This is a genomic window from Xanthobacteraceae bacterium (assembly GCA_019454205.1).
Taxonomy (GTDB): Bacteria; Pseudomonadota; Alphaproteobacteria; order Rhizobiales; family Xanthobacteraceae.
In genome coordinates this window covers 569,555-684,897 of record CP075369.1, presented here as the reverse complement: position 1 = coordinate 684,897, position 115,343 = coordinate 569,555, and the positions used below count along the sequence as shown (strand labels likewise).

General features: G+C 57.1%; 110 protein-coding genes (2 of these 110 running past the window's edge). 21 read left to right on the top strand and 89 right to left on the bottom strand.

Annotated features, from left to right (window positions below):
- The 4 genes from KF794_03315 to KF794_03300 all read left to right on the top strand — a co-directional run.
- A protein-coding gene (locus KF794_03315) for an MASE1 domain-containing protein (GenBank protein QYK45739.1) crosses the window boundary here: on the top strand, positions 1–604 show its 3' end. The gene continues 1,040 nt to the left of window position 1, outside the view; only the last 604 of its 1,644 coding nucleotides appear in the window; its start codon lies off the left edge, out of view; it ends in the stop codon at positions 602–604.
- A gap of 13 nt (positions 605–617) precedes the next feature.
- Positions 618–1,229 (top strand): response regulator transcription factor, encoded by a 612-nt coding sequence (locus KF794_03310; protein QYK45738.1) that lies wholly within the window; start codon positions 618–620, stop codon positions 1,227–1,229.
- Between the two features lie 104 nt (positions 1,230–1,333).
- Positions 1,334–1,681 (top strand): hypothetical protein, encoded by a 348-nt coding sequence (locus KF794_03305; protein ID QYK45737.1) that lies wholly within the window; start codon positions 1,334–1,336, stop codon positions 1,679–1,681.
- A gap of 80 nt (positions 1,682–1,761) precedes the next feature.
- Entirely contained in the window at positions 1,762–2,433 is a 672-nt protein-coding gene (locus tag KF794_03300; GenBank protein ID QYK45736.1) for a TerC family protein, read from the top strand.
- Between the two features lie 72 nt (positions 2,434–2,505).
- On the opposite strand, the gene KF794_03295 is transcribed toward KF794_03300, so the two are convergent.
- The 8 genes from KF794_03295 to KF794_03260 all read right to left on the bottom strand — a co-directional run bounded on the left by KF794_03295 (position 2,506) and on the right by KF794_03260 (position 9,769).
- Positions 2,506–3,210 (bottom strand): SDR family oxidoreductase, encoded by a 705-nt coding sequence (locus tag KF794_03295; protein ID QYK45735.1) that lies wholly within the window; start codon positions 3,208–3,210, stop codon positions 2,506–2,508.
- Positions 3,211–3,259: 49 nt separating this feature from the next.
- Positions 3,260–4,480 (bottom strand): cytochrome P450, encoded by a 1,221-nt coding sequence (locus KF794_03290; GenBank protein QYK45734.1) that lies wholly within the window; start codon positions 4,478–4,480, stop codon positions 3,260–3,262.
- Positions 4,481–4,500: 20 nt separating this feature from the next.
- Positions 4,501–5,256 carry an alpha/beta hydrolase gene (locus KF794_03285; GenBank protein QYK45733.1) on the bottom strand — a complete coding sequence of 252 codons (756 nt, stop codon included), beginning with the start codon at positions 5,254–5,256 and terminating at the stop codon, positions 4,501–4,503.
- 2 nt (positions 5,257–5,258) lie between these two features.
- The gene (locus KF794_03280; GenBank protein ID QYK45732.1) at positions 5,259–5,960 is read right to left on the bottom strand and encodes an ABC transporter ATP-binding protein; all 702 of its coding nucleotides are present in this window, start codon (positions 5,958–5,960) and stop codon (positions 5,259–5,261) included.
- Positions 5,953–6,735 carry an ABC transporter ATP-binding protein gene (locus KF794_03275; protein ID QYK45731.1) on the bottom strand — a complete coding sequence of 261 codons (783 nt, stop codon included), beginning with the start codon at positions 6,733–6,735 and terminating at the stop codon, positions 5,953–5,955. The genes KF794_03280 and KF794_03275 overlap by 8 nt, the downstream gene beginning before the upstream one ends.
- Complete coding sequence (locus KF794_03270) at positions 6,732–7,673, bottom strand: branched-chain amino acid ABC transporter permease (protein ID QYK45730.1); 942 nt, start codon at positions 7,671–7,673, stop codon at positions 6,732–6,734. The genes KF794_03275 and KF794_03270 overlap by 4 nt, the downstream gene beginning before the upstream one ends.
- 2 nt (positions 7,674–7,675) lie before the next feature.
- On the bottom strand, positions 7,676–8,548 hold the full coding sequence (locus KF794_03265) for a branched-chain amino acid ABC transporter permease (protein QYK45729.1): 873 nt from the start codon (positions 8,546–8,548) through the stop codon (positions 7,676–7,678).
- 78 nt (positions 8,549–8,626) lie between these two features.
- On the bottom strand, positions 8,627–9,769 hold the full coding sequence (locus KF794_03260) for an ABC transporter substrate-binding protein (protein ID QYK45728.1): 1,143 nt from the start codon (positions 9,767–9,769) through the stop codon (positions 8,627–8,629).
- A 268-nt stretch (positions 9,770–10,037) separates the two neighbouring features.
- On the opposite strand from KF794_03260, the gene paaG reads away from it, so the two are divergent.
- The 4 genes from paaG to KF794_03240 are packed head-to-tail and all read left to right on the top strand — an operon-like array spanning position 10,038 to position 13,220.
- A complete protein-coding gene (paaG, locus tag KF794_03255) occupies positions 10,038–10,835 on the top strand; it encodes a 2-(1,2-epoxy-1,2-dihydrophenyl)acetyl-CoA isomerase PaaG (protein ID QYK45727.1) in 798 nt (265 codons plus the stop codon).
- Positions 10,836–10,873: 38 nt separating this feature from the next.
- Positions 10,874–11,293 carry a hydroxyphenylacetyl-CoA thioesterase PaaI gene (gene paaI, locus KF794_03250; GenBank protein ID QYK46577.1) on the top strand — a complete coding sequence of 140 codons (420 nt, stop codon included), beginning with the start codon at positions 10,874–10,876 and terminating at the stop codon, positions 11,291–11,293.
- Positions 11,283–12,593, top strand: a complete 1,311-nt coding sequence (gene paaF, locus KF794_03245; GenBank protein QYK45726.1) for a phenylacetate--CoA ligase — start codon at positions 11,283–11,285, stop codon at positions 12,591–12,593. The genes paaI and paaF overlap by 11 nt, the downstream gene beginning before the upstream one ends.
- Positions 12,594–12,596: 3 nt before the next feature.
- On the top strand, positions 12,597–13,220 hold the full coding sequence (locus tag KF794_03240) for a TetR family transcriptional regulator (protein ID QYK45725.1): 624 nt from the start codon (positions 12,597–12,599) through the stop codon (positions 13,218–13,220).
- Positions 13,221–13,226: 6 nt separating this feature from the next.
- On the opposite strand, the gene paaK is transcribed toward KF794_03240, so the two are convergent.
- The 6 genes from paaK to KF794_03210 all read right to left on the bottom strand — a co-directional run bounded on the left by paaK (position 13,227) and on the right by KF794_03210 (position 17,975).
- Positions 13,227–14,300 (bottom strand): phenylacetate-CoA oxygenase/reductase subunit PaaK, encoded by a 1,074-nt coding sequence (gene paaK, locus KF794_03235; GenBank protein ID QYK45724.1) that lies wholly within the window; start codon positions 14,298–14,300, stop codon positions 13,227–13,229.
- Positions 14,301–14,307: 7 nt separating this feature from the next.
- Entirely contained in the window at positions 14,308–14,820 is a 513-nt protein-coding gene (paaJ, locus tag KF794_03230; protein QYK45723.1) for a phenylacetate-CoA oxygenase subunit PaaJ, read from the bottom strand.
- Entirely contained in the window at positions 14,817–15,572 is a 756-nt protein-coding gene (paaC, locus tag KF794_03225) for a phenylacetate-CoA oxygenase subunit PaaC (protein ID QYK45722.1), read from the bottom strand. Before paaC ends, paaJ begins: the two co-directional genes overlap by 4 nt.
- A 125-nt stretch (positions 15,573–15,697) precedes the next feature.
- Positions 15,698–15,997 (bottom strand): 1,2-phenylacetyl-CoA epoxidase subunit B, encoded by a 300-nt coding sequence (gene paaB / locus KF794_03220; protein ID QYK45721.1) that lies wholly within the window; start codon positions 15,995–15,997, stop codon positions 15,698–15,700.
- Between the two features lie 8 nt (positions 15,998–16,005).
- Entirely contained in the window at positions 16,006–17,004 is a 999-nt protein-coding gene (gene paaA, locus KF794_03215; protein ID QYK45720.1) for a 1,2-phenylacetyl-CoA epoxidase subunit A, read from the bottom strand.
- 95 nt (positions 17,005–17,099) lie between these two features.
- Positions 17,100–17,975: a phenylacetic acid degradation operon negative regulatory protein PaaX gene (locus tag KF794_03210; GenBank protein QYK45719.1), complete on the bottom strand. Its 876-nt coding sequence runs from the start codon at positions 17,973–17,975 to the stop codon at positions 17,100–17,102.
- Positions 17,976–18,134: 159 nt separating this feature from the next.
- Here KF794_03210 and paaZ point away from each other — a divergent pair, with 159 nt between their 5' ends.
- A complete protein-coding gene (paaZ, locus tag KF794_03205) occupies positions 18,135–20,186 on the top strand; it encodes a phenylacetic acid degradation bifunctional protein PaaZ (GenBank protein QYK45718.1) in 2,052 nt (683 codons plus the stop codon).
- Positions 20,187–20,196: 10 nt separating this feature from the next.
- Here paaZ and KF794_03200 read toward each other — a convergent pair whose 3' ends face one another.
- From KF794_03200 to KF794_03160, 9 genes are all read right to left on the bottom strand, one after another.
- Complete coding sequence (locus KF794_03200) at positions 20,197–20,991, bottom strand: energy transducer TonB (GenBank protein ID QYK45717.1); 795 nt, start codon at positions 20,989–20,991, stop codon at positions 20,197–20,199.
- Positions 20,988–21,413: a TonB system transport protein ExbD gene (gene exbD, locus KF794_03195; GenBank protein ID QYK45716.1), complete on the bottom strand. Its 426-nt coding sequence runs from the start codon at positions 21,411–21,413 to the stop codon at positions 20,988–20,990. Before exbD ends, KF794_03200 begins: the two co-directional genes overlap by 4 nt.
- A 2-nt stretch (positions 21,414–21,415) precedes the next feature.
- A complete protein-coding gene (exbB, locus tag KF794_03190; protein ID QYK46576.1) occupies positions 21,416–22,174 on the bottom strand; it encodes a tonB-system energizer ExbB in 759 nt (252 codons plus the stop codon).
- 66 nt (positions 22,175–22,240) lie between these two features.
- A complete protein-coding gene (locus KF794_03185; protein ID QYK45715.1) occupies positions 22,241–23,089 on the bottom strand; it encodes a siderophore-interacting protein in 849 nt (282 codons plus the stop codon).
- Entirely contained in the window at positions 23,086–23,895 is an 810-nt protein-coding gene (locus tag KF794_03180; GenBank protein QYK45714.1) for an ABC transporter ATP-binding protein, read from the bottom strand. Before KF794_03180 ends, KF794_03185 begins: the two co-directional genes overlap by 4 nt.
- The gene (locus KF794_03175; protein QYK46575.1) at positions 23,892–24,881 is read right to left on the bottom strand and encodes an iron ABC transporter permease; all 990 of its coding nucleotides are present in this window, start codon (positions 24,879–24,881) and stop codon (positions 23,892–23,894) included. The genes KF794_03180 and KF794_03175 overlap by 4 nt, the downstream gene beginning before the upstream one ends.
- A gap of 92 nt (positions 24,882–24,973) precedes the next feature.
- The gene (locus KF794_03170; protein ID QYK45713.1) at positions 24,974–26,104 is read right to left on the bottom strand and encodes an ABC transporter substrate-binding protein; all 1,131 of its coding nucleotides are present in this window, start codon (positions 26,102–26,104) and stop codon (positions 24,974–24,976) included.
- Positions 26,104–27,111, bottom strand: a complete 1,008-nt coding sequence (locus KF794_03165; protein QYK45712.1) for an alpha/beta hydrolase — start codon at positions 27,109–27,111, stop codon at positions 26,104–26,106. The genes KF794_03170 and KF794_03165 overlap by 1 nt, the downstream gene beginning before the upstream one ends.
- Complete coding sequence (locus KF794_03160; protein ID QYK45711.1) at positions 27,081–29,246, bottom strand: TonB-dependent siderophore receptor; 2,166 nt, start codon at positions 29,244–29,246, stop codon at positions 27,081–27,083. The genes KF794_03165 and KF794_03160 overlap by 31 nt, the downstream gene beginning before the upstream one ends.
- Positions 29,247–29,518: 272 nt before the next feature.
- On the opposite strand from KF794_03160, the gene KF794_03155 reads away from it, so the two are divergent.
- On the top strand, positions 29,519–30,532 hold the full coding sequence (locus KF794_03155; GenBank protein ID QYK45710.1) for a helix-turn-helix transcriptional regulator: 1,014 nt from the start codon (positions 29,519–29,521) through the stop codon (positions 30,530–30,532).
- A gap of 187 nt (positions 30,533–30,719) precedes the next feature.
- Positions 30,720–31,769: a hypothetical protein gene (locus KF794_03150; protein QYK45709.1), complete on the top strand. Its 1,050-nt coding sequence runs from the start codon at positions 30,720–30,722 to the stop codon at positions 31,767–31,769.
- Positions 31,770–31,853: 84 nt separating this feature from the next.
- On the opposite strand, the gene KF794_03145 is transcribed toward KF794_03150, so the two are convergent.
- The 12 genes from KF794_03145 to KF794_03090 form a co-directional block, all read right to left on the bottom strand.
- Complete coding sequence (locus tag KF794_03145; GenBank protein ID QYK45708.1) at positions 31,854–32,087, bottom strand: hypothetical protein; 234 nt, start codon at positions 32,085–32,087, stop codon at positions 31,854–31,856.
- 63 nt (positions 32,088–32,150) lie between these two features.
- Entirely contained in the window at positions 32,151–32,666 is a 516-nt protein-coding gene (locus KF794_03140; GenBank protein ID QYK45707.1) for a carbon monoxide dehydrogenase subunit G, read from the bottom strand.
- A 4-nt stretch (positions 32,667–32,670) separates the two neighbouring features.
- A complete protein-coding gene (locus KF794_03135) occupies positions 32,671–33,516 on the bottom strand; it encodes an XdhC family protein (GenBank protein QYK45706.1) in 846 nt (281 codons plus the stop codon).
- A gap of 2 nt (positions 33,517–33,518) precedes the next feature.
- A complete protein-coding gene (locus KF794_03130; protein ID QYK45705.1) occupies positions 33,519–34,709 on the bottom strand; it encodes a VWA domain-containing protein in 1,191 nt (396 codons plus the stop codon).
- 1 nt (position 34,710) lies between these two features.
- On the bottom strand, positions 34,711–35,595 hold the full coding sequence (locus KF794_03125; GenBank protein QYK45704.1) for a MoxR family ATPase: 885 nt from the start codon (positions 35,593–35,595) through the stop codon (positions 34,711–34,713).
- On the bottom strand, positions 35,588–38,008 hold the full coding sequence (locus KF794_03120; GenBank protein ID QYK45703.1) for a carbon-monoxide dehydrogenase large subunit: 2,421 nt from the start codon (positions 38,006–38,008) through the stop codon (positions 35,588–35,590). Before KF794_03120 ends, KF794_03125 begins: the two co-directional genes overlap by 8 nt.
- The gene (locus tag KF794_03115; protein QYK45702.1) at positions 38,005–38,508 is read right to left on the bottom strand and encodes a (2Fe-2S)-binding protein; all 504 of its coding nucleotides are present in this window, start codon (positions 38,506–38,508) and stop codon (positions 38,005–38,007) included. The genes KF794_03120 and KF794_03115 overlap by 4 nt, the downstream gene beginning before the upstream one ends.
- 12 nt (positions 38,509–38,520) lie before the next feature.
- The gene (locus tag KF794_03110) at positions 38,521–39,387 is read right to left on the bottom strand and encodes a xanthine dehydrogenase family protein subunit M (GenBank protein QYK45701.1); all 867 of its coding nucleotides are present in this window, start codon (positions 39,385–39,387) and stop codon (positions 38,521–38,523) included.
- Positions 39,388–39,607: 220 nt separating this feature from the next.
- Positions 39,608–40,780 (bottom strand): LytTR family transcriptional regulator DNA-binding domain-containing protein, encoded by a 1,173-nt coding sequence (locus tag KF794_03105; protein QYK45700.1) that lies wholly within the window; start codon positions 40,778–40,780, stop codon positions 39,608–39,610.
- 407 nt (positions 40,781–41,187) lie between these two features.
- A complete protein-coding gene (locus KF794_03100) occupies positions 41,188–42,822 on the bottom strand; it encodes an acyl-CoA synthetase (protein ID QYK45699.1) in 1,635 nt (544 codons plus the stop codon).
- A gap of 79 nt (positions 42,823–42,901) precedes the next feature.
- On the bottom strand, positions 42,902–43,945 hold the full coding sequence (gene dctP / locus KF794_03095; GenBank protein ID QYK46574.1) for a TRAP transporter substrate-binding protein DctP: 1,044 nt from the start codon (positions 43,943–43,945) through the stop codon (positions 42,902–42,904).
- 168 nt (positions 43,946–44,113) lie between these two features.
- On the bottom strand, positions 44,114–45,010 hold the full coding sequence (locus KF794_03090) for an enoyl-CoA hydratase/isomerase family protein (protein ID QYK45698.1): 897 nt from the start codon (positions 45,008–45,010) through the stop codon (positions 44,114–44,116).
- Between the two features lie 230 nt (positions 45,011–45,240).
- On the opposite strand from KF794_03090, the gene KF794_03085 reads away from it, so the two are divergent.
- Positions 45,241–46,149 carry a helix-turn-helix transcriptional regulator gene (locus tag KF794_03085; protein QYK45697.1) on the top strand — a complete coding sequence of 303 codons (909 nt, stop codon included), beginning with the start codon at positions 45,241–45,243 and terminating at the stop codon, positions 46,147–46,149.
- Positions 46,150–46,407: 258 nt separating this feature from the next.
- On the opposite strand, the gene KF794_03080 is transcribed toward KF794_03085, so the two are convergent.
- The 24 genes from KF794_03080 to KF794_02965 all read right to left on the bottom strand — a co-directional run bounded on the left by KF794_03080 (position 46,408) and on the right by KF794_02965 (position 73,094).
- On the bottom strand, positions 46,408–46,524 hold the full coding sequence (locus KF794_03080; GenBank protein ID QYK46573.1) for a hypothetical protein: 117 nt from the start codon (positions 46,522–46,524) through the stop codon (positions 46,408–46,410).
- Between the two features lie 506 nt (positions 46,525–47,030).
- A complete protein-coding gene (locus tag KF794_03075) occupies positions 47,031–47,540 on the bottom strand; it encodes an Lrp/AsnC family transcriptional regulator (GenBank protein ID QYK45696.1) in 510 nt (169 codons plus the stop codon).
- Positions 47,537–50,308: a molybdopterin-dependent oxidoreductase gene (locus KF794_03070; GenBank protein QYK45695.1), complete on the bottom strand. Its 2,772-nt coding sequence runs from the start codon at positions 50,306–50,308 to the stop codon at positions 47,537–47,539. The genes KF794_03075 and KF794_03070 overlap by 4 nt, the downstream gene beginning before the upstream one ends.
- Positions 50,292–51,149, bottom strand: a complete 858-nt coding sequence (locus KF794_03065) for an FAD binding domain-containing protein (protein ID QYK45694.1) — start codon at positions 51,147–51,149, stop codon at positions 50,292–50,294. Before KF794_03065 ends, KF794_03070 begins: the two co-directional genes overlap by 17 nt.
- A 3-nt stretch (positions 51,150–51,152) precedes the next feature.
- On the bottom strand, positions 51,153–52,139 hold the full coding sequence (locus KF794_03060; protein ID QYK45693.1) for an LLM class flavin-dependent oxidoreductase: 987 nt from the start codon (positions 52,137–52,139) through the stop codon (positions 51,153–51,155).
- A complete protein-coding gene (locus KF794_03055) occupies positions 52,136–53,248 on the bottom strand; it encodes an NAD/NADP octopine/nopaline dehydrogenase family protein (protein ID QYK45692.1) in 1,113 nt (370 codons plus the stop codon). Before KF794_03055 ends, KF794_03060 begins: the two co-directional genes overlap by 4 nt.
- Complete coding sequence (locus KF794_03050; protein QYK45691.1) at positions 53,248–54,414, bottom strand: mandelate racemase; 1,167 nt, start codon at positions 54,412–54,414, stop codon at positions 53,248–53,250. Before KF794_03050 ends, KF794_03055 begins: the two co-directional genes overlap by 1 nt.
- Before the next feature lie 2 nt (positions 54,415–54,416).
- Positions 54,417–55,568 carry an aminopeptidase P family protein gene (locus KF794_03045; protein QYK45690.1) on the bottom strand — a complete coding sequence of 384 codons (1,152 nt, stop codon included), beginning with the start codon at positions 55,566–55,568 and terminating at the stop codon, positions 54,417–54,419.
- 213 nt (positions 55,569–55,781) lie between these two features.
- Positions 55,782–56,438 carry a flavin reductase family protein gene (locus KF794_03040; protein ID QYK45689.1) on the bottom strand — a complete coding sequence of 219 codons (657 nt, stop codon included), beginning with the start codon at positions 56,436–56,438 and terminating at the stop codon, positions 55,782–55,784.
- Positions 56,416–57,195 (bottom strand): ABC transporter permease, encoded by a 780-nt coding sequence (locus tag KF794_03035; GenBank protein QYK45688.1) that lies wholly within the window; start codon positions 57,193–57,195, stop codon positions 56,416–56,418. Before KF794_03035 ends, KF794_03040 begins: the two co-directional genes overlap by 23 nt.
- A gap of 10 nt (positions 57,196–57,205) precedes the next feature.
- Positions 57,206–58,075, bottom strand: coding sequence for an ABC transporter ATP-binding protein (locus KF794_03030; GenBank protein ID QYK45687.1), 870 nt, complete (start codon positions 58,073–58,075; stop codon positions 57,206–57,208).
- Positions 58,076–58,078: 3 nt separating this feature from the next.
- A complete protein-coding gene (locus tag KF794_03025) occupies positions 58,079–59,170 on the bottom strand; it encodes an ABC transporter substrate-binding protein (GenBank protein ID QYK45686.1) in 1,092 nt (363 codons plus the stop codon).
- 1,027 nt (positions 59,171–60,197) lie between these two features.
- Positions 60,198–60,866, bottom strand: coding sequence for an NADPH-dependent F420 reductase (npdG, locus tag KF794_03020; protein QYK45685.1), 669 nt, complete (start codon positions 60,864–60,866; stop codon positions 60,198–60,200).
- The gene (gene cofH / locus KF794_03015) at positions 60,863–63,286 is read right to left on the bottom strand and encodes a 5-amino-6-(D-ribitylamino)uracil--L-tyrosine 4-hydroxyphenyl transferase CofH (protein QYK45684.1); all 2,424 of its coding nucleotides are present in this window, start codon (positions 63,284–63,286) and stop codon (positions 60,863–60,865) included. Before cofH ends, npdG begins: the two co-directional genes overlap by 4 nt.
- A gap of 12 nt (positions 63,287–63,298) precedes the next feature.
- On the bottom strand, positions 63,299–64,747 hold the full coding sequence (locus KF794_03010) for an aspartate ammonia-lyase (protein QYK46572.1): 1,449 nt from the start codon (positions 64,745–64,747) through the stop codon (positions 63,299–63,301).
- A 24-nt stretch (positions 64,748–64,771) separates the two neighbouring features.
- Entirely contained in the window at positions 64,772–65,008 is a 237-nt protein-coding gene (locus KF794_03005) for a MoaD/ThiS family protein (GenBank protein QYK45683.1), read from the bottom strand.
- The gene (locus KF794_03000) at positions 65,005–67,287 is read right to left on the bottom strand and encodes a xanthine dehydrogenase family protein molybdopterin-binding subunit (protein QYK45682.1); all 2,283 of its coding nucleotides are present in this window, start codon (positions 67,285–67,287) and stop codon (positions 65,005–65,007) included. The genes KF794_03005 and KF794_03000 overlap by 4 nt, the downstream gene beginning before the upstream one ends.
- Positions 67,284–67,772 carry a (2Fe-2S)-binding protein gene (locus KF794_02995; protein ID QYK45681.1) on the bottom strand — a complete coding sequence of 163 codons (489 nt, stop codon included), beginning with the start codon at positions 67,770–67,772 and terminating at the stop codon, positions 67,284–67,286. The genes KF794_03000 and KF794_02995 overlap by 4 nt, the downstream gene beginning before the upstream one ends.
- Positions 67,753–68,640, bottom strand: coding sequence for a xanthine dehydrogenase family protein subunit M (locus KF794_02990; protein QYK45680.1), 888 nt, complete (start codon positions 68,638–68,640; stop codon positions 67,753–67,755). The genes KF794_02995 and KF794_02990 overlap by 20 nt, the downstream gene beginning before the upstream one ends.
- 21 nt (positions 68,641–68,661) lie before the next feature.
- On the bottom strand, positions 68,662–69,351 hold the full coding sequence (pepE, locus tag KF794_02985) for a dipeptidase PepE (protein ID QYK45679.1): 690 nt from the start codon (positions 69,349–69,351) through the stop codon (positions 68,662–68,664).
- Positions 69,348–70,430 (bottom strand): ABC transporter ATP-binding protein, encoded by a 1,083-nt coding sequence (locus KF794_02980; GenBank protein ID QYK45678.1) that lies wholly within the window; start codon positions 70,428–70,430, stop codon positions 69,348–69,350. The genes pepE and KF794_02980 overlap by 4 nt, the downstream gene beginning before the upstream one ends.
- Positions 70,431–70,437: 7 nt before the next feature.
- A complete protein-coding gene (locus KF794_02975) occupies positions 70,438–71,235 on the bottom strand; it encodes an ABC transporter permease (GenBank protein ID QYK45677.1) in 798 nt (265 codons plus the stop codon).
- The gene (locus KF794_02970) at positions 71,232–72,062 is read right to left on the bottom strand and encodes an ABC transporter permease (GenBank protein QYK45676.1); all 831 of its coding nucleotides are present in this window, start codon (positions 72,060–72,062) and stop codon (positions 71,232–71,234) included. Before KF794_02970 ends, KF794_02975 begins: the two co-directional genes overlap by 4 nt.
- An 18-nt stretch (positions 72,063–72,080) precedes the next feature.
- Positions 72,081–73,094, bottom strand: a complete 1,014-nt coding sequence (locus KF794_02965) for an extracellular solute-binding protein (protein QYK45675.1) — start codon at positions 73,092–73,094, stop codon at positions 72,081–72,083.
- Between the two features lie 217 nt (positions 73,095–73,311).
- Between KF794_02965 and KF794_02960 the strand changes: the two genes are divergently transcribed.
- From KF794_02960 to KF794_02935, 6 genes are read left to right on the top strand one after another with little or no spacing between them, the layout of a single operon-like run.
- Complete coding sequence (locus KF794_02960) at positions 73,312–73,992, top strand: GntR family transcriptional regulator (protein ID QYK45674.1); 681 nt, start codon at positions 73,312–73,314, stop codon at positions 73,990–73,992.
- Between the two features lies 1 nt (position 73,993).
- Positions 73,994–74,998 carry an LLM class flavin-dependent oxidoreductase gene (locus tag KF794_02955; protein ID QYK45673.1) on the top strand — a complete coding sequence of 335 codons (1,005 nt, stop codon included), beginning with the start codon at positions 73,994–73,996 and terminating at the stop codon, positions 74,996–74,998.
- Between the two features lie 9 nt (positions 74,999–75,007).
- The gene (locus tag KF794_02950; protein ID QYK45672.1) at positions 75,008–75,919 is read left to right on the top strand and encodes a DUF1177 domain-containing protein; all 912 of its coding nucleotides are present in this window, start codon (positions 75,008–75,010) and stop codon (positions 75,917–75,919) included.
- Between the two features lie 8 nt (positions 75,920–75,927).
- On the top strand, positions 75,928–76,407 hold the full coding sequence (locus KF794_02945; protein ID QYK45671.1) for a (2Fe-2S)-binding protein: 480 nt from the start codon (positions 75,928–75,930) through the stop codon (positions 76,405–76,407).
- Positions 76,404–79,802, top strand: a complete 3,399-nt coding sequence (locus KF794_02940; GenBank protein ID QYK45670.1) for a molybdopterin-dependent oxidoreductase — start codon at positions 76,404–76,406, stop codon at positions 79,800–79,802. Before KF794_02945 ends, KF794_02940 begins: the two co-directional genes overlap by 4 nt.
- Before the next feature lie 11 nt (positions 79,803–79,813).
- Positions 79,814–80,524, top strand: coding sequence for a carboxymuconolactone decarboxylase family protein (locus KF794_02935; GenBank protein ID QYK45669.1), 711 nt, complete (start codon positions 79,814–79,816; stop codon positions 80,522–80,524).
- A 68-nt stretch (positions 80,525–80,592) separates the two neighbouring features.
- On the opposite strand, the gene KF794_02930 is transcribed toward KF794_02935, so the two are convergent.
- The 28 genes from KF794_02930 to KF794_02795 all read right to left on the bottom strand — a co-directional run bounded on the left by KF794_02930 (position 80,593) and on the right by KF794_02795 (position 109,968).
- A complete protein-coding gene (locus KF794_02930) occupies positions 80,593–82,110 on the bottom strand; it encodes a tripartite tricarboxylate transporter permease (GenBank protein ID QYK45668.1) in 1,518 nt (505 codons plus the stop codon).
- A complete protein-coding gene (locus KF794_02925; protein ID QYK45667.1) occupies positions 82,110–82,544 on the bottom strand; it encodes a tripartite tricarboxylate transporter TctB family protein in 435 nt (144 codons plus the stop codon). The genes KF794_02930 and KF794_02925 overlap by 1 nt, the downstream gene beginning before the upstream one ends.
- 1 nt (position 82,545) lies before the next feature.
- Positions 82,546–83,493, bottom strand: a complete 948-nt coding sequence (locus tag KF794_02920; GenBank protein QYK45666.1) for a tripartite tricarboxylate transporter substrate binding protein — start codon at positions 83,491–83,493, stop codon at positions 82,546–82,548.
- A 57-nt stretch (positions 83,494–83,550) separates the two neighbouring features.
- On the bottom strand, positions 83,551–84,012 hold the full coding sequence (locus KF794_02915) for a RidA family protein (GenBank protein ID QYK45665.1): 462 nt from the start codon (positions 84,010–84,012) through the stop codon (positions 83,551–83,553).
- A gap of 131 nt (positions 84,013–84,143) precedes the next feature.
- A complete protein-coding gene (locus tag KF794_02910) occupies positions 84,144–84,923 on the bottom strand; it encodes an IclR family transcriptional regulator (protein ID QYK45664.1) in 780 nt (259 codons plus the stop codon).
- 15 nt (positions 84,924–84,938) lie between these two features.
- Positions 84,939–85,562, bottom strand: coding sequence for a 2-phospho-L-lactate guanylyltransferase (gene cofC / locus KF794_02905; GenBank protein ID QYK45663.1), 624 nt, complete (start codon positions 85,560–85,562; stop codon positions 84,939–84,941).
- Positions 85,563–85,567: 5 nt separating this feature from the next.
- A complete protein-coding gene (locus KF794_02900) occupies positions 85,568–86,524 on the bottom strand; it encodes a 2-phospho-L-lactate transferase (protein QYK45662.1) in 957 nt (318 codons plus the stop codon).
- On the bottom strand, positions 86,521–87,276 hold the full coding sequence (cofE, locus tag KF794_02895) for a coenzyme F420-0:L-glutamate ligase (protein ID QYK45661.1): 756 nt from the start codon (positions 87,274–87,276) through the stop codon (positions 86,521–86,523). The genes KF794_02900 and cofE overlap by 4 nt, the downstream gene beginning before the upstream one ends.
- Before the next feature lie 47 nt (positions 87,277–87,323).
- Positions 87,324–88,325, bottom strand: a complete 1,002-nt coding sequence (locus tag KF794_02890) for an LLM class flavin-dependent oxidoreductase (protein QYK45660.1) — start codon at positions 88,323–88,325, stop codon at positions 87,324–87,326.
- Positions 88,322–89,287, bottom strand: a complete 966-nt coding sequence (locus KF794_02885; GenBank protein ID QYK45659.1) for an LLM class flavin-dependent oxidoreductase — start codon at positions 89,285–89,287, stop codon at positions 88,322–88,324. Before KF794_02885 ends, KF794_02890 begins: the two co-directional genes overlap by 4 nt.
- Positions 89,280–89,741 carry a (2Fe-2S)-binding protein gene (locus tag KF794_02880; GenBank protein QYK45658.1) on the bottom strand — a complete coding sequence of 154 codons (462 nt, stop codon included), beginning with the start codon at positions 89,739–89,741 and terminating at the stop codon, positions 89,280–89,282. The genes KF794_02885 and KF794_02880 overlap by 8 nt, the downstream gene beginning before the upstream one ends.
- Positions 89,734–90,615, bottom strand: a complete 882-nt coding sequence (locus KF794_02875; protein ID QYK45657.1) for an FAD binding domain-containing protein — start codon at positions 90,613–90,615, stop codon at positions 89,734–89,736. The genes KF794_02880 and KF794_02875 overlap by 8 nt, the downstream gene beginning before the upstream one ends.
- Before the next feature lies 1 nt (position 90,616).
- Positions 90,617–91,069, bottom strand: coding sequence for a hypothetical protein (locus tag KF794_02870; protein QYK45656.1), 453 nt, complete (start codon positions 91,067–91,069; stop codon positions 90,617–90,619).
- Between the two features lie 4 nt (positions 91,070–91,073).
- Positions 91,074–93,341 carry a xanthine dehydrogenase family protein molybdopterin-binding subunit gene (locus tag KF794_02865; protein ID QYK46571.1) on the bottom strand — a complete coding sequence of 756 codons (2,268 nt, stop codon included), beginning with the start codon at positions 93,339–93,341 and terminating at the stop codon, positions 91,074–91,076.
- A gap of 56 nt (positions 93,342–93,397) precedes the next feature.
- Positions 93,398–94,660, bottom strand: coding sequence for a pyridoxal-phosphate dependent enzyme (locus KF794_02860; protein ID QYK45655.1), 1,263 nt, complete (start codon positions 94,658–94,660; stop codon positions 93,398–93,400).
- Positions 94,660–95,847, bottom strand: a complete 1,188-nt coding sequence (locus KF794_02855; protein ID QYK45654.1) for an aminopeptidase P family protein — start codon at positions 95,845–95,847, stop codon at positions 94,660–94,662. Before KF794_02855 ends, KF794_02860 begins: the two co-directional genes overlap by 1 nt.
- 179 nt (positions 95,848–96,026) lie before the next feature.
- Positions 96,027–96,659, bottom strand: a complete 633-nt coding sequence (locus KF794_02850; GenBank protein ID QYK45653.1) for a flavin reductase family protein — start codon at positions 96,657–96,659, stop codon at positions 96,027–96,029.
- A gap of 46 nt (positions 96,660–96,705) precedes the next feature.
- The gene (locus KF794_02845; GenBank protein ID QYK45652.1) at positions 96,706–97,506 is read right to left on the bottom strand and encodes an IclR family transcriptional regulator; all 801 of its coding nucleotides are present in this window, start codon (positions 97,504–97,506) and stop codon (positions 96,706–96,708) included.
- 9 nt (positions 97,507–97,515) lie between these two features.
- Positions 97,516–98,298 (bottom strand): ABC transporter permease, encoded by a 783-nt coding sequence (locus KF794_02840; GenBank protein QYK45651.1) that lies wholly within the window; start codon positions 98,296–98,298, stop codon positions 97,516–97,518.
- An 11-nt stretch (positions 98,299–98,309) separates the two neighbouring features.
- Positions 98,310–99,086 (bottom strand): ABC transporter ATP-binding protein, encoded by a 777-nt coding sequence (locus KF794_02835; protein ID QYK45650.1) that lies wholly within the window; start codon positions 99,084–99,086, stop codon positions 98,310–98,312.
- A 25-nt stretch (positions 99,087–99,111) separates the two neighbouring features.
- Complete coding sequence (locus KF794_02830; GenBank protein QYK45649.1) at positions 99,112–100,203, bottom strand: ABC transporter substrate-binding protein; 1,092 nt, start codon at positions 100,201–100,203, stop codon at positions 99,112–99,114.
- 154 nt (positions 100,204–100,357) lie between these two features.
- Positions 100,358–103,732 (bottom strand): molybdopterin-dependent oxidoreductase, encoded by a 3,375-nt coding sequence (locus KF794_02825; protein ID QYK45648.1) that lies wholly within the window; start codon positions 103,730–103,732, stop codon positions 100,358–100,360.
- The gene (locus KF794_02820; protein QYK46570.1) at positions 103,729–104,226 is read right to left on the bottom strand and encodes a (2Fe-2S)-binding protein; all 498 of its coding nucleotides are present in this window, start codon (positions 104,224–104,226) and stop codon (positions 103,729–103,731) included. Before KF794_02820 ends, KF794_02825 begins: the two co-directional genes overlap by 4 nt.
- 2 nt (positions 104,227–104,228) lie before the next feature.
- Positions 104,229–106,493, bottom strand: a complete 2,265-nt coding sequence (locus KF794_02815; protein QYK45647.1) for a xanthine dehydrogenase family protein molybdopterin-binding subunit — start codon at positions 106,491–106,493, stop codon at positions 104,229–104,231.
- Positions 106,490–106,972: a (2Fe-2S)-binding protein gene (locus KF794_02810; protein QYK45646.1), complete on the bottom strand. Its 483-nt coding sequence runs from the start codon at positions 106,970–106,972 to the stop codon at positions 106,490–106,492. Before KF794_02810 ends, KF794_02815 begins: the two co-directional genes overlap by 4 nt.
- Positions 106,973–106,980: 8 nt before the next feature.
- A complete protein-coding gene (locus tag KF794_02805; protein QYK45645.1) occupies positions 106,981–107,829 on the bottom strand; it encodes a xanthine dehydrogenase family protein subunit M in 849 nt (282 codons plus the stop codon).
- A 4-nt stretch (positions 107,830–107,833) separates the two neighbouring features.
- Entirely contained in the window at positions 107,834–108,868 is a 1,035-nt protein-coding gene (locus KF794_02800; GenBank protein QYK45644.1) for an LLM class flavin-dependent oxidoreductase, read from the bottom strand.
- Positions 108,865–109,968 carry a DUF917 domain-containing protein gene (locus tag KF794_02795; GenBank protein ID QYK45643.1) on the bottom strand — a complete coding sequence of 368 codons (1,104 nt, stop codon included), beginning with the start codon at positions 109,966–109,968 and terminating at the stop codon, positions 108,865–108,867. The genes KF794_02800 and KF794_02795 overlap by 4 nt, the downstream gene beginning before the upstream one ends.
- Before the next feature lie 136 nt (positions 109,969–110,104).
- Between KF794_02795 and KF794_02790 the strand changes: the two genes are divergently transcribed.
- From KF794_02790 to KF794_02780, 3 genes are read left to right on the top strand one after another with little or no spacing between them, the layout of a single operon-like run.
- Positions 110,105–111,229, top strand: a complete 1,125-nt coding sequence (locus KF794_02790) for a Re/Si-specific NAD(P)(+) transhydrogenase subunit alpha (protein ID QYK45642.1) — start codon at positions 110,105–110,107, stop codon at positions 111,227–111,229.
- Positions 111,230–111,233: 4 nt separating this feature from the next.
- Positions 111,234–111,665: an NAD(P) transhydrogenase subunit alpha gene (locus KF794_02785; protein ID QYK45641.1), complete on the top strand. Its 432-nt coding sequence runs from the start codon at positions 111,234–111,236 to the stop codon at positions 111,663–111,665.
- Positions 111,666–111,672: 7 nt separating this feature from the next.
- Complete coding sequence (locus tag KF794_02780) at positions 111,673–113,067, top strand: NAD(P)(+) transhydrogenase (Re/Si-specific) subunit beta (protein QYK45640.1); 1,395 nt, start codon at positions 111,673–111,675, stop codon at positions 113,065–113,067.
- A 14-nt stretch (positions 113,068–113,081) separates the two neighbouring features.
- On the opposite strand, the gene KF794_02775 is transcribed toward KF794_02780, so the two are convergent.
- On the bottom strand, positions 113,082–114,458 hold the full coding sequence (locus KF794_02775; GenBank protein ID QYK46569.1) for a M17 family metallopeptidase: 1,377 nt from the start codon (positions 114,456–114,458) through the stop codon (positions 113,082–113,084).
- 92 nt (positions 114,459–114,550) lie between these two features.
- Positions 114,551–115,343, bottom strand: partial view of an MFS transporter gene (locus tag KF794_02770; protein QYK45639.1) — the 3' portion only. It continues 422 nt past the right edge of the window; 793 of the gene's 1,215 nt are visible here — the last part of the coding sequence; the start codon falls outside the window, past its right edge — the gene reads right to left on this strand; its stop codon occupies positions 114,551–114,553.

The following is a 115,343-nucleotide window of genomic DNA, read 5'->3' as shown; positions in this document are numbered from 1 at the left end:
CTCGGCGCAGGAACTGCTGCGCGGGCAGAAAACCGACATCCCGCGCGCCGACGCCAATCTCGCGAACGCCATCGCGCAAGTCGATCATGCCAGCAGCATCGTGAAGCGCATGCGCGATTTCCTGCGCCGCGGTTCTCCGCGCCTAAGCACCCTGGAACCAAAGGAAATGCTGGAAGACGCCATCGCCCTCGCCCGCACCGCAGCCACGACACGCGGCGTTGGACTGCGACTCGGCGACGCGGACAATCTGCCGCTCGTGCATGGCGACCGCGTGCAGTTGCAGCAGGTTCTGCTCAATCTTGTGCAGAACGCGATCGATGCAGTCGCCGACGCAAAGCCGGAGAACGGCACAATCACCCTTTCTGCATACACATTCGACGACCCATCACGGGTGGAATTCGCAATCGCGGACAACGGCCCCGGCATCAAGACCGATATTCTCGACCGCCTGTTCGAGCCGATGGTGACTTCAAAACGCGAAGGCCTTGGACTGGGGCTGGCAATTTGCGCGTTGATCGTCGAGGCACATGGTGGAAAAATATGGGTAGCGTCGCGAGAACAGGGCGCGACCGAGTTTCGCTTTTCCCTCCCTGCTGGATCCTAAGCACTAGGTAACAATGGCCGCGACGGTTTATGTGATCGACGACCAGGAAGCGGTGCGCCATGCACTGCGCGAAATGCTCACGGTATTTGGCTTTTCCGTCGAGACATACGAGTCTGCCGATGCCTTTCTGGCCTCCCCGCCGGAGGAGCCGCAAGGCTGCATCGTGGCCGATGTACGCATGCCCGGAACCGACGGGATTGCACTGACCCGCGAGCTTCAGAAGAAAGATTCGAGCCTGCCGGTGATCCTGATTTCCGGACACGCCGATATTCCGATGGCGGTCGCCGGTATCAAGGCAGGTGCCGCCGAGTTCATCGAGAAGCCGGTGGACGACAAGCATCTGGTCGCCGCGATCAACCGTTGCATGACGCAGCTGCTGGACCAGCGAAATGCCGAGACCGCCAACGAGACGCTCAACGCGCGCTTCGCCCAACTCACGCCGCGTCAGACTGAAATTTTCGACCGTGTCGCGGTCGGCATGACCAGCGCGGAAATCGCGGCTGAACTCAAGATCAGCGCCCGCACGGTGGAGAGCTATCGCGCTGAAATCATGGACAAAATGCAGGCGGACAGCGTCGCTTCCATCGTCCGTCAGGCAATCCGTCTGGGGCGCATTACTCCGTAAAACTACCCCCCTGATCCCACGAATACATTTCTACGGCCCCGCTCTCTAGGGTTTTTCCGTCGCCTGTTCGCATCGAACGGGCAGCCATCGACAGGAAAAACGCCGTGAGCAGTTTCGGAATTCGCCCGGGTTCGCACCGCGCCAATTCCGTGCGTCCGGCCCGCTTTCCCTTAGCACCTTATGCACTGGTCGCGTTCGCCGCTGTTGCGGTGTTCGCGCTCGCGCAGATGTTGCCAAGGGAATTCGTGCTGCCGGCCGCCAGCGTCGTTCTTCTTGCCGCAGCGGGCGCAATCGCGCTCGCCGCTTCCCTGCTCCGTGTTCGCGTGATGCGCGGAGAAATCGGCCTCTGGGATACCGCCGGTGCTTACGCGCTGTTTGGTTTCGCCGCCGGGATGATGAGCGGTTCGCAAAACATCATCGGTCTATTCGGACATCTCGCAACGAACAACTAGGAACAACATAGCAGGACCGGGCCCCTCTGGCAGCGCGCACGCGCTGCGATGTCGGACTGCATAAACACAAGGCTCGGACCATGACTATGATTATGCCCGCCGATGCGTGGGTCGCGTTGTTTCAGGTCATCATGATCGACCTGGTACTCGCAGCGGACAACGCCATCGTAATCGGCCTCGCCGCTGCCGGATTGCCGGCGGAACAACGCAACAAGGTTATCTTTATCGGCATCATCGCCGCGACGGTGCTGCGCATCGCTTTTGCAGCGGCGACCACACAACTGCTCGCCATCGTCGGGCTGCTGTTCGCAGGCGGCGTACTGCTGCTCTGGGTCTGCTGGAAGATGTGGCGCGAACTGCGCGAAGGCGGCCACGAGGAGGAGCAGGAAGCGCACGAAGCGCTGACGGATGTCGACGTCAATGCCGACGGCACGATCGCGGGCAAGGCGAAGCGCAAGACCTTTGCGCAGGCGGCATGGCAGATCGTGATCGCCGACGTCTCGATGTCGCTCGACAACGTGCTCGCGGTCGCGGGTGCGGCGCGCGATCATCCGGGCGTGCTGGTATTTGGCCTTGCGCTCTCGGTTGCACTGATGGGCCTTGCCGCGACCTTCATCGCGAACCTGCTCCAGAAGCACCGCTGGATCGCCTATATCGGCCTCGCGGTCATCCTCTATGTCGCGCTGGAGATGTGCTACCGCGGCGTAATGGAACTTATTCCGGTCGCGCGAAGACTGGCGGAGATGATCTAGCAATATAAAGACAACAGAAACTCTCAGCGCCTGAACGCCGCGGTTCGTCCGCGGCGTTTTTTTTGCGCCGCCTCAGACGGAGCGCATGATCCCGCCATCGACCCGGATGTTCTGGCCGGTGATGTATCCCGCTCCCGGCGAGGCGAGGAATGCAACCGTCGCGGCGATTTCCTCGCTGGTGCCGTAGCGCTGCATCGGCACGTTCTGCCTGCGCTCGTCGGTCTGCGGCAGGCTGTCGATCCAGCCGGGCAATACGTTGTTCATGCGTACGTTATGCGGCGCATAGTCGTCGGCGAAAATCTTGGTGTAGGCGGCAAGACCGGCGCGTGCGACCGCGGAAGTGGGAAACATTGCGCTCGGCTCGAATGCCCACGCGGTCGAGATATTGATGATGGTGCCGCCCTTCTGCTTCACCATGACCGGGGTAACAAGACGCGCCGCGCGGACGACATTGAGGAAGTAGACTTCCATGCCGCGGTGCCAGTCCTCATCGGTCAGTTCGAGCAGCGGCTTGCGCGGGCCATGACCGGCGCTGTTCACCAGCGTATCGATGCGGCCCCAGCGCTTCATCGCCTCATCGACGAAACGCGCGAGATCGTCCGCCGACTGGTTCGAGCCGGTGACGCCGATGCCACCAAGTTCTTTCGCCAGCGCTTCGCCCTTGCCGGAAGAGGACAATACGGCGACCTTGAACCCGTCGGCGGCGAGTTTGCGCGCGCAGGCTGCGCCCATTCCGCTGCCGCCCGCCGTCACCAGCGCTACTTTTTCTTCTGGCATTTTCAGGCTCCCCGATTGATTACGGGCAGCGATACCCCATCCCGTGCGGTTACGCGACCCGGCACGGCACTTTCAGGAACCCGCGGAAGCGCGCGCGGCCGCCGCCGGTCGGCGCGCCGGTCAGTTCGTAGGAAGGAAAGCGTGCAAGGAATCGCGAGATCGCAACCGCGCCTTCCAGCCGCGCCAGATTCATGCCGACGCACTGGTGGATGCCGGAAGCGAAGGCGAGATGCCGGTTCGGCGCGCGGCCGATATCGAACTTGTCCGGTGCGGGAAACTCGCGCGGGTCGCGGTTCGCCGCGCCGATGCAGACCGTGATCTTTGTCCCTTCCGGCATCGCTACGCCGCCGATCTCGACCGGTTTCACCGTGATGCGGTTGCCGAGCTGGTTCGAGCTTTCAAAGCGCAACACTTCCTCGATTGCAGTCTTGATGAGGCCGGGGTCGCCGAGCAGGCGCTGCTTCTGATCGGGAAAGCGGCTCAGCGCCACCAATCCGTTGCCGATCAGGTTGGTCGTCGTCTCATGGCCGGCGTTGAGGAGAAAAATGCAATTATGCAGCAACTCCTTCGAGGTCAGCTTCTCGCCGTTGACGTCGCCCTGAATGAGTTTCGTCAGCACGTCCTTGTCGGGATTGCCGGGATTGTTGCGCCGGTCCTCGATCAGCCCTTCGAGATAGGCGATGAACTCCGTGACCGCGCGGTTGCCGCGCTCGGCGGCAGCTGGCGTCACCACCGGCTCCAACGCGCCGAGAATGGCGAGCGACCATTCCCGTAGCGGCCCGCGCTCGCCGCGCGGCACTGCGAGCAGATTACCGATGACCTCGACCGGGATCGCGCTCGCGAAATCCTCGATCAGGTCGACGTCCCGCTTCTCCGCCATGTCTGCGATCAACCGGTCGACGAGCGCGATCAGGCCCGGCTCCAGTTCTGCGATGGCGCGCGCGGTCAGCGCGCCGAAGATCAGACGCCGCACGCGCGTATGCAGCGGCGGATCGTTGAAGACAAGACTCGTGGTGTGATGTTCGTAAAGCGGAGAGTCGCCGTATTTCGGCTTGAACTCCACCTTCTTGTCGGAGCTGCAAGCATCGGTGTCTTTATAGACGCCGAGAATGTCCCGGTAGCGCGTCAGAAAATAGGAGCCGTCCGGCATCCGCTTGACGGGTTCGTGTTCCTGCAAAGCGGCGTAATAAGGATAAGGGTCGGCATAGAAATCCGCAGGCAATTTGCCGAGATCGAAATTTGCGGCAAGCGTCTCAGGAGTGACGGACAAGGTATTCTCCCGTTCCCGTGTTACCCGGCGAGTCCGCGCCTGACGAATTGCCAGACCTGCTCCGGCGCTTCGACATGCACGTTATGTCCCGCGCCTTCAAACAGGTATGCGTTCGGATCGATGGCACGCATATCGTCGAGCGTCACCATCGGATCCTTGGAACCGGCGGCGAGGCGCAATGGCGGATTTGCGCGGCGCAGCGCATCGGGCACCAATTGCTCGACTGCGAAGAATGTTCCCGGCTCCTGTGCAATCTTCCATCCACCCTCGGCCGCGACGATCCCTGCTTCGGCATCTGTCGACAAGGCATCAACCATCCCGAAAATGCCTGCCATTTTAAGGTAGCGCTCGATGGCCTCCCCGCGCGTCGCGAAGATTTTTGCCGGCCGCTTCGCGAGATCGAGCGCTTTTGCTTTCTCTTCCTCGCTCCATTTTATCTTGACTCCGAAGGCGAGCGCCGCGCGCGGCTGCACGCCGAATGTGCCGCTGCCAAGCAATGCCGCGATCACGCCGCCGAAGGAATGGCCGAGCACGATGATATTCTTTGCGCCTTCATCCTGAATCAGCGCGCCCGTATCCGCCGCGTGCTGTTCGAAAGTGAAAGGCCCCTGCTTTACCGAGCGGCCGTGACCGCGAAAATCCGGCGCAAGCCAGCGGCCGCTCCATTCGCGATCGAGAATCTTCGTGAACGGATGCCAAACGGCCGCGTTTGCACCGAGGCCGTGCAGGAGAACCAGCAAGTCCTCGCCCGCCCCGCCGCGTTCCGCGAACAGCATGTTCATAATCCGAGATAGGCTTGCGCCACGCGCCGGTCGTTCGCGAGCGCCGATGCCTCGCCGGAAAGAATGACCTTGCCGGTTTCCAGCACATAGGCGCGGTTGGAAATCGCGAGCGCGGCGGTCGCGTTCTGCTCGACCAGCAACACGGTGATCCCGCGTTTCGGCAGTCCGGCGACCGAGCTGAGAATCTGATCGACCAGCAGCGGCGCGAGACCCATCGACGGCTCGTCGAGCAGCAGCAGCTTCGGTTTCGTCATCAGCGCGCGTCCAACCGCGAGCATTTGTTGCTGGCCGCCCGAAAGCGAACCGGCCGCGATGTGGCGCTTTTCCGCGAGCACCGGAAACATCTGGTAGATGTTTTCCATGTCGCCGACGATTTCGCTATCGCCCCGCGCCCATGCGCCGAGCTTCAGGTTGTCCTCGACCGAAAGCGGCGAGAATACTTGACGGCCCTCCGGCACCTGCGCGACACCGAGCCGGGAGCGCATATGCGCGGGCACCTTCGAAATATCCTTACCTTCCCAATGAACGCTGCCGCCGGAAATCGGCTGCACGCCGGAGAGCGCGCGCAGGAACGTGGTCTTGCCCGCGCCGTTCGAACCGATCAGGGAAACGATCTCGCCCTCGCGCACCTCGACGGAAATACCGTGCAGCACTTCGATGCGGCCGTAGCGGCTTTTCAGGTCCTTGACCTCAAGCATGGCGCGCTTCCTCCGCGGCATGCTTGCCGAGGTAAGCGGCGATCACTTTCGGGTCGGTGCGCACTTCCTGCGCCGAACCTTCGACCAGCGTGCGCCCGCTCTCCAGAACATGAATCCGGTGCGAAATCTTCATCACGAGGCGCATGTCGTGCTCGACCAGTACGACCGCGATGCCCTGCGCGGCGATCTTCTGGATGATCTCGTCGATCTCGGCGGTTTCGACTGCGTTGCAACCGGCTGCCGGTTCGTCGAGCATCAGTACTTGCGGTTCGGCGGCGAGCGCGCGCGCAATTTCAAGACGCTTCAGCGCGCCATAGGGAAGATTGCCGGCTACCTGATCGGAAATGCCCTTGAGGCCGACGAAGGCAAGCAATTCTTCCGCCTTCGCGCGCGTTTGCGCATTCTGTTTTCTCACCGAAGGCAGCGAAAACAGATGCGGGAGCACGGCGCGCTTTTCGTGGAGATGGCGGCCGACCATCACATTTTCCACTGCGGTCATGCGGAAGAAGATTTGCAGGTTCTGGAACGTGCGCGAGAGGCCGAGCGCGCTCAGGCGATGCGCGGGAAAGCGCGTGACGTCCTTGCCGTGCAATTCGACGCGGCCGCTTTTCGGCACATACAAACCGGAAATGATGTTGAACAGCGTGGTCTTTCCCGCGCCGTTCGGGCCGATGATCGCGAAGATTTCAGCGGGTTTCACGTCGAGCGAAACATCCTGCAATGCAGTGACCCCGCCGAATTCGATGCCGATGTTGCGCACCGAAAGCAGGTTCATTTCTGCCTCCGGAAAATGCGGTTCGCCAGTGCAGGCACGATGCCTTCGCGCAGGAAGATCATGCAAAGAATAATGAGCAGGCCGAGCACGATGTGCTCGTAGTCGTGGAACACCGTCAGCACTTGCGGCAGGATCGTAAGGAACGCCGCGCCCGCGATGCTGCCGATCACCGAGCCGAGGCCGCCGAGCACCGCCATCGTGACGAACTCGATGGAGCGCAGAAAATCGGCCGTGCGCGGCGTGACGCCGCCGTCGTACAACGCGAGGAATGCGCCCGCGACCGAGGCATAGACCGCGGACAACACGAAAGCCGTCAGCTTGTAGCGCGCGATGTCGATGCCAAGCACGCCGGACGCCGGTTCGCTGTCGTGGATCGCGCGGAACGCGCGGCCGGTCGGGCTTTCGATCAGGTTCATCGCGAGCCAGGCGGCGAGAATCAGCGTAATGCCCGAAATCCAGTACCAAGTGATCGGCCCGCGCGCGGCCCAGCCGAAGAGCACGAGCCGCGGCACCGACATGCCGTCCGGGCCGCCGGTGTATTGCGCTTCGTTGGTGAACACCATCGCGATCAGGATGCCCATGCCGAGCGTCGCGACCGCGAGGTAATGGCCTTTCAATTTCAGGATCGGCCTGCCGATGATGAAGGCGAGCAGGCCAGCGATGGCCGCACCGAGGGGAAGCGCGGCCCATCCGGGGATGCCGAAATGAACCGGGCCGACCGCGACCGCATAGGCGCCGATGCCGAAGAAGCCGCCGTGGCCGAGGCTGACCTGCCCCGCATATCCCATGACGAGGTTCAGGCCGAGCACCGCGAGCGCGAAGATGAAAGTCAGCGTCGCGATGCGGAAATAGAAATTCGACGGCAGCACGAGCGGAAGAAGCAGCACCAGCGCCGCGACGGCAAGCACCACGCCATTCCGCCGGAGAAGCGGTGTCATGTTCATACCCGCTCGACGCCTGCTTTGCCGAACAGCCCGTTCGGCATCACGAACAGGACGAGCAGGATGACGATGAAGGCAATCGCATCCTTGTAGGCCGACGAAATGTAACCCGCGCCGAACGCTTCCAGCAGGCCGACAATCAACCCGCCCGCGATGGCGCCGAGCGGATTGCCCATGCCGCCGAGCATCGCTGCCGAGAATCCCTTCAGCGCGAGTAGCGTGCCGACATCGTAGTTCGTCAGCGTAATCGGCGCGACGAGAACGCCGCCGATTGCGCCGATTGCGGCCGATACCGCAAACGACGCGCAGATGATCCACATCGTATTGATGCCGACGAGGCGCGCCGCCATGCGGTTCGCGGCGGTCGCGATCATCGCCTTGCCCATCAGCGTGCGGGACATGAACAGCCATAGCAGCAGCACGATGATCGCGGCACCCGCGAGCACCAGCACGCTCTGCGGGAGGATGGTCGCGCCGCCAATGCGCAGCGGCTCGCCCGGCACGAAAGCCGGCAGTGCATGGAAGCGCTTGTCGAATACGACCGACGCCAGCCCGCGCAGCAGGATCGACGCACCGATGGTTATAATAATGAGCGTGACGGCGGAGGCGCCCCTGGCCGGCTCGATCGCCAGCAGATGCAGCGCCACGCCGACCAGCACCGCGATGGCGATAGCCAGCAACGCTGCAAGCGGCAGCGGCACGCCGGCGAGATGCGCGAACACGGTGACCATGCCGCCGAGCATGACGAACTCGCCCTGCGCAAAATTGATCACGCCGGAGGCGTTATAGATCAGCGTGAATCCGAGTGCGACCAGCGCGTAGACCGCGCCGACAGTCAGTCCCGAGAATGCGTACTGAAGAAACTGCGCCATCGCCCGTGGCCCCTTCCCCGGAAAATGACCGGGACGGCGATGCCGCCGTCCCGTATTCCGCGTGATGACGAAAGCGGCTTACTCGGCGAGCGCCCAGTTGCCGTCCTTGATCTCCAGCATCTTGAACGCCGTGAGATCGAGGCCGAGGTGATCGGTCGGCGACATGTTCACGACGCCGCCGGTGCCGATGAAGTTCTTGGTCTTCTCGATTTCATCGCGCACCTTGGCCTTGTCCTTCGCGCCGCCGGCACGCTTCATGGCTTCGACCATGATCATGAAGCCGTCGTAAGCGTGGCCGCCGAAGGTGGACACAGGCTGCTTGGTCTCCTGCTCGTACTTGGTCTTGTACGCGACGACGACCTTCTTTTGCGGGTCGCTGGCGGGGAGAATGTCGGCAACCAGCAATGCCGCTGCCGGCAGGCGCACGCCATTCGCGGCCGGGCCTGCAAGGTCGATGAACTGCTTCGAACCGACACCGTGGCTCTGATAGAGCGGCACGTTAATACCGAGCTGACGGTAGTTGCGGGTCACGATCGCCGGGCCTTGACCGAAGCCGGTGTTCACGACCGCCTGCACGCCCGCCTTGGCCTTGATGTTGGTAAGCTGCGGGGTCATGTCGCTGTCGCGCGGACCGTAGGTCTCTTCGTGCACAACTTCGATGCCGTATTTCTTGACCACGGTCAGGCACTGGTCACGCATGGATTTACCGAAAGCGTCGGTGCCGGAGATGATCGCGATCTTGGTGAGCTTACGCTTCTGAAGGTCCACGAAAATCTTTTCGCAGGCCATCAGGTCGGTGTGCGGTGTTTTGAAATTCCACTTGAACTTCGGATCTGCTGCAACCACCGCGCCGGCGAAATTGATCAGCGGAATCTTGGCTTCTTCCGCGAGCGGAATGATCGCCATCGTGGTCGCGGTGGTCGAACCTGCGAGCAACGCATCGACCTTGTCTTCCTCGATCAGGCGCGTCGCGAAGGTACGAGCCTGGTTCGGGTCGCCGCCATCGTCATAGATGACGAGCTGCAACTGCTGGCCGTTGATGCCGCCCTGCTTGTTGATCTCGGCGGCGTAGATTTCCAGCGTGCGCTTTTCGGGATCGCCGAGAAACGATGCCGGTCCGGTGACCGAAAGCACTGCGCCGATCTTGATCTGCGCGTCCGCGACGCTCGCGGAAGCAAACACAAAAACCGCAACCGCAAAAAGTTTACGGAGCAAGTTCATTTCATTCCTCCCATGGCTTTCGTCCGGCGATGCCGGGCGATTTTTTTGATCTTTTCGGAAGGCAAACGCGCGCGGATTTTTCCGCCCGCATCCTCCTCCCGCACATTCGCACCGTCGTTATGATTGCGGCGCGTTGACACTCGTTACGCAGAACCATATTAATTACCTGACCAACCGGTCGGTCAAGTCCGGAAACATAAAAAATCTTCGGCGGTTTACGGCGGCGACACGCAGCCGGACCGCACCGCAGAAACTGTTCGGGGACAGTATGGAAGAAACGCCAATTCTTTCCAGCGCGCGCGGCAATTTTCGCGTGATCACGCTCAACCGGCCGCAACGCCTCAACTCGTTCAACGAGGCGATGCATGCTGCACTGCAAGCGGCACTCGATGAAGCGGAACGCGACACGCAATGCAGGGCGCTGCTCGTCACCGGCGCGGGGCGCGGCTTCTGCGCGGGACAGGATTTGTCGGACCGCAATGTTTCGGGTGGCAACCGGCCCGATCTCGGCCACACCATCGGCACCTTCTACAATCCGCTGGTGAAGCGGATTAAGTCGCTGCCCTTCCCCACCGTTTGCGCCGTCAACGGCGTCGCGGCCGGCGCGGGCGCGAACATCGCGCTCGCGTTCGATATCGTGCTCGCGGCGCGCTCCGCCAATTTCATTCAGGCCTTCGCGAAGATCGCACTGGTTCCGGATTCCGGCGGAACGTGGTTCCTGCCGCAACTCGCGGGTGCGGCGCGCGCTCGCGGACTCGCGATGCTCGCAGAACCACTCTCCGCGGAGAAAGCGGAAAGCTGGGGCCTGATCTGGAAAGCGGTCGACGACGCCGCGCTGATGGAAGAAGCGGGAAGAATTTGCGAGCAACTTGCGAATGGCCCGACCACGGCGCTGGTCGAAATCCGTAATGCCCTCGCCGCCGCCGAAACCAACACGCTCGAACAGCAGCTCGAACTGGAGCGCAAGGTGCAGGCCGGTCTTGGTGCCGCCGACGATTACGCCGAGGGCGTAAAGGCTTTCATGGAAAAGCGCGGCGCTAAATTCTCCGCGCGGAAAGCAGGCTGATGGACGCGCTTGCCATTGCCAAAGCCTCCGCCGACAGAATGTGGGCGGACGACGAAGCGAGCCGTAGTCTCGGCATGGAGATCGTTTCGGTCTCTCCGGGCAAGGCCGCGATGACGATGACCGTCACCGACAAGATGGTGAACGGGCATAAGATCTGCCACGGCGGCTATATCTTCCTGCTCGCGGATTCCACCTTCGCCTTCGCCTGCAATACCTACAACCAGATCACGGTGGCGCAGCAATGCGCCGTCACTTTCATTCGCCCCGGCAAACTGGGCGACAAGTTGCGCGCGGATGCGGTCGAGATTTCAAAATCCGGCCGCTCCGGCATCTACGACATCACGGTCACGCGGCAGGACGGCACGGTGATCGCGGAATTCCGCGGACACTCACGCTCGATCGACGGCGAAATCGTACCCGGACTCACCTCATCCAACGGTAGCGGCCATGCTCGATAAGTCTTCCTATCAACCCTATGGACTGGAGCCGATCGAGCGCGCATCGCGCGACGAAATATCCGGCCTGCAAGAGAAGCGCCTGCGCTGGACGCTGGAGCACGTCTACAACAACGTGCCTGCTTACAAAAAGAAGTTCGACGCCGCGGGCGTAAGTCCCGCCGACTTCAAGCGGCTCGAAGACCTGGCTAAGTTTCCTTTCACGGTGAAAAGCGACCTTCGCGACAACTATCCCTTCGGCATGTTCGCCGTGCCGCAGGAGAAAGTCGTGCGCATCCACGCTTCCTCCGGCACCACCGGTAAGCCGACCGTGGTCGGCTACACGCAGAACGACATCGACACCTGGTCGCATGTGATGGCGCGCTCGATCCGCGCTTCCGGCGGGCGGCCCGGCATGAAGGTGCATGTTTCCTATGGCTACGGACTCTTCACCGGGGGCTTGGGTGCGCATTACGGCGCGGAGAAACTCGGCTGCACCGTGATTCCCGTCTCCGGCGGCATGACCGAGCGGCAGGTGCAGCTCATCGAGGATTTCCGCCCGGAAATCATCATGGTAACGCCGTCCTACATGCTCGCGATCCTCGACGAGTATCGCGCGAAGGGACTCGACCCGCGCAAGTCGCCGCTGCAAGTCGGCATCTTCGGCGCGGAGCCGTGGACCAATTCCATGCGCGCGGAAATCGAGGAAGCGTTCGACATGGATGCAGTCGACATCTACGGCCTTTCGGAAGTGATGGGACCGGGCGTCGCCAACGAATGCGTCGAGACCAAAGACGGCCTGCATGTCTGGGAAGACCACTTCTATCCCGAAGTGATCGACCCGGAGACCGGCAAGGTGCTGCCCGACGGCGAGAAAGGCGAACTGGTCTTCACCTCGCTCACCAAGGAAGCCTTCCCGATCATCCGCTACCGCACGCGCGACCTGACGCGGCTGCTGCCCGGCACCGCGCGTTCGATGCGGCGCATGGAGAAAGTCACCGGCCGCTCCGACGACATGATGATCATCCGCGGCGTCAATGTGTTCCCGACGCAGATCGAGGAGTTGCTGCTTCGCTGCGGCCAGCTTGCGCCGCACTACCAGATCGAACTCACGCGCGACGAACGGCTCGACGTGATGCTGCTGATGGTCGAAGCGCGCGAAGGCGCGGCCGAACACGAAAGCACGGCCGAAGGCACAAAACTTGCGGACCTGATCAAGAACAACATCGGCGTTTCCGCCAAAGTGAAAGTTTCCGCACCCGGCGGCGTGGAGCGCTCCGCAGGCAAGGCGCGCCGCATCATCGACAAGCGGCCGAAGGCATAAAAAATGGCACGTCCCCGCGCCGCCGATTACGACGGCAAACGCAAGGCGATCCTCGATCGCTCGGCAAAGCTGTTCGCGAAAAACGGCTACGACCGCACCTCCATGGCGGAGGTGGCCGCCGGCTGCCGCGTGTCGAAGGCGCTGCTCTACCACTACTACACCAGCAAGGACGAATTGCTGTTCGACATCCTTCGCGCGCATCTCGACGACCTGATCGCGGCCGTGCGTGCGGTGGATGAGAAGCTGCCGCCGCGCGAGCGGCTGCGTGCGCTGGTCGGTGCCCTACTCGGCGCCTACAAGGATGCCGACCACCAGCACAAGATCCAGATCAACGAATTGTCTAAGCTGGCGGCGGCGAAGCGTACACAACTGATCGCGCTGGAGCGCGAACTGGTATTGATCTTCTCGTCCGCGATCGGCGCAGTGAACAGGAATATCGGCGCTACGCCGCGGTTGCTGAAGCCGGTGACGATGTCGCTGTTCGGCATGCTGAACTGGCATTACATGTGGTTCCGCGAAGGCGGCGCCATGAGCCGCGAAGAATACGCGGACCTCGCCACGCAGCTTCTGATCGAAGGCGCAGCGTCGCTTGAACAAGCAAAGCCCGCCACGCGCCGCGCGAGCTAGTTTTCGCTAGACCTGGTCGAAATCCACGGCGACCTTCTTCGTGGTTGGCCGCGCCTGACAGGTGAGCACAAAGCCCGCCTTCATTTCCCAGTCTTCCAGCGAATAGTTGTGCTCCATCTGCACGTCGCCATCTGTCAGCTTGGCGCGGCAGGTGCAGCACATGCCGCCCTTGCAGGAGAACGGCAGGTCGAGACCGGCGCGCAATCCGGCATCGACGATGGTGTCGCCTGCCTTCATGGGCACGTCGTACTGGATGCCGTTCAGCGTAATGGATGCGTTGACGTCCACGTCGTCCGCAATCGCTCCCGCCGGCTTCTTCACCGCTACCGGCAGTCCGTCGGTGGAGAAATACTCGACATGGATACGCTTCGGATCGAGACCGTAGTCGCGCAGCGCTTCCTCGCCTTCCTTGATCAGCCCGCCGGGGCCGCAAAGGAATGCATGGGCGATCCTGCTTGCCGGCATCGAAGCCTTCAGCAGGTTCGTGATCTTGTCCCGGTCCAGCCGTCCGCTGAGCAGCGCGATTTCCTGCGGCTCGCGGGAAAGCACGTGGTGCACGACGAGGCGGTCGAGGAACTGGTCTTTCAGGTCTTCGAGCTGATCCTTGAACATGATGCTGCGCGCATTGCGGTTGCCGTAAACCAGCACGAAACGGCTTTTCGGCTCGCGCGTCAGCATGGTGCGGATCATGGAATTGATCGGCGTGATGCCGGAGCCGGCGGCGACCGCGAGATAAACCCGCTCCTCGTCCGGCGCAGGCGCGACGCCAAAGCGGCCCTGCGGGGTCATCACTTCTATCTCGTCGCCCGCACGCAGCTTTTCGTTGACCCATGAAGATACGTTGCCGCCATCCACCTTCTTCACGGCGATGCGCAACTCGTTGTCATCCATGCCGGCGCAGATCGAGTAAGAGCGGCGCAGTTCGTTGCCGCTCTCTTTCAGGCGTAACGTCAGATGCTGGCCCGGATGAAAGCGGTAGGCGTCGCGCAGCGCGTCGGGAATGTCGAAGGCGATCGAAACCGCATCCGGCGTTTCGCGGCGAAGATCCGAGACTTTCAGTTTATGGAATTCGATCGACATGGCGGCTTCAGATGCACTTGAAGTAATCGAACGGTTCGGCGCAGGACTTGCAACGCCATAGCGCCTTGCAGGAAGTCGATCCGAATTCGGCGATGCGTTCGGTGTCCGGCGACTTGCAGTGCGGGCACTCGACGCTTTCCTCGCCGAACAGCGCGCGGCGGCCGGCATTCGCGGCCGGCGGTGCGATTCCGAATTCGCGAAGCTTCTCCTTGCCCGCCTCCGACATCCAGTCGGTGGTCCAGGCCGGAGACATCACGGTCGTCACTTTCGGTTTCGCGAAGCCCGCGCGCTCCAGTGCAAGCTCCACTTCCAGCGTGATCATGTTCATCGCCGGGCAGCCGAGATAGGTCGGCGTAATCAACGCCTCGACCTTGCCCTCGCCGCTCACGCGCACGTCGCGCAATACGCCGAGGTCTTCTATGGTCAGCACCGGCAATTCCGGATCGACCACGGAAGCGGCAGCGGCCCACGCGCGTTCGCGGATGCGCGCCGCGTCGATGTTTTCAAGCACTGCGCTCACCAGTGTGCTCCCGGATAGGTGCGCTGGAGAAACTGCATATCGGCGAGGATGAAACCGAGATGCTCGCTGTGACGCCCGCTGCGGCCGCCGGTCTGCGCGAAGCTCCGCGGTGGCGTCTTCAGGCCCGCTTCTGAGAAGACGCGGTTAGCCGTTCGCTCCCATTCACCGCGAAGGCTTGCGGGATCGACGGCGATGCCGCGCTCGATCAGCGCGCGTTCCACTTCGTCGCTTTCGAACAGTTCGGTCGCGTAGGCATAAAGCTCGTCCAGCGCCGCCTGCGCGCGCTCATGGCTTTCTTCGGTGCCGTCGCCGAGACGGATGACCCATTCGCCGGAATGGCGGACGTGATAGGCCATTTCCTTCTCGGCCTTCGCAGCAATCGCCGCAAGCGTTTCGTCCTTCGATTTCGCGAGCGCGACATAAAGCGGGTGCGCGTAAGCCGCGAACAGAAGCTGCCGGATCATGGTCGCGGCGAAATCGCCGTTCGGCTGCTCGACCAGCAGCACGTTCCGCCAGTCCTTCGCATCGCGCAGATAGGCGAGCTTGTCCTCGTCGCGGCCCTTGCCTTCAACTTCGCCCGCATAAGTATAGAACGCTCGCGCCTGCCCGATCAGGTCGAGGCCCATGTTGCCGAGCGCGAGGTCTTCTTCCAGCGCGGGCGCATGACCGACCCACTCGGACAGACGATGGCCGAGGATCAGCGCGTTGTCCGCGAGGCGGAGCGCATAGGCAAAGAGCGGCGTCTCGGTCATTCTTTCCTCTCGCGCATCCTTCGAGACGGCCGCGTTCCGCGGTCTCCTCAGGATGAGGTTTCATTTTCATCCTCATGGTGAGGAGCGATGCGAAGCATCGCGTCTCGAACCATGAAGCTGTGAACTCACATGTGCCCGACTTCGTCGGGGATGTCGTAGAAGGTCGGGTGACGATAGATCTTCGAAGCCGTCGGCTCGAACATCACGTCCTTGTCGGCCGGATCGGACGCCGTGATTGCATTCGACGGCACCACCCAGATCGAAAGACCCTCGCCGCGGCGCGTGTAGACGTCGCGCGCGGCCTGCAACGCCATCGTCGCGTCGGTCGCATGCAGGCTGCCCACATGCCGGTGCGAAAGTCCGTTCTTCGAGCGGATGAACACTTCCCAGAGCGGCCAGTGCTGTTCGGTTTTCTGTTCGGTCATGCTGTCACCTATTCCGCGGCGACTTTCGCAGCGGCTTCGCGGTTGCGGCGTTTCTCGGCGAAAGCGAGCGCTGCCTCGCGCACCCAGCGGCCATTGTCGTGGGCCGCGCGGCGTTGCTTCATGCGCTGCTTGTTGCAGGGACCGTCGCCCGCGATCACGCGCTTGAATTCGGTCCAGTCGATCTCGCCGAATTCCCAGTGGCCGGTCTTCTCGTTGAACTTCAGGTCCTTGTCGGGGAATTCGAGACCGATGAAGTGGCCCTGCGGCACGGTCGCGTCGATGAATTTCTGGCGCAGGTCGTCGTTGGAGAAGCGCTTGATCTTCCAGCGCATGGTCTGGTCGGAATGCTGGCTGTCGCTGTCGGACGGGCCGAACATCATCACCGAAGGCCACCACCAGCGGTTCAATGCGTCCTGCGCCATCGCCTTCTGTTCCGGCGTGCCGCGCGCGAGCGCCATCATGATCTCGTAGCCCTGACGCTGGTGGAAGCTTTCTTCCTTGCAGATGCGGATCATCGCGCGCGCGTAAGGACCGTAGGAGCAACGGCACAGCGGGATCTGGTTCATGATCGCCGCGCCGTCCACCAGCCAGCCGATCGCGCCGATATCGGCCCAAGTCAGCGTCGGGTAGTTGAAGATCGACGAATACTTCGCCTTGCCGGAGAGCAACTGGTCGAAAAGCTGCTCACGCGAGGTGCCGAGCGTTTCGGCGGCCGAATAGAGATAAAGCCCGTGGCCGCCTTCGTCCTGCACCTTGGCGAGCAGCGCGGCCTTGCGGCGCAGGGTCGGCGCGCGCGTGATCCAGTTTCCTTCCGGCAACATGCCGACGATTTCGGAATGGGCATGTTGCGAAATCTGTCGCGTCAGCGTGCGGCGATAAGCTTCCGGCATCCAGTCGTTCGGCTCGATTTTGAGCTCGGCATCGACATGCTCCTGAAAGCGGGCTTCGAGCACGGGATCGCTCGCGGCGGTCGCCTCATCCTTGACGTTCAGGGCTTGGGTATACATCGGCGCCTCGCAAAGGGATGCCAGTTTATAACCGCTATAATACGTTACAGAAATTTTCAGAGTCAATAATTACTGTAACGTATTTTAGGGCCGCCCTATTGCAGCGCGGCAAAGCGTTGGCCGAGCGTGGAATTCGGCTTCGGCAGGCTGTGCGTTTCGTCGGCCTGACAGCCGTCCAGAAAACGCTCGGAGCCTTTCAGCACGCGCGAATAGACAGCCGCCGCGAGCTTGCGCGCCTCCTCGCCGGGCCAGCCGTCCGGCAATAGGCCGGGAGCGAGCGCCGGATCGCGCAGCACGATGCGGCGGAACTCCTGAACCAGCATGAGGCGCACGATCAGCGCTTCGCTATCTTCAAGCACTTCGCCCTTCGCCAGCGCATCGCGCATTTTCCGGAACAACGAGATAAAGTCCCGGTAGCGCCCGGCGATCTCGTCGAGATTGTAGGAGGCGCGGAGAATCTCGGCGGCCTCAGGGGACGCGCCTATCTCCAGCACATGAATTCCTTTTGCCCCCTTCGGCAGGGAGGCCGGGGCGGCGGAAACGTAAGTCACCGCATTGAACTGCGCGAAACCCGCCGCTTCGAGCGCCTTGCGTTGTAATGCGCGATTCGAGGGTTCTCCGTTCAGCAAAGCGAGGCGGATCGAGCGCGCCGGATCGCTCGTGCGGGCGAAGTAAATGCGCCGCGTCGCTTCCGCGAATTCACCCTCGCCGCGCTTCGACAGGCGATAAAATGTGTTGCGGCCAACCTTCCTGCGCTCCAAACATTCTTCGGTGGTAAGCCGCGAGATCGCGGTACGCACAGGACCGGCGTCGATGCGGAACAAGTGCATGATCCGCGTGATGTCGCCGAGCGAAAGGCTGCCGCCGCGCGGCACGATGGCGTCGCCATATAAGGTAACGATCAGCGAGCCGGCGCGCACCGGCTTCCGGCGGTTGAAGGCGGCGATAAGCTCGCGGACCAGCCCGTTCATTTCCATTCCCGGCCATCAGGTGCGCGCACCTTATATTGCAGCCGCACAGCGCGAAACCGGCCTGAAGGCGCAGACGCACCTTTTCGCTGACCGGCCGGTTGGTCTATAATCCTCTCAGACACAAGCCGCGAAAAGCGGCGGCCATGCGGGGTGGAAATCATGAGCGCTGTTCTTGAAAGCTATGTTTGCGGCCGCTGGATCGCGCCCGCCGCGAACTTCGTGGAAATTCCGAGCGCCATCGACGGTTCGCTGATTGCTAAGACCGGAAGCGGCGGCATCGATTTCGCGCAAGCCGTGCGTTATGCACGCGAGACCGGCGGAAAAAATCTCCGTGCGCTCAACTTCCATCAGCGCGCGGACATTCTCAAAAAACTCGCGGCGCATCTCACGGAGAAAAAAGAACCGCTCTACGCGCTCGCGGCCCATACCGGCGCGACGAAGCGCGACAACATGGTGGATATCGAGGGCGGCATCGGCACGCTGTTCGCCTATGCCTCGCGCGGACGGCGCGACCTTCCCGGCGAGAAATTCATCGTCGAGGGACCGAACGAGGCGCTCTCCAAGGGCGGCAAGTTCGCGGGCACGCATATCCTGACGCCGCGCGCGGGCATCGCGGTTCACATCAACGCCTTCAACTTTCCGGTTTGGGGTCCGCTGGAAAAATTCGCGCCCGCGTTCCTTGCCGGCATTCCCGTCATCACCAAGCCCGCGACCGCTTCGGCCTATGTCAGCGAAGCCATGATGCGGCTGATCGTGGAATCGAAGCTGCTGCCTGATGGCGCATTGCAGATGATCTGCGGCCCGACCGGCGACCTGCTCGATCACCTGAACGGACAGGACAGCCTGTGCTTCACCGGCTCGATCGAGACTTCGGACAAGCTCCGTAATCATCCGGCCGTGTCGAAAAACGCCGTGCGCTTCGTCGCCGAGCGTGACTCGTTGAACGCGGCGGTCCTCGGCACCGATGCCACGCCCGGCACGCCAGAATTCGATCTCTTTATTAAAGAGGTCGTGCGCGAAATGACGGTGAAGGCAGGACAGAAATGCACCGCCATTCGCCGGGTCTTCGTGCCGCGCGCACAGGAAACCGCCGTCATCGACGCGCTGAAAGCACAGCTTTCGGCGATCAAGGTTGGCGACCCCCGCGCGGAAGATACCCGGATGGGCGCGCTGGTGAGCCTCTCGCAGAAGCGCTCGGTACAGGAGAAGGTCCGCGAGATCGCGAGCGAGTCCGAGATCGTGTTCGGCGATCCGGCCACCTCAGGTACCGGCGACGCGGCGCTGAAAGGCGGCGCGTTTATTTCGCCGGTATTGCTACGCTGCGCAAAGCCGATGGAAGCCAAACGCGTGCACATCACAGAAGCGTTCGGTCCGGTCGCGACCGTGATGGCATACGACACGCTCGATCAGGCCATCGAGCTTGTCGCGAAAGGCGAAGGCAGCCTTGTCGCGTCCGTTTTCACCTACGACCCTGCGGTCGCGTCCGCACTCGTGTTCGGTATTGCGCCGTATCACGGCCGCCTGCTTGTCATCGACCGCGACAGCGGCAAGGAATCCACCGGACACGGCTCTCCGCTTCCGAACCTCGTGCATGGCGGACCGGGCCGCGCGGGCGGCGGCGAAGAACTCGGCGGCATGCGCAGCGTGCATCACTATCTGCAACGCACTGCGATTCAGGCCTCGCCCGATCGCATCGTCAGCCTCACGAAGGACTGGAGCAAGGGTGCCGCGACCATCGCCTCGCAACAGCATCCGTTCCGTAAGGATTTCGATACGCTCGTGATCGGCGACACGCTGGAGAGCGCCGCACGCAAGGTCACGCTGGACGACATCGAGCATTTCGCAAATTTCACCGGCGATACTTTCTACGCGCACATGGACGAAGCAGCTGCGAAAGCGAACCCGTTCTTTCCGGGCCGTGTCGCGCACGGCTATCTGATCCTGTCGTTTGCGGCGGGACTTTTCGTCGAGCCAGCGCCGGGTCCCGTGCTTGCAAATTACGGCCTCGACAATCTGCGTTTTCTGAAGCCCGTTTCGCCCGGCGACGACATTCGCGTGCGTCTCACGGTCAAGCAGAAGCAGGCCGCGCGCAAACCCGAATACGGCGAGGTGCGCTGGGACGTCGAGGTGTTCAATCAGGAAAGCGAAACCGTCGCGCGCTACGAATTGCTGACCATGAACGCTCGCGGGGCGCAAAGCGTTACGCAGTAACGCCTCGCAGTTATCGCCCGAAACGCACCGGCACCGTGAGGCTTAAGCTCCTGCCATTACTTAGCGTGGGCGGTGGCGCGGGCAGCGGACTCGCGCGGCGCACCAGCGATACCGCCTCGGCATCGAGCGCGCTATTCCGTGCGCCACGAACCAGCCGTGCCGACAATACCCTTCCCGTAGGATCAATCGTGAACGCGACGACCGCGGTGCCGGTGGTGCCGCCCGCAGGATAGCGTTTGTAGCGATTGAGCTGCGCCATCACCGCGCCGCGCCAGGTTGTGTGCGAGACGTTGCTGCGCTCGGTGTGTCGGGGAACGGGAGCTGCAACATTGTTCGCACGCTTCACTTGCGTCTTGGGAGCGGCGGTGGTTTGCGGCGCGGCCTTCTTCTGTATCTTCTGCAATTCCGGCTGCTTGTCCGGCTGGTCCTTGCGCGGTTCTTTTTCCGGTTCTTTCGGCGCGGGCGGCGGCAATTGCAGTTCCGCCTGCGGTTTCTCCGGCAGGTCGAGCTTCTCCGCAGGCGCCTCCGCTTTTGGCGGTGCGGCCTTCTGCTGTGCCTGCAGCATGTTCGGACCAGGCGCGATGTCGAGCGGTGTCGGTTCCGGCGCAACCGCGACCGGCGCAAGCTCGATCATCACTGCAGGCGGCGGGTCGCCCGCGGCATCGCGCGAGCCTGGCCAGTATAAAACCGCCGCGGCACCCGCCGTATGCAGCAGCAACACGATCGCGCCGGCGGCAAACCAGCGGACGATGCTTTCGTCCTCCGTCGCGAAAGATTCAAGCCGCATGGTGCGGGCAGAATTCATTTCACCTGCTCAAGCCCCACGAGAGCGATTTTCAGATAGCCTGCGTCGCGCAGCAAGTTCATCACATTCATGATCTCGCCGTATGGAACTGTGCGGTCGGCGCGCAGAAAAATGCGGCGTTCGCGGTCTTTTTCGCTTCTTAGATCGAGCGCGGCCTGAAGGCCGGTGCGGTCCACCGGCTCGTTATCAATGACCAGTGACAGGTCGTTCTTCACCGTCAGAAATACGAGCTTGTCCGGCTTATTCTGTTTCTGCGCGTTCGAAGCAGGAAGATCGACTGCAACATCAACCGTTGAGAGCGGCGCGGCCACCATAAAGATGATGAGCAGTACCAGCATGACATCGATAAATGGCGTGACGTTGATCTCGCTCAGTTCGTTGAGATCGTCGTTCTCGCCGTTTCCGTTGAACGCCGCGCCCATCGTCAGCCTCCCGCACGCGCGCGCTGCTTCGGCTCCGGCGTGATCGCGCGTTCGTCGAGTGCCCGCGACAGATGAATCATCGTCATCGCCGAGAGGTCGCTCAGCGCGAGGCGATAACCGCTGATGGCGCGGGTGAACACGTTATAGATAATCACTGCGGGGATCGCCGCGAACAATCCAATGGCGGTCGCGAGCAACGCTTCGGCAATACCCGGCGCCACGACCGCAAGGTTCGTGGTCTTCGACTGACTGATTCCGACGAAAGAATTCATAATGCCCCACACGGTACCGAACAGGCCGACAAAAGGCGCGGTTGCGCCGATGGTCGCCAGCAGGCCGGTGCCGCGGGTCATTTTCCGTGCCGCGCGCTGCTCGATGCGCGACAGGGCGATGCCCGCGCGCTCTTTCACGCCCTCGGCCGGAAGCCCAATGGAGTTTTCGTACTCGGCATCCGCAGCCTGCAGCAAAAGTCCGGATACGCTCCTGTTTTCCGAGAATTCGCCGGCCGCCTTGCGCAGGCTCCCGGCCGCCCGGACTTTTGCCATTGCCGCATCGATCGTGCGTCTTGCCCTGAGTAGTTCGATGCCCTTCGCTAGCCAGATCGTCCATGTGACGAGCGAAGCAAAGAACAGACCGACGATGACGGCTTTCACCACCAGATCGGCCTGCACGAACATTCCCCATGGCGAAAGATCATGAGGAATCGTGGCAATCACTTCCGTCTGCGCAAATGCATTTGACGAAACGACTGCCGCCGCCATCGGGCCGATTACCCGTGCAAAAATCTGTCGGTGTTTCACGTTACTGCCTCTCCGTTCCGCCGCCGCTCAAAAAGCGCCCTTGAAGTAGTCTTCGTCGCGATCGTTGTTGAAGGCTTTCTTGTAATCGTCTTCATTCATGCCGCGCCGCCAATACCCTATCGCAAGCAACTGGCGTGGCGTCATCCCTCGCTCATGCCGGAAATGGGCGCGAACCGTGCGTATAATTTCGGACTCGCCGCCCGCCCATACAAACGCGTTAGCGTTCGTTGGCCACCATGCGTTTAGCGCGCAATCCTGCAACGCTTCGGACCGCTCGCCGGCCGAAGCATCGCGGTACAACCAGGTGATCTCCAGGTTCAGTGGATGCGATATTATCTGCCGCTCATCCCGGTTTGGAATTTCGATAATCGCACGGCCGCGTGCCGAAGACGGCAACCCGGAAAGCATGTTTGCAATCGCGGGCAATGCGCTCTGATCGCCAACAAACAGATACCAGTCGGACTCGCGCAGCGAGCGTCCGCCCGGTCCGCCCACGCCCAGTTGGTCGCCGGGCTTTGCGCGCGATGCCCAGTTCGCGGCAGGGCCGTCACGGCCATGCAGAACGAAATCAATCGAGAGTTCGCCGCGGCGCGCATCGAACGCGCTGACGCTGTATGTACGCACTGTGGGACGCCGCGGATGGTCGGGCCAGATTGCGCCGCCATTCGGGCCTTTGAGCGGCCATTCCGGTTCTGCCGCTCCCGGCGGTGGAATCACGAGCTTGATATTCGGGCCGCGGCCGAAACCTTCGATCTCGTCCCCGCCGACGATCACGCGCTTCATGCGCGGGGTCAGCATTTCCGTTCGCAGAACCTGCAATACACGAATGTCGTTATAGCGCTTGAGGCGGCTATCGGCCGTTTCGGTAATCATCATGATGGCGATTGGGCTGTGTTGTTGATGGGCCGGTCGGCGATGATCTGGAGAAATCCCTGGCTGCAACGCTCCACGCGCGCATCGACACCATAAGTTTCGGCCAGCGTACGCGCGCTGATCGCTTCCTCAGGCGTTCCGTCTGCGATAACGCGGCCTTCGTGCAGCAACAGCACGCGGTCGGCATATCGCGCAGCCAGCGCAAGATCGTGCATGACCGCAACGACGATACGCCCCTTGCGCGCAAGGCCGCGGATGATGTTCATGACTTCGAGTTGATGACGCAAATCAAGCGCGCTGGTCGGTTCATCGAATAGCATCAACAACGGCTGGCGGACGATCGCCTGCGCGATGCCGGCAAGTTGGCGTTGACCGCCGGAGAGACGGTCGAGCGGTTGCAATGCCTGTTCCAGCAAGCCAGCCTTCGCCAGCGCAGATGCCGCGCGTTCCTCGTCGTTCTGCGTCTCGCCGCTTGCATTTGCGGATGCTGGCACCGCGCGCAACGCACTGAGTACGGTTTCGATAACAGTCAGTCCCCTGCCCGCAGGCAGGCTTTGCGGCATGAACGCGACCAGTTGCGACCGCGCGGCGGGGCTGAGCGCGAGCAGGTTTTTCTCTCCGAGCCGCACTTCGCCGCTTGCCGAAATCAGCCCGGCGATAGCGCGCAACAACGTGGATTTCCCCGCGGCGTTGGGGCCAACCAGCGCAACCATTTGTCCCGCCTGCACGGAAGGGATGGAGAGACCGCGCAGCACGATCTTTTCGCGATACCCTGCTTCTAGCGCGCGGATGTCCAATGAAACCGTCATGCGCGATACCGCCGCTGCATCACGAGCCAGAGAAAGAACGGAACCCCGATTAGTGCGGTGACGATCCCGATGGGAATGATGACTCCCGGCAGAATCGTCTTGCTCGCGATGGACGCGGCCGACATCAGAAGCGCGCCGCACAACGCGCTGCCAGGCAACAGGAGGCGATGATCTTCACCAACCAGCATCCGCGCGATATGCGGACCTACCAGTCCGATGAAGCCGATGGTGCCGACGAAAGCCACGGCAAAAGATGTCAGCACGGCAATCCTGAACAACGAAAACAGCCGCAGCCGCTCGACGCGCACACCGAAGCTGCGGGCGCGCTCGTCACCCATGCGCAGCGCCGTCATCTTCCAGCTCGCCGCCATCGAGAACGGGGCGACCAGCGCAATCGCAGCGGAAAGATAGGCGATCTTGGTCCAGTCGGCGCGCGCCAGATTGCCCATGGTCCAGAATACGAGCTGCTGTAAGGTCTGCTCGCTGGCGATGAACTGCAGAAGTTTCACGAGCGCTTCGAATGCGAAAAACATCGCGATTCCGAACAGCACGAGGGTTTGCGCGCTGGCACCGAAACGCTGCGCCATGAATTGCAACAGCACAGTCGATGCAAAGGCAAAGACGAATGCGTTCCCGGAAATCAGCCAGTTCGCGGGAATACCCGGCAGGCTGTAGCCGAGCACGATACCCATGCCCGCGCCGAACGCCGCCGCATGGGAGATGCCGAGCGTAAAGGGACTCGCCAATGGATTGTCGAGGATCGTCTGCATCTCCGCTCCCGCAAGCGAGAGCGCAACGCCGACCGCGACCGCCATACAGGCGGCAGGCAAACGCACTTCCCAGAGAATGACGTATTCCGTGCGCGACAATGTCGATGGCGCAGCCAAGCCTTTCAGCGCCTGCGAGAAGGTCAGCGCGGACGGGCCGGTCAGAAGATCGGCGCAAAATACGGCAGCGACCGCCGCCGCCAGCAGACAGAGCAGCATGATGCGCAGCCGCAGGAACCGCCGGTACGCCACGACGGTATCCGAAATGGTTTTCTCTTCCGCCAACGCAGACACGCTACCACTTCCGATCTTTAGCGCTTCTCCGGCTTCAGGCTTACGAAATAAACTCCATCGAACGGCACCGCCAGAAACCGTGCATTGATTTCGGCGAGGGTTTTGCGCGGATCTACGTCCGCGAACAATTCAGGATGAAACCACTTCGCGAACGCCTCGATGGCAATAATATTGAGTGGCGAATTATAGAAGTGGTGCCACAGACCATACACCCTGCCGTTGGCGACAGCGGAAAGCGTGTTGATGCCTTTTTCCTCGGCGATGGTTTGCAACGCCTTGCGCGCGTCGTCTTCTGTAACATAGGTGCCGATGGCAAGACCGCGGTTGATCGCGTGGGCCCCGCCGGTCGCAATATAGATGTCGGGATTGCGTTGAATTACATATTCCAGATTCACCTGCCCTGTCGCACCGGGCAGAATATCCGCCGCGATATTACTGCCGCCTGCGAAGACAATGTACTCGCCGAGATTACCCTTTCCCGGCGAAGGACAACATTCCCACAGACGCGCATGCATGTGCATGAAAACAGTGGGGCGCTTCAGCTTTGCTTCGGCGATCCGCTTCGCGATCAGGTCGAGCCTGTCCTGATAGAACTTAATGTAGGCGCTCGCCTTTTCTTCCTGACCCAGCAACTTTCCGAGGATTGCGATGCTCGCAACCGAATTCTCGAGCGGCTTGTCGTGGAAATCAATGAACACTACGGGAATCCCGGCCGCTTCGAGCTGGCGCACCGCTTCCGCCGATCTGGCGGACGGCCCATGACCGCCGCTGAAAATCGCGACATCGGGACGAATGGAAAGCGTGCGTTCCACGGAGAACGTGCTTTCGTTCGTGATGCCAATCAGGGGGATTTTGTCGATCGCGGGATTTTTGCTGCGAAATAATTCGTAGGTTTTGGAATCCAGCCGCTTCAGGTCGCCGAGCCATCCCGCGACCAGCGACACCGGGTCCGGGTGCAACAGCGCCAGCGCCGTAAGCTGCCGCCCCTCGCCGAGCACGACATGGCGCACCGGCAGTTTCACCGTGACTTTTCTCCCCGCGATGTCGGTGAGCGTTACTTCCGATTGCGACCACGCGGGCGAGCCGGCGCAAATGGCGACGCAAAGCGCGGCGGCAAAAAGCCAGCAGAAATATTTCACAGAACGCATCACTTCACAGGTTTCCTGATCTGGAAGGCAAAACGGTATGCCTTAATGGCCGACAGCAAGGTCACAGAGTTGTGGGTCTCGTTCGGTATCTCTTCGAAGCGGACCGACAGCCCGCGTTCCTTGAGGCTTGCGAGCCGTTCCGCCATTTCGCGCGCATCGCCCACCATCCGCCGCTCTTGTAAACGTATGGCGATGTCCTTTGCGTCTTTCGCGGACGCCTGATCCGGGGTCACGGTCTGCTCAAGACCGCCGACCATCAGGAAAACACTGACGCTGTTCAGCGCGGGCTTGCGCGACAGGAACTCCGCGGACGTCTTCAGGATGGCGCGGTCCGCCCACCAGATCGACGGACTCGCCGAGATGTAATTCGCGAACGTGCCCGGCCGTGTGAGTAAGGCATGCAGCACAAACAGCCCGCCGAAGGAATGGCCGTAGATGGATTGCCGCGAAGGACTCGTTTTGAACTCGGCCTGGATCGCGGGCTTCAATTCCTGCTCGATGAAATCGAGGAAGCGTTCGGCGTCGCCGGTATCTTCCGGCTTCAGATAGGTGCCGCTATTCGGCGTGGCCTTGGCCGGCGTGTAGTCGCGAGAACGGCGGCGCATGTCGAGCAGGTTGTCAGTCGGATAGCCTACGGCAACCACAAGTCCCGGCTCGAAACCGGAAAGCTCGTTGCGTCCGGAGTGACTTCTGCTGAGTGTCGAGAACAGCGCTGCAACCGAGTTTCCATCGAGGGCATACAAAACGGGGTAGCCGCTTTCCGGTGCGGGTGCTTGCGGCTTGATAATAAAGACCCGGTAGATATCACGGTTCTTCGCAGTGATGGTCCGCTGCTCTACATTTTTCAGAACGTAAGCGTCGCTGCTTTGCGCATAGGAATGTGGCGCAACAACAATGAAGAACAACGCCAGAATAAAAGCACTAAACCCTTGGGCGATGCCCAAGGGTCCAGTAGTCCGGCGTTGAAAGCGGTTTTCTACCACTTCGTACTCACCTTCAGGTTCCATGCACGCGGTTCGCCGTAGAAATTGAACAGCGCGACGCTACCGACGCGGGAATAGTAAACCTCGTCGAATAGATTGGTGATGGTGAACGTGCCCTGCACGTTCTGGCTTACTTTATAGCCAATCTGCATGTCAGCGACGATGTAACCGTCTTCCGAGACGCGCGCCGCCGGCGTCGTGCCCGTATAGAACTCACTCACATAGCGGCCGCCCAGACCGATATGGAAGTTGGTGAGAGGGCCATCGAGGAAGGTGTACTTGTTCCAGACGTTGAAGACGTGCCGTGGCTGGTAGGTGCGGAAGTCACCGGTGCCGCCGCTGAGGAATTGCGTCTTCAGATTGGTGTAGCCCGCATACACTTCCCATTCCGGCGTCAGCTTGCCGCTGATCTCGAATTCATAACCCGAGATCGCAACCTGGCCCGCGTTGACGAAGACACCCGGCATACCTGTCACCGCCAGCGCGCGGTTGTTGTCGCGGATTTCGAACAGCGCGAACGAGGTGTTGAGACGTCCGCCCATGAACGAACCCTTCAGGCCGGCTTCATACTGAACGCCCTCGCGCGGGTCGATCAGGTTGCCGCCGGCGTCGCGTTCGGTTTGCGGCGCGAAGATGCTGGTGTAGCTCGCATAGGCGGAAATGTTTTTGGTCAGATCGAGAACGATGCCACCGTATGGTGTTACCTGACCATTGATGTCGATCGTGTTGGTCACCGCATTGGTGACGAGGTTCAACGTGCGCGCCTCGTAGTAGCTGAGACGGCCACCGCCGATCAGCGTGATGCCATCGACAGGCTTCAGCCGGAGCTGGCTATAGATGCCATACTGCGACGGATTCTGATTGGTGCGGTTGTTCAGCGTGTCTGCAGGCTCCGGCACGCTATACGGATTGAAAGAGTAGATGTTGTACGGCCCGCCACCGACGGCCGTACTCGTCGGCGCATACTGGGTCAGGTCATGCGCCTTATATTCGGCACCGATGACGAAGTTATGCGTCTGGCCGAACAACTGGAACGGCGTCGAGAGGTGAAGATCCGTGGAGAGATGCTGCTCCCACCAACGTCCCGCGGTAAGGCTGAGACCACCCGTGATCACGCCGGTCGCGGGGTTGGCACCGCTCGCGGCCTGCACATACTTGTAGTCGATGAAACGGTCGGTGTAGCGCACGGCCGCTTTAATATGACCGCCGTTCTGGAGGCGGTGCGTGAGTTCGGCAAGATATTCATTGGACCAGTTGTCGAACCGGTTCCAGCTTGCGCCGACGAAAGTGGAGCGCGGCACGCCGGTATAGGTGATCGGGTTGGTCGCAAACATCGGAAGGCCGTTGAAGGGCAGAATATCCCGCTCCTGCCGCCACAGCGAGAACGAGAACGTCGTGTTCTCGGTGAAGTCGACATCAATCGTGCCGTAACCGAACCAGACCTGATTGTGATTCAGATCTACGAACGTATCCCGATCCTGGAACGCGCCGACGACACGTGCGCGCACTGTCTTCGCTTCGTTCAGCGGGCTGGTAACATCGAGTTCGATACGCTTGTTGCTCCATGAGCCGTAGCTCACGTTCGCAAGCGCTTGGAAATGATCGAGCGGCGACTTTCGGACCAGGTTGATCACGCCGCCCGGACCGGAGTTGTTGCCCGAGGTTCCACCGAAATAGAGACCTGCCGGCCCCTTCAAAACTTCGACGCGGTCGAACATAAACATGTCGATCTGCGTTCCGAGAATACTGGAGTTCGGCGCGTACAGACCGTTGACGAGAACGTCGGTTTCGTAACCGCGGATGAAAATACTGCTGCGGCCGGTATCGTTTTGCAGAATGACGCCACCAGCGGTGTTGCGCATGACGTCTTCGAGCTGGTTGAGATTCTGATCGTCCATGCGCTGGCGCGTAACCACGCTCACCGATTGCGGGATTTCGCGCACATCGAGGTTCTCTTTTCCCCCAACGGTCGTGCGCGGAGAATTGTAGGTGTCCTGACCTTCAGTCCTCAATCGATCGGGACGCTGCTGATCGACGACGACTGTATCAAGCGAGATGTTTTGACCGCTCGCGGTTCCCATCATGCAGACAGTCAACATGGTCGTCGCGGCGAGCGCAGCGGAGAAACCCGCCAGCCCACGCTTCACATCGGAATACATTGCACGCCCCCAGTTAGAACGCTTCTAAGCGCTTGTTTTTAAGTGTCTTTTTGTACAGTCATTGGGGAGCGAGGTGGCGGAGGCAACGTTTGTTTAATCACTAATTCCGTTTGTCGGAGCTTCAAGTGCGACATCGGAGACGCGCTTGCTTACAGTTCTTCTAAACTAAGCAGCTCTGCAATTTCGGATGGTTCTGAATTACACATCTCTTATTGTGCTTGCCGACTGCATCCAATATCCACGAATGCACCTTTTCGAACGGGATTGCGGCTGTGGGTTTTCCTTCAGATTTTCACAGCGAACTAAGAGAAGTCACTGTCGACGATCTCGCGTCGTCCTCGCAGCTTGCCGGAACCGGCTTCAAGGTTACCGACCCTGATCTTTCCGACAAGGATGTCGCTCTGCGCGGCGACTATCAGTTGGTCCGGCTGCGCTCAGGACTAATCCTGCACGCCACCGACACCTACGACACGCATGACCTCACAAACGAAATTCTGCAGCACGCGGGAATAACCTGCTCGATTTTCCTGCGCGGGCGCGTTGCAGTTCGAATGGGTGACCGGCAATTCGAAATGGGGCCGGGAACAAAGGCCGGGCCGCGTGATCTCGAAGGAACTGTTATTTCCCGTTCGCGCCCGGAGCGTTTTGTCCGCTGCTCGCGCCGCGGCACGCATATCCGCAAGGTCAACGTAACGGTTTCACCGGAATGGCTAGAGCGGGACGAACTCGGCCTCGGCGGCTACTCGACTGCGATTTCCCGTTTCGCAGCCGATCATCTTAATTGCGTTCGCTGGAAGCCTTCGGCGCGCCTCGTTTCCATAGCGGAGCAGATTCTGAATCCGCCGCCCTATGCCACGATATTGCGTGACCTCTATCTGGAGAGCCGTGCTATCGAAATCGTAGCAGAAGCGATGCACGCCATATCCAATCCGGACCCATTCGTTCCGAACGGTCTCTTAAAGCCCAGAGAGCACCGGCGCCTCGCCAATCTTCGCGAATATCTGGTCGAGCACATGGACGATACGCTCACATTGAATGTCATCGCGCGCGAGGCGGGGATGAGCGCGAACACGCTGCAGCGTCTTTTCCAGATGGCTTACGGCGTGACGGTTTTCGAATATGTGCGCCGGCTCAAACTGCAACGCGCACGTCAGGCTATCGAGCGCGAAGGTGTCAGTGTAACCGAGGCCGCCCATATCGCCGGCTATACCAGTGCGGCAAACTTCTCTACCGCCTTCAAACGGCTGTTCGGCGTATCGCCGAAGACCGTGCGCTCGACATTCTGACGCCGGTTCCGTTTCCGGCCGAGGCGTGTAGTGAATTACTCTATTATAAGCGTTTAGAAGCTTTTGGAGCGCTTGCGCTGCCGTGCCTATCGCCCGATAGGACTTGACAATCGTTGAGCCGCTTGACGCTTCTGTCATTAAAACGATTATACCTGTTCCGATCATTCCCTAAATTAGAAGACAAGAAATGGCGCGCAGAGTTTTGATTCTTGGCGCTTCGTATGGCTCGTTGCTGGGCACGAAGCTGCTGATGGCAGGCCACAACGTAACGCTGGTTTGCAGGCAAAAGACCGCGGATCTCATCAACCGGGAAGGCACGGAAGTCCGGCTGAAACTGCGCGAGGAGCCTTCGCATCGTTCTATCTTTTCGCGCGACCTGCCGGGCAAGCTGGACGCAGCCGCGCCGCAGAATGTCGATGTGTCGCGTTATGATCTGGTTTGCCTTGCGATGCAGGAGCCGCAATACGCAAACCATACGATCCGCGTACTGATGGTGAAGATCGCGGAAGCGCGGCTGCCTTGTCTTTCGATCATGAATATGCCGCCCCTGCCCTATCTGAAACGCATTCCGTCGCTCGCGAAAATGAACCTGGAAGAAGCCTATACCAACGCACAGGTATGGGATCGTTTCGAGCCGGGGCTGGTTTCACTGTGTTCGCCCGACCCGCAGGCATTCCGGCCGCCGGAAGAACCGGCCAATGTGTTGCACGTCGGGCTGCCCACGAACTTCAAGGCGGCGCTCTTTGCCGACGACCGCCACAACGCAATGCTTCGCGAACTCGACGCCGGCATTTCCGCTTTGACGCTGGACGGTCACGACGTCCCGGTGAAGCTGAAGGCTCACGACTCGTTGTTCGTGCCGCTAGCTAAATGGTCGATGCTGCTCACCGGGAATTATCGCTGCATCACCCTTGGTGAACCGCGCTCTATTCGCGACGCAGTGCATGAGAATCTCGCGCTCTCGAAATCCATCTACGATCACGTCGATAACATCGCACGCCGTCTCGGCGCCGATCCGGCGGATCAAGTACCGTTTGAGAAATACGCGAAAGCTGCAGAAAGCCTGCTCAAGCCGTCATCGGCGGCGCGTGCGGTCGCGGCCGGCGCGCCATTCATCGAGCGGGTCGATCTGCTGGTGAAGCTGATCTCCAAACAGCTCGACATGCCAAACGCGGAGATCGACCGCACGGTCGAGATCGTGGATCAGCGACTTAGCGAACGTATCGTACCGGGCTGAAGCGCAAACGATCTGGGAGGGAATCTTTGTGCTGGAACAGGACTGCCTTGCGCGGAAGTACGAATGTTACCGGCCAAGCGATAACTAGCGTCCTCTGCAAATTGCAAAATCTGCTGCCGGTGCATTGAAAATGTTTGCTGCATTTACGATCGAGAACAGATGCCTTGCATGATCAGAACCGAATCCGAATTCGGCATAAGCCAGCGCACCAAGCATTAGAATCTCCGCGGCAGCGATAATGGCGACCACGCCATAGGATAAGCGGAAATGAGCAAACCCAAGGCGGTTGCCCAGGAAATCCCGCACGCGCGACGACAACGTCAATCCCTGGCTTGCAATTAAAGCTGCTGCGATACAACAACCCATCGCGATCTCCCACGCCTAACCGAGCACTGATTTTAGCCAAACCTTCTTTTCGTTGCCGTCCTCCGGAGCCACTTCTGTTTCCGCAGCCGGAGCAGGCGCCACCGCTTCGCTGAAGCGCTCGAAGAATTCCGTTGCAAGTTTCTTCGCAGTCGACTCGATCAGGCGCGAACCAAGTTGCGCGAGCTTGCCGGCGATCTCGGCCTTAACTTCGTAATTCAGATTGGTGGCCCCACTATCCTCAGCGAGTGAAACCCTCGCACCGCCCTTGGCAAAACCGGCGACGCCACCCGAACCTTCGCCCGTAATCGTGTAACCGTTCGGCGGGTCGAGATCGGAAAGCGTAACCTTTCCGTTCATGGTCACCTTCACCGGCCCGACCTTGAATATGACCGTTGCCGTCATTTCGGTATCGGAAAGCTTCTCGATTTTTTCGCAGCCCGGAATCGAACGCTTCAGAATCTCGACATCGTTCAGCGCAGCCCACACTTTCTCGCGCGAAGCCTCGATTCGCTGGGTTCCGGTCATATCCATTGCATTACCCTTTCATTGCCTGCGCGGCGGCCGCGCTTCGATCGTGTTTTCGGCGGCTTACGGCGATAATTTCCGCAAGGATCGACACCGCGATTTCATCGGGCGTGATTGCGCCGAGATCAATTCCCGCGGGCGCCTTGAACTTTGCGAGTTGTTCCTCGCTCATGCCGTCTTTTGCGAACTTTTCACGCAGTGCAGTTGCTTTCCGGCTGCTACCGACGAAGGCGACATACTCGGCTTCTACCGAGAGCGCGGATTTCAGCGCGGCTTCGTCGCCTTTACCTTGCGTGGAAACGATGATGTAGCGGACCGCATCCTGTTTGACCGGCAGCACATAACTTTCAATGCGGCGGTCGGCTTCCGCAAAATCGGCTTGTTCCGGCGGCGGCGCGCAGACGGTGATCGAAAAACCGGTATGGCGCGAGAGTGACGCGATCACCACCGCAACCGGACTTGAACCGCAGATCACAAGTTCAGGACGCGGCAACACCGGCTCGACGAAAATATCCATCGTACCCTGACTCGGACACATGTTCTTTGCGAACTTTACGCCTTCGCGTTCCTCGCCCGGCTCGACGCCGTGTTCCTGCAACACGTCCGGCGGCTGCACCGAAATCAGGCGCGGCTTGCCGTCGGCGAGCGCATCGCGTGCCGCTTTCAGCACTGCCGACCGTGCGCAACCGCCGCCGATCCAGCCTTCCGAGATCGTGCCGTCCGGCTCGATGACCGCTTTCGCACCCGCTTTCGCTGCGGTGACTGAGACCGTACGTACAACCGTCGCCAGCGCGAAGGGGTGACCCTTGGCCTTCAGTCCGGAAACGAGTTCGAGAATGTCGCGCGCGTGTTCCATGCTCAGATTCTCGCGAGATACGGTTCCAGCGCGGCAAGGCTTTCGAGATTGTGCGCCGGTGCGAATAAATCGACATAAGACAGCGCCGCTTTCATGCCGCGGGCGCGCGGCTCATAGTCTTTCCAGCCGATCAGCGGGTTGAGCCACACGATGCGGCGGCAGCGGCGGCGCAGTTTCCGCATCTCTTCGGCGAGTACTTCCGGCTCTCCGGTGTCATAGCCATCCGATACGATCATGACCGCAGTGCGCGAGTTGATAACGCGACGCGCATGCCAGCGATTGAACGTGGCCAGACTTTCTCCGATTCTGGTGCCGCCGCCGATACCTTGCGCCATCAACGACAGCCTATCCACTGCGCGGCCGACATCCTGATCGCGCATCGATGCGGAAACATGCGCAAGGCGCGTATGGAATACGAAAGCCTCTGCCTCGCGGAACGCATCGACGATGCCGTGAAGGAAACGAATGAAGAAAGCAGTGTAGAGATTCATCGAGCCGGAGGCGTCGAGCAACACGACGAGCCGAAGGGGCTTGTCTTTTCGCTTCCGCCAGAAGAGATCGATAAGCGTGCCGCCATGCGAGACGTTGCGGTGGATGCTCCGGCGAATGTCGAGCCTTCGGCCGCGGTTGCGAATTTGCTGACGCCGCACGAGCCGCGCACGCATAGCCTTTGCAAGATGCTCCGCGAGCCTGTGTGCTTTCGCCATGTCGGCAGGGTCTGCGAGATGACGAATGTCGATACGGGCAATATTCTCGGCGCGAGAAGCGCCCTCGGTGGCTTCGCTACCCCCCGCTACACCACTGTCATCGCCAAGCAGGCGTTCTGTCTTGTCCGGTATTCCTTGCGGCTCTCCTTCTTTCGGGGAAACCTGCCGAAGCGAAACCGACTTGCTTTGCGACGCTGCCGCGTTGACCTGCTGAATCTGGCGCACATAACGTCCATGCCAGTAGCCGTCGAAAATCGGATCGAATCTTTCCCAATCGGAATGATTGGCACAGAACAGCGTACGAAACGCGGCTTTCAAGGTTTCGGCGCGCTCTGCCGCGCCGGAAGCAAACAATGTCAGCGCGTCGCGCGTTTCAGCATGACCGACGCGAAACCCGTTATCGCGCAATGTACGCGCAAAGCCCGCAAGACGCTCGCGCGCGGCAATGCCGATCGTTTCTGCGGAGATTTTCGCGGCTGACGCCATTTCACGCCACCTTCCCCAAAAGCCGCTCCGTAACTTCGCGCGTGACCCGCGAGCGGTCCTCATGGGTTTTCAGCAGGCACATCAGCGTTTCGTGAACGGTTTCGGGAGCCTTTTGCAGGTCCGCGACCTGAAGTCCGGCAAGCGTAGCTGCCCAGTCGAGCGTTTCGGCGACGCCGGGCACTTTCCGCAGGTCTTCCTTGCGAATCGCAGCGACCATGCGCGCGATCTGCTGCGCCAGCGCACGATCGACGTGCGGCAACCGCGCGCCGATGATTTTCGCTTCCTGCTCGACGTCCGGAAATTCGATGTAATGATAAAGGCAGCGCCGACGCAGCGCGTCAGAAAGCTCCCGCGTGCCGTTCGAGGTCAGAACGACACGCGGGACAGTCGTCGCCTTGATCGTGCCCAGCTCGGGAATGGTCACCTGAAAATCCGAGAGCAGCTCCAGCAGGAACGCCTCGAACTCTTCATCGGCACGATCCACTTCGTCGATCAACAGGACGGGAGGAGATGACCGGCGAATGGCTGCGAGCAGCGGCCGCTCCAGAAGGTAGCGCTCGGAGAAAATATGCTCCTCGATGGCGTCGGCGATTTCGCCGGCGTTCTCGCGGGTTTTGATCGCGAGCAGTTGCCGCTGATAGTTCCACTCATAGAGCGCTGCGTTAGCGTCCAGCCCTTCATAGCATTGCAGCCGGATCAGCTCAGCCTCATGCACCCAAGCGAGCGCCTTGGCGGCTTCGGTCTTGCCGACACCCGCCTCGCCTTCGAGCAGAAGCGGCCGCTTCAGGTATTCCATCAGCCAGACCGCCATCGCGAGATCGGAACCCGCTATGTAACCGGCAGCGGCCAGGCGCTCCGTTATGTGCTCGCGGGTTACTTCACGCATGTAGTCCCAGCTTGTCTGCGACCATCCACGTACGCCAGTGATCGTGCGGCATCTGGATATGGGTCGAGCCGAGGAATGCGAAGGCATCGTTGACCGCATTCGAGAAGCACGGCACTCCGCCCACGTTCGGGCTTTCGCCGACGCCCTTCGCACCGATCGGATGATGCGGTGACGGCGTGACGGTGAAGTCGGTTTCCCACTTCGGCGTTTCCACCGCGGTCGGCAGGAAGAAATCCATCAACGAAGCCGTGACCACGTTGCCCTGCTCGTCGTACTTGATCTCCTGTCCCATCGCGATGCCGAAGGCTTCGGTGAGGCCACCATGCACCTGGCCTTCGATCACCATTGGGTTGATGCGCGTTCCGCAGTCGTCGAGCGCATAGAAGCGGCGGATTTTCGTAACGCCGGTATCGGCATCAATGTCGGCGACACAGATATATGCACCGAAGGGATAGGTCATGTTCGGAGGGTCGTAATAGCTCACCGCTTCGAGACCCGGCTCCATGCCCGGCGGCGGAGAGTTATAGGCCGCCCACGCGAGTTCGGTCATGGTCTTAAAGCGCTCCGGATTGCCCTTCACGCGGAAGCGGTCGATGTCCCATTCGAGATCGTCGTCGTGGACTTCAAGCAAGTGCGCGGCAATCATTTGCGCTTTCGCTTTGATCTTGCGCGCGGCCACGGCAGTCGCGGCACCCGATACAGGCGTCGAACGCGAACCGTAGGTACCGAGGCCATAAGGCGCGGTATCCGTGTTGCCCTCCTCGACCGAAATCAGATCGGCGTTGAGGCCCAGTTCGGTGGCGATGATCTGCGCGTAAGTCGTCTCATGCCCCTGTCCCTGCGACTTGGTGCCGAGGCGTGCGATCACGCTGCCGGTCGGATGGATGCGAATTTCTGCGGAGTCGAACATAGCGACGCCGAGAATGTCGCAGTTGCGCGAAGGCCCGGCGCCCACGATCTCCGTGAAGAAAATAACGCCGATGCCCATGAGTTCACGCGTCTCTCCGCGCTTGAAGGCCTCCTGCTTTTTCTTCTGCTCCGCCCGCAGTTCCTTGTAGCCGACGGCGTCAAGCGCCTTCTGCATCGCCGTATGATAGTCGCCGGAGTCGTACTCCCAGCCGAGCGACGACTTGTAGGGAAACTGTTCCTTGCGGACGAAATTCTTCATCCGGAATTCCGCAGGATCCATGCCAAGTTTCTGCGCCATGATGTCCATGGCACGCTCGATGCAATAAGCCGCTTCGGTGACGCGGAACGAACAGCGATAAGCGACGCCACCCGGCGCCTTGTTGGTGTAGACGCCGTCGACTTCGACATGCGCAACCGGAAAATCATAGGAACCGCAGACAATGTTGAAGAACCCGGCCGGCCATTTCGACGGATCGGCACAGGCATCGAACGCACCGTGATCGGCGAGTACATGCACGCGCAGGCCGGTCACCTTGCCGTCTCGCGTCGCAGCGATCTCGGTTGTCATGTGATAGTCGCGCGCGAACGAGGTCGTCGAAAGATTCTCGATACGGTCCTCGACCCATTTCACCGGCAAGCCGGTCACGATCGAGGCGACAATCGAACAAATATAGCCTGCATAGGCGCCGACCTTGTTGCCGAAGCCGCCGCCGATGTCCGGTGCGATGACATGAATCTTATGCTCCGGAATCTTCGAGAGCAGCGAGGCTACTGTGCGGATCACATGCGGCGCCTGGAAAGTACCCCAGAGCGTCAGCTCGCCCTTGATCTTATCGAAGGACGCAACGCACTGGCAGGTCTCCAGCGGGCACGGGTGTACGCGCTGATAGGTGATCATATCCTTGGTGGTCACCTCGGCTTTTGCAAAAGCCGCGTCGGCACCCAGCTTATCGCCGATCTGCCAGTTGAAGATGTGGTTGTAGTGTTTGCGCTTGCCGTGCGCGCCATCCATCTTGTCCTTGATGTCTTCGCGAAGCAGCGGCGCGTCCTTGTCCATCGACTTGAACGGATCGACCAACGGGGGCAGCGGCTCGTATTCGACTTCGACCAGCTCGGCGCCATCGGCGGCGGCATAGCGGTCGTTCGCGACCACGAAGGCGACTTCCTGATTCTGGAACAGCACCTTTTCTTCCGCGAGCACGGCCTGCACGTCGCCGGCGAGCGTCGGCATGTAGTGGAGGCTTAGCGGCTTCAGGTCGGCGGCGGTGAGCACCGCGAGCACGCCGGGAACGGCCTTCGCCTTGGTGGCGTCAATCTTCTTGATGCGTGCATGCGCGTGCGGCGAGCGGACGAAATCGCCGTACAACATGCCGGGCAGCTTGATGTCGTCGACATAATTGCCCTTGCCTTGCGTGAAGCGGACATCTTCGACGCGCTTGCGCTTGCATCCCATGCCTTGCAGTGCGGCGACGCGTTGTTCGCGGGTGGGAGTCTGGTCGTTCATTCCGCGGCCTCCTGATAGGTGACGCCGTTGAGCTTCGCAGCGGCGTATTGAATGGCCTTCACGATGTTCTGGTAGCCCGTGCAGCGGCAGAGATTGCCCGCGATGCCGAAGCGAATTTCTTCCTCGGTAGGTGACGGATTTTCCTGCAGCAGCCGGTAAGCGCGCGTGATCATGCCCGGTGTGCAGAAACCGCACTGAAGCCCGTGCATTTCTCGGAAGCCTTCCTGTAGCGCGTGGAGTGTGCCGTCCGCGTTCGCCATGCCTTCGATGGTGCGGATTTCCGCGCCGTCCGCCTGCACCGCGAACATGGTGCACGACTTCACGGACTTGCCGTTGATGTCGAGCGTACAGGCTCCGCAATGCGTGGTGTCGCAGCCGATATGCGGCCCCGTGAGGTTGAGTTGCTCGCGAACGAAGTGAATGAGCAATGTGCGCGGTTCGACCAGTCCTTCGACGTCCTGACCGTTCACCTTCAGCGCGATATGAGATTTCTTCGCCATGCGCGTTTCCCCTTATTTTCCGCTTGCGCGCTCTTTCGCGCGCGCAATCGCGCGCGAGAGCATGACGCCCGCCATTTTTTTGCGGTACTCTGCCGGGCCGCGATTGTCGGACGCGGGAGAAGTAATCGCTTCGGCGGCAGCCGCCGCTTTCTTCACCGTCGCAGCATCGAGCGTAGAGCCGGTGAGTATTTTCGACGCTTCCTCAGCCCAGAGCGGGGTTTCGGAAACATTGGTAAGGCCGATAGAACAATTCGCGACCTTGCCGCCTTTCATTTCCAGAATGACCGCGGCCGCTGCCGTGGCGTAGTCGCCGATCTTGCGCTTGAGCTTTTCGTAGGCGTAACCGTGGCCTGCCGCAGGAACCGGGATGCGAATCGCAGTCAGAATTTCGGCCGCTTCGAGGGCGGTGAAATAGGCCCCCTGATAAAATTCGCGCGCAGGAACGATACGATCTTTCTTGGCTGTCAGGACATAGTTTGCGCCGAGACACATCATCAGCGCGGGCATGTCGTTGCCGGGATCTCCGTTCGCGACATTGCCGCCAAGCGTACCGACGTAGCGCACCTGCGGGTCGGCGATCAGCAGCGAAGTTTCGCGGATGATCGGCAGTTTCTTCGCAAGCTCATCGGAATGAATCAGCTCGTGCTGGGTCGTCATCGCACCGATGACGATTTCCTTGCCTTCGCTACGAATGCCGCGAAGGGTTTCGATGCCGCCGAGGTCGATCAGGTGCTGCGGTGCCGCCAGCCGCAGCTTCATCATCGGGATCAGGCTATGCCCTCCCGCGAGCGGTCTGGCATCCTCGCCGAGATCGGCAAGCAACTTCACGGCGTCCGAAACATTGTTCGGGCGATGATACTGGAATGAACCAGGGATCATTGGGCGAATTCCTCCGGCTTGAAATCATTTGTTTTTCTTTTTTGTAATTCTCGATTTCGAAGGCACGGCGCGACAATTGCTTTTGCACCAGAGGTCCGGCGCTCGCACGAAATGCGGATTTTTTGCACGAAATGCAGCAGGCTTGCTGACGCAACAGAGCGCCAGACATGAAAAAACCGCCCGGAAAGGCGGCGCAACAGACCGGAAATAGCGCGAATATCTAAGCGACCTGGCCGACTCGCGTCTTCATTCTCGATTTGAGCGGGCCGATCCGGTTCCGGCTGATCGGAACCGAATAGTTTTCCGGCGCATTGAGTTCGACGATACCGCTATCGCCGGAGCGTTTCACCGCGGTAACCCGGTCGATATTCACAATATGGCTGCGGTGTACACGGAAGAACCGCTCTGGATCGAGTCTGGATTCGGCGTCTCCGATGGCGAGCGGCGAGAACAGCTTTGCCGCGCCGTCATAGACGTAGGTGTAATGCGCGTTGGCATGCACCGCGATCACATCTTCGACCCGGATATATTGCGTGACGCCCTCGCGTTCGACCGGCAAGTGTTGCGCAGGCCTTGATGGCGGCCCGCCGACGCCACGAAGAGGGCTGAAGGTGCCTTTTCCAATATCCGGTTCCGCGGGAAGTTCGGCAACCGTGCGCGCCGTCACACTCCTGGAGGCCGCCCCAGCCGAGCGGTCAGGTACCAGGATCAGCAGAAATATTCCGGAAACGAGAAAGGCGACGATTGCGACCACAATCGCCAGCAGATCGCTCGAAATCGCAGGCGACGTAATCGGCGCCGTGGTGTGGGGGAAGAAAAGTGTAAGACCCGCCATCGCCGTGTAATGCATACCGGCGATGGCGATGCCCAACACGGCGGCCGAAACGATCAACGGCGGATGCATCCCCCTGCCCGCGGCAAGCCACAGTGCAAATCCCGATGCAACAATGGCGAAAGCAGCACTCATCGCCACGAACGGGATCGAGTGCTCCATATGCGCGCTCGAATGAAGCGCGGTCATGCCGATGTAATGCATCGAGACAATGCCGCCGCCCATGAAGATCGCGGAAGCGGCAAGCCGCAGGGGCGTCAGTGGACCGGCACCGGCCGCAAAAACCGCCGTTCCAACCACGAGCACACAGACAAGAAACGAAAGCAGCGTGGGAAATACGAGATAATCGACCGGTAACGGCATACGCGCCGCAAGCATTCCGACGAAATGCATCGACCAGATCGCGACAGCCAGTGAGATGGCGGAACCTGCCAGCAGGAACTTACGCCGCAATGCGAAAGCGTCGCGCACCTGCACCGCAAGGCTCAAACCGACATAAGAGCCTTGCACGGCTACAAAAAGCGAAAGCACAACGAGCCAGGACTCGTGCGTTACCGGCATTAACGCTTCCTCCCTCCCCATCGGCAGGGTTGCTCTTGTCGCGATTCGGCACCACCTGCCGCGCGGTGGAGTAATTCTAAGTTAGATTTTGCGACACTGCCAAGCGTGCCGTCTTGCGGGCAGTAAAAGTCTGTCCAGTAACATTCAGCGAATAAAGCGAATGGATGTCGTCAGTTAAATGTCTTTTCACCTGCAATAATTGCAGAAAAAAACTAATAAGCCGGGGATGTCTGACTGCGCAGATTTTCTCACCATGCTGCCAAGGCCAATAGGTACAAAGCGGCTTACCGATATCCGCTCTGCAAAGCAGGAATAAGTGTCAGAGGCACACGGCTCAAAGAGCAGAATTGTTTTGTATCGCCTCGATAAAGAAGCAATGAGCCAATACGGATTGGCTCATTGCAGGCTTAAAGCTGCGCTGCTTGCTGCCGCAGCAGAAACTTCTGGACTTTTCCAGTAGCAGTTTTCGGCAGTGGCCCGAACACGATCTTGGCCGGGACTTTGTATCTGGCAAGCTCCGCCCTGCAGTGCGCAATGATGGCATCTGCATCGTTCTTTTCGCCGGGCTTGAGCAGCACAAAGGCACAAGGCGTCTCGCCCCATTTCTCATCGGGCCGCGCGACGACCGCCACCTCGAGGACGCCAGGGTAACGGTAAAGCGCCGCTTCGACCTCAATCGTCGAGATATTCTCGCCGCCAGAAATGATGATGTCCTTGGAACGGTCTTTCAGCTCGATATAGCCATCGGGATGTTGCACGGCGAGATCGCCGGTGTGGAAGTATCCGCCGGCGAAAGCCGCCTCGGTCGATTTCGGATTTTTCAGGTAACCAGCCATGATCGTATTGCTGCGCTTCATGACCTCGCCCATCGTGTGACCGTCTTTCGGAACGTCGCGCATGGTATCCGGATTCATCACACGCAGATCGTCGACGAGCGGATACGCCACTCCTTGACGCGCCTTGCGTTCCGCACGTTGCGCGTTTGGCAGATTGTCCCATTCGGGCCGCCATTCGCAGAACACCGCCGCGCCGTAGACCTCCGTGAGACCGTAAGCATGCATGATATCGAAACCGCGCTGTTCGGCTTTCTCAAGCACGGTTGCAGGCGGCGGTGACCCGCCGAGCATCATCTTCACGGTCCAATCGAAGCGCGTAACCTCTTCATCGGGAGCATTGATCAACGTGCTCAACACGATCGGGGCGCCGCACATGTGGCTGACGCGCTCGGAAACGATGGTCGAGTAGATTGCGCGCGCCTCCACCTTTCGCAGGCATACGTGCGTTCCACCCATTAGAGTTACGCTCCAGGGGAAGCACCAACCAAGCGAATGAAATACCGGGAGCGTCCAGAGCAGTACTGGCCGCTTGGGCAATTCCCACGCGGCAATATTGGCGAGCGCGTTCAGATAAGCCCCGCGGTGATGATAGACGACACCTTTCGGGTCGCCGGTGGTCCCCGAAGTATAAGACAATGCCAACGGGTGCCACTCTTCGCTCGGACCTTCGAGCGCAAAAGCGGGATCGCCGCTCTCAAGCAGTTCTTCATATTCAATTTCACCGATACGCCGCCCCGGACCTGCGCCGTCGTCGATGTCTACAATCAAGGGCTTCGTATCGAGCATCGCCAGTGCTTCGCTGGCGAGTTGCGCGAAGTCCGCATCGACAATCAACACCTTGGCTTCGCTATGCCTCAGGATGAAGGCGACCGTGCGCGCGTCAAGGCGGATGTTCAGCGGATTGACGACCGCGCCTATACCAGGCACGCCGTAATGCGACTCAATCGCGGCCGGAATATTCGGCGCGAGCACCGAAACCGTATCGCCCGGCTTGATACCGCGTTGCTTCAACGCACTTCCAAGCCTACGGCATCGCTCCTCGAATTCACGATAAGAGAAGCGGCGTGCGCCATGCACCATCGCGATTGCATCCGGCGATATTGTAGCCGCGCGGCGCAACCAGACGATCGGCGACAGCGGCACGTAGTTCGCCGTATTCCGATCAAGTCCGGTACGATAAATGCTGTCTTCCGGAAGCGAAAACATGATTCTGAACCTCGATCCAATTCTGCAAAAGATGATGCCTCCAGCGAATTTCTTCGCTGGAGGCGCGGATCCTGGCGGCTCAGCTCCGGTTAAGCTGGCGCACCATCATCGTATCGAACGGCAGCTCGGAGACGCGCCACCAGACATACTCATCCTGCATGAATGAGGTGTAATTCCCGTAGATTTTAGCAAACTCCGGGTTCTCTTTCGAGACTTTGCCATAAACGCGTTTCGCCGCATCGCCGAGCGCATCGATGACGTCGTTCGGGAGGAAACGGATTTGCGCTCCCTGCGCCACGACGCGCTTAACGGCCAGGCGGTTGCCGGCGTCATAGGTCGTCTGCATCTGCTCGCCGGCATAGGCCGCCGCCGCCTGCAAGATCGCCTGATAGGACTTCGGCAGTTCGTTCCACTTGGCGAGGTTGATGAACTTGTGCACGGCGACGCCGCCGTCGTTCCAGCCGGGCCAGTAGTAGAACGGAGCCACTTTATGGAATCCGAGCCGTTCGTCGTCGATTGGAGAGGTGAACTTGGTGCCGTCGATCGAGCCGCGTTCGAGCGAAGCGTAGACATCACCGATCGCGATCTGCTGCGGTACGCCACCCGCTTCGAGGAATACTTGCCCGGCCAGACCCGCGATACGCATGCGCAGGCCGCGGAAATCAGCAATCGATTTGATTTCCTTCCGGAACCAGCCAGCGGATTGCGCTCCGGTATTTCCTGCGAACAGGGCATGAATGTTATTGGACTTGTAGAACTCGTTCATCATCTCGTTGCCGCCGCCCTTGACGAGCCAGGCAGCATGACCGCGAACGTTCATGCCGAAGACGATGCCGGACGCCATCGCGTAAATCGGGTTCTTGCCGGCATAATAGAATGACGCGGTATGACCCATTTCGACGGTACCGTTAGAGACCGCGTCAGCGACCTGCAGTGCAGGAACGATTTCACCGGGTGCGTAATAGCTGATCTCGAAATTTTTATCGGTCATTTCGCTGACGAGTTTGCAGAACATTTCGGCGCCCACATAAGGCGTGATGTTCTTTCCGAAGCTCGACGGCATACGCCAGCGGATTTTCGGCTGACTCTGCGCGATGGCGGGCGCAGCAACTGCAACCGACATTGCGCCTGCCGCCGTTCCCGTAAGCAGTTTACGCCGGCCAATGACCGGATTTCCGACTTGGTTCTTTGACACGTCTCCCTCCCGTGGGCCGTTCTGTTTTGGTTTGGCGTTTTTTTGTTATCTTTATGCAGGAACGGCGCCCGCAATCTGCGGGCGCCGCCGTTTTGTTCAGTCGTTCCAGAAGTCTATCGCCTTCTTGCGGCGATTATCCTTGAGGTGCGTCTTCTCGCGGAAGGCCTCGAGACCTTTGCCGCCATCCGCGTCGGGCACTGCTGCCCAACCGTTTACGCTCGCGGTCCAGGCACCGGAGAGCGCCTCGAAAGCCTGCGCAGTGTAAAGATCCGTCTCGACGTTCTTGTTGATGATGAACTTGAGCTGACGGAGCGTCTGCTGGCTCTTTACGCGAATTACTTCGATGAGCTTTTGCACTTCGGCGTCGAGGCCGTCGTTCGGGACCATGCGATTCCAAAGTCCCCATTCGACTGCCTTGCTGGCCGGCTGCAGCGCGGCGAGCAGATTGATCTCCTTGGTGCGGCGGCGATTGATGAAGCGCGACATGCGCGTGGTGCCGCCCCAGCCCGGCGTGATGCCCCAGTCGACTTCCGGCATGCCCCACTTCGCGCGCTCGGTAGCGATCACGAAGTCACAGCACATCGTCAGTTCGAGACCGCCGCCGACCGCATAACCATCGACAGCCGCGATGGTCATCTTGTCGAGTTCTTCGAGCTGATAGGCCATCCACTGATAGTAGCGAATCTGGTGGAAGTACTGGTTCGAGTCGCCCCATGCGCCCAGCGACATTTCCTTGAGATCGTCGCCGGAACAGAAATTGCCACCAGCGCCCTTCAGCACAACGATCTTGATCGTGTTGGAACGGCGGATGTACTCGAAAATCGTGACGAGTTCGTCCGACATCTCCATCGAGAGACAGTTCACGATGTGCGGGCGATTCAGCGTGATCGTGGCGAGATCGCCCTTTTCTTCGAAAATCACGTTTTTCAGCGCGCTCAGATCGGCGCGCTGCTGGCGGTTCGGATTTGCTTGCGTGTTCGGCTTGGTCAGCATTGTTCGGTCACTCCACCTCTGATGTTGAACCCCTGCACTCCGCACTGAAGAGGTGGCGGATCATTGGGTCAGTTTTTTAACGAAACTATATAAGCATACTGAATAGCATAACGCAACTCACTCACCGGTTGCGGAAATCCGAAATTGCGTTATCTAAAATGCGATAGTTCACAGGGCCTTATTGCGCTGCAATGCCAATGCGATCCAGTAACAGACCGGTATCTTCCGTATTGCGCGCGCTTGATGTGCTCGCCGATCCCTGGTCGTACTTAATTCTGCGCGAGGCGTTCTTCGGCATGCGGCGTTTCGAGCAGTTTCTGAAGACGCTCGGAATTGCCCGCAACATTCTGTCCGAGCGGCTGGACCGGCTGGTCCGCGATAAAGTGCTCGAAAAACACGCGTATCAGGAAAGACCGCAACGCTTTGAATACCGGCTCTCAGAGTCGGGGCGCGATTTCTATCCCGCGATCGTGGCCTTGATGACCTGGGGCGATAAGTGGCGCCCGCGGAATCAGGGCGCGCCGCTGGTGCTGACCGATATGCATTGCGGCAAGCGTTTACGGCCGGTCGTGATTTGCACCAATACCGGCAGGAAACTGTCCCCCTTCGAGATCGAAGTTCGTGACGGTCCCGGTGCCGCAACAGAGCGCCGCGTCGGTCCTCCGCTTACGCGCATTCGCTCCCGCGAAAAGCAAGCCTACATGGTCGGCCGCCCTTGCTCGGTGGCAAGCGCATTGCAAGTGATGGGACACCGCTGGAGCTTTCGAATTCTCCGCGAGAGTTTCTATGGGGTGAAGCGTTTCGAAGATTTCCAGAATAATCTCGATATAGCCCGCAACATTCTGACCGAACGCCTGAATGCGCTGGTCGAGAACGGTCTGCTCGAGCGCCGGCGTTATCAGCAACATCCTGACCGTTATGAGTATGTGCTCGCCCCCGCAGGGGTCGATCTCTATCCTTCGCTGCTTCTCCTCATGAACTGGGGCGACAAGTGGCGGCGGCCCAAAAAGGGCGTGCCCACTATCCTGATACACAAGTCCGATGGCAAAGCTGCCCGCCCGCGCCTCGTTTGCGAACACTGCGGCAAGGAAGTGACTATCGGTCAGGTAAAGTACAAAATGAACTACGAGTTCGCGTAGCGCGTTGCTGCTCGTGCGCGACTGATGAAGTGGCTGGCCTGCTCTTGTTCCGCGTCCGACTTCAATAATCTCTACGCTTACTATTGTTCGCGCTGTCGGCGACCACATTGCTCGTCAAATCATCTTCCCGGATAGAAACTTTCTCCGCCTCACGCGCACAATCTGTGCTTCTAGCTTTTCATTCACTTCTGACGATCCAGGGAATCCGATCCAATTTTCTACCTCGCTGTCGGGAAGAACCCGCAGGCTTCGCGCAATTCAGCGAATAAAACGAACAGGCGCGGTTAGCTGAATGTTTTTTCCATCCGCTACGTGCGACGGAGGAGGAGGAAAAGGATTTGCTCGCCAGACAATTGCAATAGCTTCGTTGTCGATGCTCTGGTTTCCCGAGCTGTCATGGACTCACCTTGAGCGGCAACGCGGCGGTTTCGGTGCCGAAAAAACCGGGAGTTTAGCTGACGCTGTGGCTCGAAAATCACCTTTGGGTCTGCCCTGCTCGCGCCTGCCGGCTCCCGGAAACGATGTGGGAAGCTAAAAACCGCTATCCGCTAAGCCCGCATCCTGATTGCAGGAATTGGTTGAGGACGCAGTCTATTCGAACTTAGTCTCAGCTCGAAATTTCGTGAAAACAGGGAAATTTACAGGGAACTTCAGAAAGCTCGGCTGTTGCTACAGTTCCAAAGCTTTTTCCAAAGCAAAAAGGGCCTTTTAGCTTAATCAAGGGATACAAAACAGGGATTTTCTAGGCAGCTAACAGGGAATAACTGCGGCTAAAAGCGATTGTAACTGCTTAAGAGTATACTGATCTTCTTATTGGGGACCTGATATTGGCTTATACGAAAGCGCCAGTTGGACTTCGAGAGAACAACAGCATCAACAGGTTACCGTTTTTTATTAATTAACGCGCGAAGCGGCATCTCGAATGCATTTTTCACTTTCTTCACTTCGACGTTGAATGAAATGTTCTTGATGCCGATGTCCATTTCCATCATCAGTGTCGTGAGTTCGGTGAAGTGCTCCATATCGCGTACGACGAACTTCAAAATGTAGTCGTACTCGCCGCCCGTCATTCCGCATTCGACCGCTTCCGGGATTCTCGCGATAGCGGACTCGAACACCGAAAATTGACGCACTGTCTGTTCGGAAAGACGAATGTGACAATAGACCGTGACGAAATTCGCGATCTTCCTGAGATTCAGTATCGCGGTTACGTCCGAGATGTAGCCGGACTGCCTCAGTTTTCGGACGCGCTGAAGACACGGGCTCGGCGACAAGCCCACGAGTTCGGCGAGACGCACGTTCGTAATATCGCCCTCACGTTGCAGTACTTCGAGGATCTTGAGATCGATATTCGTCAGCTTTTCCACGTTCAATCCGAGATTGCGCGTCAATCCTTACGACTATCACGAAGGAGCTGCCACATTCTGCTGGGCGTGACCGGAACCTGCGTAGGACGACAACCTGTCGCATCCGCAATCGCATTAAGAATGGCGGGCGCTGTCGGCACAAGCGCCGGCTCGCCAATACCCTTTGCCCCGAACGGTCCAAGCGGATCCAGCGTCTCGATGAGGTGGATCTCGATCTCGGGCATGTCGCCAAACGTAGGGATCAGATAATTGTGCAGATTGTCGGTCGCTAGCGGAATATATTCTTCCATCAAGGCGAGGCCAAGTCCTTGTGCGATACCTCCCTGGATCTGGCCCTCGACCTGCGTCGGGTTGACCGCGCGGCCGACATCGTGCGCCGCCCAGATTTTCAGAACCTTGGTTGTACCAAGAAGAACATCCACCTCGACCAGCGCCGACTGCGCAGCGAAGGCATAGCTCGCATAAGGGCTACCTTGCTGGTTCTCGTCGAGATCGGTGGTGGGTGGATTGTAGTGGCCGACTTCCGAAAGCACATTGCCGTCGCTATCCGGGGATAGCGTGCCGAGGTCGAGCGTGACTTCCTGCGCGCCCGAGACGGCTACCTTGCCGTTGCCGAATTTTACCGTGGCATCGGCTCCGGCGTTGGTCAGACGCCTGACCGACTCTTTCAGTTTCTCGGCTGCAAGCACCACTGCATTGCCTGAGATGAATGTCTGCCGAGACGCGGAGCTTTTTCCGGCGTCCAGCGTTCGGTCGGTATCGCCGAGCACGAGATTGATCCGGTCTGCGCTCACGCCGAGCGCATCGGCGCACATTTGCACCATGATCGTATTGACGCCCTGCCCGATATCAACCGCGCCGCTGAAAAGCGTGATCTTGCCGTCGGCACCGATTGCGATGCGCATTGAAGAAGGATTGGGTTGCGAAGTGTTTCCGATGCCGTACCACATGCAGCCGATGCCCATGCCGCGGCGGAAGCGCTCGTTGCTCCCGTTAAACTCGGAAACGGCTTTGCGTTGCTCGGCCCAGGACGGCTTCAGCGCTTCGAGGCATTCCTTCATGCCAACACTGCTGGAGAGCTTTTGTCCGGTTGCCGTGGAGTCTCCCGGCAGCAGCGCGTTTCGAATCCGGAATTCGAGCCGGTCGATACTCAATTTGTCCGCGAGCCGGTCCATCAACGCTTCGTGCGCGATCGCCGCTTGCGGCACGCCAAACCCGCGAAACGCACCGGCAATCGCGTCCGTCGTCAGCACCGCTCGTGTCGTGCAATGCACCGTCGGCACATTGTATGGACCCATCGCATGAAGCGGGACGCGGTTCGCGACAATCGGACCGGCCGACGCGTAAGGCCCGGTATTGAAGTCGGCATGGAAGGAAAACGTTTTCAGCTTTCCATCGTCGCCGCAGGTCAGCGTCGCTTCGATGCGTGATGGGTGACGCTTCGGCGTGACTCGCATGCTTTCGAGACGCGAGTAAATATAGGCAACCGGGCGACCCGTAAGCCAAGCTGCGGCCGACATCAGCGGTTGCACCGACATATCGATCTTGCCGCCGAAGCCACCACCGACCGCCGAAGGAAGAATGCGCACTTCCGTTTTTGGAATTCCGAGAACGTGGGCCACACCGTCGCGGTCCATATACGGCGTTTGCGTCGTGACGAATACTTCCATGCGGTCGCCGACACGGCGCGCGAAGCCTGCCTCCGGCTCGATGTAGGCGTGCTCGACATAGCCGGTGCTGAATTTTCCCGTTACCGAATGTTGCCCGCGATCGGTTTCAATATCGCCGCGGATCATCTTTCCGCGTGTGAGCACGTTGCCTGGACGGCTCGCATGCAGCATGGCCGCTTTCGGATCGAGACCGCCATCGATACCGGTAACGGGCGCTAGCGGCTTCCAAGCGACGGGGAAAGAATCGAAGTCGATGGTGTCGATGGCATCGCGCTCATAGACGATGCCGGCAACCGTTTCGCCACAGAACCGGACAAGATTTTCAGCCAGCACGGGCTGGTCGCGATAGTGATCGAAAATTCCGTACTCGTTTTTTCCGGGAATATCTTTTGCCGTAATGACGCACACGACGCCCGGGTTCTCCTTCACGAATGCCACGGTATCGCCGATTGTAAACTTCGCGTGGGCATGGGGCGAACGCACCGCCATCAGGAACACTGCATCTTTCGGTGTAGCATCGGCGCCGTATTTTGCGATCCCTTCCGCACGAGAAAGGCCGTCGACTTTTCTAACGCGGCTGCCGACTGCACTCGCCTCCGCATTCATTGAGGCAAGTTCTTTTCCGGACAGATAGTGCTCGATCGCATCGACGATCTTCGTATAGCCCGTGCAACGGCAAAGTACGCCGCCCATGCGATCCAGAATTTCGGTGCGCGACCAGGTTTTGCTCTCTCGCGCGAGTTCGGCCGCCGCCATCAACATGCCGGGCGTGCAGATGCCGCATTGCGCGGCGCCCATATCGACGAACGCTGCCTGCAAGCGGCGCAGTTTGCTGTCCGCCTGCAACCCTTCGACGGTTTCGATGGTTGTCCCTTCCGCCTGATCCAGCGAGACGAGACAGCTACACACTTGCTTGCCGGAGATGAGTACGGTGCACGCGCCGCAATCACCGGCATTGCAACCTACTTTCGTCCCGATGAGGCCGAGATCGTTGCGCAGAACATCGGCAAGACGCGAACCGGCCTGCGAACTTACCTTATACTCGCGGCCGTTCACGTTCAGGCGCACGGGCTTCTGCTCGAAGGAGCCTTTGGCTTCACCGCTTTTAAGCGACTTGTTCATCCAACCTCACAGCGGCCTTCATCAAGGCTTCACGGACGAGTACGCCCGCAGCATGCTTGCGATATTCTCCGGCCCCTCGAATGTCATCCATCGGTGCAAGCGGCGCGATAAAGGCCGGATCGATTGCGAGGGACGCTATTTCACCTATCTTGCGTCCGCGCAATGCAGCTTCCCATGCGGAAAGCCGTAACGCGCGCGCGGCGCAAGCGCCGACCGAAATTCCCGCGTTCACAATTTTACCCGTTTTTTCGCATTCCAGCGTCGCCGCAGCCATAACGATCGAAATTACGAGATACCGCCGCGCACCGAGCTTTCTGAATGCCGACGCAGTACGTGTTGTGCGCGCCGGCACTTTCACTGCACGGAGCAGCTCGCCTTCGTTGAGGTCGATTTTACGATTGCCGAGCACGAACTTTTCAAGGGAGACTTCGCGCTCTCCTGCCGGCCCGGCGATCACAACCTTTGCGTCCATCGCCATTAATGCCGGGATTCCGTCGGCTGCGGGCGACGCGTTGCAGATATTTCCGGCGACCGTGCCCGCGTTCTGAATCTGCCTGCCGCCGACTTCAGCTGCCGCCTGCTTCAACGAATCGAACAGGGGCGGAAGATCGGTATCGACGATGTCGGTCCAACTCGCCAGCGCGGGGATAACCCATGCGTCGCCTTCTTGCCGGACTTTTCCGCGAAGGGCTTCTACCCTGGAGACGTCGATCAAGCCGGAGAAGCGCGCACCGTTTTCAATGGCCGGATAAATGTCAGTTCCGCCGGCGACGAAGGGATAACCCATCTGCTGGCGGAGACTGATCGCATCCTTGATATCGACTGCGCGGCGATAATCCATGACCTAGATCTCACCGAGAATGGCGAGGCTTCTCGCCTTGTCTTCGGGCGTGCCGACAAGCGAAAGGATGATTTCGTCGAGACCTGCATCGAGATAGCGCCGCACCTGCTTCCTGCAATCCGCTGCAGAACCGACGATTGCGAAAGCCTCGGCGGCTTCGTCTGGCACGAGCTTCAGCGCACCGTCCATGTCGCGTTTTGCGACAGCCGCGATGATTGCATCATGATCGATCGGCAATCCGCTCGCCTTGATGTTCTCGCGCAGGTTTTCGTTCCTGAAGAGGAAGGCGAGTTTCTGTCTGATCTTCGTGCGCTGATCCACGCCCTCGCCGCCGACGATGAAATAGACATAGGCCGTCTTTTTGATCGCTACCGGATTTTTGCAGTTAGAGGTTGCGCCTTCGGCAGCGATACCGATCGAGTGACGGATAAAGTCGAGGCTGAGACCCGCGGAAAGAACGAGGCCGTCAGCAACGGCACCCGACAGCTTCAGCATCTGCGGCCCCATCGGCGCGAGATACACAGGTGGCAGCCTTTCGGGGATGAAGGAAATGCGTGCGCCCTTTAGATTAAAGGTCAAACCTTCTTGCTGTGTCGCCTCGCCGCTCATAAGGCTCCGTAACGCCGCAACATAATCGCGGATCGCCTTCACCGGTTTCTCGACCTCTAGACCCGACTCGCGCAGGAACATCGGATTGCCGACGCCAACGGCGACACCGCAGCGTCCCGGCACCAGTTCAGCGAGAGAAGACAGCGCCATAGCAGTCGGCATCGGATGGCGGAGATAAGGGCTGAGCGCCGTCGGAAATACAGTGCCCTGCTTCGTGCCGAGCGCGATCGCGGTCGATGTTACGATCGACTCGCGAAAACCCAGATGCTCTGCAACCCAAAATGAACAGGCGCCGAGCGCTTCCGCCTGTTGCGCAAGCCTAACCGCATCCCTTACCGGAATAAACCCGTCGAAGCTGATGCCGAACGGAAAACCGGTCATTGATAACCCCGCTCCAGCAAGAGTTTCACATCAGCGACGCTAAGGCCCGTTAGACCCATCTTTTTGAGGGTCAGTGCATTATCCCAATACGCCTTACCCGTCGCGATTTCGGCGAGCATAATCGTGCTGTTGCAAACCGGGGTCGGCACGCCGGCGAGACGCCCGAGTTCGGAAAACGGGATCAAGCCGAACGGAATGTCCTCGTTGAAGAAACGATGGTCCACGGTCTTCGGCGCGCGAATCCAGCGGTTGGGTTCGCTGTTGTGAAAGACGTCGTAGGCGGTGCCGCCGTTTCGTCCTTCCTCGCTCGTGTAGTTCATCTGAAAGAAATGCTCGGATAGCTTCGGCACCGTAATGCCGAGCGCAGCGGCAACCGATACGCGCTCGCGATCAAGCGCATCAATGATTTTTCCGACCGAAGGCGTAATGCCGTCGTAGTAGTGACAATAGTCGCCGTCGGTCGATTCCACGCGGCCGATGTTGCAAAGAAGCGCCGGCGGATGATGAACCGCATTGGTGTAATAGAAAACCGTATCGAGCACGCTCGGAACCGCGGAAAGCGACGGAAACAGCGGCTGCATGCGCTGCAAGAGTTCGTCGGTCCGAGCCGATGGAAACGCGGCGAAGCGCAACTTCGCGGATTTGCGAGAAACGCGAACTTTGTCCGGTTCGGTCTTGCGGCAGATATAGGGAAGCGTCGAAGACTCGCAGGTAACGGGCGCCTTATGACCGAGACGGCGTAGCGTATGCGCAAGCAGAGTGAGCGTATGACCCGGTGCCGCAAAGAAGATTTGATTGTCCTTCAAATGCGGTGCGACCGTCGCAGCCATGTTCTCGTGTGCTTGCGTCGGACCCATCACGAGCACCGCCTCGGCACCGTCCATCGCCTCGCCGGCGCTGGTCGTAATCAGCGGAATTCTCGCAAATCCGTCACCGAGCACGCCTTCGTAATGCACGCCGCCGATTGCTTGCAGCGGCGCCACGGTCTCCGGGCTGCGGCCGTACAGGCGTACGTCAAACCCTTGCAAAGTAAGGTCGGCCGCGGCCGCACAGCCGCCATTGCCCGCTCCAATGATCGCAACCGTCTTAATGGGACGCGCTTCTTGCATTATTGAACCTGATATTTCGCAAGCTTCTTTTCGTCGACTTCGATGCCAAGCCCCGGGCCATCCGGAACATGGAGAAAGCCGTCCGCATAACGCGGCGGTTTTACGACGATGTCGTCGAGATAACGGCGGCCAGCGACTGTCGTCTGCTCGAATTCGCTGGTTGATGTGACGGGTATCGTGCCCGGTAGCACGACTTCCGGAGCAGCCGCGGCCAGATGCAGATTGGCAGCATTGCCGATGCCCATTTCGCCCGAGCCGTTGATATCGGAGATCATCCGGTGTGCGCCAGCAACGGCAAGGAGCTTGCGCGCTTTCCAGAGTCCGCCCGGCTTCGTGTAATAGACCGAGAGATACTGCGCAGCATGCATATCCGCGATTTTCACAACATCGCGGTCAGTCCATGCGCTCTCGTCCGCCATGAGCGGCACGTCACAACGCGCCGATACCTCGGCCATTTGATCGAGACCGTCGACCGGTTGCTCCGCATAGACGATGTCGAATTCGGACATGCGATTGATCGCCGTAACCGCTTCGCGCCAGCTGCGATAACCCTGGTTGCCATCGACCCTGATCTTAATGCCTGCGCCGACGGCGTTACGAATTTCGCTAACCGTTTTCACATCGCGCTCGACATCGATACCGATTTTGACCTTCAAGGTCTTGATCCCGCCTTCGACCGTCGCCGCAGCTTCAGTCGCCGCATCTTTGATGTCCATCAGGCCGATGCTGTGCGCCAGTTCGACACGCTCGCGATAAAGCCCGCCTAGCAAGCGATACACCGGCACGTTCAATCCGCGCGCGAGCGCATCCAGGATCGCGACTTCGACCGCAGCCTTCGCATAAGGATGGCCGCGCAACGCACGATCCATCGCCGCGTGAACCAGTTCGACGCGGCTTACATCGACGTCATTCAAGGCCGGAACCAGCAGTTCCTTGATCAGACCGATCGCGCCACGCGGCGTCTCGCCATACCGGCTAGCGTCATCGCCACCCCAGGTCGGGATTGTCTGTGCCTCGCCCCAGCCGGTCGTTCCGTCGCTCAAACGCATGCGCAGAACGACGTACTCGCGGTTGCCTGCAGCCGTCAGCCCCGCCCAGCTATGTGGCCGGCGCAAAGGCAGACTGACAATATAAGTGTCGACGCTTGCGACAGTCAGCTTGCTCACAATCAGCCTACTTCGATCAGCTCATCGTTCTTCGAGAGGTTGCCCGTGATTGCGTCGAACCCGTCGCGCGTCACGATGTACATGTCCTCGACATGGAAACCCATCTCGCCCGGAATCATGTAGAGCGGCTCCATCGTAAAGGTGATGTTCGGCGCAAGCACGATATTGCGCGTATCGGTGATGTACGGCTCCTCGTGTATGGTCTGGCCGATGCCGTGGCCAAGGAACTTGATTGTGGGCTCGATACCGCTCTCGCGGCATGCCGAGACGTAGGTCTGGTAAAGCTGCGCTACCGGCGTGCCCGGCTTCAGGAGCGTCTTGCAGATCTCCCGTGCACGGATGAGCTTGGACCAGATCGTCTTCTGGCGCTCGGTCGGCTTGCCTGCGACTGCTGTGCGGGTCACGTTCGAGCGGTAGTTGTTCAGCTCGCCCAGCACTTCGATGCGGATGATATCTCCCGCCTCGATCTTCTTGTGTGTCGTGCCGCAATTCGTGATCGAACCATTCACGCCGGAGCCGACACGATACTTGAAGTTTGTCGATCCGCCCGCGATCATCTGATCGACGAGAAGACGCGACACATCCACTTCCGTCATGCCGACCCGGATTTCCCGCATCGTATCGTGCATGACTTTTTCCGTGAGCACGCCGATTTCGCGCAGCGTCCGTACTTCTTCGTCCGTCTTGATCATACGGGCGAGAAAATAGATGTCTTTGCATTCCTCGAACTTCGCCTTCGGCAGCCGGTTCGAAAGCATGATGAAGTCCCGCGCTGGCATAAAATCGAGTTCGATCGCAATCTTGCCCGAAGCGACACCCGCTTCGATCAGCGCATCGGCGAGTACGTCGGACGGTTCGTCACGGAACTGGTCATAGGCCCGTACATCGTGGAAGCGGGAACGCGCGATTGCTTGCTTTTCTTCCACGTTGACGACGATCTGCGTCGCAAAATCGTCCTTAGCGATGATCGTAATCGTGCGCCGGAAGCGGTTCGTAAGGTGACTCGGCACCATGAAGCCGGCCGCATAGGTTACGTTGTCTTGCGAGAAGGCAACGAGCGCATCGTAGCCCGCCTCTTTCATGCGCGAGCGAAGGAGACGAATGACCTCATGCTCCGCGAGGGGCGCCGGCGCATCTTTTTTCACAGCGGCCAATACCGATTCTTCCAATCCAGCCGTTCTTGGCATTCGCGCCATTCCTTCCTTGTGCAGCACGGGGGACGCTCTCGCCCTCGTTGTTCAGTTCGAATTCGTTACGTAGCGCATCATCTATTTATGGCGACGCTCGAGAAAATTTGGTCGCTAATTCATTCGCAAGACAATTCGGTCTTGCCGTATTGAAGGCTGTCCGCAGCAGAAAATGCTTATTCATTTTGCCGAAACCCGTACTGGCCGTTGCTTTACAATCTCACCGAGCTTTGCGTAAACCGGGCCGCCAAGCCGTGCGATCGGGCGCAGCGCCACGGAATCTATCTTTCCGTCGCTCAGGAATTCCTCCGACACGCGGAACAAGTCGACGCGCCCGACATACAGGCAGGTGTCATATTCTCCGAAGTGATGCTGCTCGACGAGCTTGCATTCGAGGCTCACGGGAGCGCAGGCAATCCGCGGCGGCTTCACGAAACAGCTCGGCCGCAGTTCGATGCCGAGGAGCTGCGGCTCACTTTCATGCACTTCGTACTCGTCGGCGCTGAAGTGCAAAGGCTCGAGCGCCTGCTCGGTGCCGATGTTCACCACGAATTCCTTCGTGTCGATGATATTCCGCGCCGTATCCTTTAACCGCCCAAGCTTGCGCCCTATGCTGACGCCGATAAGCGGCGGCTTGTTCGCAAGAAACGTGAATGCGCTGAACGGTGCGGCATTCACGATTCCTTCTGCGGATACGGTCGTGACCCACGCTATTGGCCGCGGCACGATGCAACCCGTTAACAGCTTATAGGCTGCGTCAGCTGACAACCTGCCGCTATCGATTTCAGCCAAATTGTCAAAGTTACGCATGCTTTTACGCTGCTGCAGTATTTGCAATACCGCGGTCCCAAAACACGAGGCGGTGATGCAGAAACTGTACGATGCGCGTTCCCACCACACCGATAAAAATCAGGCTGATAAGGCCCGCGAACATCTGCGCGGTATTGAAATTCGCAAGCGAAGCCTGAATTAGCCAACCAATGCCCTCGGACGAAGCAACAAACTCGCCGACAACAGCGCCGATTAGGCTAAGCACTATGGAAATTTGGAGACCTGCGAAGATATGTCCGGCAGCAGCAAATAGCTTCACTCGGAAGAACGTATACAAAGTGGGCGCCGAGAACGCGCGCATCATGTTGAGTAGCGCCGGGTTCGTCTGCCGGATTCCCACAACGGTATTCACGAAAAGTGGAAAGAAGCAGATCAAAGCCACCATCACGACCTTTGACCCGAAACCATAACCAAACCAGACCGTTATCAACGGTGCCAATGCGACTTTCGGCATCGACTGCAATCCGATGATGTAGGGATATACAAACTTCTCGAAGGTACGAGACTCCGCGAGAATCGCACCGACAATAACAGCCGCGCCGCAACCAATCACGTAACCTGTTACTGTAGAGCGCAACGTGAAAAAAAAGTGCGGCCAGAACTGGCCGTCGATATACCCGACCTTTAGCGCATGTAGCACTGCGAGCGGACGCGGCAGGATATAATCGGGCACCTTCAACAGATCGATCGAAAGCTGCCAAACTAGCAAAAGTAATGCGAGTGTGAGCAGCGGATAGAGAATTGATGTGACCCGATCGGACATTCCCTTCCTCTCAATGATCAAACATTTTTCGGATTTCGCCACAGAGTGCCGCGTACTGACCGGACGCCATCGTCTGCGCAGTGCGTGGCCGGGGTAGATCGATCGTAATTTCCTTCACGAAGCGACCTGGCGACGCCGACATGATAAGAATACGGCTCGACAAGAATACAGCTTCAGGAATGCTATGGGTAATAAAGAGAACACTCTTACCGCTAGCGCGCCAGATATCTTGAAGCTCCAACGACATACGCTCGCGCGTCATTGCGTCGAGCGCAGCAAATGGCTCATCCATCAAGAGCAAATTCGGATCGTGAATCAAAGCACGTGCGATGCCGACCCGCTGCTGCATGCCGCCCGATAGTTCGTTTGGATAGTACTTTTCGAACTTCGTCAGGCCAACTAGCTCTAGCAAGTCTTTCGCTCGCTTCGCATAATCTCGGTCGTTTCGCCGCAAGGCCTTTATCGGAATCAAAATGTTGTCGATAACATTTAGCCAAGGCAACAAAGTAGCCTGTTGGAAAACTACTCCGATATCTTTGCGCGGACCGATAACTTCCTCTCCGAAAATCGAAATCCTACCGCTGGAAGCGGACAACAGTCCCGCGACAACGCCGAGAAGCGTGGACTTACCGCAGCCCGATGGACCAAGGATCGAGACAAATTCGCCCGGATGCATTTTCATGCTGACATCGTCGACAGCAGTATGCTTGCCGCGCGATGACTTATAAGTCACCGAGACGTTTTCAACGGATAGCGCGGGCTTGCCAAATTCACTCACAGCTGGACCGGATTGAAACGATACAGGAGACGCAGGAAGGGGGCGGGCGTCATTCGAAACCGTCAACCTCACCTTTCGAGCCGTGGCGCCTAGGCTTCTCATAAATTACTTTAAAGATTCCGCTTGTTTGCGCAGCTTGGCCTCGTCAAAGCGGATATATTCGGGAGCGAATTTGTTGGTGTAGAGCGTTGAAACGTCAATGTTGTCCGTCGAAAGCTCGCCGCCCGTATGAAGAGCCTTTACGAACTCCTTCCAGGACTTCTCGCTGTAGACGCCAAACGTACGCTTCTCCCCTTTGGGAAATGCGAGATAGCTAGACATTCGCGACGCGAGGACGTGTCTCCCAAGCTTTAATGCGTCTTCGTCAGAGACGCCTTGTGGGCGAAGCGTCGGGTTGTACTTGTAAAAGTTCTTGACGCAGAAGTCGGGGTTCACTTCGCAAACTATAATGCCCTTGGTGAAGGCGCGGCCGAAACCAATCACGATCTGAGGTTTGTCTTTAATCGTGTCGATATGAGCGGCAAAACCATTTGAGAAAAGATCGAGATACTTCTGGTCCTGCGGGATACGCCGGAGCTTAGTGCCGGTGTTCTCAAACGCCGCGATGTTGGTATCAAAGGTATTGTAAACGTCTACATCTTTGTTTTGGGTTGCCCGGAATGCAGGAGCACCAACACCGACCGCGAGAAAGGAGTAGTCCTTGGTCATGGTCATGCCGAGTTCGGCCAGCATTGCACGTGTAATCGGAACATTCGCGTTGGCGAGCGCCCCTACGCCAATTTTCTTACCCCGCATATCGCTGAGCGTCTTAATCGGACTGTCCTCTAGCACGAGGAATTGCCAGATCGATTGGCGCGCGGCGTTGTAGAAAAACTGAACTGGGAGCGGATCGCGGCCCGGTTGACGGGAAAGGATCAGAGGATCTGGTCCTGGAAAGCCAATAGTCACGCTTTTGTTCGCGATCTGTGGGATGAGGACCGATGCCCCGGAGAAATTCTTGAAATCGAGTTCCAGGCCCTCTTCCTTAAAGAAGCCTAGCTCGATCGCCGCGAACACCGGGCCGAACGTGAGACTCGTTGCAGTCGCCTGCCCGACCACGATCTTCTCTTGCGCGTTTGCAGCCAGACTGCTCGCCGACACGGAAAGAAGGGCCGCGAAACCGATGCGCACCGCGCGCTGAAGAAGGGTCGTTGGCATAGCTTAGTTCGCTCCATTGCGTTCGCTCGTCGCAAAAAAGCTAACATGCAGTCCGAAATTAGAATTCCGAATGCTAAGAGGCCCGAGAAACTTTATGCTGCTTGCCGCTACTCGCTCAGAATCTTCTGCAGCTAATTTTCGGATGCGTTTGGCACAATATCTGCGCAACAGACCTTAGATCTTGCTTTTTTAGAGTGCACCGCAGCAATGCAGCCCTAGTAAGGTTAAACAAATTGCGTTTAGGGCTTCCCGCTCCCTGTCCGAAATGCACAAAAGTTCATCTGTCCGCACGGAGAAAATTCTAAAATCACATCGTGCTGACCAGCAAGTAAGGATTTAGAACCGCTTACGACAAGTTTGCACATACGGTTTCGTTTACGTTGTAGTCACACCCGATGATCGCGAAAGTTCGAAGTCCGTGAGCTGCCTGAATATTGCCTTTAAACATTCAAGAACCGGAGCCTGACCTATGAACTATTGCTGTCCAAAATGCGGTGAACGACCCGCTACAGAATTTGAGCGGATTGGTGAAAAGGCCAATTCCTTGAGTGATCAATGGGACAGATGGCTCGTTACAGTAGAACCGTTCACGCAAAGCGCAGTTCAAAACTTGAACATTGCAAGCCAGCAGACGCTAGTTAGACATATTGCGGATGAATGCCAGACGATCTTTGCGATCTAAGCGTTTGTTGTGGACTTCAGGAACGGTCTCGCCACGAGCACGGGAACGTTATCGGCAAACGAGCGATGCATTACTTGGCAAGAAATGAATACTAGCAGGCCTAGGTAAAAAAAAGAAAGGCGTTCTGCCTTCCTAAGTTGGGAGAAATTCTAAAGCGTACACCTACCAGTTCCAACGATTCATATTCGGCGTCGAACTTGTATCAGCGCGCGACTCTACTTCTGCCGCTTTGCGAAAGCTCGATGACACCAATTTCTTGCACGCTACCCAAATTTGGATAGCTTTGACTTTTAGCGTATTCATCATTTGATCTCCCTTGCGCCCAAGTCTAAAGCCGCTTATTTATCAGTCGCTTAGGCCGGTAATTTTTATTCCTGCATCCGGTATCTTATATTTGCGGTTGATCCAGATTAGCACCGAAGTAAGGCTTTCGGCGACTACAGAGTTAGCGAGCGAGCCAACGTCTATTCCTCTCAATCCTGCATCGCGTGCGAGTGCGAGCCCGATCTGCCGCGCCTCGACGTCATCGCACGCAACAAGCACGTCACAGTCAATATTATACTTCAGGTCTTTTAGCTTATGTGCCGACACGTTCTGAAATGCAGAGACTACCTTCGTTTGCTCACCAAGAAGCTTCTGAATTGCAACAACGCATGAGTCTGATTCAGGTAGTTGCACCATAGATACTTTTGGCGGGACGAGCGGCACGGTGACGTCAATTAATATCTTTCCTTTGAGAGCATCCTTCAGCCCTTCTACGGTTGATTTCTGAGCGGCAAATGGAACTGTTAATACTGTGACATCTGCCGTTTGCGCTCCGGCACGGCTATCCATCGCCTCGGCATTCGTTTTCCCTGTAAGTGCGTTGAGAGCTTCCGCAGCACTCTTCGCTTTGCCGAGGTCGCGCGAACCAATGATCACACGATGACCATGTGCGGCCCAGCGCGCGGCTAGACCGCTACCTTCAGCCCCGGTGCCACCCACAATGCAGATTGTCATCGTTTGAGAACTCATATCTTTCCTCCAACTTCCAAATTGACGTTGCCATTAGCGCCCTTTCGCTTGCCCACGAATGGATCGAGAACGAGATCGCTAAGCGGTGCGGCGTTGTAGCTTTTTGCCTGCTGAGCAGCGGACGCCTTTGCGTACAGTGTCGTGCGCTGCTGTGGTGCTCGGCCGGCAGCGCGAATAAGACACTCCATACTTTGTGGGTCTAGTTCTTGGCCGTGTTGCGTGCCGGCTGCCCGAGAAATGCTCTCGTTCATGAGCGTTCCACCTAAATCGTTCGCGCCGCCACGAAGTAATACCTCTGCACCAACAGTTCCAACCTTCACCCATGATGCCTGAATATTTGGGATGAGCGGATGCAAAGCTAGGCGAGATATTGCGTGCATCAACCGGACTTCACGCCAAGTTGGACCTTTTCTCGCCTGACCGCGCAGAGACATGGGGGCCTCCATATGCACGAAAGGTAGCGGCACGAATTCGGTAATGCCGCCCGTTTCCCTCTGCAAATCCCGTAGTGCCAGAAGATGCTTGGCCCAACTAATTGGCGTTTCGACGTGTCCGAACATTATAGTTGATGTCGTCGGCAAACCGCACTCATGCGCTGTCTTGATGACCGAGAGCCACTGCTGTGTGTTCAGCTTATCTGCGCAAATAACCTGACGAATATCGTCGTCAAGGATCTCCGCGGCAGTGCCAGGCAGCGAGCCCAAACCTTCGTCGCGAAGCATCCGCAGAAAACGATCGACCGAAATACCGAGTGTGACCGCCCCTTGCGAGACCTCCAACGGCGAGAACGCATGAACGTGCATATCTGGCACTTCATCCTTCACCGCTTTTACAAGGTCCAGATAAGTTTGCCCGGTGTAGTGCGGATTGATACCACCCTGCATACAAACTTCTGTGGCGCCCCTATTCCAGGCCTCACGCACTCGCCGCGCAACTTCTCCTAAAGATATGTCGTACGGCTTGCCGCGCAAATGCTCGTGGCTCTTGCCCTTGGAAAAAGCGCAAAAGCTGCAACGATAGATGCATACGTTGGTGTAATTGATATTGCGGTTGACAACATAACGAACGGTATCGCCGCTCACACGCTGGCGCAGTTCATTGGCCGCAGTAGTAATTTCTTCGACGCCAGCGCCTTTGGCGGAAAAAAGTCCTGTCAAATTGTGCTCGTCGAGGCGCTCACCCGCCATAGCGCGATTGATGAGGTTGTCGAATTGATACGATTGATGCGAGGAGATGAACGGCGCCGGAATTTCTGCAAGCACTCCCGGAGCCCAATCCTCTTCACGTACGAAGCCGTTGCTATCGATCAATTGAAGCGAACGGCGATGAATTTCAGGCTCCAGCCACTTGGCCCCAATATACTCGGGATAGGCCGCGAGACGCGGAGTCAGCGAAAATCCAGCTTTCTCGGTTTCGTTGCGAAGCTTTGCAATCGCCGGCCATGCAGCTTCAGGATTCACATGGTCGACAGTAACCGGCGACACCCCGCCCCAGTCGTTGATGCCAGCCTGAAGGAGTTTCGGGTAGTCCGAATAGCTAAGGTTTGGTGGCACCTGAATATTCATCGCACCGCCAAGAACGATGCGCGCAACTGCCGCTGTCCAGAGCAAGTCGTTGAGGTCCGGCTCACTGTTTGCCGCAAACCGCGTATCAGCTTTGGCGCGAAAGTTCTGAACAATAACCTCTTGAATGTGACCGTATTGCCGGTGCAGATCGCGTAATGCCAGCAACGATTGAATTCGTTCAAGACGGTTCTCACCAATACCGATCAAGATGCCGCTAGTGAATGGCACTTTCTGCCTTCCGGCGGCCGCAATCATCTCGATCCGAACTGTAGGATCCTTGTCCGGCGAGCCGAAATGAGCGCCTCCTCTTTCGCAGAGGCGGCGTGAAATCGACTCCAGCATAATACCCTGAGAAACGCTTACACGGCGAAACCGCGAGATCTCCTCCTCGCTCATTACACCGGCATTGACATGCGGAAGCAGGCTAGTTTCTTTCAGTACCAAGTCGCACATTGCTTCGAGATAAGTGTGCGTCGATGGATAGCCCAATGCTTCGAGTTCTTCGCGTGCGGCGGCGTAACGCAATTCCGGCTTGTCGCCGAGCGTGAACAGCGCCTCCGTACAGCCTGCGCGTTCGCCGGCCTTGGCAATCTGCAATACTTCCTCGGACGAAAGATACGCCGCCTTAAAATGTCGCGGCGTCTTCGCAAAAGTGCAGTAAGCGCATGTATCCCGGCACAGCTGCGTCAGGGGAATGAATACTTTTCGCGAGAAGGAGATGTTGTGGCCGTGCCAATCGCGCGCCTGACGCGATGCTTCCTCAAGCAATACTTCAAGCGGTGTCGTCTCAAAGCGCGCAAGCAACGACCGCGCTTCTTCAAGCGCATAGTCCTGAATATCGATTGCATTTGTCATAACCGCACCTTGTTATTCCGAGCGAACCGGCTTTGTCATAGCCTCAGCAGAAAGGAACTTCCTAACGGCTTCTTCGCTCAGAATGCCCTCTTCGAGCACTAGCTCCGCCACGCGCCTATTCTCCGCTAATGCGCGTTTCGCGATCCTCGCCGAATTTTCGTACCCAATGAAAGGCGCTAGTGCTGTTGCGAGTCCAACGCTGGTTTCGGCTACTTCCCTGCACCGCGTCTCATTGGCCTCTATGCCTACAATACAGCGCGCTGACAGCGTATTTATGCTCGAGGTCAGGTAGCGGATCGACGACAGAACGCAATAGCCGATCGTCGGCTCGAAGGCATTCAGCTGTAATTGCCCGGCCTCAGCGCACATTGTCACAGTCAAGTCGTGACCTATGACAAGATACGCAACCTGATTTACGACTTCCGGAATTACCGGGTTCACTTTGCCTGGCATGATTGACGAGCCTGCCTGCACGGCTGGCAATTTTATCTCCGCGAAGCCCGCACCCGGCCCGCTCGCAAGCAAACGAAGATCATTGCAAATTTTGGATAGCTTGACGGCAACTCGCTTGAGGACGCCGGAAAACAAAACAAAGGCGCCCATATCTGAAGTCGCTTCCACAAGATCTGGCGCCTGTTTGATCGGGTAGCCAGTGAGTGCTGCAAGCTCCGTGATTGCTTTTTCTGCATACCTAGCCCGTGCGTTGAGGCCAGTGCCAATTGCGGTGCCACCAAGGTTTACTTCGCAGAAGTGTCGGAGTGACTCCTGAATTCGTTCAACGTCCTCCCGAATTGTAACCGCAAAAGCACTAAACTCTTGACCCAGCGTCATCGGAACTGCTTCCTGCAGTTGCGTGCGGCCGATCTTCAAAATGTGGGCGAATTCGGCACCCTTGCGGGCCATTTCTTCGGCAAGTTGCTCCATTGCTTTCAGCAACGGCTCAGCGGCCATTAGCACTGCGAGTCGAAGCGCGGTTGGATAGGCGTCGTTCGTGGATTGCGACATATTCACGTCGTCATGCGGGGAAACGAGTTTATAGTCGCCCCTAATTCCTCCGAGGATTTCAATCGCGAGATTCGCGATTACCTCGTTCGCATTCATATTTGTCGACGTACCCGCCCCACCCTGAATAATGTCGACAGGAAACTGTCTTGAAAAAGCTGGCTCGCTCATAAGCCTGTCACAAGCCATCTCGATGGCCTCGGCGTTCGCCGATGACAGCGCTCCAACCATACGATTGCCGCGGGCCGCAGCGATCTTCACCAGCATTAGCGCCCTGATAAGCTCAGGAAATTTCCCGATAGAAATCCCGGTAATCGGGAAATTGCGAACCGCGCGTTCGGTGTGAATCCCCCAATAGCGGTTTTCTTCAATATCCATTTCGCCGAGAGAATCACGCTCACGACGCACTACCACGAGGTCATAATCGCTATTCGCCGTTATGATCCCAATGTTCACCATGTCGATCAAAAATGCCTTCTGATTCTATCCGCCATTCAATTGCGGATAGCAGTCGATTTCGTCGCCATTACGAAGTTTATAGTCGCCGCGTCGGAGCGTGCCGTTCACAGAAACGATCCAAGCCTTGTTTCGCGCGTCAATCCGATCAAGAAAATCGTTTACGCTTGCTTCCGGTTCGAGTTGTACTTCGCACCTGCCTTCCGGATCTTCGATGATCAAACGGAGAAGCCCGTGCAACCGTGCATGAACCAAAATGCTCATTTGGGTAATTCAGAAACCTCCGCGAGTGTTTGCACGATTTTCTCGGCCGTGATCGGCAAAGTCTGCACACGCGCCGAAACGGCTGAAGCGATCGCATTTGCGATCGCCGCCGGCGGATGGATCACGGGCGGCTCGCCCACGCCCTTCGCACCGTAAGGACCGACCTTGCTCGGAGATTCGACGATGATGGATCGGATATTGGGTGCGTCCATCGCTGTTGGCATCTTGTAGTCGGTCAGACCGGGATTGCGGACGACGCCGTTCTCGTAAACGATCTCTTCGCTCAGCGCCTGTCCAATACCCTGCACGACGCCGCCTTCGATCTGGCCTTCGATGTATTTCGGATTGATCGCACGACCGACGTCCTGCACCACGACATAGTCGTGGATCTTGACCTCGCCGGTTTCGGCATCGACCGACAAATCGACCGCGTGTGCGTGGAAGCTGGGCGAGTTAATGGCGGTGATCACCATGTTTTCCGTCCGCTCCTTATCGTGAAGCGTCGGCGGCGCGATGAAAGTGCCGTGCGCAATCAACCCGCCCTGGCTTGTTTGCGCGTTCGCCGCAATTTCCTTCAGCGAAAGCGATTTCTCGCCGAACTTAGCGGCGCCGTTATCGATCGCGACTTCTTCAGGCTTCACCGCAAATTGCTTCGCGGCGATTTCCTTCATTCGTTGTTGAAGTTTGCCGACCGCGTCCAGGCAGGCGTTACCGACCGCAAAAGCGGTTCTGCTGCCCTGCGCGCCGAAGTCGAACGGCGTCGAAGCGGTATCCCCGCTAACGATCTGGATGCTGCTCAGTTCGACGCCGAGCGCTTCGGCGAGCACCTGCGCAGCGCCGGTGAGCGCAGCCGTACCGATTTCGGCGCAACCCGTATTGAGAAACACCTGACCGTCCGGACCAACCTTCACATAAACGCCTGACGAACCCGACGTCGTCGTCCACCACGCGCAGGCAATGCCCTTGCCGCGGCCGGGCTCCGGTCTGCGATCTTTCCAGCCGATGGCATCCGCTGCTTTCAGTAGACACTCTTCAAGACTGACGCTTTCGAGTTTCTGTCCGTTCGGCGCGAGGTCGCCCTCACGCACGATATTGCGGAGGCGAAACTCAAGCGGATCGATGCCGAGCGCATCCGCGATAATGTCCATCTGCGACTCGACCGCGAAGTTTCCTTGAGGTCCGGCGGGCGCACGGAACGAGCCCGTCGGCGTCTTGTTCGTGTAAACTGAACGGCTTTCCAGACGTAGGTTCGGAATCTTGTAGGGACCCGCGAGCATCAGCATCACACTCGAGGCGACGCCGACGCCCGAGCCTGAGGTCGCACCCGTATCGACGAGGATGCTGGCCGCTTTTGCGAGAATCTTGCCGTCTTGGGTGACGCCGGTGGTCAGCTCAATGATCAGCGGTTGGCGCGGCAGCGCTGAGGTCATTTCTTCTTCGCAGGTCGACACGAATTTGACGGGACGTCCTGCCTTGAGGGCGGCGGCCGCTGCGTAATGCTCAACGCCAAGCCGCAACTTGCCGCCGAAGCCACCCCCGATGACGGTTACGTTCACGCGCACTTGCGAAGGCGTAAGCTTGAAGATTTCGGCGAGCGTCGCCTGCGCCTCGAAGGGCAACTGTGTGTTCGACCACACGATCAGCTGGTTCGCGTCGTCCCAATGCGCGACCGCAGCGCGCGGCTCGGTGTAGCCGGGATGAACGACATTGGTGACGAAACGGTGCGTGAAAACGCGATACGACTCTTTTAACGCCTTATCGACATCGCCGAGCACGAGACGTGCGTCATTTGTCACGTTGCCCTTCCGTCTCACTGTCGGCACGGCTTTATATTGCTCCCAATCGGGATGAACGAGCGGCGCATCTGGGAGTGCTGCATCCTCAGTTGTGAACACCCCTGGCGTCTCTTTGTATTCGATGCGTACGGACTTTGCGGCGGCCTCCGCCTCCTCCGCCGTGCGGGCAACGACTGCCGCAACGGGCTGACCCACGAAATTCACATGGCTTGAGGCGAACACCTCCATGTCCTTGACGAACGAGCCATAGCGTTGCGCGGGAATGTCCGCCGCCGTCACGACCGTATAGACGCCGGGCATCGCCATCGCGTCTGCGGTATCTATGGAAAGGATTTCCCCGCTGGCGATCGGACTGTGCACCAACTTTCCATGCAGCATTCCCTGCATTACAAAGTCGGTGCCATAGATCGCCTTGCCGCTCACCTTACCGCGCGCATCGAGCCGCGGAAAAGATTTGCCAATGATACGGAAGGGAGAGTTCATGGCCGCGCTCCCTGCTGCGACAGGCGCTCGGAAGCGGCCATGATCGCATCGACGATTTTCTGGTAGCCGGTGCAACGGCACAGCGTTCCCGCGATCGCTTCGCGGACCGCTTCGCGCGTCGGCTTTGGATTTTCGTCGAGAAACGCTTTCGCCGTCATGATCATGCCGGGAATGCAATAGCCGCACTGTACGGCGCCGAATTCGACAAAGGCTTCCTGCAACGGATGAAGGTTCGCGCCCTCGGCGAGGCCTTCGACCGTGGCCACTTGTTTGCCCTGACATTGCGCGGCCAGCACGGTGCAGGATGCGATCGACTTGCCGTCGAGCGTAACAGTGCAAACGCCGCATTCGGCTTCGAGGCAATTGGTTTTAGTGCCGGTCAGTTCGAGCTCGTCGCGCAGGACGTCGAGCAGCGAATAATGAGCGGGAACGGAAAGCCGGTGCCGGCGACCGTTCACGGTGAGATCAAGCTGCACTTCTGTCATTGCGTACTTCCGAGATTCTATTCCAACTGATTTCAACCACGCGGCGCGCATAGACGGCCGCGAGATGACGGCGGAAACTCGCCGAAGCGCGCACGTCATCGATCGGCGTGGCCGCCGCCGCTGCAAGTCTGCCCACCTCTTCGAGCACGGCTTTGGAAGGTGTCTTGCCTTCGAGAAACTTCTCGGCGTCGGCGAGCCGGATCGCTTTCGGTCCCGCCGCGCCCATCGCCAGCCGCACATCGGTTAACTTGCCGTCTGCCGAGGCGGAAACGACGCCCGCCATCGCAACGATGGAAATTTCCATTGCGCGACGACGGCCGCCTTTCAAAAAGGCTGAAGCGAATTTCCTCGCGGGAGCCGAGAAGATGATTTCCGTCATGACCTCGTCGCTCGCGCGTTGCGTCTTCCGCGGGCCTTGGGTGAATTCCGCAAGCGGAATAACTCGGCTACCGTTGGGGCCGGCGAGCGAAACCTCCGCATTCAGGCACAACAAAATCGGTACCATGTCGGCCGCGGGCGATGCGTTGCAAATGTTCCCACCTACCGTTGCGACGTTGCGCACCTGATGACCGCCGATCACACAAGCGCTCTCTTGCAGCGCCTGTAGGCCGCCCGCGAAGCGGGCGTCGCTCTCGATCTGCCGGTGCGTAACGAGCGAGCCGAAGGAATAGTTGCGATCCGAAACCTTTATCTCACCGAGCGTAGTAAGCCGCTGGAGATTGATGACCGTCGCCGGCCAGGTTCCGGACTTGCGCGCCTGAATAATTAGATCGGTACCTCCTGCAATAAATCGTGCAGCCGACCCCCTGGCTTTCGCCATAGCGATCGCATCCTGCAACGATTGCGGCTCCAAGAATTCCACGTCCATACCGCCTGCTCCTCGCCGCTTTCAATGCAGCGAAAATTCTGTCCCTACAGGGAGCCATTTCGGCCTGTTGCCGCGCTCAAACAAACGCGCGCGGCCCTGCCCGACTACTGTTGCTTTATCGTTTTCGACCTGAATTGCGGTCTCCTCCTCGATCCCGAGCACCGGGATGAAGTTGCAATTGAGATACTCCGCAATCCGCTGGTCCCGCGTCTCGCTTCCCGGCGCCATCGCGGCGTCCACTTCCTGATAGTGCGGATTGATCGCCCACGGCACGAGCGCCATGCCGGTAAACTCGGTAGCGCCGACGATATTCCAGTCATTCGTCGCGAGAATATTTGGCGCTGCGATGTTCGTACCCGCACTCGTTCCGACATAGGGCATGCCGTTGCGCACACGCTCAGCAAGCCGCTGCAACAGGCCGTGCTGGCGAAGGCGATTGACCAGCGCGTAAGTATTTCCGCCGCCCACGAAGATCGCCTGCGCTTCGTCGAGCTTACGCACGGCCTCAATGTCGAGCTTTAAATGATCCGTCTCGAGACCTTCGCCGGCCAACGCCTTGGCCGCACGGCTATAGCGCTCGTCTTCGTCGCCGAGACGTGCCGCGGTGACATACGTCACGCGCGTGCGTCCGGACAGAAACGTGCGGATCATTCCCTTGCAATGTTCGAGAAACGGCGTTCCCGAATTACTGATGAGCAGCATGCGGCTCATTGCACGAGCTTTCCGCCTCGATAGATTCGCATGTCGCCGAGTCGCCAGGAGATTGTGGCGTTCTCGCCGGCCGCGGGACGAATGGACTGCACACCGGAAACGTCGATACGAAGCACCTGCCCTGACGGCACGGTCACCTGATAGCGCGTCGCGGCGCCCACGAAGACGGCGCTCTGCACGCGGACCGGGATCGCTATGGCGCCTACCCCTGCATCCTTGCCAAAACTAATTTGCTCGGGCCGCAGCATGACCTCTGCCTCGCCCTGCGGCAGCTCGCGGTCGAGCTGCATCGTGGCATCCAGTCCATCGAGCGAAATCCGGCTCTTGCCGCCGGCATTGGTGACACTCGCCTTGAATAAATTCGCCGTACCCACGAACTCCGCGACGAAGCGCGTCGCCGGAAAGTGATAAAGCGTGTCGGGTTTGTCGATCTGCAAAATCTTCCCGTCGTGCATGACCGCAATCCGGTCCGAAAGCGAAAGCGCCTCCTCCTGATCGTGCGTCACGAAGACCGTGGTAATGCCGACCGACTTCTGAAGGTCCTTCAGTTCGAATTGCATGTCCGAGCGCAGTTGCTTGTCTAGCGCAGCCATCGGCTCGTCGAGCAGCAGAACGTCCGGGCGCACGACTAGCGCGCGGGCAAGCGCAACTCGTTGCTGCTGTCCGCCGGAGAGCTGCTGCGGATAGCGCTCGAGAAAATTCGAAAGCCGGAGCTGATCCGCCGCGGCGCGCGACCGTTGCTTGATTTCTTCGGCCGCAACGCTGCGCATCCGCAAGCCGAAGCCGATATTCTTTTCGACGTTCATGTGCGGGAAAAGTGCGTAGTCCTGATAAACCATGCCGATGTTGCGCTTGTTCGCCGGAACGTTTCGAACGGATACGCCACCGATGCGGATGTCGCCTTCCGCGATGTCGCTGAAGCCGGCGACGGAACGAAGGGTCGTCGTCTTGCCGCAACCGCTCGGCCCGAGCAGCGAGACGAATTCGCCCGGCTTCACATCCAGCGATAGCGCGGCCACCGGAACGGAGTTTCCGTAGCGGACAGTAATGTTTTCGATTTCGATGCCGGCCTGCTTCATTTCGTTCTCATACGATCTTCTCGACGCCTACGATCCGGTCGGCAACAATCACGAAGATTGCCGAACTGACGATTAGCAAAGCGCTGATCGCGGAAATTGTGGGGTCGAGACTGGATTCGATATTGAAGTAAATCTGTACCGGCAGGGTCGCGCCCGAGACGGTCAGAAACGCCGATGCCGTGAAGTTGTCGAACGACACAACAAAACAAAAGAAGATCGCGACGAAGAGACTCGGCCGCATCTGCGGGAATGTTACTAGGAAGAAACTCTTTATGTTGGACGCACCGAGACCGATCGCCGCCTCTTCCAGCTTTGGGTTCATTCGTATCAGGCTCGAGCGAATGACGCGCAGCGCATAGGGAAAGGTCAATACGACGTGAAGAAACAGGAGATTCAGAAATGGCTGCTTCGCACCGATACGAACGAAGAAGACGAGGAACGAAAGACCCATAATGACTTGCGGTACCAACAGCGGGGACATCAGGACCGCATCGATCAGATTTCTTCCCGGAAAATTCTTGCGCGTCAGCGCGATCGCACTCACGACGCCAAGCGAAATCGAAATCGCGGAACTGATGACCGCCAATACCAGGCTGAAGCCCGCCGCCTCAACCAATTCCGGTTGCTTCGCGATGTTCCAGAACCAGCGCATTGACCAGCCGTTCGGCGGAAACACAGTTTCGGTGGTCGCATTGAACGCGGTAATCGTGGTCACGAACAACGGAAACGTCGCAGCGAAGAGCGTGACGAAGGCGATCGCAGTCGCCGCCATCGTAAGCGGGTCCCGTACGGTGCCGGTTCTCATTGGCGCCCTCCAGCGAAAGCCTGGCTTGCCTTGTTCAAGCCGACGATCGCGAAAAGGCTGATAACGAGCGTGATGACCGCCGCTGCGGCAGCAAACGAATAGTTGAAGCGCGTGACCGCCTGTTCGTAGATGACGTTGCCAATCATCTTGAAGAAGCCGCCGCCGAGCAGACCCGGTGTAAGATAAGCCGCGAAGCAAAATACGAAGGTTAGAATAACGCCGCTCAGGATGCCGGGGACGCTCAATGGAAGCGTGATCGTCAGCAGCGCGCGCAGACGCCCAGCCCCTAAGCTCAGCGCCGCTTCTTCGTAACGAAGGCTGATGGTTTGCAGGACGGCGTTGATCGGGAAAACCATAAGCGGCAAGGCAGCCGCCAAAAGCCCGATTGCGACACCGAGCTCGTTATACATAAACTTCACTGGCGAACTGACGATGCCGCTACCGAGCAGCATCCGGTTTATGACGCCGTTATTTCCGAGAATGAGCATCCAGCCGTACATCTTCACGACGTAGATCGAGAAGAACTGGATCGCGAGCGCGAGTGTAATCAGCGATGCGACAGTGCGCGACGAGCGGCTCATCGCGATTGCGATCGGATAGCCCAGAACCAAGCAGATTACGGTTACGTAGAAGGCGATCCATACCGACTGCAACAGGATAGTCATGTAGCGTTCGTCGCCGAGGAATGATCGGTAGGATTCCAGCGACAGCGCGCCGCTGGAATCCACCACGCTCATTACGAGTACCGATGTCAGTGCGGTTAGGAATCCTGCGATCAGCCCCAGCGCAGGCAGAAGTAGCAGCAGGAAACCAAGTTTTGCTTTCATCGGCGCTTGCTCTGGCCCTCACCGGGCCATGACCTCGCGGTCGTAGCGGTCGATAATTTTGCTGAGATCGTCTCCGAGAGCGCGATAGTCGACAACGTAGTTGTTGGATACGTCGATCAGGATCGGCTTGATTGAATCCGGAGGCTGCGCCTTCGAGTTTGCCGGCGCGGAGCCGAGCGCCCTGGAGAGAAGCTCCTGCGACTCGACCGAAAGGACGAAGTTGATGAACTCAAGCGCTTCTTTCTTCTTCTTCGTACCGGCAACGATTGTAATCGGCGTTTCTGCAACAAGTGCGGGCTTCGGGATTACGAATCCGTACTTGCTGCCCGGCCCGAGATGCGGAACGACGTTGGGCATAATGCCCCAGGCAACCAGCGCAACCTCGCCAGACTCAATCAAGCGGATCGATTGCACATTGTTCGTATAGAAGGATGCAATCGAACCTTTAAGCTTCGCAAGATTGGCAAAACCTGGATCGAGATTCTTTTCGTTACCGCCGTTAATGACAGCTGCCATCAGAGGGAAGTAACCAGGATCAAAAGTCGCGGCGGGAGCCGCTATCTTGCCCTTCAGACGCGGATCCCAAAGGTCCTTCCATTCCTTCGGCTCGAAGGGAACGAGGTCCTTACGATAGAAAATGCCACGCTGTGAGACCCATGCCGTAATGGCGTGTGAGAAGATAAGATTCTTGTTCACATCCGCCGCGTTAGGAATCTGCGCGGTATCGAGCGGCTCGAGCACTTTCGCATCGAGCGCACGGATGTAATTGATCATGTTTGTAGTCCAGAGATCGACGTCGGGATTAGCCTTCTGCGCAATAAGTCGCGCGATGCCCGCGTCACCCCCGCCCTGAGTGATGACCGTCACTTCCTTGCCGGTCTTCTCTTTGTATTTCGCCGCCAGTTCCTGAAACGTTTTCTGCCAGACCCCGCCCCAGGTCATCAGAACGAGCGGCTCGGCACGTGCTGAGCCATTTGCCAGTGCCGCAATGCCTAGAAAACTGGCCAAAATCCAAGTCGTTATCTTCTTCATTGGATCCCTCTCCCAACGAGTAAACGCAGCTTATGTATTAAATACTGCATACATATTTTGATAGAGTCAAACGAGATTCATAGTTTTGCAGTGCAGCATGAAGGCAGATAAGCGCATAAAATAACATCTTTTGCACTACGGCACGTCTGAGGGGATAGAAGCTGACCACAAAATTGTATACTGTCCTCGAAACAAGGGACTATTTTGTATGCAATCTATGATCGATGTTTTTAGCAATGGCCGACCAGAGCCGGCGTGGCGCAATGCGTATCGACAGTTGCGAATGGCAATTATCAATCGCGAGCTGACACCAAGGGTGCGGCTGATTGAGACTGATCTGGCTCAAACACTCGGCATTAGCCGAACTCCACTTCGCGAAGCGCTCGCACGTCTTGAAGTCGATGGACTCGTTACGGCTGCAAAGAGCGGTGGCTATGCGGTCTCAGATATGCGGGAGGATTTGTTCGACGCATACGATCTTCGCGCTGCGATCGAAGGATATGGAGCTAGGCTGGCCGCGGAGCGTATCAACGATGAGGAAATCAAACGATTACGCCAAAATGTGACCGTTAGCCAAGCCGTCGCCCTCTCCGATCGTCTTAAGCGCGCACAGCTCAACATCGAATTCCACGAAATTATTGTGTCGGCTACGCGCTCGCCAAAGATTATCCACGCTTTCACGAACATTCGCGATCTCATTCTAACCGACGAAGATATGACTCTGCACTCGGAGGAAGCGCATCGGCGCTTTATTCGTGAGCATGACCTGATCGCGTCGGCCATTGAAATGCGCGATAGCGAAATAGCCGATCGCTTAATGCGAAAACACCTGCTCAGCGCGCGCGAATTGTTGCTGCAGCGACCAAGCCCCAACGATACGAATTCCGGAGAATACTGAGATGAAATTCGGCATTGCGATGCCATCCCGTCTCCCCATTCAGGGGCAGATGAAATTAGCACAGACCTGCGACCAGAATGACATCTCTGTTTGGGTTCCGGACGAGCGATTTTTCCGCGATGTTTTCGTTACGATGGCTGGCATCGCAACTGCCACAACGAAAACTACAATAGGCACCGGCGTCACTGACCCACTTGTTCGTCATCCGCTTCTGACGGCAACGGCAATGGCTAGTCTGCATGAGCTCTCTGGGCAACGCGCGATTATGGGAATCGGTGCCGGCATTAGCGGCTTCGACGCTATGGGCATCCAGCGTATTAGTCCAGCAACGGCTCTGCGAGATGCTGTGAAGGTTTGCCGCCAGTTCTGGAACGACGAACCCGTAACGTATGAAGGTAAGACCTTCGTCGCGAAGAATGCACATATGCATTTCAAGTCGAAACAAGTGCCCGTCTATGTAGCAGGTCGTGGACCGCAGATTCTAGCTGCGGGCGGCGAGATGGGCGACGGAATTATTATCGGTCACTTCACGTCCAAACCCGGCATCGGCTTCTGCCAAGAGAACATTGAAAGAGGGTTGTTGAAGCGAGATTCTACTATGGCGAAGCCTGAGATAGCCCTATGGGCATATACGTCCGTCTGCAAAGACGGAACGCTCGCGCGAAATGCTGTGAAGCCGGCGATCGGTCGGACACTAAAGTCCACGCCTGAGGTCCTTGAGCTTTTTGGCGTCAAAGCACCTGGCCTGCTCGATGAAATCAATCGTTTCGGATACGCTCGCTCGCGCGAATACGACGAAGCCATGTGGGCTGCGGTCCCCGATGACCTAACACTTCATCTTTCAATTTCAGGAACTCCGAAGGAGTGCATCGAACAACTGCAGCGAATTGCTGACTGCGGAGTCACACACGTCATAGCACTGCCCTACCCGGCTGAAGGCTTAGACCCGGTAGAAATGTCAGAGCTCCTTCGTAATGAAGTTTTTCCGGCTGCTCGGGGCTTCTAAGGAGCGATAATGGCGCTTAAGCAAGTCATAGATAGCTACGAATTACTCGATAGCGCACATATCGATGGTGAGAAGGTTCGCCAATTTCTTGAGAGCGCTGGTGTCGAAAACATCGCAGTAAAGCGGATTTCGTCAGCGACGCACCATACCGACTTCATACAGATCGTTTGCAAAGGCAGCGATGCCACTGCTCCTAAACTCGGAATTATCGGTAAGCTTGGCGGGATTGGCGCACGTCCAACCCAGATAGGCATTGTATCGGATGCCGATGGCGCGATCGCGGTAGTTGCGCTTGCTTTAAAGATCACGGCAATGAAAAAGGCTGGTGACCAGCTTCCCGGCGACGTGATCCTATCGACGCATATCTGCCCCGCTGCGCCGACCCGTCCGCATCATCCCGTGCCATTTATGTCGTCTCCTGTAGACCGCGACACATTATGCAGGGCTGAAATCCACCCCGAGATGAGCGCGATTCTCAGTATCGATACTTCGCGCGGCAATCGTCTTGTTAATGCGAAGGGAATTGCGATTACGCCGACCGTTCTCGATGGCTACATTCTTCCAGTAAGCTATGATCTCGTCGATGTACTCGAGCGCGTCACCGCACGGCACGCGCTTACATTTCCGCTCTCGACCCAAGACATTACGCCCTACGCCAACAATCTATTCCACATCAACTCAATCATGCAGCCCGCAGCTTATGCGGATGTTCCGGTTGTTGGGTTGGCAATTACCGCAGAAACCGCCGTACCTGGTTGCGCTACTGGAGCAACTCAGCTCGATGACATCGAGGCAGCTTGTCGCTTTTCTCTTGAAGTCGCGAAGGCGTACGGCGCAAAGCAGTGTTCGTTCTACGACGCCAAAGAGTTCACTCTGCTTAAAGAACTCTACGGCTCGATGGCGCAACTTAAAGCGAAGTAGCAAGTGTTATGCGGATCGAATTTCGCATCAATGGAATCGACCGATCGTTGCAGCTATCGGACAATGAGATGCTGGCGAACGTGCTACGCGATCGTTTGGAGCTTAAGGGAACAAAGATCGGCTGCGGCAATGGTGAATGCGGGGCGTGCACGGTGCACGTCGATGGTGAAGCGGTATGTTCTTGCCTCTATCCTGCTTACCGCGTAGCGGGACGCTCAGTTACCACCATTGAGGGACTATCGACGGAAAGCAATTTATCTGTCGTTCAGGATGCCTTTGTTCGCCATGGAGCCGTTCAATGCGGCTTTTGCACGGGCGGAATGATTATGAGCGCTAGTGCTTTGCTCGCAACAAATTCCAATCCAAGTGAAGCCGAAATTACACACGCCCTGGCTGGCAACATCTGCCGTTGCACAGGCTATCGCCAGATCATCGATGCGGTGCTTGACGCCAGTGGGCAAAGTAAACTGAACAGCGAACGCTCATGAGTGGGTTACGGGAAGTCGGAAAGCGCCACCATCAAGCCGGCATCGAGATGCGGGTACGTGGGAGTTCTGTTTACACGCATGATGTAGCGCTACCGGGCATGCTGTTCGGCGCAATCCTCCGCAGCCCACATCCGCATGCAAAGATATTATCTGTCGATACGTCTGCCGCCCGTAAGTTGCTGGGCGTCCATGCGGTTATTACCAGCGAAGATTTTAAAGACCGCCGCTATTATCAGCTTGGCGGCAGTTATTCTGATCGCCGCCCGCTCGCGAAAGAGAAGGTTCGCTTCTGGGGCGAGGAGGTGGCTGCTGTCGCAGCAGAGACATTAGCAATCGCGGAGCAGGCATGCTCTTTAATTGCGGTCGAGTACCAAGTGCTTGCGCCAACATTTACGCCCGACGATGCGCTCGGTGCACAGGCGCTTGAGATTCACGGTCGTGAAAATGCTCCTGCCGGAAAAAATCTTGCGATTCGATTTTCGGCAAACTACGGCAACGTTGCGGAAGCTTTGTCCAAGGCGAGTTTCGTGCTCGAGGACGAATTCCAGCATGGCATTGTCGCGCCTGCTTGCATGGAAACTAACGGTACAGTAGCGGACTTTAATTCCGCGGAAGGCAAGCTCGATCTCTGGACTGCAACGCAAGCGCCCTACTTCATACGAAAAGAAGTCGCGCATGTTGTTGGCCTAGATGAGAAGAACGTGCGTATTCGCGCCGTCGAAGTCGGCGGCGGCTTCGGTGGAAAATCTAAGATCTGCGAGCAGGAGGCGCTCGCAGCAATGCTGTCGATAAAGGCCAAGAGGCCTGTCAAAATTACGCTCAATCGGCACGAAGAGTTTATCAGCGGTAAAACTGATCATGCCAAGCGCATCAAGATCAAGACGGCTGTTGCAGAAGACGGACGTATCTTAAACCGCCATGTCTCAGTTCAGATCGATAATGGCGCTTACACCGCTTACGCACCGACCTACGTAGGAGCGTCTCGACAGCGGACTACTTGTCTCTATCGCGTTGATACCGCGCACTACGACTGCGATCTCGTCTACACGAATAAAGTCCCGGGCGGTCAGTATAGAGGGATGGGTGCGCCCCATACGATTTGGGCAATCGAAAGCCACATGGACGAGATCGCCCTGCGGTTAAACCGTGACCCACTTGAATATCGAATCGCACAAGCCAATCAGTCCGGAGATGTGACTCCGTTAAAGTGGCGCATAACTACATGCGGACTAACCGAGTGTCTTCAAGAAGCTGGGCGGATCATCGGGTGGGATGAAAAGCGGGAGGCATCGACCGCGATGCGCGGTGTCGGCATTGCTTCAATGATTCATCCCAGTGGTGGCGTCATCTACCAAGAGGGCAATTTCTCTAATTCCCGCATTGAACTAACCGCGGATGGTCGTTTGATCGTGCATACGCAAACGGCGGATACCGGCACGTGGCAGAATACGACGCTTGCGCAGATTGCCGCCGAAGCACTCGGAGTTAGCACCAAGGATGTTTCTGTTTCCCACATGGATACGGACGAGGCTCCAGCTGACCTCGGGAGTGCCGCATCGCGTGTTACGTTCGTCACAGGAAATGCAACACTCATCGCTGCCGAAAATCTGAAGGCAAAAATTATTGCTGGCCTATCGCGCCAATGGAATTGCGGTGTTCCGGATATTGCTCTTGAAGGTGGAATCGCACGTCAAACGAATGAACCTGATCGTGCTGCCGACCTACGCGAGATCGCGCGGATCGTTGGGCGACTTGACGCTGAAGGTTATTTCAGTACTCCGGGTGAGCGCCCTGATCCGAAGACAGGTGAAGGCAATTATGCAGCGACCTATGTTTTCGGTGCGCAAGCTGCGGAAGTTGAGGTTGATCGCAACACCGGCCGCATTTCTGTACTACGTATGGCTGTCGCACAGGATGTGGGACGTGCGCTCAATCCAACTGCTGTCGAAGGGCAGATTTATGGTGGGGTGCTGCAAGGAATCGGGATGGCCTTGCAGGAGGAAATGGTTTTCGAGGAAGGCCGGCCAGTCAATGCTTCCTTCCTTGACTACGCAGTACCTCGGATTGGCAGCACACCGCAGATCGACATCTCGCTGGTCGAGACGAATGATCCACTCGGTCCGTACGGCGCGAAAGCCGGCGCTGAGCCCACAATCAATGCGACAATAGCGGCAATTGCCAATGCAGTATTTCACGCGACAGGAATTCGCTTCAAAGAATTGCCAATGTCGCCAGATCGGGTGCTCGCTGCGCTTGAGAAGAAGGATGGCAAGAAGCCCGCCTTAAAACCGTGGAAGCGGCCCTACAATGCCGAAGTCGCGACCGTTCGCGCGATGTACCCAGATGTCGTATTTCCTGCACTGCGGAAGGTAGGTACCAAATTTGCTCGTGTGCCTCAAAAGTCGAAACGACCGCGCATTTTAGTGCCCAATGACACCAGCGAATTGCTCGATTTGCTTTCGAATAGCGAGGTGAAAACCCGTATTGTTGCCGGCGGCACGGACATTTTTGTTGGTCTACGGCAAGGCATCTACGATCCTGATCAACTGATCGATGTTAGCCACTTGTCTGAAATGCAGGGTATTTCTCTGCTACAGAGCGAAACTTCAACCCTTCGTATCGGCGCGGCTACCTCGCTCGATAAGATTGCAAACAACACACTAGCTGCTAAGCACTTTCCATCGCTTGTGACCTGCATAAACTTGATTGCAACACCGCAAATTCGGCGTGTTGCGACTATTGCCGGGGATCTTTGCCAGGAAAAACGTTGCTGGTTTTTCCGCAGCGCTCTTCCTTGCTACAAGCTTGGCGGTCCCACCTGCCCTTGTTTCGCTGTGTTGGGCGACAATCGCCATCATTCAATTAATGGCGCAAAACGTTGCGCTGCTCCGAATCCTTCAGACCTCGCGCCATTGCTTTCCTCTCTTAACGCCCGCGCGAAACTGATCGGGGCAGCAGGTGTGCGCTATATACCCGTTGAGGATCTTTATCTCTGGTCGGGGCTCACCAAGGTCGGTCGCGGCGAAGTGGTCGAAGCGATCGAAATTCCGCTGATATCCAACACAACTGCTTCATTCGAAAAGTTTGGCTTGCGACAAGGTGACTTCGCCGAGGCTTCAGTCGCAGTACAGGCTCAGTGGTCCAGCAGCATAGTTCGTTCTCTTCGCATTTTTGCCGGCGCGGTATCACCCTTGCCTTTGCGCGCCGAAAAGGCCGAGGCGTTGCTTATCGGCACGAAGCTCGAAGAAAATATTGTCGCGCAAGCTGCCGCGACGATTGTGGAAGGAAGCCTTCCGCTTCACGATAATCACTACAAAGTTCCGCTTCTAATTAACCTGACGAAGCAGGCACTGCTTGCCGCGAAGCAAGAATCCATGACACTTCCGAAGCTATAAAAGGTGTGATTATGACTGACAAGAACCCCGCCGTAGCTGCCTACGCAGAGCAATTTAAGAGTGACGCTGTTTGGATCGACGCATTCGAAAGCCGAATGAAACGTCTTGAGGCCGGCGAGTTGGACGAGAAATCGCGCGAATTAGTCTTCGTCGTTGGACACCTGATCAATAATTACGGCGAGGCTGCAAAGTATCACCAGCAGCGCGCCCGTCGCGCTGGCGCGAATGATGACGACTTCCGCCTAATCCTGAAAATCCTCGATTTCTATCGCGGACTTCGTATATTTCAAGATGCGCAGAAGCTCGTGTCGATTTGGCGTACAGGTAACTTCCCGGAACTTAAAGCTCCGATTTCTGGCTCTACCGCCGAGATTTATCAGAAGATCGTGGAGAGCCGGACTTACATAGCTAACGGCTTTCGCGTTTATGGAGCAGACGGCGAGTGGCTGAAACTCTATTTACAGCGTTCCGATGCAGTCAAAAAGTCGCCGAAAACACTTGACGAACGTCTTGTGCAGCTAATTTCGATGGCGATCACACTCAAGAACCATCGCTATTCGAACAACTGGAACGATGGATGTATTCAAGTTCACGAAGATAAATCGCGAGCGCTCGGCACGAGCCCACAGCAAATTCTTGAAGTAGTTCAAATTCTGGAGATCTGCGACTCGCTGTTCACCGCTTATCAAGGGCAAACGCTGCTTGAACTGAATACCAACTAATACGTCTTGTAACCAACGAAGGAGCTCCGTTTCGCCGGAGCTCCTTTTTTATTTCTAAAAGTCTTGTTCTAGGAATTATCTGGCACAGCGTACTTCTTCGCTCTTCCAGCTTTGAAATAGGAATACGTAGTGTAAATAACAACTAAGGCTGTAACGCCGATGATTACGGCGGAGATAGGCCGTGAGACGATTATGCCGATGTTTCCGTCACCCATAAGCAAAGCCTGACGCAACGATGTATCCATAATGCCTGCAAGAATGAAAGCCATTGCGAATGGCCCGGGATCAAGCGCCGCTTTGCGCAAGACGTAACCTGCGCCGCCAGCAATCATAAGAAGCCCCACATCGCCCCAATTACTGCGAAGGCTATACGTACCAAAGATCGCGACAAGTAAAACTGTGGGACCAAGAATCCATACTGGCACCCGTAGCAACTGAACCCATAATCCAACTAGCGGTAAATTCAGGATTAGCAGCATTACGTTGCCGACATACATTGACGCAATAACGCCCCAGAAAATATCTGGGTGTTTTACAAGCATCAACGGCCCCGGCTGGACCTTCTGAATAAGCAAACCAGCAAACAGAACGGCAGTAACCGCATTTCCCGGTAAGCCAAGTGTCAGCAAAGGCACGAACGAGGACGATGCCGCTGCATTATTCGCAGATTCCGGCCCTGCTACACCGGCAATCGCTCCTTTTCCGAACTTCTCTGGAGTTTTCGAGAGCTTTTTCTCGACCGTGTAACTAAGCAGCGAGCCAAGGATCGCGCCCCCGCCAGGAATCAATCCGACAAGAAACCCTAGAACTGAGCCTCGAGCGATTGCTCCAGATGACTCTTTCCATTCTTCTCGATTGGGTAATAGACGGCCAATTTTTGAAGTCAGAAGCGACAGAGATCCCCTCTGTTCAAGGTTGTAAAGAATTTCCCCAAGTCCAAATAGACCCATAAGCAATGGGACGAGATCAATGCCGTCTGCAAGTGACGGCACACCAAGGGCAAATCTTTCTACGCCTGTTATCGTGTCTGTGCCGACTAGACCGAAGAGAATTCCCAGTAGGACCATACAGAGCCCACGAGCAGGCGAGCCTCCACCAATCGTTGCACTAAGAACCAGACCGAAAATTGCGAGCGCAAAGTATTCTGGGGGGCCAAAGGAGACTGCGAACTTCGCAAAAGCCGGTCCTACAAAGCTGAGCGCAACAACTGCCAAAGTTCCGGCAATAAAGGACCCGATCGCGGCGATTGATAATGCAGGGCCGGCTCTGCCCTGTTTTGCCATCTCGTAACCATCGATACACGTAATTACGGACGCGGCTTCGCCTGGAACGCGTAATAGAATGGAAGTTGTCGATCCCCCGTACATTGCTCCGTAATAAATCGACGCCAGCATAATGATTGCGCCGAGCGGATCGCCTGCTTGAAATGTCAGTGGCAGCAGGACCGCAATCGTCGTTATCGGTCCAAGACCGGGTAGCACGCCTACTAAAGTCCCCAGCAGACAACCTATGAAGGCGTACATAAGGTTCTGCGGCAATACTGCCAGCGAGAGCCCATAAAATATTTGCTGTAAAGATTCGAGCATTACCAGACCGGAAGAAAAGGCATCGGGACGCGCAACAGGTACACGAATAGCACCCAGCCGAACGCCACGAGAAAACCGCTAAGTAGCAGGCCACCGAGAATATTTTTGCGCTCGAAAATTGTTGTCCAAGCAACAATAAAAGTTATGGTTGGGATGAGAAAACCTACATAAGGCAAGATAACGCCGTAGACGCACAGCAAGATAATTGCGATTAGCGGGTTCCTGTCGAACCGCTCTCCATCGTCTACTTTCTCACGTAAGACCAAGTATAAGATCGGAAAAATTATACAAGCAGTTACGAATGGGAGGAGGCCCGGCCCTGGACCTTCGTCGGTCCAGAAACCGAGCCGCCACGAAGCGACGCCAAACGCAACGGCCGTGATTGCTATCAATCCAACCGCAACGTTGATCGGACGCTCGTAAGTACCAAACATCTTACTTCTGCGAGCTTTCGATCAATTCCCGAGCGAGAGAATACTCGCTCTCGACCAGCTTTTTAACTTCCGCACCCGGCAGGTCGACGACCTGCATTGCTAGATTTTTCATTGTTTCTTGGAATGCCTTATCGCTGAGAGCCTTGCGAAACGCGCTCTCGAGCTTTGCTCTGATATCTTCAGGTAATCCCTTTGGACCAATGATTGCCTGCACAGACCGCAGCGACTTGAAACCGAGTTCGGAAAATGTCGGAACGTCCGGATAAACGGCGGAACGATTTACCGAAGAAACAGCGAGAAGGCGCATCTGTTTGCTTTCGATAAATGGCGCCCAGACCGACGTCTCCATGATGAAGTCGACATGAGCGCCTAGTAATGCTGGCGCTGACGCTGCCGATCCTTGCTGCGGTACGTGAACGAACTTCGTTTTAGAGTCGCGTTGTAGAGCTAAAATCGTGAGGTGTTGCGTCGTGCCAACACCAGCGGTGCCATATTTGAGCTTTCCAGGACTGGTCCGGCCCACATCGAGCAGATCACTTAATTTTTTGTAGGGCGAGTCTTGAAGAACTGCGATGCCGATAAGATTGTCGCCATAATAACTAATGTAGGAGAAATCATTGATCGGGTCGAAGGAAAGCTGACGCCCCTGAAGCTGAACGAGGTAGCCTGTGCTGGAGAGCGTGCCAATCGTATAACCATCCGGATTTGCCTTGGCGAGTTCAGCCATCCCGATCGTTGTCGATGCACCGGGTCGATTAATGACAATGATGGGTTGGCCCAAGTACGCTTCAGCTGCTTTTGCAAGAACTCGCGCAGTCTGGTCGGTGCTTCCGCCTACCGCCCAAGGTACAATTAGGGTAATGGGTTTATCCGGATATTCGGCATTCGCAGATTGCGAAGCCAGCGTGCAGACTGCAATTAGCGCTAGCATTACTCGTTTGAGCATCATGTTGAACTCCTATCGTTTACGATTCGAGTGAGTGAGCACTACTGAACTTTTATTCGTCTACTTAATCGCAAACATCATTTCGATTTCCGTCGCTGAATTTAGTGGAAGCGCACTACAGCCTATCGCACTCCGCGTATGTCGCCCTGCTTCGCCCAGTGCGGTCACGACTAGATCAGACGCGCCGTTTATGACTGCCGGCTGCTGATAGAAATCCTGACCACAACTAACAAAGCCGCCAATGCGTATGCAGCGAACAATTCTATCGAGATCACCAAGAGCCGCTTTTGCCTGACCAAATGCGTTTAAAGCGCAAAGCTGAGCGGAGAGCTTTGCATCTTCGATGCCTATCTCTTCGCCGACGCGACCCTGATAGCGGAGCTTGCCAGACTCGAACGGAAGCTGGCCAGACAAAAAGAGTAGATTGTCATGCACAAGCGCAGCGACATAGTTCGCAACGCTTGGCTGCGCCAGCGGAATTTCAAAACCTGCGTCACGTAAACGTTGTTCGATTAGGGACATTTCGGTCGTTCCTTTAATAGGAACATCGTTCTCACTTGCTCTCTTTTCCTACCTCTTCACCCTTGCGATTGCAACGACTTCAACCTGCACAGAAACGGAAATTTGCCGCGTGAGGCAGCAAAGAATCCGCGCTATTTATGCTGCGTTCTCGGCGCGCCTAACCGCAGCGACACACGTTCTGCTGACTCCTTGATCATCTTGCATAAGTCGTTGATCGCTTTTGTCGTAAGTTTTTGCCGCGGCACTGCGCCGCTGATCGCACCGATGGTTTCACCTTGCGAATTGCGGATAGCTGCACCGACCGCAAAAACATTCTCGATGTTTTCTTCGTCGCTAATCGCGTATCCAACCCGCCTGCACTCTTCGAGGTCCTTGGCGATCGCATTGAATGTTCGCCGTGTTTTTTTTGTAAGGCCTAAGTACGGTGCAGCACCCAACAACTCTACAGCTTCCTTATCGGTCTTTCCTGACAGCACCGCTTTTCCAAGTGCAGTTGAATGAAGATAAGTCGTTGATCCGGGCGAATTTGTAATCTTGATTGGAGCGCCACTCTGCACTGCAGCGAGGTACACAATGGCACGATCTCGCAAGACACCAAGAAAACTGTTGACGTGATTTTGGTCAGCGAGCCAGCGTAGTTCCGGCGAAGCCGCCGCATTCAAGTCAATGTTAGAAATGAAAGTAGATCCGATCTGGAATGTTTTATAGCCAATTTTCCAGCGCGATGATTCTAAGGATTTTTCGATAAAGCCCGATTCTGAAAGAGAATTGATCAAGCGTTGCGCCATGCTCGGCGCCACCTTCAGCTGCCTCGCGATATCGCGAACACCGACTTCTCCTTGCCTTCCCAAAAGTTCGAGAATGTTCAATGCTCGCGTTACGGTCTGACTCGATTTACCTGCTTGTGGCATTTTACCGTTTTCCTCTTAGTACTTCGCAGCCACAGCATGGCTTGAGGCCGCCTGCAATTTTTTCCATTCTAAATAATCTTCCGGTTCATCAATATCGAAAGCAAGTGCAGGTATTCGCCGGGTCGAAAGACTCCAGCCATGCTCGGCAGCCGTTTGCAGGTGCTTGGCAAAGCTCCCCTCGCCGTAGGCAAACGGAAATTCAAGTAGAGTCTGCCCACGTATGGCGAGAACGTTTGTTCCGCGCTCCCTTCGATCAGGTACGATAGTGATTTCGGCCGTCTCTTCGGCCGCGGATTGAATTGTAGCCTTTGTCGCGAGCGGAAGATCGATAGGCAGCACGATGATTTGGTCCCAATGCGCTGTCTTGATCAATTCTTCCCGAATGCCAAACAGCGCGCTATTCAGATCGGGCCACTCCTTTCCGTAAGTCTTAACTCCTGTGCCTTTGGCAATCTGCCCGGCTGCAACGTCGGCGCTGACAAGAAACACGTTTGCGGTGCCAGCCAAATCAACTGCTAGGCTCAACGTATTAATAAGAAGATCGCGGCAGAGCGCCTCGCGCTCGCTCGCATCAAGCAAAGGAGAAAGCCGCGACTTGCCGAATGCAAGCGACTTGCAAGGTATCAGCACGAGCGGCATGGAACTCATCGCTTGTCCACTGCACCGGAGAACTGCAAGGCTTGTTCGGCGAGCGTTATGCGGTCTGCGTCCGTTTTCATGATGGTGTTGGTTACGCGAACTGCCATTCCGATTGCTTCGATCTCCGGCTTTAGATTTTCGTCGCTGCTGTCGATCAGCAAGCCGTCGATCAGTCCGCGATAGTGCAGCGCGACGGTTAGTGCTGAGGGGTGATGCCCCAGCTCTTTCATGATTTTTGCGGCCGGCCCCTTGATCGCCATACCGGCGACAATCGGAGAAACAGCGACAATCGGCGCTCCAAGGTGTTTCAGCCAGTCTCGAACTCCGCCTACGCTCAAGATCGGATCGATGCTGAGATAAGGATTTGAGGGACAGATCACCACGGCCTTGAGCGATGCCGGCCGGGTTTGCAAAAGCTGTTCGTTCAGCCTTGCGTTGCTCGCTCCACGAAACTCAATGCGGTCTACGACCGGCTCGCATTGCAATCGTACGAAGTACTCTTGAAACGGAATTGCGAGATCGCCGCTATAAATGATTGTCTGCACAGCATCGTCCGACATCGGTAGCACGTTCGCGCTAACTTTGTATGCTTTGCAAAGCTGCTGCGTTACAAGCGACAGCCTGTGGCCTTCGGCAAAGCGCCTCGTACGAAGCGTGTGTGTCGCAATATCGCGGTCGCCAAGCTTGAACCATATCGGCCCGCCTAACCGTTCTAACTGGGCCATGAAGTTCCAAGTCTCGCCTTCTATACCCCAACCTTGTGATCTGTTCGCGACACCGGCCAGTGTGTACATTACCGTATCGAGATCAGGCGAAATACGCAGGCCGAGATGCTCGAAATCGTCCGCGGTGTTGACGAGAACTGTCAGCTCATCTCTCTTTATACATTGCAGTCCGAAGGCGAGCTTCGCCCCGCCGACGCCGCCGGCCAGCGCCAGAACGTGTTTCCGCTCGTTACTCACCTGAAAAGATCTTTGTTCTTCGGGCGCAGCAGCGCGCTGCTATCAGCGTCGCGACGCAAGACGGCGCCACCGGTCGCATGCACGATCGGCCAACCTTCGGATGCCTGCCCCATCACGAGTGAAGCTGCTGCCGCAAGTTCGTCACCCCAGCCTACTTCCGTCGTTTCGAGACGACGTCCGAACAGATCGGGTTTGCCGCGAAGATCGAGCAGCGTTTCTACGCCGCTTGAGCCGATGAGTGTGCCGACTGTGCCGTTGCGCCAAGCGCGGCCAATGCTGTCAATCACCATGACGCCCACATCGCGCTGCGCACGGCGGCCAAACTCTTTCCGGATTTTTCCCGCCGATCCATCGGGATCAACCGGCAGCAACAGCGCATGTTCCTCGCCGCCTATGTTGGAACGATCGATACCGGCATTTGCCAGCACAAGACCCAGACGATGCACTACGACGATAACACCCGGAATCGCGCGAAGAACTTCGCTGGACTCGGACAAAACTAGTTCGATAATCCGCGGATCCTTCTCGGTGATCCCGGCAAGTTCGACAGCTTTGGCCGAGGGAGTAACCGAATCCAGGCGTACAAGCCGGCCTTCCGCTTTCGAGACGATCTTCTGCGCGAATACGAGTATGTCGCCGTTTTGCAGCGACACATCTGACGCCTTCGCAGCGTCGAGCGCGATCGCCACAAGATCATCGCCGTCCCGAACCTTCGGAACGCCCTCAAGAGGTGTCAACTTCAAGCCACGCATCGGCCGCTTCACCTCGAAGGAACAGGTTACAACATTCGTCTAAATTATCACACCTTTGCCATCACATCCTTGGCAAACCACTCGATCTGATCATTCATCTCGTTGACGCTATCGGCCGGGAACATCAGCGCGCTGCAATGGTCGATGCCGATCGACTTAAACTTCGCAACCTTTTCGAGAATGACATCGGGGGAGCCGACCAGATTGGCGATTACCTGATGGCTAAGATCGCGGCCAGTATACGCCAAGGACACGCGGTGCGCGACCAGACCGCTTTCCATATACCGCTTTTCAGCTGCTTCCATGGTCTTGTCGATCGTGACTGAGAACTGTGGCGCGATCTCGATATCCGCGGGGTTGCGGCCAAGCTCGGTGGCTCGCTCCTTCAATTTCTTTATGCGGTCTTCCATTTCCGCAATGGGGCGCCAGCCCGGCAGCCAGCCTTGCCCGTAGCGCGCCGCGCGCTCAACCGCCTCTAGATTGTGCCCGCCGATATAGAGCGGGAAGGGCTGCTTCCGGCTCTTCGGAAACATTTCAACGTTCTTGAACGAGTAGTACTTCCCTTCGAAACTCGCGCTCTTGTCGTTGAAGAGCATTTCGAGCGATTTCAGTCCTTCATCCATCATGTCGCCGCGACGCGATTTCGCCGCTCGCGAACCAGCCCAGGCCTGAAACTCCTCGCGATAGGCACCTAAACCAACCGCCAAAATGAAACGGCCGTTCGACATTTGATCAAGAGTGATGACTTGCTTAGCAAGGTAAACGGGATCCCGCATCGGCAATACGCATAGCGCAGTGCCAAGCTTAAGTTTCGTCGTGACAGCGCCGATCGCTGCGAGCACGACAAGTGGCTCGTAGAAATTCGGCGGATTGTCCGGGAACAGACCTCTTACATAGTCCTGCGTGGTAATGTGGTCGTTACCCCACACCGAATCGTAGCCGAGGCGCTCGCAGAGTTTGCCTTGTTCGATAAAGTCTTCGGGCCCTGCGAATGGAATGGGATACATCACTCCTTCAAATCCGGTGGAAAGGCATACGCTGAATTTCATGACTGTTTCCTACCTATCTTGAGAATTCTGGAGACTTGCTCTGCGTCCCGCACACCGGCGATGATGATGTTGTCGAGGCCAGCTCGGTGATATGCTTCAAAGCATTCGTTCAGCTGTTGCGGACTTCCGCTTGCTGTATGATGTCGCACGATGTCGTCCGTGATCAGCAACTCCGCTGTCTTCCAATCGTTTGCAAGAACCGCCTCGTTCAGCTTCGACTGGTCGAGCTTGCTTCCCGCCACGTCGAGGTTTGCCTTGTGGTGCGAACCGCGAAGCAAGATAGCAAGCACTCGGCGAAGCCTATCGTTGGCTTTCTTTTCATCATCATCCACTGATGAATAAACGAGGCCGTGCGCCCTGACGCGGCGTCCCTTTGCACCGCGTCGAACATGATCAAGTGTCTGCTCTACAAACTGCATCGACGCGCCGGCGCTTATCAGCACGCCGTCCGCTTCGGCCCCCGCGAGTTCCAACATCCCCGGACCGGACGCTGCAAGTACGATTGGTACGTTGCGCGCACCCGTGACGAGTGAGCGAGAAAGAATCGAGAAGTGTTCACCTTCAAAATGCACTGTCTCACCTCGGAAAAGTGCCTTTGTCAGCTTTAGCGCTTCTCGCGCCATCTTGAGGGGTTTAGACCCGTCGATCGAAAGCGCATTCAGATCGGCCGGCGCACCAACGCCGAAACACAGCGTGACACGGCCGGGAAACATCTCATCGAGGGTGGCCGCGGCCATTGCCGCTTGCACCGGATGCACGGTCAGAGGGCTAATTGCCATCAAGACAACATTCATTCGCTTCGTGTGGCTTAGCGAGACGGCGGAGAGTGAAATCGGGTCGCGCAAGAACAGGTGATTTGCGATCCAAATCGACTGCGCGCGGCCCTCCTCAGCCGCAGCCAGTTTCTCGAGGAACTGCTGCGAGGTATCGCGGCCATCTGATGATACAGACAACTCAAACAAGACTTTTTACCGCCTCTAGAATCTTGATGTAACCGGTGCACCGACAAATGTTGCCGCGTAGAAAGTGCCTGATCTCTTCCTCACTCGCGGAGGGCTTGAGTTCCAGAAGCGCAGTCGTCGCCAGCACCATGCCCGATGTGCAGAAACCGCACTGCATCGCCGCATGATCGATAAATGCCTGCTGCACGCGGTTCAGCTTTCCTTCCTTTGCAAGTCCCTCAATCGTAGTGACAGTCTTCCCATCGGTGTCCATCGCAAGCGTCGTGCAACTACTCACGGGGAGTCCGTCGACGAGCACCGTGCAGGCACCGCATACTTCAACGTCGCAGGAGCGCTTCGTCCCCTTCAGTTTGCAACGATCACGCAACACGTCGACCAGCAATTCGGACGAGTCGATTGTTAGTTTGGTGACTGCGCCGTTCAGCGTAAGCGAAATAGTATGGGTATCAGGCATCTGCGTACCCTTTAGCGCTGGCAGAATCGCACGCCGCATGAATTGCCCGCTGTATCAGCACCGCTGCGAGGTGCTGCTTGTAGTCCGCACTCCCGTGCAAATCGCTGGATGCTGCGATTTTCGATGCGAAGTTCTCGGCAGCGCCCGGCAACACATCGCGAAGCGAGGAAGGAGGCGTACCCGCGATTGCAGCTTCCAAATCGTGAGCGTGTATCGGATGGTCTCCGATTGCTCCGAACCAGAGCCGATAAACCGACTTCCCCTCATGCATTACAATTCCCGCCGACGCGCCTACTGCGGGACGCTCGAGATGGCCGAACTTGCGATAGGCGTAGCCGGCATCCGTGCCCGTTACCGGAAGGCGGATTTCGGTGATCAGTTCATTCTCCTCGCGAAGCGTGGTGAACTCGCTCACGATGAATTCGCGCATCGAAACGGCGCGCGAGCCTCCTGCGGACGCCAACGTAACCGATGCACCCATGGCCGCGAGCATCGACGGAGGGTCCGAATGAGGCTCCGCAAACGCGAGATTTCCTGCGAGCGTACCTGCTGCGCGTACGCGAATGTTGGCGACGCCTTCGCTCAAGGCAGCGTAAGCAGGCGCTTTCGCCTTTACGAGATCGCTATTTGCGATCTGATGATGGGTCGTTAGCGCACCGATTACGAGATTTTGGCCCTCGATACGAATTCCCGACAATTCTTTCACGCGCTTGATGTCGATGAGGTGTTCGTAGCGCAAGACCCGCGCCTTAAGCGCAAGCAGGAGTTCCGTGCCGCCCGCATAAACGGCCGCGTCATCGCCAAATTTCGCAAGCACCTCGAAGACGCCTGCAAGGTCGGTCGGCCGATGATGCGTGAACGGAGCGAGATACACTTCAGACCTGCGCGAGCTGTTCTTTGATACGACGTTCGAATTCGACGAAATTCTCTTCGGCCTTCTTCTTGATGACGGAGTAGCCGAGGGACGCCAGCCGCCCCGCGACGGCAAGCTGCGCATTCACCGAGAATTTGCTGGCGCCTGCGTCAACGCGCTCGACCTTGACCGAAAGGCTGATCGTCAGAGTAGTCCCGGTAAATTTGTCTTTTCCGGTTGCCGCTGCGTTCACGTACGAAGGCTCTTCATAGTTCTCGACATTGATCTGCGCCGGCACTTCAAGCTTGAAGGGACCAATTTTCTGCTTCATTACCGCGCTGTATGATTTCAATTTCTCCTGCTGTTCGATCTTCTCGCAGCCGGGGATGCACGCGGCCATGCGCTCGATGTCGATCATCAGCGTCCAGATACGATCGGGCGTGGTCGGCAGCGTGGCTTCGAAACTGAAGTCCATTTTTTTAGCGCCCCTTCTTGTCGCGGATTGCGCGCCACACGCGCTCAGGGGTCAAAGGCAAGTCGCGAATTCTGACGCCGTAACCGGCAGCAAGCGCATTTGCGACCGCGGGCGCGACGGGAAGGATTGCGCCCTCGCCCATGCCGCGCATTCCTCCGGGTCCAGGTCCCGTACCGCTTTCGATCAGAACCGTGACGAAATTCTTCGGCACTTCGTCAATAGTCGGAACGTGATAGTCGATCATCGTTGCATTGATCGGCTGACCGTCCTGATAGACGAGTTCCTCGCTTAGCGTGTGACCAAGTCCCATCACTGACGCGCCTTCGTCCTGGCCTTCCGCGCCAGCGCGATTCACTGCGCGACCTACATCGGCAACGCTTACGTAGTGGCGCACTTTGATCTCGCCGGTGTCCTCGTCGACCGCGACAGCGCATTGGCCGGCCGCGGTTTCCCAGAACAGCGGCGCTTGTACGAGTCGGCCGTTTTTCGAATGGGGCGAGACGCGGCCGACGCTTACAATCTCGCCGCTGTCGATACCGAAATACGCGTGAAGAAGTTCACTGAACGTTTTCTTTTGGTTTCCCACCGTAATGCCGCCCTCGCACAATTCAACCGACTGCGGATCGACGTCAAGCACCACGCCGGCAATTTCCGCTACCTGACGTTTGATGTCCTGTGCGGCGTCTTCTATTGCGAGACCCATCATCAGCGACGAGCGGCTTGCGCCCGTTCCCCAATCGAACGGCGCAATTGCCGTATCTGGCGTGAGCACCTCGATTGCACGGGCCGGTTGTTTCAATTGTTCTGCGGCGAGTTTGCGAAGCACCTCGCGCACGCCTTGCCCGATCTCGACGCTGTTCGAGACCACCGCGACCGAGCCGTCAATTTTGAGTCGCATAAGGACCGACGACACTGCCATGATTCCGGGATCGGAAATTCCGAGCGCGGTGCCGCAATACGTCTTTCGTTCGTCGTCCAGAGCACGAAGCCGTTTCATTTCCTGGTTCGCGATATCCATGGCTTCACCCATTTCGACATCGATCGGACGAAGATCCGGCCGCACATGCTCCCCGCGACGAAGCAAATTACGATTGCGAAGCTCGATCGGATCGAGATTCAGCGCTTCCGCAATCTCATCCATTTGCGACTCTGAAGCCCAGACCGCTTGCGGTCCGCCGATAGACCGGAAGGCGGCGCCAGGAACGGTGTTCGTGTAGACCGCGGCGCTCTCAAGTTTCAGGTTCGGTATTCGGTACGGACCAATCGCGCGGTTGGCTGCCTTCACAGCTACAGCGGGGCCCGTGTCTGCGTAAGCGCCGCCATTCATCAAGACGCGAACCGATTTCGCGAGGATTGTGCCGTCGCTCCGCACTCCGGTTTTGACATAAATGGTTGCGCTCAAGCGGCGCGCGGTCAGCATCGACTCGGAAATGGAAAGACATACGCGAACCGGCCGACGCACTTTCCACGCGAGCGCTGCAACCAGCGGATCGATTTTCACCGAAGCCTTACCGCCAAAGCCGCCACCGACATTCGGCGAGATCACGCGGATACGCGCGAGCGGCATTTCGAAGACGCGCGAAAGGACTTTCTGAATAGCCGTCGGCGCCTGGCCGCAACTCCACACGGTAAGGCTGTCGCCATGGAACGATGCAATTACGCAATGCGGCTCCATTGCGTAGTGGAAGACCATTGGAAATTCGTACTTGGCATCGAAGCAGCGGTCTGCTTGCGAGAACGCCTTTTCGACGTCGCCGTGTTCGTAGCCGTAGCGCTGAAATATATTCGTTCCGGCTACCGGTTTCGCTTCGCCTTTGAAGTAGAAATCCTTGATAGTCTCGTGCTTTTCATGAACGAGGGGTGCGGACGGCTCAAGGGCTTCAGAGGCTTCGGTAACAAAGGGCAAGATCTCATATCCGACTGAGATGGCTTCGACCGCTTCTTCCGCAATGCGCTCGTCTTCGGCTGCCACTATCGCCACCGGCTCGCCGACGTAGCGGACGCAATCAATTGCAATCACCGGCCGGTCTTTTAGAAAGAGACCCCAATGATTGTTCAAGGACGCAACATCCGCGCCGGTCAGGACTTCGATCACGCCCGGAATAGCGAGGGCCGCGGTAGCATCGATACTCTTTATTACGGCGTGCGGGTGTGGACTGCGCAGGATCTTGCCGTGGACCATTCCCGGCACTTCGACATCGGTGATGTATTCCGTACGGCCTGTGACCTTATCCACGAAGTCGGACTGTGGAGCCGAGGCGCGACTAGACATCGACGACCCCCGGCCTTGCCTGCCACAAAATATGAAATGCGCTGATAAGCAAACCGCTACCTCGCCGACGGAAAGATGTTGCGCTTGACGAGATTGCGTATGGCTTCGTCGAAGTCTCCAGGCACGGTGATCAACTCGTCCTGATACTTCGCCGTCGTCGCGGTATCCTTCAAACCGCTGGCGGTCAGCAGCGTGACCACCGTTTCTTTCGCAGTGATCGCCCCACGCTCTTTGAGCCTCTCGACCGCAACGAGGGTCGCTGCTGAGGACGGCTCGACATAAAGCCCTTCCTCGCCTGCGAGTCGGCTTTGCCAACGCATCATTTCGTCGTTCGTAACAGTCATCGCGACTCCCCTCGAACGGCGGAGGATATAGAGCGCCTGATGCGTTGCCTGCGTCGCACCGATGGAAACGGCGACGGTGTCGTGCGTTTTCGGCATGTCGTTCGGAGCGTCAGCATTCTCGGCCATCGCACGCTCGAGCGAACCGTAAATTTCAGCCGCGGCGAAGCGCGGCATCCGGTCGGTCCATCCGAAGGCCATCATGTCTTCGAAACCTCGCCACATACCTACGAGGGCATCGCCGTAGCAGACCGGGAGCACACACCAGTCGGGAACGCGCCAATCCAGTTGCTCCGCAATTTCATAAGCAAGTGTCTTGTAGCCGTCGATGCCGAGCGGATTGCTGCCAGCAACCGGACCGAAGAAGGGCGACGTCGGAAACCATCCGAAATTCCGCACTGCGTGCTCCATGAGAGTCCAACGGTCTTTCTTGTTTTCGACCGCAATCACCTGCGCGCCATAAGCGCGCATTTGATGCAACATAGGACCGCTCGTTCCCTTGAACGTGAATACTACACAGGGAATTTTTGCCTTCGCGGCGTAAGCCGCCGCGGCAGCTCCTGCATTTCCGGACGAACTCGATACGATCACTTTCGCGCTGAGTTTCTTTGCCGAAGATACCGCAAGACAAGCAAGGCGATCTTTGAAGGACCAAGTAGGATTTCTGCTCTCGTCCTTTCCATAGACATTCTTCATGCCTAGCGCGGAAGCGATCGTTTCGAGCCTGTGAAGAGGACTGTAACCCTCACCGAGACTAACAGCCTCGCTCGGGGAAACAGGAAGCACGTCGCCATAACGCCAGAGCGTTCGCGGCGCGTTGGCTGCAGGTTTCTCCCGCTTCACCCTCAACGAATTGTCATACGAGACTACGAGGTTACTGCGAACCTTAGGACGGCACTTTGGGCAGTCTCGATCGTAGTGATCGAAAGCGTATTCTGTTGCGCAGCGGACGCATTGCAGCCCGACAGCATGGCCCATCAGATTACTCGCAGCTTCGCATTCGTCAGCATGAACGAGTCGACGCCATCGCGCGTTACGACGAGCGTATCTTCCACCTGCAAACCCGCGAAACCCATTTCGTAGTAGGGAGTTTCTACGCAGATCACCATACCTTCCTCAAAGCTCTCGGAATTGGAAGGCGCAATATTCGGCGCGTCGTAACCGTCAAGGCCGATACCATGGCCGATGTGGCTGCGTTGATAATGCGGGATGCCTTCGCGCTGCACCGCTCCGACCGCCGCCTCAAATACATCTGCGACTTTCACACCGGGCTTGATCATATCGATTGCCTTGTACATGCCGACGCAGATCGCATTGTGATAGCGGATGGTCTTCTGGTCCGGTTCACCGATGATGCCGTTGCGCGCTATGTCCGCGCGGTAGTGGCGATACCGTCCGCCGACGTCGAAGCGGATAATGGCACCGCGCTTTATCTTCGTGTCGTTCGGCTGCACATTTGTCATTGCACCGCGATCGCCCACGCCGATGCAACCGAGCACCGGCAGGCCACCTTCCTCGATCGTCTTGCAGTGAAACGCGCGTGCAAGATCCATTTCGGTTTTGCCCTCGCGGGCGATGTCGAGCGCCGCGGTGATCGACATGTCGGCGATCTGAGCTGATTTACGGAGGCGGCTGATCTCTTCCTTCGTCTTGATGGCACGCGCGTAGCGAAACACGCTTGACGCTCTCACTAGCTTCGCGTTTGGAAGTAGTTCAGCAAGCTTGTCCCAGTACTCCGGAAGTATGCCGATTTCGTCGATCCCGATCGTTGCGGACTGGAGCCCGCGGTCCTTGATGGCCCTTGCGAGAGAACCAACGGCATCGCCGTCATCTTCTTGATCGAGGATTTCCTGGATGCGCTTGTCGTGACCCGCAAGCGTCACCCCTGGTGTGGCATTGACGATGAACTTTCCAAACCTGCGCACATCTTTGACCCAGACTTCAGGATCAGCCGCGAGATCGACGAGACCCGTACTCGTGATGGCCACTGCGTCATCGAGATTAGCTGCCGGCGTCAGAACATAAGCCTGCGGTCCACGGCGAATCCACTGACTCATCGCCCAGAAGCCGCTCGTGTAAGTGACATTCTCCGGCGTTGTCGCGACCAAAGCATCGAGACCGCCATGCTTCATGCCAGCAAGGAGCCGGTCGGCGTTCATTAGCATTTACGGCGTTCCCTATAATGAAAATCCATCGAATAGAACCTTAGTGTTCCTTTTTTAGGAACAGTGTTCTAGATTTATTATTTATAGGCAGCGGCTCGCTTCACCGTCAAGAAGTGCGGTGGCGCTCGGATATCTCAATATTCAGCAGTTTCAATCGCTAAAAGTCGTCAGATGGGCGCTTACTTCTCAACGTAATCGCTCGGTCCCGTTGCAACGCTTGCAACCTTGGCCATCGAAACAATCTCACCAAGACCCGCGTAATTAGGTCCGCCGATACGGCATGCAGGCCGCAAGGCACGCGTATCGATCTTGTTGTTCTTACACAGGCCGTCACGGATGTGAAAGGCCAGCACTTCGCCTACAAGAAACTTCGAACCTGATCTACCAAAAGCGATGTCGTGTCTAAGGACGCATTCCATACTTACTGGCGTGTCAGCGAGGCGCGGGACGGGAATGTGGTCACTGGGCACCGTCTTCAAACCGAGCAAGGTAGTTTCGCTAACGTTGTGTGGATGCGCGACAGCACTAAGGTGAATTTGCTCGATCATTGTCTCGTCGCCGATATTCACAACGAAACTTTTCTGCTCAAGAATATTTCGACCAGTGTCTTTCTGACTACCGTCGCGTAACCCGACGTTGATGCCGAGCATCGGAGGACTCGAAGACACAAAGGTAAAGCAACTGAATGGCGCCAAATTGACAATGCCTTCAGCCGAGTGCGTCGTTACCCAAGCAATTGGACGCGGCACTACAATACCAGTGAGTAGTCGATATATTTCCTGGGGCTGCAACGGTGCCGGATCAATTTTCATTTGTTATTTTCCTTGTTTTGCAGGACACCAGTGCCAGGTTAGCAATTCAGGCAGCCGGTATCTTTCGACCGAAGTCACCGAATGCTGGCCCGGGCAAAGCACCCTGCTTTGCGGAGATGATGGCAGCGCAGCGCTCGGTTACTTCCTGCATGTGCTTGAAGAACGCTTTGTCTTGGCCCTGCTTGTATATGGCAGAGCTCACGGCGGCGACGACCGAACCCGATGCGTCACGGATTGGACATCCGACCGCAAAAATATCGACGAGGTTTTCCTCATCGGATACCGAATAGCCGCGAGTTCTCGTGGCACGAATATCGGCGATCAAAGCTCGTGTGTTTACAATACTGTACGGCGTAAGGCGATTGAGTGAGAGTTTTGGCAGCAGGACCTGCAGTTCATCGTCACTCATCGCCGCAAGCAACACCTTTCCTGCAGCAGTAGTGTGTAGCTGACCTGTAACGCCGGTGTTGATACGAAACACATAAGGCTGCGCCCCCTGAATAGCGTAGAGATAAAGCATTACGATATTCGATCGGACGCCAAGATAAACGTTTAGATTTTCCTTTTCCGCCAATTCATGCAGATCGTCGTGGCATGCGCTGTAAAGTGGATTAGCGCGTGTGTATTTCTGACCAATCTCAAATGTTGTTGCTCCGACGCGATAGCGGCGCGTAGCCGGATTCTGCTCTAGAAATCCATCTTCGGCGAGCGTCAACAAGAGACGCGAGGCCTTGCTTTTGTCCAATGACAGCAAGCGCGCGACCTCGCGCACTCCGAGCTCCGGGCCATGCTCTGCGATCGTTCTGAGTATCTTCAGACCATGCCATAGAGACTGATTGATAGACATGACTAGCCTTTAGTGGCCCGAGACAGTTGCGGTAAAAGCTGGCTTTTCCCAGTAGACAACTTTTCGATAAATGGAGCGGACAACAAAATTCGCTGAGACGCCAATTAGAGAAAGCGTGAAAACGGACGTGAACATTGCACCAACATCAAAATTCATCGAAGATGACTGAATTAGATGTCCCAGGCCCTGACGGGCGGCTAGAAATTCGCCTACAACCGTTCCGATCAGCCCAAGTACAATGCTTATCTGCAGCCCGGCGAAGATCGAGTTTGCAGCGCTCGGCAGTTTGACATCCCAGAAAATCAGCCAACGAGGCGCGGAGAAAGCGCGATACAGGTCAACCAAATCTGGATTGGCCGAACGTAGCCCCGTCATGGTGTTGATGAACATTGGGAAGAAACAAATGAGTGCTACCAGCACGACCTTAAAAGTCATGCCAAAGCCAAACCAAACTAAGAGTAATGGTGCCAGCGCCACTTTTGGCATCGACTGAAAACCGACGACATACGGAAATACAATCCGTTCAGCGAGTACGAACTCTGCGACTAACGCGCCCAAGAGAAATGCAATGATACATCCCAGGAAGTACCCTAGAAGCATCTGCAATACCGTTATGCCGATATGAGGAAAAATCAGGCCGCTGGAGTAGAGCACCCACGCCGATTTTGCGACCTCGATCGGACCCGGCAGAAGATAGTTGGGAACGCCGGACCACTTAACGCCGAAATGCCAAATAAAGAAAAAGCAGATTATAGAGATGACGGATATAGAGTAGGATTTAAGCTTCGCCATTCCGCTCACCATCAATGCATTGCAGAGCTGGCGCCGAGCATCTGTCGCAACTGATTTGCGATTTTGCCGAACTCGGGACTGGCCAACGTGTCAAGTGTACGCGGCCTTTCAATATCAACCGGAACTTCCAAGATCTTTGTTCCCGGCCGGCCGGATAATACGACGATCTTATCTGCTAGGAATACTGCTTCGGGAATCGAATGAGTAATAAAGACAACAGTCTTTCGTGTGTTGAGCCAAATAGATTGCAGTTCCATCGTCATGCGCTCCCGCGTTAATGCGTCGAGAGCGGCAAACGGTTCATCCATCAAAAGAACGGCCGGGTCATGAATGAGACCGCGCGCAATCCCTGCTCGCTGTTGCATTCCACCAGAAAGCTCGCGCGGAAGATGATTGGAAAACTTACCGAGGCCTACTAGGTCAAGTAATTCTTGCGCTTTTGCACGGTAATCTGCTGTCGGCAGCCCGAGTGCACGAATAGGAATTAGCACGTTCTCGATTATAGTTTTCCACGGCAAGAGCGTCGGCTGCTGAAAAACGATTCCAACATCGGATCTAGGGCCAGCTATAGGAGACCCCGACAGTTTTGCGGTTCCCACTGACACCGGCATTAATCCGCTCACAACCCGAAGCAAAGTGGACTTGCCGCAACCTGACGAGCCGATCACAGCAACGAATTGTCCCTTCTCGACGTTGAGGTCGAGATCACGCAGGGCCAGAAGTGGGCCCTGCGTGGTCTGATAGACGACCGAGATTCCGTTGATACCAAGTGTTGGAACGTTTGCCATAGATTGCCGATGGATTTTAGGCTGCTTACTTGTATGCCTTCGCCTTCTTCACCACGTCGTCGCGGCTAAAGCGATTGTATTCAGCTACAAATTCGTTGGTGTAGAGCGTGTTGAGCGGAATATTCGCGTTCTGCTCAATTAGACCGCCGAGCTTCAACGCTTCGACGATCAGTTGAAACTCCTTGTCGGTGAAAGCACCGATATTCTTTTCATCCCGCCCGTAAAGCAGATTTTCAAGGCGTGGCTTGAGGATTGCCATCTCGCGTTTAATGTTTTCTTCGTCTGTGCCTGTAGTCGGGCGCATCGTCGGGTATTCTTTCCAGAATGAACGAATGCAGCCTTCTAGATTTGCTTGGCAAGCGATTGCGCCTCGAGACATAGCCCGTCCGAATTTGATGACGAGGTCCGGGCGCTTCTTGATCATCTCGTCGGTGTAAGGAAAGCCGTGGCTCGGCAGGCCCTGATACTCTTTCGGAAACTCGATCCGGCGAATCTTTGTGCCGCCCAGCTCGATCGCAACATGCATCGTATCCCAGAGATTGAGCGCGTCGATTTGCTTGCGACGGAGAGCCTCAAACGCGGGTACTCCTGAACCAACACCGATTTTCTGTACTGTTTTCCAGTCGACGCCTTGGTTTTGTGCCATCGCCTGCGTCATCGCGATATTACCCGAGGTGAGCGCAACAAAACCAATGGTCGAGCCGTTCAGATCAGCGAAAGTTTTGATCCTGCTTTCGTCGAGTACGGCTAACTCCCAAATCGAACGCGGCAGATAATTGTAAGCGAAACGGATCGGGAAGTTCGGCTTACCTTCTTGGCGCGAAATCGGAATCGGTTCCAGTGAGGCGTAGGCAGTGTGAATCGAGCCTTGGAGAAGCTGCGGAATGATGACGCCGGAACCCGCTAGAACAATCAGCTCGACATCGAGTCCTTCGTCCTCGAAGAAGCCAAGGGCCTTAGCAAACGTGAAATTCGCGACGCCGGAGTTAATCGCCGAAGGCCAAGCAAAAACGAACTTATCTTTTGCCGATGCTATCGGCGCCGAAAACACCGCAGCAAGTGCAAAGGCCGATATCGTAACGGCCCGACCGAACGCCTTCAGAACTCTCGAACGCATGACATCCCCTCCGGTGTCTCAAATAATTCCTTTTGCGTCTCAACTATTGATACATGTCAAGCCCGTGTCAAGTTTCCCGTGGTAGATTCAGGCTATTTTCAAAGCAGTCGGTGGCTGAATTTTTTGCCGCGTCGCACAATGAAAACGCCTCCCACTAAGCAGGTGGCAAACGCTCCGCCGCGACAGTGATCGCGCGCGATACGATGCTTACGGTGAGCGCGGCTTTGTATCGATTGTCTTTCATGGGCAGCGCTCCAAAAACGGATGCTGACGCGGCTGACTCAATTGCCTCCGGTGTCAATGATACGCCGCGCAAAACTTCCTCGCTGTGAACCGCTCGCGCCGGCATCGGCGCAACACCGCCCATCAGGATGGCTGCATCTATTAGTCGCGCCTTCGTCCCGATCAGCCGAACCGCGGCGGATGCCTCAGCAAAATCGCCGCGCCAACGTGCATACTTCTCATAGTGGAACGAGGAGTTCTCACTTGGTTGCGGAATATCGATACGCGTGATCAGCTCTCCTGGCTCGAGGACAGTTTCTCCGGCCCAAACATACAGCTGCTCAACCGGGATCCTTCTTGCCATTTCAGGTCCAGCGGTTACCGCTTCAGCACCAAGACACGACAGCATCGGTGCAAGATCGGCCACGCACGGCGCAGCACATCGCCCCGCCCCAAGAATAGAATGATGTCTGCTATCACCGAGCACGGCGTAGCAAGGACATGCCGGACCGGAAAAGCGGTAGCAAGGAGTTGCCGATCGAAAGAACCAGCAACGCTTCTCCTGACAAAGATCGCCAGCGACTGTCGCACGATTACGTATTTGTTGAGTTGCTATGAGCGATGTGCCGCTTGCAAGTCCCGGAAACTTTTTTCCAATTAGCTTGTCATTTACAAGCTGATCGAGCGTTACTGCAGCGCCAACACTTACGAAGTGCTCGTCCTCAGAAATTTCTTTCACCCCGGGAATATTGCTGTACGAAATAAGCTTTTCCGGCCCGTACACACCCTGCCGTATTCCCGGTAACAGGTCCGTACCACCGCCTAGAAAGCGGCTATTATCGGACGAAGCTTCTAAAATCGCCTCTTCAATCGTGTCGACTACTGACGTTTCAAACTTACGAACTTGTGGCCGTACCTTTGCTAGATGTTTTCCAGCCTTCTTCATCACCGGAAACATTACCGGATAGATTTTGCGTACCGCGGCGACTTCTGCGTTAAAAGGTCTCAAATAGGGCTTCAGAGCAAGTTCGCGCTTCTTCTTAGCTTCGATCGCCGCAAGCACTCGTTCTGGCGTTATCGGCAACTTGTAGAATCGCACACCAACCGCATCGGCAACTGCGTTCGCGACTGCTGCGACTGTTGCATTAATTGTTGGCTCGCCAGCGGCCTTTGCACCGAATGGCCCAAGGGCTTCGTTTGTTTCGATGAAATCGATGAAGATATTCGGAGTATCCGCGATCCGCGGGACACGATAATTGATAAGCGAGCGGTTTACGGGCCGGCCGTTCTCAAAGACCACATCTTCACTGAGGGCCATGCCCACGCCCTGCATTATGCCGCCATATGTCTGACCTTCGAGCGCGGTCGGATTTAGAACGCGTCCTACGTCCTGCGCCGATGCAATATTCAAAATGGTCACATGGCCGGTGCCTGGGTCGACTTCGACTTCCACCGCCTGCGCACCGAACGCATACGAAGCAGCGTAATTTCCGTAGCCCGTTACGGGATCGGGTCGTTCCAGCCCAATCGAGTAATGGCCCTCTACTCGGAGTGATCCAAACCTTTGGGCAGCCTGTGACAGCGTCAATTCACGTCGTGCATCGTCAGGATGGACGAAAGCGCCCACTCGATACTCAATTTTTTCAGTTTCGACGTTCCACTCCTGCGATAATCTCGTACGTATTTTGGATATGAGCTCCTTCCCGGCTGCAATCGCAGCATTACCTGTTACGAAAGTGACGCGGGATGCAGCACTGCCGAGATCGTCTGGGGCATGTTCGGTATCCATATGAACGACCGACATGTTATCTGTGGAGATGCCAAGTGTTTCAGCAACGAGCTGCGCTAGAATCGTGTTCTGCCAAGTGCCGGCATCGGCAGTTTGGGTAAAAATCGTGAGATGCCCTTCGCCATCAAGCTCGACGGCAAGGTTCGAGAAATTGCCTTCGGCGTAAAGCACGCTGCCGCTTGGATGAATCATCGAAGCAATACCGATGCCCCGAAACGGTGGAAGCTTTCCTCTTTTCTCCGTCCAACCAATGCGTTCTGATGCCTTACGCAAACAGTCGCTGAGGCCGCAACTCGTGATCTTCCATCCAAGCGGAGTAATATCACCGGGCTGATTTGCGATTTGAATACGATAGGCGACTGGATCGATATTTAGTTGCTCGGCCAGTTCATCGATTTGGCTTTCAATCGCCCAAATGATGCCGGGAGCGCCCATCCCGCGGTAGGAACCGCCAGGAAGCTTGTTTGTGTATACGAGTTTAGCGCGTACGCCCGCGGCGCCCACACGATAAAGATTCGCTATCCGCTGACGCAGTGCAGAAACATACACGGGGCCCATATGGGTGTATGCGCCATTGTCGACAATCGCATCGACTGTTCGCGCTAGAATGTTTCCGCTGCGATCGACCGCCGTTCGGAGTGACATTGATTTGGCATGGTCGCTCTTCCCGGCGATGTACTCTTCGTCGCGGGAAAGCGCTATTTTGATTGGCCTGCCTGTTCGTTTGGAAAGTAGTGCCGCGATCGCGATTTGCTCAGGCGATTGCGACTTACCTCCAAATCCACCGCCAATCGCGACGGGTCGCACTATAATGTTCGCAAGTTCTAATTTGAGAACACGCGCCAGCTCTTTGCGCACGAAGAAAGGCGCTTGTGTTCCGCACCATACCTCCAGTTTTCCGCTTGTCTTGTCGAAAGATGCGACTGCCGCATTCGTTTCCATGCAAACGGGCCAAACAACACCGTGCTCGTAATGACCTTCAACAACAAGAGCTGCTTCTTCGAAGCCCGCATCAACATCGCCAAGCTTTACGTCGACCGCTTGCGCCACATTGGCTGGCAACTTCTCTTTGCGAGGATGTATTTCAATCGCGCCGGATGCTAGCGCTGCCTCAGTAGTAACAGCCGGCGTTTGCTCTCGGTATTTTACTGAGATTGCGCGAACGCCGAGCCACGCGGATTGCGCAGTCTCTGCGGCCACGGCCGCGACCTCCTCGCCGTAAAAGCGCACCTTACCCGTCGCCAGCGGATAGCGATCAGAATAGCCTGCGCCATAATTAACATAGCGCTCGCCGCTGAAATCCGACGATACGACCGCGTCTACAATGCCTGGGACCGCCATTGCTGGCTTAAGATTGATTTCTAAGATATCGGCTGCCGCATGAGGGCTGCGCAGAATCGCGCAATAAAGCATTCCCGGCAGCGTGACGTCGTGAGTGTACTCGGCTTCGCCGTTGACCTTCGTCTGCCCCTCGATCTGCGGAATGCGACGCCCAATTACCTCAGAATGCTGTTTCATTCAGCTGCGACCGCCGCGCGCACAGCTTGTAGAATTTGTACATACCCGGTGCAACGACAGACGTTACCTTGCAAAGCTGTACGGATTTCCTCTTCGGTTGGCCGCTCTCTTTTCGATAGCAGCCCATAAGCAGACATGATCATGCCACTCGTGCAGAAACCGCACTGAAAGCCACCGTGCTCGATGAAGGCTTGTTGCAGAGCGTGAGGTTTTCCGCTTCTGGCGAGACCTTCGATTGTAGTGACGCTTGACCCATGCAGCGTACAAGCCAATGTAACGCAAGAGCATACTGACGCACCGTCTACGATCACGGTGCAGGCACCACATTCTCCGCTATTGCAACCAATTTTCGTGCCGCGCAATTGCAGATGGTCTCTAAGAACATCTGCAAGAGACTCATGCATGTCGACCGTCAGATCTCGATCGACGCCATTAATCGACAAGCTAATTTTGCTACCTGAAATAGATGTTACACTCTTATCAAGCGGCGGCATGGTCATGCCATCAATATCTTCTCAGCGGTGATCGGAAGATTGGTGATGCGCTTTCCTGATGCCGCAGCGATGGCATTGGCGACCGCTGCAGGCGGCTGAATCGACGGTGGTTCGCCCACTCCCTTCGCTCCGTAAGGTCCGGTCACAGAAGGGTAAGTTACCAGGATAATTTCGATCGGTGGAACGTCCATGCTCGTCGGCATTTTGTAGTCCGTTAGATTGCCGTTCTGAACATGGCCTTTCACCATTATTAGTTCTTCGAAAAGCGCTTGGCCCACACCTTGAACTGCCCCACCCTCCAGTTGTCCTTCTAGATAAGTAGGATTGATCGCGTAGCCGACGTCTTGAGCTACGACATATCGATTAATCGTCACTTCACCCAAGACTTGGTCAATTGAAACATCGACTGCATGAACGTGGAAGCTGGGGGACGGCCAACTTGGCGAAAAATGGTTCTGCACTCTAGATGCATCATGCTCGACCGCCGGCGCGATATAGGTTGCTTCTGCAATGAGCCCGCCGCCACCTGCATTGGCTTGTGTGGCCAACTCCGCAAACGTGAGTTTTTTCTCGCCGCTCCAAAATGCTTTTTCTCGCATCTGAAGTGACTGCGCTTCGGCGCCCAACGATTTGGCAGCGCGCTCCCTCATTTTTGCAATAAGCTCGCGGGCAGCTTCACGCGATGCATTGGCGACCGCAAACATTGTGCGGCTACCTTGCGAGCCAAAGTCGTAAGGTGTCGTGAGAGAGTCTGCACTAACGACATTAATATCAGTGACTGGGATTTTTAGTTCTTCCGCGACAACCTGCGCGGCACCAGTCAAAGCGCCAGTACCCATTTCAACAACGCCGACCATCATCGTCAGCGTGCCGTCCTGCATCAACTTCAGATATGCTCCGGAAGAACCGCGAGACGTCATCCACCAGCCGCACGCCAATCCCTTTCCGCGGTTTTGCTCAGGCTTTCTGGAATTCCAGTCGATCGAGGCCGCTGCTTTGTCTAGACATTCTTCAAGACCTACCGCGGTCATCTTCTGACCATTCACGGCGACATCGCCCTCGCGCAGAATGTTTCGCTTTCTCAATTCGAGCGGATCGATGCCTAAGTCGTCGGCGATCATATCCATCTGAGACTCTGTAGCGAAGTTAGGCATTGGTCCTGACGGCGCACGTACTGAACCGTTCGGGTGATTGTTCGTATAAACCGCAATGCCTTCCAATTCAGCATTCGGCAACTTGTAAGGTCCTGCCAGAATCATCGTTGCGGTAGACGCAACTAGCGGTCCCGATCCAGAACAAGCGCCTGAGTCAACAATGACTCGCCCCTTCTTCGCGATTATATGGCCATCTCGATCGACGCCGGTTTTCAATTCTATTGTCGCTGGCTGACGAAAAAGCGCTGCTGTTAGCTCTTCCTCGCTCGTTGACATTACCCGCACTGCACGCTTCGCGGCGCGCGCTAACACCATTGCGTAGTGCTCCATTCCTAGTCGGAGCTTTCCTCCAAAGCCTCCTCCGATACCCGGTACGACAACTCGGATGTGAGAGGGCGGTATGCCAAAGATTTCCGCAAGTGCACTCTGCGTATCGAACAACAGCTGCGCGTTACACCATACGGTCGCCTTATCGCTGTCCGTCCACTGCGCTACCGCGACACGCGGCTCAGTATAACCGGCATGAACCGGGCTTGTTCTAAAAACATGCTCATAAACTCGATAGCTATTCCGAAACCCCTCTTCGACATCACCTACCTTGATCACTGTTCGGCCGCAGCGATTAGCATCGCGCGAAATGATTGGCGCAGCCTTCAGCTCTTTCCAGTTTGGGTGCACGAGAGATGCGTCGCTACGAAGAGCGGTAACCGGATCAAATACGGCCGGTAACTCTTCATAATCTACAACAATGGCCTTCACAGCCTGTTCAGCAGCGTATTCGCTGTCCGCTGCAACGCCGGCAATTGCCTGCCCAACGTGATATACGCGATCGGACGCAAAAACTTCAAAATCCTTGATGAAATTTCCAAAGCGATTCAATTTTTGAGTGCTGCCCGTAACGATCGCCCGAACGCCAGGCATGGATCGCGCGGCGGTTGTGTCAACCCTCAAAATCTTTGCATGAGCATGTGGGCTTCGCAAAACGCGGCCATACAGCATTCCAGGTAAAGCAAAATCGGACGCGTAAACAGCTGCCCCCGTAACTTTTCCAGCACCGTCCAAACGATTTAGACGCTTGCCAACAACATCGAACACTTGGGGTTGAGCGCTCATTTCACACCCATATTCTGCGAGGCATGATGTACTGCTTCGACGATCTTCTTGTATCCGGTGCAGCGGCAAAGAGTGCCGCAGATTCCTTCGCGAATTTCGTCCGGTGTGGGCGATGGGTTTTCTTTAAGAAAGCCCGCGGCGGTCATGATCATGCCTGGGATACAATAACCGCATTGAACCGCGCCGTGATCCAGAAAAGCGGATTGAAGTGCATGTAACCCTTCATCCGTGGCCATTCCCTCGATCGTTGTTATTTCGGCACCTTCACACTGGACGGCGAGGAGGATGCAGGAATTTACGGTACGACCATTCACCAGAACGGCACATACACCACACTCGCCCTCCAGACAGTTTGATTTAGTGCCAGTGAGCGCCAGATCCTTGCGCAAGACTTCGAGCAAAGTCTCAGTCCCACTCGCTTTGACTTGCCACTTCTCGCCGTTAACGATGATGCTCAGTTCAAACATTTTGCCAACCATCTGCGAAGCTATAAGCACTGGGACAAGGCTCGGCCAACTAGGCCTTCGACAACTCGCGTTCGATATTCTGCGGACGCGCGCGAATCCGAACGTGGACTACATTCGGACTTAGCCTGCGCGGCGGCGAGCTTTATCAACTCTGTATCCAACTTCTTTTTCTCAATAAGACGCTCAGCGATCTTTGCGCGTCGTGGTCTTGGACCAACAGCTCCGAGGGATATGCGCGCGCTACTGCAAGTTCCGCCGCTATCAATTTCCAGATTGACGGCTACCGATACAACGGAAATCTCCATTGCCTTTCGTCGTCCAACTTTCAGAAAAACACTTCGATTGCGACCATCAAATCTCTTGAACTGTACGCTCTCAATCAGTTCGCCAGCCCGCAAAGTCGTTTCGCCCGATTTTACAAATAATTGGTCTATCGGAACTTTGCGACTGCCCTCAGGCCCCCTGACTTGAATAGTCGCGTCCAAGGACAAAAGTGCTATTGCGACGTCCGCAGCGGGAGATGCATTTGCCAGATTCCCACCCACTGTGCCGACGTTTCTAATCTGGTGACCCCCTACTACTCTGGCTGCAGCCTGAAGTGCGGAAAACTCCCTTTCAATCGTACGATTGGTTTCAATATCTTTGTGAGTACAGAGGGCGCCAATTTTAATGGCGTCATCACTAACTTCGATCTCGCGCAACGAGCTAAGGCGGGAAATATCGACCAAATCTTCGCTCTTTCGAACGCCTCGGCGCAACTGGATTACAAGATCGGTACCTCCTGCCACATATTTCCAACCATCTTTCAGGCCAGAACTGATCTCTATTGCGTGCTCTACGGAGTTTGCTACGTGCAGATTAAATTTCATTGGCTCAGCTCATCATCTGCTGAAGCGCCGGTCGCCACGCTTCCAAGACAAAGCGTTCTAGCGTTCGTTCCGCAGTCAAGCCTTTTGCTGGAAGTGCAGACAGGATAACGCCGTTTATTCCTGCCTTGAATAGTGACACTAGCTGACTCTTGATATCGGCTGGACTGCCTACCAAAGAAATCGCCTTGATCATGTCGTTCGAAATATCTGATTTAATTGCTTCGTAAGGAGCAGCGCCTTCCTTGTAGTGAACGTGAGCGACCTTCTCTCTTATCCCAGCGGGGATCCCTAAACCTTGAGACTCTAGAGTATCAAAATGAGTTCTGCCCGACGCCAATGTACGTGCGGCGCGCAAACGCAACGCGTCGTACGCGTCAGGTACATTGTCACTCAGTGATATATTTAGCCGGGCTATCAAACGGACGTCACCGGACGCTCGACCCACGCTGGTTGCGGCCTCTTTGACTCTGTTTGAAAAGGCTTGCGCTTCAAGCGCATTGCCACACGCCTCCATAATGACGGCGTCGGCAATCTTTGCACCCAGTTGCTGAACCTGCGGGCCATTTCCAGCAATCCATACGGGAAGCTGTTCTCGCGTGGGCTTGAAACCCAACTTGCCGGCGTCGAACTTAATTATCTCGCCGTCATATGAGACTTCGTTTCCCTTGGAAATCGCTCGAAAAAGCTCGATCGACTCCCTGATGGCCCTCACAGGCTTCGGCCTCGGAGTGCCCATCTCTGCAAAGCCAGACACCCCTGCACCCATTCCCAAAATCGCGCGACCTCTTGAGATGTCATCGAGAGTATGAATTGCCATCGCAGTAAGTGCGGGATGACGAGAAAAAGGATCTGTTACGCAGGGCCCGATATTGATGCTTTTTGTTTGCATCGCGATCACGGTCAACAACGAGTAGACCTCGCGATAAAAACGCTCGTCGGCCATCCAGACGTCAGTAAACCCTAGTTCTTCGGCGAAAGCGGCCTGTTTTGCATGTACGAACGGATCGGAATGGCCGGCCATCAGCATACCGAGAGTCATCGTACCGCCTCCATTGGAATGTATTCGATATCGAAGCCGTAATGGCGCGGACCGAGAGCATTAATGCTCTGTGGCGTCCGATGAATCTCCAAAGCAGGTGCGACTATCACCGCAACATTCGTTCCGCTTTCGAGGTTTGTATTTGTGGAAGGCTCGCCTGTTTTTTCATCCACTACGCATATCAAGTCGGGCGCAGTATATTTTGGCACATCTCCAATCCAGACGATGTGATTCTCATTCTTCAAAAAAATGCGTGTTTCTGGAGCGTTGTTCGAAGCAATGCGCAGCTCGCCAAACATATAGCCGTCTCGGCTTTCCCAATCTTTGGCAATCAGCTTTCCTCGAGCAACAACAGCTCCGTTAAGCTCACGAGCCGCCGCTTCCGCGGGATCTTTTCCTGACGAACGCGACGCCGCGATCAATCGACCAAGGCGAAGCGCTCGAGTAAGACCGCCGCCGGTCGCAACACGTTTCAACGTACGCCCGTCAACAATGAATGCCGCTCGAGCACATTGCGCACGCATGTCAGCGAGCTTCGTGACGGAACTGATAGCCTTTCCGAGCCGTTCGGCCTGCTTGGAGCTATGGCAGCCCGATACGGTCAAAAGCGTACCCCAGGGGTCCGCAAATACCGCTGGGGTAACCGATACTCCGGCCAACGCGACAGTGCTCTGGCTCATTTCTGGAATCGCGCGGCCACCAGCACAATCGCAGTCAATCATGTCCACACCCGCAGCAAGCGCCGCTGCAAATGGTGTCGTCGTATTTCCGGCGCCAATCTCGATAGGAAAAACGCCGGAAATCTTTTTGTTTGTCTGCCGCTCCAACTCTCTTAATGCGAGAAGCATCGGCTGCCGGTCATCCATCGCTTCTGGGTAACCAGCGGCAACGAGCTCAGCTTGGCTCAGAGGTGCAGTCGGTGCGATCGAACCAAGTCCTGATAGCGAACAAAAAAATGCATCGTCAGAAATTGTGTCGAGTGAACGCCAGCGGAGTTCGTCTCCGCGAATAATGTAGGGAGCTAGAGCGGCGTGCCCCGCTTCGGGACGACCACCCCCGCCCGTTCCAAGTAGAGTTAGGCCGCGAATAAAGTCGGCCAAATCCGTCGGATTAGAGAGCCTATTCACAGAGTGCATGTGTCTCAATAATTGCTGTTGCTATCTCAACTGGTGAGACATAGCTTTCCTGTCGCTTGGGAGTCAATTCTCCAGGCTTGTATTACTGGTGTTTTTTGAAATGAAGATCGCGATCCCGGCCGAAACCGAACAGGGCGAGCCGCGCGTCGCGGCTACGCCCGATACCGTAAAACGCTTCACCAACCTCGGCGCCAAGGTCGCCGTCGATAAGGGTGCGGGCCAAAAGGCCGGCATCCTCGACGCCGACTATCAGGCGGCGGGAGCCGAGATCGGCAGCGGGGTCGCGAAGGACGCCGACGTTGTCCTGAAAGTCCGCCGCCCGACGAAAAGCGAGATGGGCGCATACAAGCCTGGCGCACTCGTTATTTCGATCATGGATCCGTACGGCAACGAGGCCGCGCTGAAAGATCTGGCGGCGGCGAAGCTGAGCGCATTCGCGATGGAGCTGATGCCGCGCATCACCCGCGCGCAGGTGATGGACGTGCTCTCGTCGCAGGCGAACCTCGCGGGCTATCGCGCGGTGGTGGACGCCTCCGCCGAATTCGGCCGCGCATTGCCGATGATGATGACGGCGGCCGGCACCGTGCCGGCGGCGAAAATCTTCATCATGGGTGTCGGTGTTGCCGGCCTACAGGCGATTGCGACCGCGCGCCGTCTCGGCGGCGTGGTGACGGCGACCGACGTGCGTCCCGCCACCAAAGAACAGGTGGAATCGCTCGGCGCGAAGTTCCTGGCGGTCGAGGACGAAGAATTCAAGAACGCGCAGACCGCCGGCGGTTACGCCAAGGAAATGTCGAAAGAGTATCAGGCCAAGCAGGCCGCGCTGACTGCCGATCATATCAAGAAGCAGGACATCGTGATCACGACGGCGCTGATTCCGGGCCGTCCCGCGCCGCGCCTGATTTCGAAAGAAATGGTTGCGTCGATGAAGCCGGGTTCGGTGATCGTCGATCTCGCGGTCGAGCGCGGCGGCAACGTCGAAGGCGCGGAACCGGGCAAGATCGCGGAAGTGAACGGCGTGAAGATCGTCGGCCACCTCAACGTCGCGGGCCGCTTAGCTGCGACCTCGTCGGCGCTCTACGCGAAAAACCTATACGCCTTTGTCGAAACCATGTTCGACAAGGAAAAGAAGTTTGCGCCGAACTGGGACGACGAACTCATCAAGGCGACCCTGCTGACCAAAGACGGCGCGGTCGTCCATCCGAATTTCATGCCGAAGGGGTAGGCGCATGCTCGAGAACATGACCGATCTGGTTTCGTTTGCGCTGACTGCCTGCTCCGATGGTTTTTTCGAGCACATGGCGAATGACGAGAGCGTGCTGCCGCTGAACGCGATGGCGACCGCTTCCGCCGCGACCGCAAGCCCGTTCGTTTTCCAGATTTCGATTTTCGTGCTGGCCTGCTTCGTCGGCTACTACGTGGTGTGGTCGGTGACGCCCGCGCTGCATACGCCGCTGATGTCGGTGACGAACGCGATCTCTTCCGTGATCGTGGTCGGCGCGCTGCTCGCGGTCGGCGTCAATCTGGCGGCCGATCCGGCGGGTGCGTGGTGGGCGCGGGTGCTCGGCTTCTTCGCGCTCATCATGGCGTCGGTGAATATCTTCGGCGCGTTCCTGGTGACGCAGCGAATGCTTGCCATGTACCAGCAGAAAAAGAAGTGAGGCTGCTATGAACGCAGATATCGTAGCCGTCCTCTATCTCGTCTCCGGCGTTCTGTTCATTCTGGCGCTGCGCGGACTATCGCATCCGACTACGTCGAAGGCGGGCAACCGCTACGGCATGATCGGCATGGCGATCGCAATCGTGACCACGCTTGCGTTCTCGCCGCCCGCCGACGCAGTCGGCTGGGGCCTCGTGATCGGCGGTCTCGCGATCGGCGCGGCCATCGGCGCCTACATGGCGCGCAAGATTGCGATGACGCAGATGCCGCAATTGGTCGCGGCGTTCCATTCGCTGGTCGGTCTGGCTGCCGTGCTGGTCGCAGCGGGCGCGCTCTATGCGCCGTCCGCCTTCGGCATCGGCTCCATCGGCACGATTGCTTCCGCCTCGCTGATCGAAATGGCGCTGGGTGCCGCTATTGGCGCAATCACGTTCACCGGCTCGGTGATCGCGTTTGCGAAACTGAACGGCAACATGAGCGGCGCACCGATCATTCTGCCCGCGCGGCACATCATCAACATCGCGCTCGCAGCGGCGCTCGTGATCGCGACGGTCCTGTTTATCCGCACCGAAAGCCACGCGCTGTTCTGGGCGATCGTGCTGCTCTCGTTCGTGCTCGGTGTGCTCATCATCGTGCCGATCGGCGGCGCCGACATGCCGGTCGTCGTGTCGATGCTGAACTCGTATTCGGGTTGGGCGGCAGCAGGCATCGGCTTCACGCTCGGCAACGCGGCGCTCATCATCACCGGTGCGCTGGTCGGTTCTTCGGGCGCCATTCTGTCGTATATCATGTGCAAGGGCATGAACCGCTCTTTCATCTCGGTCATTCTCGGCGGCTTCGGCGGCGAGACGACCGCGGCCGCGGGACAGATCGAGTCGCGGCCCGTGAAGCAGGGCTCGGCCGACGACGCGGCCTTCATCATGAAGAACGCCGAGAAGGTCATCATCGTGCCGGGTTACGGCATGGCGGTCGCGCAGGCGCAGCACGCGCTTCGCGAAATGGCGGATAAACTGAAAGAAGAAGGCGTGCAGGTGAAATACGCGATCCATCCGGTCGCTGGGCGCATGCCGGGCCACATGAACGTGCTGCTCGCCGAAGCCAACGTGCCTTACGACGAAGTGTTCGAACTCGAAGACATCAACTCCGATTTCGGTCAGGCGGACGTTGCCTTCGTCATCGGCGCGAACGACGTGACCAATCCTTCCGCGAAGACCGATCCGAAATCTCCGATCTTCGGCATGCCGGTGCTCGACGTCGAAAAGGCGAAGACGGTTCTGTTCGTGAAGCGCGGCATGGGCTCCGGCTATGCGGGCGTCGAGAACGAGCTGTTCTTCAAAGACAACACCATGATGCTGTTCGCCGACGCGAAGAAGATGGTCGAGAACATCGTCAAGGGGCTGTGATTGCGATTTCGTGATTACCGATATCGATCACTCAATAACGCATACAAAGCTCGAATAGACTGCGCCTCTCCGCCTTCCGGTCGGCCCGGTCGGGCCTTCGGATTCCAACCATATATGTCGAGATGCATCCAGCTCTCTGTTTGTTCGACAAACTTCGACAGAAAGAGAGCAGCTACAATTGCTCCAGCCTGACCACTGCCAACATTGTTGGTATCTGCTGATTTCGATTCCAACATCTTCACATAGGGCTGCCAAAGCGGCATTCGCCAAAGAGGGTCAGCTTGCTCAGATGAATGTTGGGCAAGTTCATTCCAAGTTGCGTCATCGTTGGTAAATACTGGAGGAATATCCGGCCCAAGCGCTATTCTTGCGGCACCAGTTAGAGTAGCAAAATCAATCAGCAGTTCTGGTTTTTCTTCGTCGGCTAAAGTAAGCGCATCTGCGAGAACTAACCGCCCCTCTGCATCGGTGTTTCCTATTTCAACTGTCAAACCTTTTCTGCTTTTGAGAATATCGCTTGGCCGAAAAGCATTTCCAGAAATTGAGTTTTCAACGGCCGGCACAATGACGCGAAGGCGCACTTTAAGTTTTGCGTCCATAACCATATGTGCCAGGGCAAGAGCTGCAGCCGCACCTCCCATGTCTTTTTTCATCAATAACATCGACGCGGGTGTCTTAATATCAAGACCGCCTGTGTCGAAGCAGACGCCCTTTCCAATAAGAGTCACTTTAGGATTTGACGGCTTACCCCACGTGAATTCAACCAGTCTCGGTGCGCGTTCGCTGCCCTGCCCAACCGCATAGACAAGCGGGAAATTCTTTCTCAACAAAGCTTTGCCGATGACGCTAGTTACTTTAGCTCTGTGTTTACGCGCCAACTGTCGAATTGCTGTTTCAAGTTCAGCCGGACCCAGATCGTTCGGCGGCGTATTAATTAGGTCTCTTGCCAAGGCCAAACCGTCAGCAATGCGCAGGACTTCTGCAGCATCCACGCCGGACGGAACGACGAGATGAGACAGTTCTCTTTTACTCTTTCGATAGCGATTGAAATGATAAGTGCCTAAGGCAAACCCTAAAGCTGCCAGGCGCGGGTTACGAATAGGTTCAACGAACCGCCATGCTCCAACCGGCAGTATGGCAGGTAGCATTCCGGTTATCAGCGGATCTGAAAGTGTTCCGCTGGCCTTTCCAAGGCCAAAAATACAACCCGCTACCGAACCTTTATCATCTGGCAATATTAGATAACGGCCTTCATCTGGCTCGAAGCCGGATGCTACAAGGTAAGCACGAGCAACAGCCGAAAGCTCGTCGCGAACGCTATTCCAATTTTCGCTATCGACAAACCAAATTGGCTTTGGTTCAGCTGCCGACGAAACTACGGCGCGGTATATTTTTTCTGGCAATTGACTGTCTCCGGCATTGGCGCCGTTTACCACGCGATCTCAAGTTGAGAAAGGCTCAGTGGGAATATATCGCCAGCTCGTCAGCGCCGTGTGCCAAGCACCATAATTACGAAACCGAGAGCCGTTGCTAAAGCCATTAGAATAAACGGCCAAAAATAATTCCCTGCCAAATCATAGCTTATTCCTACTGCGACTGGGCCGCCGGCAACTCCCACTGTCGCAATGAACTGGCTCATCGAATAAATTCTGCCGTACTCGCGCGTGCCGAATTTTTCTGCGAGCAGCAAGGGTTGCATCACCAACGAATTTCCAATTGTTACGCCAAAAAGAACCACACAAGATAAGATCGCTAAACGCTGGTCTGCAAAAGCGAGAAAGAAGAGCGCAACTCCCTGTACCGCCATCAGCTGTAGCGTGAAAGTTCGAACTGACATTTTTATTACAACCCAACCGCCGAACATTCGGCCAACAATGCTCGATGAAGCAAGAAATGCTAGCGCGAGTGCGGCTGTCTCTAGCCCATTCCTGAGGTTTGCTAACCGATAGAGATGTGCAATGGCCCCTACCTGGGCACCTAGAATAAATAAGTATGAAATCGAGAGTGAAAGATAGAAAGCAGTTTTCTTCGCCTCGTCGTACGATACCGAAGAGTAGTCGGTAGATGCGTCATTCGATGCAATGCTAGCTTGGCCGTCCGGATTCAATCCCAGATCTTCAGGATTGCTACGAATCACAAGAAGCGTGATTGGGACAATTCCAAAGAAAAACAATGCAGCCATCCACGGACCGGTTGCACTCAACCCACCGCGTTCAATAGAAAGCGCCACGAATGGTGAAATAAAGATCCCCCCCATCGAAAATCCTGTCGACGCC

Coding starts and splice junctions, on each gene's coding strand:
- KF794_03310 (QYK45738.1), top strand. CDS start 618: ATGGCCGCGACGGTTTATGTGATCGACGACCAGGAAGCGGTGCGCCAT.
- KF794_03300 (QYK45736.1), top strand. CDS start 1,762: ATGACTATGATTATGCCCGCCGATGCGTGGGTCGCGTTGTTTCAGGTC.
- KF794_03295 (QYK45735.1), bottom strand. CDS start 3,210: ATGCCAGAAGAAAAAGTAGCGCTGGTGACGGCGGGCGGCAGCGGAATG.
- KF794_03285 (QYK45733.1), bottom strand. CDS start 5,256: ATGCTGTTCGCGGAACGCGGCGGGGCGGGCGAGGACTTGCTGGTTCTC.
- KF794_03280 (QYK45732.1), bottom strand. CDS start 5,960: ATGCTTGAGGTCAAGGACCTGAAAAGCCGCTACGGCCGCATCGAAGTG.
- KF794_03275 (QYK45731.1), bottom strand. CDS start 6,735: ATGAACCTGCTTTCGGTGCGCAACATCGGCATCGAATTCGGCGGGGTC.
- KF794_03270 (QYK45730.1), bottom strand. CDS start 7,673: ATGACACCGCTTCTCCGGCGGAATGGCGTGGTGCTTGCCGTCGCGGCG.
- KF794_03265 (QYK45729.1), bottom strand. CDS start 8,548: ATGGCGCAGTTTCTTCAGTACGCATTCTCGGGACTGACTGTCGGCGCG.
- KF794_03260 (QYK45728.1), bottom strand. CDS start 9,769: ATGAACTTGCTCCGTAAACTTTTTGCGGTTGCGGTTTTTGTGTTTGCT.
- paaG (QYK45727.1), top strand. CDS start 10,038: ATGGAAGAAACGCCAATTCTTTCCAGCGCGCGCGGCAATTTTCGCGTG.
- paaI (QYK46577.1), top strand. CDS start 10,874: ATGTGGGCGGACGACGAAGCGAGCCGTAGTCTCGGCATGGAGATCGTT.
- paaF (QYK45726.1), top strand. CDS start 11,283: ATGCTCGATAAGTCTTCCTATCAACCCTATGGACTGGAGCCGATCGAG.
- KF794_03240 (QYK45725.1), top strand. CDS start 12,597: ATGGCACGTCCCCGCGCCGCCGATTACGACGGCAAACGCAAGGCGATC.
- paaK (QYK45724.1), bottom strand. CDS start 14,300: ATGTCGATCGAATTCCATAAACTGAAAGTCTCGGATCTTCGCCGCGAA.
- paaC (QYK45722.1), bottom strand. CDS start 15,572: ATGACCGAGACGCCGCTCTTTGCCTATGCGCTCCGCCTCGCGGACAAC.
- paaB (QYK45721.1), bottom strand. CDS start 15,997: ATGACCGAACAGAAAACCGAACAGCACTGGCCGCTCTGGGAAGTGTTC.
- paaA (QYK45720.1), bottom strand. CDS start 17,004: ATGTATACCCAAGCCCTGAACGTCAAGGATGAGGCGACCGCCGCGAGC.
- KF794_03210 (QYK45719.1), bottom strand. CDS start 17,975: ATGAACGGGCTGGTCCGCGAGCTTATCGCCGCCTTCAACCGCCGGAAG.
- paaZ (QYK45718.1), top strand. CDS start 18,135: ATGAGCGCTGTTCTTGAAAGCTATGTTTGCGGCCGCTGGATCGCGCCC.
- KF794_03200 (QYK45717.1), bottom strand. CDS start 20,991: ATGAATTCTGCCCGCACCATGCGGCTTGAATCTTTCGCGACGGAGGAC.
- exbD (QYK45716.1), bottom strand. CDS start 21,413: ATGGGCGCGGCGTTCAACGGAAACGGCGAGAACGACGATCTCAACGAA.
- exbB (QYK46576.1), bottom strand. CDS start 22,174: ATGGCGGCGGCAGTCGTTTCGTCAAATGCATTTGCGCAGACGGAAGTG.
- KF794_03185 (QYK45715.1), bottom strand. CDS start 23,089: ATGATGATTACCGAAACGGCCGATAGCCGCCTCAAGCGCTATAACGAC.
- KF794_03180 (QYK45714.1), bottom strand. CDS start 23,895: ATGACGGTTTCATTGGACATCCGCGCGCTAGAAGCAGGGTATCGCGAA.
- KF794_03175 (QYK46575.1), bottom strand. CDS start 24,881: ATGCTGCTCTGTCTGCTGGCGGCGGCGGTCGCTGCCGTATTTTGCGCC.
- KF794_03170 (QYK45713.1), bottom strand. CDS start 26,104: ATGCGTTCTGTGAAATATTTCTGCTGGCTTTTTGCCGCCGCGCTTTGC.
- KF794_03165 (QYK45712.1), bottom strand. CDS start 27,111: ATGGAACCTGAAGGTGAGTACGAAGTGGTAGAAAACCGCTTTCAACGC.
- KF794_03160 (QYK45711.1), bottom strand. CDS start 29,246: ATGTATTCCGATGTGAAGCGTGGGCTGGCGGGTTTCTCCGCTGCGCTC.
- KF794_03150 (QYK45709.1), top strand. CDS start 30,720: ATGGCGCGCAGAGTTTTGATTCTTGGCGCTTCGTATGGCTCGTTGCTG.
- KF794_03140 (QYK45707.1), bottom strand. CDS start 32,666: ATGGATATGACCGGAACCCAGCGAATCGAGGCTTCGCGCGAGAAAGTG.
- KF794_03135 (QYK45706.1), bottom strand. CDS start 33,516: ATGGAACACGCGCGCGACATTCTCGAACTCGTTTCCGGACTGAAGGCC.
- KF794_03130 (QYK45705.1), bottom strand. CDS start 34,709: ATGGCGTCAGCCGCGAAAATCTCCGCAGAAACGATCGGCATTGCCGCG.
- KF794_03125 (QYK45704.1), bottom strand. CDS start 35,595: ATGCGTGAAGTAACCCGCGAGCACATAACGGAGCGCCTGGCCGCTGCC.
- KF794_03120 (QYK45703.1), bottom strand. CDS start 38,008: ATGAACGACCAGACTCCCACCCGCGAACAACGCGTCGCCGCACTGCAA.
- KF794_03115 (QYK45702.1), bottom strand. CDS start 38,508: ATGGCGAAGAAATCTCATATCGCGCTGAAGGTGAACGGTCAGGACGTC.
- KF794_03110 (QYK45701.1), bottom strand. CDS start 39,387: ATGATCCCTGGTTCATTCCAGTATCATCGCCCGAACAATGTTTCGGAC.
- KF794_03105 (QYK45700.1), bottom strand. CDS start 40,780: ATGCCGGTAACGCACGAGTCCTGGCTCGTTGTGCTTTCGCTTTTTGTA.
- KF794_03100 (QYK45699.1), bottom strand. CDS start 42,822: ATGTTTTCGCTTCCGGAAGACAGCATTTATCGTACCGGACTTGATCGG.
- dctP (QYK46574.1), bottom strand. CDS start 43,945: ATGTCGGTTGCAGTTGCTGCGCCCGCCATCGCGCAGAGTCAGCCGAAA.
- KF794_03090 (QYK45698.1), bottom strand. CDS start 45,010: ATGCTGACCAAGCCGAACACGCAAGCAAATCCGAACCGCCAGCAGCGC.
- KF794_03070 (QYK45695.1), bottom strand. CDS start 50,308: ATGAACAAGTCGCTTAAAAGCGGTGAAGCCAAAGGCTCCTTCGAGCAG.
- KF794_03065 (QYK45694.1), bottom strand. CDS start 51,149: ATGGATTATCGCCGCGCAGTCGATATCAAGGATGCGATCAGTCTCCGC.
- KF794_03060 (QYK45693.1), bottom strand. CDS start 52,139: ATGACCGGTTTTCCGTTCGGCATCAGCTTCGACGGGTTTATTCCGGTA.
- KF794_03055 (QYK45692.1), bottom strand. CDS start 53,248: ATGCAAGAAGCGCGTCCCATTAAGACGGTTGCGATCATTGGAGCGGGC.
- KF794_03035 (QYK45688.1), bottom strand. CDS start 57,195: ATGTCCGATCGGGTCACATCAATTCTCTATCCGCTGCTCACACTCGCA.
- KF794_03030 (QYK45687.1), bottom strand. CDS start 58,075: ATGAGAAGCCTAGGCGCCACGGCTCGAAAGGTGAGGTTGACGGTTTCG.
- KF794_03025 (QYK45686.1), bottom strand. CDS start 59,170: ATGCCAACGACCCTTCTTCAGCGCGCGGTGCGCATCGGTTTCGCGGCC.
- npdG (QYK45685.1), bottom strand. CDS start 60,866: ATGAGTTCTCAAACGATGACAATCTGCATTGTGGGTGGCACCGGGGCT.
- cofH (QYK45684.1), bottom strand. CDS start 63,286: ATGACAAATGCAATCGATATTCAGGACTATGCGCTTGAAGAAGCGCGG.
- KF794_03010 (QYK46572.1), bottom strand. CDS start 64,747: ATGGTGAACATTGGGATCATAACGGCGAATAGCGATTATGACCTCGTG.
- KF794_03005 (QYK45683.1), bottom strand. CDS start 65,008: ATGAGCATTTTGGTTCATGCACGGTTGCACGGGCTTCTCCGTTTGATC.
- KF794_03000 (QYK45682.1), bottom strand. CDS start 67,287: ATGAACTCTCCCTTCCGTATCATTGGCAAATCTTTTCCGCGGCTCGAT.
- KF794_02995 (QYK45681.1), bottom strand. CDS start 67,772: ATGACAGAAGTGCAGCTTGATCTCACCGTGAACGGTCGCCGGCACCGG.
- KF794_02990 (QYK45680.1), bottom strand. CDS start 68,640: ATGGACGTGGAATTCTTGGAGCCGCAATCGTTGCAGGATGCGATCGCT.
- pepE (QYK45679.1), bottom strand. CDS start 69,351: ATGAGCCGCATGCTGCTCATCAGTAATTCGGGAACGCCGTTTCTCGAA.
- KF794_02980 (QYK45678.1), bottom strand. CDS start 70,430: ATGAAGCAGGCCGGCATCGAAATCGAAAACATTACTGTCCGCTACGGA.
- KF794_02975 (QYK45677.1), bottom strand. CDS start 71,235: ATGAGAACCGGCACCGTACGGGACCCGCTTACGATGGCGGCGACTGCG.
- KF794_02970 (QYK45676.1), bottom strand. CDS start 72,062: ATGAAAGCAAAACTTGGTTTCCTGCTGCTACTTCTGCCTGCGCTGGGG.
- KF794_02965 (QYK45675.1), bottom strand. CDS start 73,094: ATGAAGAAGATAACGACTTGGATTTTGGCCAGTTTTCTAGGCATTGCG.
- KF794_02960 (QYK45674.1), top strand. CDS start 73,312: ATGATCGATGTTTTTAGCAATGGCCGACCAGAGCCGGCGTGGCGCAAT.
- KF794_02955 (QYK45673.1), top strand. CDS start 73,994: ATGAAATTCGGCATTGCGATGCCATCCCGTCTCCCCATTCAGGGGCAG.
- KF794_02950 (QYK45672.1), top strand. CDS start 75,008: ATGGCGCTTAAGCAAGTCATAGATAGCTACGAATTACTCGATAGCGCA.
- KF794_02945 (QYK45671.1), top strand. CDS start 75,928: ATGCGGATCGAATTTCGCATCAATGGAATCGACCGATCGTTGCAGCTA.
- KF794_02940 (QYK45670.1), top strand. CDS start 76,404: ATGAGTGGGTTACGGGAAGTCGGAAAGCGCCACCATCAAGCCGGCATC.
- KF794_02935 (QYK45669.1), top strand. CDS start 79,814: ATGACTGACAAGAACCCCGCCGTAGCTGCCTACGCAGAGCAATTTAAG.
- KF794_02930 (QYK45668.1), bottom strand. CDS start 82,110: ATGCTCGAATCTTTACAGCAAATATTTTATGGGCTCTCGCTGGCAGTA.
- KF794_02925 (QYK45667.1), bottom strand. CDS start 82,544: ATGTTTGGTACTTACGAGCGTCCGATCAACGTTGCGGTTGGATTGATA.
- KF794_02920 (QYK45666.1), bottom strand. CDS start 83,493: ATGATGCTCAAACGAGTAATGCTAGCGCTAATTGCAGTCTGCACGCTG.
- KF794_02915 (QYK45665.1), bottom strand. CDS start 84,012: ATGTCCCTAATCGAACAACGTTTACGTGACGCAGGTTTTGAAATTCCG.
- KF794_02910 (QYK45664.1), bottom strand. CDS start 84,923: ATGCCACAAGCAGGTAAATCGAGTCAGACCGTAACGCGAGCATTGAAC.
- cofC (QYK45663.1), bottom strand. CDS start 85,562: ATGCCGCTCGTGCTGATACCTTGCAAGTCGCTTGCATTCGGCAAGTCG.
- cofE (QYK45661.1), bottom strand. CDS start 87,276: ATGCGTGGCTTGAAGTTGACACCTCTTGAGGGCGTTCCGAAGGTTCGG.
- KF794_02890 (QYK45660.1), bottom strand. CDS start 88,325: ATGAAATTCAGCGTATGCCTTTCCACCGGATTTGAAGGAGTGATGTAT.
- KF794_02880 (QYK45658.1), bottom strand. CDS start 89,741: ATGCCTGATACCCATACTATTTCGCTTACGCTGAACGGCGCAGTCACC.
- KF794_02870 (QYK45656.1), bottom strand. CDS start 91,069: ATGGACTTCAGTTTCGAAGCCACGCTGCCGACCACGCCCGATCGTATC.
- KF794_02865 (QYK46571.1), bottom strand. CDS start 93,341: ATGTCTAGTCGCGCCTCGGCTCCACAGTCCGACTTCGTGGATAAGGTC.
- KF794_02860 (QYK45655.1), bottom strand. CDS start 94,660: ATGGGCCATGCTGTCGGGCTGCAATGCGTCCGCTGCGCAACAGAATAC.
- KF794_02855 (QYK45654.1), bottom strand. CDS start 95,847: ATGCTAATGAACGCCGACCGGCTCCTTGCTGGCATGAAGCATGGCGGT.
- KF794_02850 (QYK45653.1), bottom strand. CDS start 96,659: ATGAAAATTGATCCGGCACCGTTGCAGCCCCAGGAAATATATCGACTA.
- KF794_02845 (QYK45652.1), bottom strand. CDS start 97,506: ATGTCTATCAATCAGTCTCTATGGCATGGTCTGAAGATACTCAGAACG.
- KF794_02840 (QYK45651.1), bottom strand. CDS start 98,298: ATGGCGAAGCTTAAATCCTACTCTATATCCGTCATCTCTATAATCTGC.
- KF794_02835 (QYK45650.1), bottom strand. CDS start 99,086: ATGGCAAACGTTCCAACACTTGGTATCAACGGAATCTCGGTCGTCTAT.
- KF794_02830 (QYK45649.1), bottom strand. CDS start 100,203: ATGCGTTCGAGAGTTCTGAAGGCGTTCGGTCGGGCCGTTACGATATCG.
- KF794_02825 (QYK45648.1), bottom strand. CDS start 103,732: ATGAAACAGCATTCTGAGGTAATTGGGCGTCGCATTCCGCAGATCGAG.
- KF794_02820 (QYK46570.1), bottom strand. CDS start 104,226: ATGCCGCCGCTTGATAAGAGTGTAACATCTATTTCAGGTAGCAAAATT.
- KF794_02815 (QYK45647.1), bottom strand. CDS start 106,493: ATGAGCGCTCAACCCCAAGTGTTCGATGTTGTTGGCAAGCGTCTAAAT.
- KF794_02810 (QYK45646.1), bottom strand. CDS start 106,972: ATGGTTGGCAAAATGTTTGAACTGAGCATCATCGTTAACGGCGAGAAG.
- KF794_02805 (QYK45645.1), bottom strand. CDS start 107,829: ATGAAATTTAATCTGCACGTAGCAAACTCCGTAGAGCACGCAATAGAG.
- KF794_02800 (QYK45644.1), bottom strand. CDS start 108,868: ATGACTCTCGGTATGCTGATGGCCGGCCATTCCGATCCGTTCGTACAT.
- KF794_02790 (QYK45642.1), top strand. CDS start 110,105: ATGAAGATCGCGATCCCGGCCGAAACCGAACAGGGCGAGCCGCGCGTC.
- KF794_02785 (QYK45641.1), top strand. CDS start 111,234: ATGCTCGAGAACATGACCGATCTGGTTTCGTTTGCGCTGACTGCCTGC.
- KF794_02780 (QYK45640.1), top strand. CDS start 111,673: ATGAACGCAGATATCGTAGCCGTCCTCTATCTCGTCTCCGGCGTTCTG.